The organism is Pseudomonas sp. SLBN-26 (assembly GCF_006715895.1).
GTDB lineage: Bacteria > Pseudomonadota > Gammaproteobacteria > Pseudomonadales > Pseudomonadaceae > Metapseudomonas > Metapseudomonas otitidis.
On sequence record NZ_VFOB01000001.1, the window covers coordinates 5,286,437 to 5,397,984 of the forward strand.

At 65.8% G+C, this 111,548-nt stretch carries 106 protein-coding genes, 5 tRNA genes, 3 rRNA genes, 2 pseudogenes and 1 riboswitch (2 of these 117 running past the window's edge); of the genes and pseudogenes, 65 read left to right on the top strand and 51 right to left on the bottom strand.

Features of this window, described 5'->3' with window-relative positions; translation table 11 throughout:
• The 10 genes from msrQ to FBY21_RS24520 form a co-directional block, all read left to right on the top strand.
• Positions 1-298: the 3' portion of a protein-methionine-sulfoxide reductase heme-binding subunit MsrQ gene (msrQ, locus tag FBY21_RS24475; protein WP_142014389.1), read on the top strand. Its footprint begins 329 nt before the window's first position; only the last 298 of its 627 coding nucleotides appear in the window; its start codon lies off the left edge, out of view; it ends in the stop codon at positions 296-298.
• 29 nt (positions 299-327) lie between these two features.
• Entirely contained in the window at positions 328-471 is a 144-nt protein-coding gene (locus FBY21_RS29480) for a hypothetical protein (RefSeq protein ID WP_160158622.1), read from the top strand.
• A 329-nt stretch (positions 472-800) separates the two neighbouring features.
• Positions 801-2,336 (top strand): 16S ribosomal RNA (locus FBY21_RS24485).
• A gap of 93 nt (positions 2,337-2,429) precedes the next feature.
• A tRNA-Ile gene (locus FBY21_RS24490) sits at positions 2,430-2,506 on the top strand.
• A gap of 26 nt (positions 2,507-2,532) precedes the next feature.
• Positions 2,533-2,608 (top strand) — tRNA-Ala (locus FBY21_RS24495).
• 224 nt (positions 2,609-2,832) lie between these two features.
• Positions 2,833-5,724, top strand: a 23S ribosomal RNA gene (locus FBY21_RS24500).
• 122 nt (positions 5,725-5,846) lie between these two features.
• Positions 5,847-5,962, top strand: a 5S ribosomal RNA gene (gene rrf, locus FBY21_RS24505).
• Together the 16S, 23S and 5S rRNA genes with 2 tRNA genes alongside form the textbook arrangement of a ribosomal RNA operon.
• Before the next feature lie 248 nt (positions 5,963-6,210).
• Positions 6,211-6,873, top strand: coding sequence for a paraquat-inducible protein A (locus FBY21_RS24510; protein WP_044407827.1), 663 nt, complete (start codon positions 6,211-6,213; stop codon positions 6,871-6,873).
• On the top strand, positions 6,860-7,483 hold the full coding sequence (locus tag FBY21_RS24515) for a paraquat-inducible protein A (RefSeq protein ID WP_142014403.1): 624 nt from the start codon (positions 6,860-6,862) through the stop codon (positions 7,481-7,483). Before FBY21_RS24510 ends, FBY21_RS24515 begins: the two co-directional genes overlap by 14 nt.
• The gene (locus tag FBY21_RS24520) at positions 7,476-9,767 is read left to right on the top strand and encodes a PqiB family protein (protein WP_044407831.1); all 2,292 of its coding nucleotides are present in this window, start codon (positions 7,476-7,478) and stop codon (positions 9,765-9,767) included. Before FBY21_RS24515 ends, FBY21_RS24520 begins: the two co-directional genes overlap by 8 nt.
• 66 nt (positions 9,768-9,833) lie before the next feature.
• Here FBY21_RS24520 and mksF read toward each other — a convergent pair whose 3' ends face one another.
• The 5 genes from mksF to FBY21_RS24545 form a co-directional block, all read right to left on the bottom strand.
• Positions 9,834-12,674: an Mks condensin complex protein MksF gene (gene mksF / locus FBY21_RS24525; RefSeq protein ID WP_044407833.1), complete on the bottom strand. Its 2,841-nt coding sequence runs from the start codon at positions 12,672-12,674 to the stop codon at positions 9,834-9,836.
• Positions 12,671-13,375: an Mks condensin complex protein MksE gene (gene mksE, locus FBY21_RS24530; protein ID WP_069566494.1), complete on the bottom strand. Its 705-nt coding sequence runs from the start codon at positions 13,373-13,375 to the stop codon at positions 12,671-12,673. Before mksE ends, mksF begins: the two co-directional genes overlap by 4 nt.
• Positions 13,365-14,612, bottom strand: coding sequence for an Mks condensin complex protein MksB (gene mksB, locus FBY21_RS24535; RefSeq protein WP_142014407.1), 1,248 nt, complete (start codon positions 14,610-14,612; stop codon positions 13,365-13,367). Before mksB ends, mksE begins: the two co-directional genes overlap by 11 nt.
• Before the next feature lie 101 nt (positions 14,613-14,713).
• On the bottom strand, positions 14,714-15,319 hold the full coding sequence (locus tag FBY21_RS24540) for a hypothetical protein (RefSeq protein WP_142014411.1): 606 nt from the start codon (positions 15,317-15,319) through the stop codon (positions 14,714-14,716).
• A 147-nt stretch (positions 15,320-15,466) separates the two neighbouring features.
• On the bottom strand, positions 15,467-16,138 hold the full coding sequence (locus FBY21_RS24545) for a hypothetical protein (protein WP_142014415.1): 672 nt from the start codon (positions 16,136-16,138) through the stop codon (positions 15,467-15,469).
• A gap of 311 nt (positions 16,139-16,449) precedes the next feature.
• On the opposite strand from FBY21_RS24545, the gene FBY21_RS24550 reads away from it, so the two are divergent.
• From FBY21_RS24550 to FBY21_RS24600, 11 genes are all read left to right on the top strand, one after another.
• Positions 16,450-17,481, top strand: a complete 1,032-nt coding sequence (locus tag FBY21_RS24550; RefSeq protein ID WP_142014418.1) for a DUF6160 family protein — start codon at positions 16,450-16,452, stop codon at positions 17,479-17,481.
• Positions 17,482-17,483: 2 nt separating this feature from the next.
• On the top strand, positions 17,484-18,506 hold the full coding sequence (locus FBY21_RS24555) for a hypothetical protein (RefSeq protein ID WP_044407842.1): 1,023 nt from the start codon (positions 17,484-17,486) through the stop codon (positions 18,504-18,506).
• Complete coding sequence (locus FBY21_RS24560) at positions 18,496-19,092, top strand: DUF6160 family protein (RefSeq protein WP_069562605.1); 597 nt, start codon at positions 18,496-18,498, stop codon at positions 19,090-19,092. Before FBY21_RS24555 ends, FBY21_RS24560 begins: the two co-directional genes overlap by 11 nt.
• Positions 19,093-19,107: 15 nt before the next feature.
• Positions 19,108-21,429, top strand: coding sequence for a DUF6160 family protein (locus tag FBY21_RS24565; protein ID WP_142014422.1), 2,322 nt, complete (start codon positions 19,108-19,110; stop codon positions 21,427-21,429).
• A 149-nt stretch (positions 21,430-21,578) separates the two neighbouring features.
• Positions 21,579-23,129, top strand: coding sequence for a 2-isopropylmalate synthase (locus tag FBY21_RS24570; RefSeq protein ID WP_142014425.1), 1,551 nt, complete (start codon positions 21,579-21,581; stop codon positions 23,127-23,129).
• On the top strand, positions 23,126-23,932 hold the full coding sequence (locus FBY21_RS24575; RefSeq protein ID WP_044407852.1) for a hypothetical protein: 807 nt from the start codon (positions 23,126-23,128) through the stop codon (positions 23,930-23,932). Before FBY21_RS24570 ends, FBY21_RS24575 begins: the two co-directional genes overlap by 4 nt.
• The gene (rimI, locus tag FBY21_RS24580; protein WP_044407854.1) at positions 23,929-24,381 is read left to right on the top strand and encodes a ribosomal protein S18-alanine N-acetyltransferase; all 453 of its coding nucleotides are present in this window, start codon (positions 23,929-23,931) and stop codon (positions 24,379-24,381) included. Before FBY21_RS24575 ends, rimI begins: the two co-directional genes overlap by 4 nt.
• A gap of 114 nt (positions 24,382-24,495) precedes the next feature.
• Positions 24,496-25,140: a carbonate dehydratase gene (gene can, locus FBY21_RS24585; RefSeq protein WP_044407857.1), complete on the top strand. Its 645-nt coding sequence runs from the start codon at positions 24,496-24,498 to the stop codon at positions 25,138-25,140.
• 3 nt (positions 25,141-25,143) lie between these two features.
• Positions 25,144-26,052, top strand: a complete 909-nt coding sequence (locus tag FBY21_RS24590) for a DMT family transporter (protein WP_074973529.1) — start codon at positions 25,144-25,146, stop codon at positions 26,050-26,052.
• 394 nt (positions 26,053-26,446) lie between these two features.
• Entirely contained in the window at positions 26,447-27,835 is a 1,389-nt protein-coding gene (locus FBY21_RS24595; protein ID WP_142014429.1) for an amino acid permease, read from the top strand.
• 309 nt (positions 27,836-28,144) lie between these two features.
• On the top strand, positions 28,145-28,501 hold the full coding sequence (locus FBY21_RS24600; RefSeq protein WP_142014433.1) for a hypothetical protein: 357 nt from the start codon (positions 28,145-28,147) through the stop codon (positions 28,499-28,501).
• A gap of 706 nt (positions 28,502-29,207) precedes the next feature.
• On the opposite strand, the gene FBY21_RS24605 is transcribed toward FBY21_RS24600, so the two are convergent.
• Positions 29,208-30,986, bottom strand: a complete 1,779-nt coding sequence (locus FBY21_RS24605) for an acyl-CoA dehydrogenase C-terminal domain-containing protein (RefSeq protein ID WP_142014438.1) — start codon at positions 30,984-30,986, stop codon at positions 29,208-29,210.
• 200 nt (positions 30,987-31,186) lie between these two features.
• Between FBY21_RS24605 and FBY21_RS24610 the strand changes: the two genes are divergently transcribed.
• Positions 31,187-31,648 carry a hypothetical protein gene (locus FBY21_RS24610; protein WP_142014442.1) on the top strand — a complete coding sequence of 154 codons (462 nt, stop codon included), beginning with the start codon at positions 31,187-31,189 and terminating at the stop codon, positions 31,646-31,648.
• Between the two features lie 162 nt (positions 31,649-31,810).
• Here the strand turns inward: FBY21_RS24610 and FBY21_RS24615 are convergent, their stop codons facing one another.
• Positions 31,811-31,996: a DNA-binding protein gene (locus tag FBY21_RS24615; RefSeq protein ID WP_236211543.1), complete on the bottom strand. Its 186-nt coding sequence runs from the start codon at positions 31,994-31,996 to the stop codon at positions 31,811-31,813.
• A 166-nt stretch (positions 31,997-32,162) separates the two neighbouring features.
• On the opposite strand from FBY21_RS24615, the gene FBY21_RS24620 reads away from it, so the two are divergent.
• The 4 genes from FBY21_RS24620 (at position 32,163) to FBY21_RS24635 (ending at position 33,316) form a co-directional block, all read left to right on the top strand.
• Positions 32,163-32,432 carry a hypothetical protein gene (locus tag FBY21_RS24620; RefSeq protein WP_044403789.1) on the top strand — a complete coding sequence of 90 codons (270 nt, stop codon included), beginning with the start codon at positions 32,163-32,165 and terminating at the stop codon, positions 32,430-32,432.
• Positions 32,429-32,644 (top strand): hypothetical protein, encoded by a 216-nt coding sequence (locus FBY21_RS24625; RefSeq protein ID WP_142014447.1) that lies wholly within the window; start codon positions 32,429-32,431, stop codon positions 32,642-32,644. The genes FBY21_RS24620 and FBY21_RS24625 overlap by 4 nt, the downstream gene beginning before the upstream one ends.
• A complete protein-coding gene (locus FBY21_RS24630; RefSeq protein ID WP_142014450.1) occupies positions 32,641-32,901 on the top strand; it encodes a hypothetical protein in 261 nt (86 codons plus the stop codon). Before FBY21_RS24625 ends, FBY21_RS24630 begins: the two co-directional genes overlap by 4 nt.
• Before the next feature lie 166 nt (positions 32,902-33,067).
• Complete coding sequence (locus FBY21_RS24635; protein WP_142014453.1) at positions 33,068-33,316, top strand: hypothetical protein; 249 nt, start codon at positions 33,068-33,070, stop codon at positions 33,314-33,316.
• Positions 33,317-33,408: 92 nt separating this feature from the next.
• Here FBY21_RS24635 and FBY21_RS24640 read toward each other — a convergent pair whose 3' ends face one another.
• The 3 genes from FBY21_RS24640 to FBY21_RS24650 all read right to left on the bottom strand — a co-directional run bounded on the left by FBY21_RS24640 (position 33,409) and on the right by FBY21_RS24650 (position 34,942).
• A complete protein-coding gene (locus tag FBY21_RS24640) occupies positions 33,409-33,600 on the bottom strand; it encodes a hypothetical protein (RefSeq protein WP_186355573.1) in 192 nt (63 codons plus the stop codon).
• Between the two features lie 121 nt (positions 33,601-33,721).
• Positions 33,722-34,189, bottom strand: coding sequence for a hypothetical protein (locus FBY21_RS24645; protein ID WP_142014458.1), 468 nt, complete (start codon positions 34,187-34,189; stop codon positions 33,722-33,724).
• A gap of 6 nt (positions 34,190-34,195) precedes the next feature.
• Positions 34,196-34,942: a hypothetical protein gene (locus tag FBY21_RS24650; protein ID WP_142014461.1), complete on the bottom strand. Its 747-nt coding sequence runs from the start codon at positions 34,940-34,942 to the stop codon at positions 34,196-34,198.
• Between the two features lie 272 nt (positions 34,943-35,214).
• Here FBY21_RS24650 and FBY21_RS24655 point away from each other — a divergent pair, with 272 nt between their 5' ends.
• Positions 35,215-36,066, top strand: coding sequence for a restriction endonuclease (locus tag FBY21_RS24655; RefSeq protein WP_142014465.1), 852 nt, complete (start codon positions 35,215-35,217; stop codon positions 36,064-36,066).
• A gap of 99 nt (positions 36,067-36,165) precedes the next feature.
• Positions 36,166-37,785, top strand: coding sequence for a TIGR04141 family sporadically distributed protein (locus FBY21_RS24660; protein ID WP_142014469.1), 1,620 nt, complete (start codon positions 36,166-36,168; stop codon positions 37,783-37,785).
• 263 nt (positions 37,786-38,048) lie between these two features.
• On the opposite strand, the gene FBY21_RS24665 is transcribed toward FBY21_RS24660, so the two are convergent.
• Positions 38,049-38,327 (bottom strand): DNA-binding protein, encoded by a 279-nt coding sequence (locus tag FBY21_RS24665; RefSeq protein WP_142014473.1) that lies wholly within the window; start codon positions 38,325-38,327, stop codon positions 38,049-38,051.
• Positions 38,328-38,472: 145 nt separating this feature from the next.
• Here FBY21_RS24665 and FBY21_RS24670 point away from each other — a divergent pair, with 145 nt between their 5' ends.
• Positions 38,473-38,841 carry a hypothetical protein gene (locus FBY21_RS24670; protein WP_142014476.1) on the top strand — a complete coding sequence of 123 codons (369 nt, stop codon included), beginning with the start codon at positions 38,473-38,475 and terminating at the stop codon, positions 38,839-38,841.
• 123 nt (positions 38,842-38,964) lie between these two features.
• On the opposite strand, the gene FBY21_RS24675 is transcribed toward FBY21_RS24670, so the two are convergent.
• Positions 38,965-39,041 (bottom strand) — tRNA-Met (locus FBY21_RS24675).
• A 219-nt stretch (positions 39,042-39,260) separates the two neighbouring features.
• On the opposite strand from FBY21_RS24675, the gene FBY21_RS24680 reads away from it, so the two are divergent.
• The 7 genes and pseudogenes from FBY21_RS24680 to FBY21_RS24710 all read left to right on the top strand — a co-directional run bounded on the left by FBY21_RS24680 (position 39,261) and on the right by FBY21_RS24710 (position 44,371).
• On the top strand, positions 39,261-39,929 hold the full coding sequence (locus FBY21_RS24680; RefSeq protein WP_142014478.1) for a metal ABC transporter ATP-binding protein: 669 nt from the start codon (positions 39,261-39,263) through the stop codon (positions 39,927-39,929).
• Entirely contained in the window at positions 39,929-40,789 is an 861-nt protein-coding gene (locus tag FBY21_RS24685) for a metal ABC transporter permease (protein WP_043245644.1), read from the top strand. Before FBY21_RS24680 ends, FBY21_RS24685 begins: the two co-directional genes overlap by 1 nt.
• A gap of 17 nt (positions 40,790-40,806) precedes the next feature.
• Complete coding sequence (locus tag FBY21_RS24690; RefSeq protein ID WP_044404512.1) at positions 40,807-41,676, top strand: metal ABC transporter solute-binding protein, Zn/Mn family; 870 nt, start codon at positions 40,807-40,809, stop codon at positions 41,674-41,676.
• A pseudogene (gene hisI / locus FBY21_RS24695) lies at positions 41,673-42,089 on the top strand (phosphoribosyl-AMP cyclohydrolase); the annotation flags it as partial. The gene FBY21_RS24690 and the pseudogene hisI, both read left to right, overlap by 4 nt.
• An 83-nt stretch (positions 42,090-42,172) precedes the next feature.
• On the top strand, positions 42,173-43,513 hold the full coding sequence (locus tag FBY21_RS24700) for a dihydroorotase (protein ID WP_142014484.1): 1,341 nt from the start codon (positions 42,173-42,175) through the stop codon (positions 43,511-43,513).
• A gap of 68 nt (positions 43,514-43,581) precedes the next feature.
• Positions 43,582-43,992: a MerR family transcriptional regulator gene (locus tag FBY21_RS24705; RefSeq protein WP_142014489.1), complete on the top strand. Its 411-nt coding sequence runs from the start codon at positions 43,582-43,584 to the stop codon at positions 43,990-43,992.
• Entirely contained in the window at positions 43,985-44,371 is a 387-nt protein-coding gene (locus FBY21_RS24710) for a carboxymuconolactone decarboxylase family protein (RefSeq protein WP_142014492.1), read from the top strand. Before FBY21_RS24705 ends, FBY21_RS24710 begins: the two co-directional genes overlap by 8 nt.
• A gap of 58 nt (positions 44,372-44,429) precedes the next feature.
• On the opposite strand, the gene ychF is transcribed toward FBY21_RS24710, so the two are convergent.
• From ychF to FBY21_RS24755, 9 genes are all read right to left on the bottom strand, one after another.
• On the bottom strand, positions 44,430-45,530 hold the full coding sequence (gene ychF, locus FBY21_RS24715) for a redox-regulated ATPase YchF (RefSeq protein WP_044404449.1): 1,101 nt from the start codon (positions 45,528-45,530) through the stop codon (positions 44,430-44,432).
• Between the two features lie 39 nt (positions 45,531-45,569).
• The gene (gene pth, locus FBY21_RS24720; protein ID WP_044404452.1) at positions 45,570-46,154 is read right to left on the bottom strand and encodes an aminoacyl-tRNA hydrolase; all 585 of its coding nucleotides are present in this window, start codon (positions 46,152-46,154) and stop codon (positions 45,570-45,572) included.
• A 32-nt stretch (positions 46,155-46,186) separates the two neighbouring features.
• Complete coding sequence (locus tag FBY21_RS24725) at positions 46,187-46,789, bottom strand: 50S ribosomal protein L25/general stress protein Ctc (protein WP_044404455.1); 603 nt, start codon at positions 46,787-46,789, stop codon at positions 46,187-46,189.
• Between the two features lie 108 nt (positions 46,790-46,897).
• Complete coding sequence (locus FBY21_RS24730) at positions 46,898-47,839, bottom strand: ribose-phosphate pyrophosphokinase (RefSeq protein ID WP_044404458.1); 942 nt, start codon at positions 47,837-47,839, stop codon at positions 46,898-46,900.
• Between the two features lie 84 nt (positions 47,840-47,923).
• Positions 47,924-47,998 (bottom strand) — tRNA-Gln (locus FBY21_RS24735).
• Between the two features lie 56 nt (positions 47,999-48,054).
• A tRNA-Gln gene (locus FBY21_RS24740) sits at positions 48,055-48,129 on the bottom strand.
• A 34-nt stretch (positions 48,130-48,163) separates the two neighbouring features.
• Entirely contained in the window at positions 48,164-49,015 is an 852-nt protein-coding gene (gene ispE / locus FBY21_RS24745; protein ID WP_142014497.1) for a 4-(cytidine 5'-diphospho)-2-C-methyl-D-erythritol kinase, read from the bottom strand.
• Positions 49,016-49,023: 8 nt separating this feature from the next.
• A complete protein-coding gene (lolB, locus tag FBY21_RS24750) occupies positions 49,024-49,641 on the bottom strand; it encodes a lipoprotein insertase outer membrane protein LolB (protein WP_074973504.1) in 618 nt (205 codons plus the stop codon).
• 3 nt (positions 49,642-49,644) lie between these two features.
• Positions 49,645-51,372, bottom strand: a complete 1,728-nt coding sequence (locus FBY21_RS24755) for a tetratricopeptide repeat protein (RefSeq protein ID WP_142014500.1) — start codon at positions 51,370-51,372, stop codon at positions 49,645-49,647.
• 186 nt (positions 51,373-51,558) lie between these two features.
• Between FBY21_RS24755 and hemA the strand changes: the two genes are divergently transcribed.
• The 6 genes from hemA (at position 51,559) to FBY21_RS24785 (ending at position 56,919) form a co-directional block, all read left to right on the top strand.
• Complete coding sequence (gene hemA / locus FBY21_RS24760) at positions 51,559-52,833, top strand: glutamyl-tRNA reductase (RefSeq protein ID WP_044404469.1); 1,275 nt, start codon at positions 51,559-51,561, stop codon at positions 52,831-52,833.
• Positions 52,830-53,912 carry a peptide chain release factor 1 gene (gene prfA / locus FBY21_RS24765; protein ID WP_044404472.1) on the top strand — a complete coding sequence of 361 codons (1,083 nt, stop codon included), beginning with the start codon at positions 52,830-52,832 and terminating at the stop codon, positions 53,910-53,912. The genes hemA and prfA overlap by 4 nt, the downstream gene beginning before the upstream one ends.
• Positions 53,913-53,914: 2 nt before the next feature.
• Positions 53,915-54,745 carry a peptide chain release factor N(5)-glutamine methyltransferase gene (gene prmC, locus FBY21_RS24770; RefSeq protein ID WP_142014503.1) on the top strand — a complete coding sequence of 277 codons (831 nt, stop codon included), beginning with the start codon at positions 53,915-53,917 and terminating at the stop codon, positions 54,743-54,745.
• Entirely contained in the window at positions 54,739-55,494 is a 756-nt protein-coding gene (locus tag FBY21_RS24775; RefSeq protein ID WP_074973499.1) for a molybdopterin-synthase adenylyltransferase MoeB, read from the top strand. The genes prmC and FBY21_RS24775 overlap by 7 nt, the downstream gene beginning before the upstream one ends.
• Positions 55,487-56,284, top strand: coding sequence for a glutamate racemase (gene murI, locus FBY21_RS24780; RefSeq protein ID WP_142014507.1), 798 nt, complete (start codon positions 55,487-55,489; stop codon positions 56,282-56,284). Before FBY21_RS24775 ends, murI begins: the two co-directional genes overlap by 8 nt.
• Before the next feature lie 119 nt (positions 56,285-56,403).
• Complete coding sequence (locus FBY21_RS24785) at positions 56,404-56,919, top strand: acyloxyacyl hydrolase (RefSeq protein WP_142014512.1); 516 nt, start codon at positions 56,404-56,406, stop codon at positions 56,917-56,919.
• A 155-nt stretch (positions 56,920-57,074) separates the two neighbouring features.
• On the opposite strand, the gene FBY21_RS24790 is transcribed toward FBY21_RS24785, so the two are convergent.
• The 10 genes from FBY21_RS24790 to FBY21_RS24835 all read right to left on the bottom strand — a co-directional run bounded on the left by FBY21_RS24790 (position 57,075) and on the right by FBY21_RS24835 (position 66,529).
• On the bottom strand, positions 57,075-57,593 hold the full coding sequence (locus FBY21_RS24790; RefSeq protein ID WP_142014515.1) for a DUF2878 domain-containing protein: 519 nt from the start codon (positions 57,591-57,593) through the stop codon (positions 57,075-57,077).
• Positions 57,586-58,854, bottom strand: coding sequence for an SAM-dependent methyltransferase (locus tag FBY21_RS24795; RefSeq protein WP_142014518.1), 1,269 nt, complete (start codon positions 58,852-58,854; stop codon positions 57,586-57,588). Before FBY21_RS24795 ends, FBY21_RS24790 begins: the two co-directional genes overlap by 8 nt.
• Complete coding sequence (locus tag FBY21_RS24800; protein ID WP_044404488.1) at positions 58,841-59,641, bottom strand: DUF1365 domain-containing protein; 801 nt, start codon at positions 59,639-59,641, stop codon at positions 58,841-58,843. The genes FBY21_RS24795 and FBY21_RS24800 overlap by 14 nt, the downstream gene beginning before the upstream one ends.
• A complete protein-coding gene (locus FBY21_RS24805; RefSeq protein ID WP_107330332.1) occupies positions 59,638-60,885 on the bottom strand; it encodes an NAD(P)/FAD-dependent oxidoreductase in 1,248 nt (415 codons plus the stop codon). The genes FBY21_RS24800 and FBY21_RS24805 overlap by 4 nt, the downstream gene beginning before the upstream one ends.
• A complete protein-coding gene (locus FBY21_RS24810; protein WP_142014523.1) occupies positions 60,882-61,643 on the bottom strand; it encodes an SDR family NAD(P)-dependent oxidoreductase in 762 nt (253 codons plus the stop codon). Before FBY21_RS24810 ends, FBY21_RS24805 begins: the two co-directional genes overlap by 4 nt.
• Positions 61,640-62,065, bottom strand: a complete 426-nt coding sequence (locus tag FBY21_RS24815) for a nuclear transport factor 2 family protein (protein ID WP_069562636.1) — start codon at positions 62,063-62,065, stop codon at positions 61,640-61,642. The genes FBY21_RS24810 and FBY21_RS24815 overlap by 4 nt, the downstream gene beginning before the upstream one ends.
• Positions 62,065-63,495 (bottom strand): deoxyribodipyrimidine photo-lyase, encoded by a 1,431-nt coding sequence (gene phrB / locus FBY21_RS24820; protein ID WP_142014526.1) that lies wholly within the window; start codon positions 63,493-63,495, stop codon positions 62,065-62,067. The genes FBY21_RS24815 and phrB overlap by 1 nt, the downstream gene beginning before the upstream one ends.
• Before the next feature lie 7 nt (positions 63,496-63,502).
• The gene (locus tag FBY21_RS24825; protein WP_142014529.1) at positions 63,503-64,438 is read right to left on the bottom strand and encodes a MerR family transcriptional regulator; all 936 of its coding nucleotides are present in this window, start codon (positions 64,436-64,438) and stop codon (positions 63,503-63,505) included.
• Positions 64,439-64,440: 2 nt separating this feature from the next.
• Complete coding sequence (locus FBY21_RS24830) at positions 64,441-65,403, bottom strand: YbgA family protein (RefSeq protein WP_044404505.1); 963 nt, start codon at positions 65,401-65,403, stop codon at positions 64,441-64,443.
• Between the two features lie 142 nt (positions 65,404-65,545).
• Positions 65,546-66,529, bottom strand: coding sequence for an NAD(P)/FAD-dependent oxidoreductase (locus FBY21_RS24835; protein WP_142014533.1), 984 nt, complete (start codon positions 66,527-66,529; stop codon positions 65,546-65,548).
• A 194-nt stretch (positions 66,530-66,723) separates the two neighbouring features.
• Here FBY21_RS24835 and FBY21_RS24840 point away from each other — a divergent pair, with 194 nt between their 5' ends.
• The 3 genes from FBY21_RS24840 to FBY21_RS24850 all read left to right on the top strand — a co-directional run bounded on the left by FBY21_RS24840 (position 66,724) and on the right by FBY21_RS24850 (position 70,145).
• Positions 66,724-67,638 carry a TIGR01777 family oxidoreductase gene (locus tag FBY21_RS24840; protein ID WP_044407450.1) on the top strand — a complete coding sequence of 305 codons (915 nt, stop codon included), beginning with the start codon at positions 66,724-66,726 and terminating at the stop codon, positions 67,636-67,638.
• Positions 67,635-68,660 carry a ferrochelatase gene (hemH, locus tag FBY21_RS24845; RefSeq protein ID WP_142014538.1) on the top strand — a complete coding sequence of 342 codons (1,026 nt, stop codon included), beginning with the start codon at positions 67,635-67,637 and terminating at the stop codon, positions 68,658-68,660. The genes FBY21_RS24840 and hemH overlap by 4 nt, the downstream gene beginning before the upstream one ends.
• A gap of 126 nt (positions 68,661-68,786) precedes the next feature.
• Complete coding sequence (locus tag FBY21_RS24850) at positions 68,787-70,145, top strand: spinster family MFS transporter (RefSeq protein WP_044407444.1); 1,359 nt, start codon at positions 68,787-68,789, stop codon at positions 70,143-70,145.
• A gap of 122 nt (positions 70,146-70,267) precedes the next feature.
• On the opposite strand, the gene FBY21_RS24855 is transcribed toward FBY21_RS24850, so the two are convergent.
• The gene (locus FBY21_RS24855) at positions 70,268-71,545 is read right to left on the bottom strand and encodes a uracil-xanthine permease family protein (RefSeq protein WP_044407442.1); all 1,278 of its coding nucleotides are present in this window, start codon (positions 71,543-71,545) and stop codon (positions 70,268-70,270) included.
• Between the two features lie 3 nt (positions 71,546-71,548).
• A complete protein-coding gene (gene upp, locus FBY21_RS24860; protein ID WP_044407439.1) occupies positions 71,549-72,187 on the bottom strand; it encodes a uracil phosphoribosyltransferase in 639 nt (212 codons plus the stop codon).
• A 256-nt stretch (positions 72,188-72,443) separates the two neighbouring features.
• On the opposite strand from upp, the gene FBY21_RS24865 reads away from it, so the two are divergent.
• Complete coding sequence (locus FBY21_RS24865) at positions 72,444-73,001, top strand: hypoxanthine-guanine phosphoribosyltransferase (RefSeq protein ID WP_044407436.1); 558 nt, start codon at positions 72,444-72,446, stop codon at positions 72,999-73,001.
• Between the two features lie 5 nt (positions 73,002-73,006).
• The gene (locus tag FBY21_RS24870; protein WP_142014541.1) at positions 73,007-73,477 is read left to right on the top strand and encodes a WbuC family cupin fold metalloprotein; all 471 of its coding nucleotides are present in this window, start codon (positions 73,007-73,009) and stop codon (positions 73,475-73,477) included.
• Position 73,478: 1 nt separating this feature from the next.
• On the opposite strand, the gene dauA is transcribed toward FBY21_RS24870, so the two are convergent.
• On the bottom strand, positions 73,479-75,200 hold the full coding sequence (gene dauA / locus FBY21_RS24875) for a C4-dicarboxylic acid transporter DauA (protein ID WP_142014545.1): 1,722 nt from the start codon (positions 75,198-75,200) through the stop codon (positions 73,479-73,481).
• Positions 75,201-75,324: 124 nt separating this feature from the next.
• Between dauA and FBY21_RS24880 the strand changes: the two genes are divergently transcribed.
• From FBY21_RS24880 to FBY21_RS24890, 3 genes are all read left to right on the top strand, one after another.
• Positions 75,325-75,840, top strand: a complete 516-nt coding sequence (locus FBY21_RS24880; RefSeq protein WP_142014549.1) for a hypothetical protein — start codon at positions 75,325-75,327, stop codon at positions 75,838-75,840.
• Between the two features lie 61 nt (positions 75,841-75,901).
• Positions 75,902-76,189 carry a PA4642 family protein gene (locus tag FBY21_RS24885; protein WP_044407427.1) on the top strand — a complete coding sequence of 96 codons (288 nt, stop codon included), beginning with the start codon at positions 75,902-75,904 and terminating at the stop codon, positions 76,187-76,189.
• 111 nt (positions 76,190-76,300) lie between these two features.
• A complete protein-coding gene (locus FBY21_RS24890) occupies positions 76,301-77,599 on the top strand; it encodes a WD40 repeat domain-containing protein (protein ID WP_142014552.1) in 1,299 nt (432 codons plus the stop codon).
• A gap of 77 nt (positions 77,600-77,676) precedes the next feature.
• On the opposite strand, the gene mqo is transcribed toward FBY21_RS24890, so the two are convergent.
• Positions 77,677-79,197 (bottom strand): malate dehydrogenase (quinone), encoded by a 1,521-nt coding sequence (mqo, locus tag FBY21_RS24895; RefSeq protein WP_044407421.1) that lies wholly within the window; start codon positions 79,195-79,197, stop codon positions 77,677-77,679.
• Positions 79,198-79,539: 342 nt separating this feature from the next.
• Positions 79,540-79,773 (bottom strand): hypothetical protein, encoded by a 234-nt coding sequence (locus FBY21_RS24900; RefSeq protein ID WP_142014557.1) that lies wholly within the window; start codon positions 79,771-79,773, stop codon positions 79,540-79,542.
• A 173-nt stretch (positions 79,774-79,946) separates the two neighbouring features.
• Here FBY21_RS24900 and FBY21_RS24905 point away from each other — a divergent pair, with 173 nt between their 5' ends.
• Entirely contained in the window at positions 79,947-80,531 is a 585-nt protein-coding gene (locus FBY21_RS24905) for a YajG family lipoprotein (protein ID WP_044407415.1), read from the top strand.
• Between the two features lie 59 nt (positions 80,532-80,590).
• Here FBY21_RS24905 and FBY21_RS24910 read toward each other — a convergent pair whose 3' ends face one another.
• Genes FBY21_RS24910 through FBY21_RS24920 form a run of 3 tightly spaced genes read right to left on the bottom strand, consistent with a single transcriptional unit; the run spans position 80,591 to position 81,660 of the window.
• Positions 80,591-81,205, bottom strand: coding sequence for an SOS response-associated peptidase (locus FBY21_RS24910; RefSeq protein WP_142014560.1), 615 nt, complete (start codon positions 81,203-81,205; stop codon positions 80,591-80,593).
• A 12-nt stretch (positions 81,206-81,217) separates the two neighbouring features.
• Positions 81,218-81,478, bottom strand: a complete 261-nt coding sequence (locus FBY21_RS24915; protein WP_044407409.1) for a DUF2007 domain-containing protein — start codon at positions 81,476-81,478, stop codon at positions 81,218-81,220.
• Positions 81,478-81,660, bottom strand: a complete 183-nt coding sequence (locus tag FBY21_RS24920; protein WP_074973461.1) for a CPXCG motif-containing cysteine-rich protein — start codon at positions 81,658-81,660, stop codon at positions 81,478-81,480. The genes FBY21_RS24915 and FBY21_RS24920 overlap by 1 nt, the downstream gene beginning before the upstream one ends.
• 107 nt (positions 81,661-81,767) lie before the next feature.
• Here FBY21_RS24920 and FBY21_RS24925 point away from each other — a divergent pair, with 107 nt between their 5' ends.
• Positions 81,768-82,931: a 1-acyl-sn-glycerol-3-phosphate acyltransferase gene (locus FBY21_RS24925; protein ID WP_142014563.1), complete on the top strand. Its 1,164-nt coding sequence runs from the start codon at positions 81,768-81,770 to the stop codon at positions 82,929-82,931.
• A gap of 69 nt (positions 82,932-83,000) precedes the next feature.
• Here the strand turns inward: FBY21_RS24925 and FBY21_RS24930 are convergent, their stop codons facing one another.
• The 3 genes and pseudogenes from FBY21_RS24930 to FBY21_RS30400 all read right to left on the bottom strand — a co-directional run.
• The gene (locus FBY21_RS24930) at positions 83,001-83,285 is read right to left on the bottom strand and encodes a hypothetical protein (protein ID WP_069562258.1); all 285 of its coding nucleotides are present in this window, start codon (positions 83,283-83,285) and stop codon (positions 83,001-83,003) included.
• Positions 83,286-83,462: 177 nt separating this feature from the next.
• Complete coding sequence (locus tag FBY21_RS30395) at positions 83,463-84,305, bottom strand: methyl-accepting chemotaxis protein (protein ID WP_371320969.1); 843 nt, start codon at positions 84,303-84,305, stop codon at positions 83,463-83,465.
• A 12-nt stretch (positions 84,306-84,317) separates the two neighbouring features.
• A pseudogene (locus FBY21_RS30400) lies at positions 84,318-85,592 on the bottom strand (HAMP domain-containing protein); the annotation flags it as partial.
• A gap of 176 nt (positions 85,593-85,768) precedes the next feature.
• Here FBY21_RS30400 and FBY21_RS24940 point away from each other — a divergent pair.
• Positions 85,769-86,584: a M48 family metallopeptidase gene (locus FBY21_RS24940; protein ID WP_142014569.1), complete on the top strand. Its 816-nt coding sequence runs from the start codon at positions 85,769-85,771 to the stop codon at positions 86,582-86,584.
• Positions 86,585-86,632: 48 nt separating this feature from the next.
• On the opposite strand, the gene FBY21_RS24945 is transcribed toward FBY21_RS24940, so the two are convergent.
• From FBY21_RS24945 to FBY21_RS24965, 5 genes are all read right to left on the bottom strand, one after another.
• Positions 86,633-87,076, bottom strand: a complete 444-nt coding sequence (locus FBY21_RS24945) for a ketosteroid isomerase-related protein (RefSeq protein WP_142014573.1) — start codon at positions 87,074-87,076, stop codon at positions 86,633-86,635.
• Between the two features lie 105 nt (positions 87,077-87,181).
• Positions 87,182-87,763 (bottom strand): TMEM165/GDT1 family protein, encoded by a 582-nt coding sequence (locus tag FBY21_RS24950; protein ID WP_107330527.1) that lies wholly within the window; start codon positions 87,761-87,763, stop codon positions 87,182-87,184.
• A gap of 95 nt (positions 87,764-87,858) precedes the next feature.
• Positions 87,859-87,978: riboswitch (yybP-ykoY riboswitch) on the bottom strand.
• A gap of 43 nt (positions 87,979-88,021) precedes the next feature.
• Positions 88,022-89,518 carry an amino acid permease gene (locus FBY21_RS24955; RefSeq protein ID WP_074973451.1) on the bottom strand — a complete coding sequence of 499 codons (1,497 nt, stop codon included), beginning with the start codon at positions 89,516-89,518 and terminating at the stop codon, positions 88,022-88,024.
• Between the two features lie 60 nt (positions 89,519-89,578).
• Positions 89,579-90,574: a class I SAM-dependent methyltransferase gene (locus FBY21_RS24960; protein WP_142014576.1), complete on the bottom strand. Its 996-nt coding sequence runs from the start codon at positions 90,572-90,574 to the stop codon at positions 89,579-89,581.
• 48 nt (positions 90,575-90,622) lie between these two features.
• Positions 90,623-91,588: a 2-hydroxyacid dehydrogenase gene (locus FBY21_RS24965; RefSeq protein WP_074973447.1), complete on the bottom strand. Its 966-nt coding sequence runs from the start codon at positions 91,586-91,588 to the stop codon at positions 90,623-90,625.
• 79 nt (positions 91,589-91,667) lie between these two features.
• On the opposite strand from FBY21_RS24965, the gene FBY21_RS24970 reads away from it, so the two are divergent.
• A complete protein-coding gene (locus tag FBY21_RS24970; RefSeq protein WP_142014578.1) occupies positions 91,668-92,297 on the top strand; it encodes a LysE family translocator in 630 nt (209 codons plus the stop codon).
• A gap of 134 nt (positions 92,298-92,431) precedes the next feature.
• Here the strand turns inward: FBY21_RS24970 and FBY21_RS24975 are convergent, their stop codons facing one another.
• Positions 92,432-93,214, bottom strand: a complete 783-nt coding sequence (locus tag FBY21_RS24975; protein WP_142014582.1) for an AraC family transcriptional regulator — start codon at positions 93,212-93,214, stop codon at positions 92,432-92,434.
• 89 nt (positions 93,215-93,303) lie between these two features.
• Here FBY21_RS24975 and FBY21_RS24980 point away from each other — a divergent pair, with 89 nt between their 5' ends.
• Positions 93,304-94,488, top strand: a complete 1,185-nt coding sequence (locus tag FBY21_RS24980; RefSeq protein ID WP_142014586.1) for an MFS transporter — start codon at positions 93,304-93,306, stop codon at positions 94,486-94,488.
• 76 nt (positions 94,489-94,564) lie between these two features.
• On the opposite strand, the gene FBY21_RS24985 is transcribed toward FBY21_RS24980, so the two are convergent.
• Positions 94,565-95,740 carry an acetyl-CoA C-acyltransferase gene (locus tag FBY21_RS24985; RefSeq protein WP_142014591.1) on the bottom strand — a complete coding sequence of 392 codons (1,176 nt, stop codon included), beginning with the start codon at positions 95,738-95,740 and terminating at the stop codon, positions 94,565-94,567.
• Positions 95,741-95,919: 179 nt separating this feature from the next.
• Here FBY21_RS24985 and FBY21_RS24990 point away from each other — a divergent pair, with 179 nt between their 5' ends.
• The 4 genes from FBY21_RS24990 (at position 95,920) to FBY21_RS25005 (ending at position 104,075) form a co-directional block, all read left to right on the top strand.
• A complete protein-coding gene (locus FBY21_RS24990; RefSeq protein ID WP_142014594.1) occupies positions 95,920-97,602 on the top strand; it encodes a fatty acid--CoA ligase in 1,683 nt (560 codons plus the stop codon).
• A 251-nt stretch (positions 97,603-97,853) separates the two neighbouring features.
• Entirely contained in the window at positions 97,854-99,797 is a 1,944-nt protein-coding gene (locus FBY21_RS24995) for a DUF1302 domain-containing protein (RefSeq protein ID WP_142014598.1), read from the top strand.
• 26 nt (positions 99,798-99,823) lie between these two features.
• Positions 99,824-101,191 carry a DUF1329 domain-containing protein gene (locus FBY21_RS25000; protein ID WP_044403267.1) on the top strand — a complete coding sequence of 456 codons (1,368 nt, stop codon included), beginning with the start codon at positions 99,824-99,826 and terminating at the stop codon, positions 101,189-101,191.
• 148 nt (positions 101,192-101,339) lie between these two features.
• Positions 101,340-104,075: a LuxR C-terminal-related transcriptional regulator gene (locus FBY21_RS25005; RefSeq protein WP_142014603.1), complete on the top strand. Its 2,736-nt coding sequence runs from the start codon at positions 101,340-101,342 to the stop codon at positions 104,073-104,075.
• Here the strand turns inward: FBY21_RS25005 and FBY21_RS25010 are convergent.
• Entirely contained in the window at positions 104,064-104,930 is an 867-nt protein-coding gene (locus tag FBY21_RS25010; protein ID WP_142014606.1) for a hypothetical protein, read from the bottom strand. The genes FBY21_RS25005 and FBY21_RS25010 overlap by 12 nt on opposite strands.
• Positions 104,931-105,014: 84 nt before the next feature.
• Between FBY21_RS25010 and FBY21_RS25015 the strand changes: the two genes are divergently transcribed.
• Positions 105,015-105,686 carry a TetR/AcrR family transcriptional regulator gene (locus tag FBY21_RS25015; RefSeq protein WP_142014610.1) on the top strand — a complete coding sequence of 224 codons (672 nt, stop codon included), beginning with the start codon at positions 105,015-105,017 and terminating at the stop codon, positions 105,684-105,686.
• An 81-nt stretch (positions 105,687-105,767) separates the two neighbouring features.
• Positions 105,768-106,709 carry an alpha/beta fold hydrolase gene (locus tag FBY21_RS25020; protein WP_044403277.1) on the top strand — a complete coding sequence of 314 codons (942 nt, stop codon included), beginning with the start codon at positions 105,768-105,770 and terminating at the stop codon, positions 106,707-106,709.
• Between the two features lie 345 nt (positions 106,710-107,054).
• On the opposite strand, the gene FBY21_RS25025 is transcribed toward FBY21_RS25020, so the two are convergent.
• Positions 107,055-107,888 carry a metal-dependent hydrolase gene (locus FBY21_RS25025; protein ID WP_069562277.1) on the bottom strand — a complete coding sequence of 278 codons (834 nt, stop codon included), beginning with the start codon at positions 107,886-107,888 and terminating at the stop codon, positions 107,055-107,057.
• 123 nt (positions 107,889-108,011) lie between these two features.
• On the opposite strand from FBY21_RS25025, the gene FBY21_RS25030 reads away from it, so the two are divergent.
• The 4 genes from FBY21_RS25030 to FBY21_RS25045 all read left to right on the top strand — a co-directional run.
• Positions 108,012-109,031 (top strand): AraC family transcriptional regulator, encoded by a 1,020-nt coding sequence (locus tag FBY21_RS25030; RefSeq protein ID WP_044411487.1) that lies wholly within the window; start codon positions 108,012-108,014, stop codon positions 109,029-109,031.
• A gap of 45 nt (positions 109,032-109,076) precedes the next feature.
• A complete protein-coding gene (locus FBY21_RS25035; RefSeq protein ID WP_107330948.1) occupies positions 109,077-109,718 on the top strand; it encodes an MBL fold metallo-hydrolase in 642 nt (213 codons plus the stop codon).
• An 81-nt stretch (positions 109,719-109,799) separates the two neighbouring features.
• Positions 109,800-110,498, top strand: a complete 699-nt coding sequence (locus tag FBY21_RS25040; protein ID WP_142014614.1) for an OmpA family protein — start codon at positions 109,800-109,802, stop codon at positions 110,496-110,498.
• A gap of 292 nt (positions 110,499-110,790) precedes the next feature.
• A protein-coding gene (locus tag FBY21_RS25045; RefSeq protein ID WP_142014617.1) for a response regulator crosses the window boundary here: on the top strand, positions 110,791-111,548 show its beginning. The gene runs 2,953 nt beyond the window's last position; only the first 758 of its 3,711 coding nucleotides appear in the window; it begins with the start codon at positions 110,791-110,793; the stop codon falls past the right edge of the window.

Sequence of the window (111,548 nt, forward strand, 5' to 3'; positions counted from 1 at the left end):
CTATATCTTCGTGGGGGCGGTAGCCTTTACAGGGCTTCTGATTCTGTCGCTGACGTCCAACCGCTACAGCATCCGGCGGTTTGGGAGGCGCTGGAAGCTGATCCACCGGAGCGTCTATGGAATCCTGGGGCTTGGCCTGCTCCATATGCTCTGGGTCGTGAGGGCTGACATGACCGAATGGGCAGCGTATGCGTTGGTGGGGGCTGTGCTTATGGGGTTGCGGCTACCTAGCGTTGCGAAGCTTCTGCCAAGGATCTTCCGGGGTGCGCTGAGAGTTGATGGAAATATTTCAAAATAGGTGTTGACGCCGTGGCTGAGGTCTCTATAATGCGCACCATTCCCGCGGCGGACAACGAAAACTCCTTGAAAATCAATGAGTTAAGTGTTTTAAGCGGGGTGCGGTTCCGGAGTGGTTGCGGATTCGCGGTGATTGATCTGCTGGTCAGGTTGATTGCTGAAAAGAGGTGTTGACAGCGAGTTTGAATGCTGTATGATTCGCCTCCCGCTGATGTTGAAGAGTGTTTCGACGGATGCGCAAGTTGTTGAGTAGAAAGAAAAAATTCTTCGAAAAACAGCTTGACAGAAAGAAAGGCTGCTGTAGAATGCGCGGCCTCGGTTGAGACGAAAGACTTGATCGAAACGCTCTTTAAAAATTTGAATCAAGCAATTCGTGTGGGTGCTTGTGATGTAAGACTGGTAGTCGACTGATTATCAGCAACACAAGTAACACTCGTGAATTCGAGAGTTTATTTGCGATTGCTGAGCCAAGTTTAGGGTTTTCTCAAAACCCAAGCAGTATTGAACTGAAGAGTTTGATCATGGCTCAGATTGAACGCTGGCGGCAGGCCTAACACATGCAAGTCGAGCGGATGAGTGGAGCTTGCTCCATGATTCAGCGGCGGACGGGTGAGTAATGCCTAGGAATCTGCCTGGTAGTGGGGGATAACGTTTCGAAAGGAACGCTAATACCGCATACGTCCTACGGGAGAAAGTGGGGGATCTTCGGACCTCACGCTATCAGATGAGCCTAGGTCGGATTAGCTAGTTGGTGGGGTAATGGCCCACCAAGGCGACGATCCGTAACTGGTCTGAGAGGATGATCAGTCACACTGGAACTGAGACACGGTCCAGACTCCTACGGGAGGCAGCAGTGGGGAATATTGGACAATGGGCGAAAGCCTGATCCAGCCATGCCGCGTGTGTGAAGAAGGTCTTCGGATTGTAAAGCACTTTAAGTTGGGAGGAAGGGCAGTAAGTTAATACCTTGCTGTTTTGACGTTACCAACAGAATAAGCACCGGCTAACTTCGTGCCAGCAGCCGCGGTAATACGAAGGGTGCAAGCGTTAATCGGAATTACTGGGCGTAAAGCGCGCGTAGGTGGTTCAGCAAGTTGGATGTGAAAGCCCCGGGCTCAACCTGGGAATTGCATCCAAAACTACTGAGCTAGAGTACGGTAGAGGGTGGTGGAATTTCCTGTGTAGCGGTGAAATGCGTAGATATAGGAAGGAACACCAGTGGCGAAGGCGACCACCTGGACTGATACTGACACTGAGGTGCGAAAGCGTGGGGAGCAAACAGGATTAGATACCCTGGTAGTCCACGCCGTAAACGATGTCGACTAGCCGTTGGGATCCTTGAGATCTTAGTGGCGCAGCTAACGCGATAAGTCGACCGCCTGGGGAGTACGGCCGCAAGGTTAAAACTCAAATGAATTGACGGGGGCCCGCACAAGCGGTGGAGCATGTGGTTTAATTCGAAGCAACGCGAAGAACCTTACCTGGCCTTGACATGCAGAGAACTTTCCAGAGATGGATTGGTGCCTTCGGGAACTCTGACACAGGTGCTGCATGGCTGTCGTCAGCTCGTGTCGTGAGATGTTGGGTTAAGTCCCGTAACGAGCGCAACCCTTGTCCTTAGTTACCAGCACCTCGGGTGGGCACTCTAAGGAGACTGCCGGTGACAAACCGGAGGAAGGTGGGGATGACGTCAAGTCATCATGGCCCTTACGGCCAGGGCTACACACGTGCTACAATGGTCGGTACAAAGGGTTGCCAAGCCGCGAGGTGGAGCTAATCCCATAAAACCGATCGTAGTCCGGATCGCAGTCTGCAACTCGACTGCGTGAAGTCGGAATCGCTAGTAATCGTGAATCAGAATGTCACGGTGAATACGTTCCCGGGCCTTGTACACACCGCCCGTCACACCATGGGAGTGGGTTGCTCCAGAAGTAGCTAGTCTAACCGCAAGGAGGACGGTTACCACGGAGTGATTCATGACTGGGGTGAAGTCGTAACAAGGTAGCCGTAGGGGAACCTGCGGCTGGATCACCTCCTTAATCGAAGACATCAGCTTCTTCATAAGCTCCCACACGAATTGCTTGATTCACTTGCGAAAAGCGATTGGGTTTAGACCCGAAAGTGTGACGATTGGGTCTGTAGCTCAGTTGGTTAGAGCGCACCCCTGATAAGGGTGAGGTCGGCAGTTCGAATCTGCCCAGACCCACCAATTGTCGAGGGCGCAGCAGGTCTGAAGGGGCCATAGCTCAGCTGGGAGAGCGCCTGCTTTGCACGCAGGAGGTCAGGAGTTCGATCCTCCTTGGCTCCACCATCCACACAATCGCTGAAAGCTCAGAAATGAGTACCTGGTTCAGGTATTGATTTCTGGTCTTTGCGCCAGAACGTTCTTTAAAAATTTGGGTATGTGATAGAAGTGACTTGTTGAGTGTTTCACTGCACTCAGCAACTCAAGGCAAAATTTGCGAGTTCAAGCGCGAATTTTCGGCGAATGTCGTCTTCACACCATGACCACTGGCAGATTGCTTGGGGTTATATGGTCAAGTGAAGAAGCGCATACGGTGGATGCCTTGGCAGTCAGAGGCGATGAAAGACGTGGTAGCCTGCGATAAGCTTCGGGGAGTCGGCAAACAGACTTTGATCCGGAGATCTCTGAATGGGGGAACCCACCTAGGATAACCTAGGTATCTTGTACTGAATCCATAGGTGCAAGAGGCGAACCAGGGGAACTGAAACATCTAAGTACCCTGAGGAAAAGAAATCAACCGAGATTCCCTTAGTAGTGGCGAGCGAACGGGGATTAGCCCTTAAGCTTCTTGGATTTTAGCGGAACGCTCTGGAAAGTGCGGCCATAGTGGGTGATAGCCCCGTACGCGAAAGGGTCCTGGAAGTGAAATCGAGTAGGACGGAGCACGTGAAACTTTGTCTGAACATGGGGGGACCATCCTCCAAGGCTAAATACTACTGACTGACCGATAGTGAACCAGTACCGTGAGGGAAAGGCGAAAAGAACCCCGGAGAGGGGAGTGAAATAGAACCTGAAACCGTATGCGTACAAGCAGTGGGAGCCTACTTTGTTAGGTGACTGCGTACCTTTTGTATAATGGGTCAGCGACTTATATTCAGTGGCGAGCTTAACCGAATAGGGGAGGCGTAGCGAAAGCGAGTCTTAATAGGGCGTTTAGTCGCTGGGTATAGACCCGAAACCGGGCGATCTATCCATGAGCAGGTTGAAGGTTAGGTAACACTGACTGGAGGACCGAACCGACTCCCGTTGAAAAGGTAGCGGATGACTTGTGGATCGGAGTGAAAGGCTAATCAAGCTCGGAGATAGCTGGTTCTCCTCGAAAGCTATTTAGGTAGCGCCTCACGTATCACTCCAGGGGGTAGAGCACTGTTTCGGCTAGGGGGTCATCCCGACTTACCAAACCGATGCAAACTCCGAATACCTGGAAGTGCCGAGCGTGGGAGACACACGGCGGGTGCTAACGTCCGTCGTGAAAAGGGAAACAACCCAGACCGCCAGCTAAGGTCCCAAAGTTGTGGTTAAGTGGGAAACGATGTGGGAAGGCTTAGACAGCTAGGAGGTTGGCTTAGAAGCAGCCATCCTTTAAAGAAAGCGTAATAGCTCACTAGTCGAGTCGGCCTGCGCGGAAGATGTAACGGGGCTCAAACCACACACCGAAGCTGCGGGTGTCACGTAAGTGACGCGGTAGAGGAGCGTTCTGTAAGCCTGTGAAGGTGAGTTGAGAAGCTCGCTGGAGGTATCAGAAGTGCGAATGCTGACATGAGTAACGACAATGGGTGTGAAAAACACCCACGCCGAAAGACCAAGGGTTCCTGCGCAACGTTAATCGACGCAGGGTGAGTCGGCCCCTAAGGCGAGGCTGAAAAGCGTAGTCGATGGGAAACGGGTTAATATTCCCGTACTTCTAGTTACTGCGATGGAGGGACGGAGAAGGCTAGGCCAGCTTGGCGTTGGTTGTCCAAGTTTAAGGTGGTAGGCAGGGTGCTTAGGAAAATCCGGGCGCTCAATGCCGAGAGCTGATGACGAGTTATCTTTTAGATGACGAAGTGGTTGATGCCATGCTTCCAGGAAAAGCTTCTAAGCTTCAGGTAACTAGGAACCGTACCCCAAACCGACACAGGTGGTTGGGTAGAGAATACCAAGGCGCTTGAGAGAACTCGGGTGAAGGAACTAGGCAAAATGGCACCGTAACTTCGGGAGAAGGTGCGCCGGTGAGGGTGAAGGATTTACTCCGTAAGCCCATGCCGGTCGAAGATACCAGGCCGCTGCGACTGTTTATTAAAAACACAGCACTCTGCAAACACGAAAGTGGACGTATAGGGTGTGACGCCTGCCCGGTGCCGGAAGGTTAATTGATGGGGTTAGCGCAAGCGAAGCTCTTGATCGAAGCCCCGGTAAACGGCGGCCGTAACTATAACGGTCCTAAGGTAGCGAAATTCCTTGTCGGGTAAGTTCCGACCTGCACGAATGGCGTAACGATGGCGGCGCTGTCTCCACCCGAGACTCAGTGAAATTGAAATCGCTGTGAAGATGCAGTGTATCCGCGGCTAGACGGAAAGACCCCGTGAACCTTTACTGTAGCTTTGCACTGGACTTTGAGCCTGCTTGTGTAGGATAGGTGGGAGGCTTTGAAGCGAGGACGCCAGTTCTCGTGGAGCCATCCTTGAAATACCACCCTGGCATGCTTGAGGTTCTAACTCTGGTCCGTCATCCGGATCGAGGACAGTGTATGGTGGGCAGTTTGACTGGGGCGGTCTCCTCCCAAAGAGTAACGGAGGAGTACGAAGGTGCGCTCAGACCGGTCGGAAATCGGTCGCAGAGTATAAAGGCAAAAGCGCGCTTGACTGCGAGACAGACACGTCGAGCAGGTACGAAAGTAGGTCTTAGTGATCCGGTGGTTCTGTATGGAAGGGCCATCGCTCAACGGATAAAAGGTACTCCGGGGATAACAGGCTGATACCGCCCAAGAGTTCATATCGACGGCGGTGTTTGGCACCTCGATGTCGGCTCATCACATCCTGGGGCTGAAGCCGGTCCCAAGGGTATGGCTGTTCGCCATTTAAAGTGGTACGCGAGCTGGGTTTAGAACGTCGTGAGACAGTTCGGTCCCTATCTGCCGTGGACGTTTGAGATTTGAGAGGGGCTGCTCCTAGTACGAGAGGACCGGAGTGGACGAACCTCTGGTGTTCCGGTTGTCACGCCAGTGGCACTGCCGGGTAGCTATGTTCGGAAGAGATAACCGCTGAAAGCATCTAAGCGGGAAACTCGCCTCAAGATGAGATCTCACTGGGATCTTGAATCCCCTAAAGGGCCGTCGAAGACTACGACGTTGATAGGTTGGGTGTGTAAGCGCTGTGAGGCGTTGAGCTAACCAATACTAATTGCCCGTGAGGCTTGACCATATAACACCCAAACAATCTGGTGTTGTTGGTGAAGTCGACAAACCGAAAGTTCGATTGAACCGCAAAGTACTGTCACATACCCGAATTCGGGTGAGCGTCTCGACGATCACCCTAAAGAATTGCTTGACGACCATAGAGCGTTGGAACCACCTGATCCCATCCCGAACTCAGTAGTGAAACGATGCATCGCCGATGGTAGTGTGGGGTTTCCCCATGTGAGAGTAGGTCATCGTCAAGCACCTATACCAAACCCCCGATCATCGAAAGATGGTCGGGGGTTTGACTTTGCGCGAAAGAAAAATCGCACTGAACTCCGACGCGCATACAGCCGGCTAAAACGCTGTTGCAGTGCACGAACACTCCAGGTGCAGGCCTTGGAACAGGGCGAGAAATGAACCTCGCCCTGCCAGATGCAGTCACACTCGGGCAGTCTCTTTTGAGGCTGTGCTCGTCTAGAATAAGCGCGAATCTTCGTGAGCTCCCCGTATGCCTGACTCGGCTGAAGTCCGCCCGTTGTCCGAATACCCCCTGGAGGAATTGCTCGCCTGTCCCGAATGCGACCTGCTGATGCATCGCCAGCACGTCGAAGAGGAGCAGAAAGCCTGCTGCCCCCGTTGTGGCTACGAGCTGATCGTCCACCGTGCGCATATGGAGCGACGGGCCATGGCCCTCGTGCTCACCGCCCTGCTGCTGTTCGTACCGGCGAACTTCCTGCCCATCATGAAGCTCAACCTGCTCGGGCAGACCACCCAGGACACCATCTGGACCGGCGTGCTCGGCCTCTACGACAGCGGCATGCAGGGCGTCGCCGTGTTGGTGTTCCTCTGCAGCATGGTCATCCCCCTCCTCAAACTCGTCTGCCAGTTGCTGGTCCTGCTGTGCATACGCTGGCAGCGCTACCAGGTGGTGGGCCTGCACCTGTACCGCCTGTATCACCACCTGCGTGAGTGGGGGATGCTCGAGGTCTACCTCATGGGCATCCTCGTCAGCATCGTCAAACTGATCGACCTCGCCGACCTGCACCTCGGCATCGGCCTGGCCTGCTTCATCGGCCTGCTGCTGTCCCAGGTCTGGCTCGAAGTCACCATGTCGCCCCATCAGGTCTGGGACGCATTGGACGAAGGAGGGCACGCCAGTGAGAGCGCTTGATGCCGGCATCCTCGTCTGTGGCGAATGCCATCAGCTCAACCGGCCGGACCCGGATGACGAAGCCCCCAACTGCACCCGCTGCGGCTCCCGTCTTCACCCCCGCCGGCCCGACAGCCTGGTACGTACCTGGGCCCTGCTGCTGACTGCCACCATCCTCTACATCCCGGCCAACGTGCTGCCGATCATGACGGTCAACTTCTTCGGCAAGGGCTCGCCCTCCACCATCATGGAAGGCGTCATCGAGCTGATCCACGCCGACATGCTGCCCATCGCCTTGGTCGTCTTCACCGCCAGCATTCTCGTGCCCACCTTCAAGCTCGTGGGCATCGCCCTGCTGCTTTACTCCGTACAACGCCACCAACCGATGTCCGCCCGCCAGCGCATCCTCATGTACCGATTCATCGAATGGATCGGCCGCTGGTCCATGCTGGACATCTTCGTGATCGCCATCCTCGTGGCGTTGGTCAACTTCGGGAACCTCGCCAGCATCGAGGCCAATATCGGCGCCGCGGCCTTCGCCAGCGTCGTGGTCCTCACCATGGTGGCGGCAGTGACCTTCGACCCCCGACTCATCTGGGACAATACCGATATGGACGACGAGCATGGCTGACCTGCCCAAGCCCACGAAGAAGAAAACCACCAACTGGTCCGCCATCTGGGTCCTGCCCCTGATCGCCCTCGCGATCGGCCTCTGGCTGGGCTGGAAGTCCATGAACGAAGCCGGGATCAACATCACCATCTACTTCGAGAACGGCGAAGGCATCCAGGTCGGCAAGACCCAGCTCATGTACAAGGGCATCCAGGTCGGCAAGGTCACCGACCTGCACGTCAGCGACGACATCAAGGGCGTGGTCGCCACAGTCGAAGTGCTCAAGGAGGCCGAGCCCTACCTGAGCAAGGAAACCCGCTTCTGGCTGGTCCGCCCCCGCGTCTCCCTCGCCGGCGTCACCGGGCTGGAAACCCTCGTCTCCGGCATCTACATCGCCATCGACCCGGTCAAGGGCGAGCCCGAGCGCAAGTACCACGCCCTCGCCGAACCGCCGCCGCTCTCCGACTCGCTGCCCGGCCTGCACATCACCCTCAAGGCCGAGCGCCTCGGCTCGCTGGAACAGGGCAGCCCCGTCTACTACCGGCAGATCCAGGTCGGCCAGGTGAAGAGCTACCAGCTCGCCGCCGACCAGCGCACCGTTGAGATCAAGGTGCTGGTCGAACAGCCCTACGCCCACCTTGTGCGCAAACACACCCGCTTCTGGAACGCCAGCGGCCTCAACGTCACCGCCGGCCTCTCCGGGGTCAAGATCCGCACCGAATCGCTGCTCAGCATGGCCGCCGGCGGCATCGCCTTCGCCACGCCCGAGAACCGCCAGGACAGCCCGCCCACCGACTCCACCATCCCTTTCCGCCTCTACGACGGCTTCGAGGCAGCCGAGGCGGGCCTCAAGGTCCTGCTGCGGATGGAAGACGTCAGCGGCCTCAACCCCGGCAACACCCCCGTCATGTACAACGGCGTCCAGGTCGGCACCCTCAAGAAGCTCGACATGGACAAGAACTTCGCCGGCGCCACCGCCGAACTGACCATGGAGCCCCGCACCGAAGACTTCCTCGTCGAAGGCACCGAGTTCTGGACGGTCAAACCCTCCATCTCCCTCGCCGGCATCAGCGGCATCGAAGCGCTGGTGAAGGGCAACTACATCGCCGTGCGCTTCGCCAAGAGCGGCACCCCCACCCGTGAGTTCACCGCCCGGCCCAAGGCCCCGCCGCTCAACACCGACGCCCCCGGCCTGCACCTGGTGCTCACCAGCGACAAGCTCGGCTCCCTCGATGTCGGCAGCCCCATCCTCTACAAGCAGATGCGTGTCGGCAGCATCCAGAGCTACCAGCTCTCCCGCGACCACCAGCGCGTCGTGGTCGGCGTGCACATCGAGCCCGAGTTCGCCTCCCTGGTGAACGAATCCACCCGCTTCTGGAACGTCAGCGGCGTCAGCATCAAGGGCGGACTCTCCGGCGTCGAAGTGAAGAGCGAGTCCCTGCAGACCCTGCTCGCCGGCGGCATCGCCTTCGCCACCCCCGACGCCAAGGCCACCCCCGTCACCAAGCCGCGGCGCTTCACCCTCTACGACAACGAGAACCTCGCCCTCGGCAAAGGCACCCTGGTGGAGATCCTCATGCCCCAGGCCGACGGCCTGCGCGAAGGCACCCCGGTCCGCTACAAGGGCCTGGACGTCGGCAGCGTCGAACGCATCTCCCTGGCGGACGACCTCAGCCGCGTCGTCGTGGTCGCCCGCATCACCGAGTCCGCCGAGCGCATCGCCCGCGAAGGCACCCAGTTCTGGGTGGTCAAGCCCGAGCTCGGCCTGGTGCGCACCGCCAACCTCGACACCCTGGTCAGCGGCCAGTACCTCGAAGTCCAGCCGTCCTCCCGCAAGGGCGCCAGCCAGACGCGCTTCACCGCCCTGGCCCAGCCGCCGTCCACCATCGCCCGGGAAGAGGGCCTGCGCGTCACCCTCAGCACCGCCCGCCGGGGTTCCATCAAGCCCGGCGTCGTGGTCAGCTACCGCGAAGTGCCGGTGGGCAAGGTGGAGAGCTTCGAACTCGGCAGCTCCGCCGACCGGGTGCTGATCCACATCCTCATCGAGCCCCGCTACGCGCCCCTGGTCCGCAGCGGCACGCGCTTCTGGAATGCCAGCGGCGTTGGTATCGACGCCGGCCTGTTCAAGGGCGTGAAGGTGCGCACCGAGTCCCTCGAAGCGCTGCTGGAAGGCGGCATCGCCTTCGCCACCCCGGACAACGCCCAGATGGGCAGCCCGGCCATCCCCGGCCAGACCTTCGCCCTGCACGACGAACTCAACGAAGAGTGGTTGAAGTGGGCACCGAAGATCGAACTCGGCAAATGACCCCACCCCGATAACAAAAAGGGCCGCGAAGCGGCCCTTTTTGTTGTCAGCGAAACAGCATCCCGGTCAGGCGGGCTCCACCTCGGAGCCCGTCGCCTCGGCGGTGGCCGGGCTGGCCGCCTTCTCGCGGGGCTTGATGAACTTCCAGTCCGCCTCGTCGATGTAGATGCCGTTCGGGCCGCTGCCGCCTTCCAGGTCGATGGCCACGTGGGCCGAAACCTGCGGCTTCACCGACGCCAGGATGGGCGTGAAGCCCAACTGCGCGCTGGTCTCGATCAGCGCCTGCTGGTTGCGCTCGTCGATGTCCGCCGCCTCGTCCAGGTAGTAGGGCAGGCGGATGCGCCCGGCCTGCTCGCGGTCCATCAGGTGCAGCAGCAGGTACATGTTGGTCAGCGCCTTGATGGTCATGGTCGTACCGTTGGACGCCGCGCCATCGATGTCCGTGTGGATCACCGGCTGGCCATGCACCTTGGTGATCTCGAACGCCAGCTCGAACAGGTCCTTCAGGCCCAGCTGGTTGCCGTTGGCCGCCACCAGGCGTGCCAGGTACTCCTTGGCCTCCTCGTTCTTCGCGTCCTGCTCGGCGGACTGGGTCAGGTCGAACACCGACAGGGTCTCGCCTTCCTCGTACTGGCCGGCGCTGTGGATGATCTGGTCGATGTGGCGCAGCGCATCCTTGTTCGGCGCCAGCACGATGCGGAAGCTCGCCAGGTTCGACACCTGCCGCTTGTTGATCTCGCGGTTGAACAGCGCCAGCTGGTGTTCCAGGTTGTCGTAGTCGCTGCGGATGTTGCGCAGGGTCCGGGCGATGTCGGTCACCGCCGCACGGCGGGCCTTGGCCAGGGTCAGGGCCTCGTCCTGGCGGTGGGCGTAGGCGTTGATCAGCAGTTGCAGGCGACGCTCGGCATCTTCCTCGCTGTCGAACTTCGCCACGCCCTTCAGGCGGACCTGGGCATAGAGCGCGTCGATCTGGCCATCGATGCGTTGCAGCGCCTGCCAGGTGTCCTGGTAGTCGTTGAGCAGCGGCAGCAGGTTATCGAGGCTGTCGTCCACCGGGTCGGTGAACGGCGTACCGAAGGGCAGGTCGGCCGGCAGCAGCTGGCGACGGCGCAGCGCGTCCTCCAGGGTACGTTCCTTGGCTTCCAGGTCGGCCAGCTGACGGCCCACCAGCTGCAGCTTGGCGGACAGCTGCTGGACGCGCTCGGTGAACGCATCGCTGGAGCGCTTCAGCTCGTCCTGCGAGGCCTCCAGCACCGCCAGCTTCTCCAGCTTGGCGGGCTCCTCGGCGGTCAGGGTCTGGGTCTTGCGGAAGTCCTCCAGGGCCTTCTGCGCATCCAGCACCGCCTGGTACAGCTGCTCGGCCTGGGCCTTGCTCGCGGAACGGTCGGCGGCCACGGACTGCTGGGTCTTCAGCTGTTTCAGCTCGCGCTCCAGGCGGTCCTTCTGGTCGCGCAGCGCCGCCCGGTCGGCCAGGGCCTGCAGGGCCGGCGGCTCGATGTGGGAAAGGTCCACCTCCAGGCCAGGGACGATGAAGTGATCGCCCTTGAAGCCATCCAGCACCGCTTCCAGGGTCTTCACCCAGGCGTCCGCGTCATCCAGCTGGATGCCTTTCTCGCCCAGCGGCAGGCTGAACAGCTGGCCGTTGAACAGGCGCATCAGGCGATCCACGTCGGCCTGGGAGAACTCCTCGCGCAGGCGCGAGTAGCTGTTGTTGTCGGCATGGTCGAGCTGCTGCTTCACCGCCTTCAGGCGCTTCTCCAGATCGCGCACGCGCTCGTCCAGGTCCTCGGTGGAGAACTGGCGGGACTGCGCCAGCGCACCGGCCAGCTCGTCGTGGGCGTCCTTCGCGGCCAGCAGTTGCTGTTCCAGCACCTTGGCGTCTTCCACCAGCGCAAAGCGGTTCTTCAGCACCGCCAGCTCACCCAGCCAGCGCTGGGTCTCGGTGATCTCGCGCTCCAGGCGCATCAGCTCGGTGGTGCCACCGCGCTGCTCGTTCTGCAGGCCGTCCTGCTCGCTGCGGTAGTGCTCGGCCTGGATCACCAGCTCCTCGCGGCGCGCGCCCGAATAGTCGTGCCAGGTGCCCAGCAGCGAATCCAGCAGGGGCGACAGGCGATGCAGCTTGCCGCGCAGGATCTCGCGTTGGGTCACGCCGTTGGCCAGTGCCTCCACCAGCGGGCCGGCGGCCACCAGCGCCTGGTAGTCCTGCTCCATGCGGCGCACATCGCGGAAGGCCTCTTCGGTGGCCGCGATGTAGTCCACGCTGCCCGAGCGCAGGCTGTGCTCGAACGCATCGAGGAACAGCTGCTTGAGCTTGGCCGCGGTGATCTCGCGCATGTGCAGCAGGTTGATGAACAGCGCGCGGAAGGTCTTCAGGCTGTGCTCGCTGGTGGAGCGCAGCGGGATCAGCGTCAGGTCCAGCGGGATCGAGGTATGCCCGCCCACCAGCAGACGGCGAAGCTCATCGGGCTTCAGCTCGTAGGCCTTGATGCCCTCGCGCTCCAGGTTGGCGAACAGCTCGCGCTGGCGCAGGCAGGTGCCGTTCTTCTGGTAGTGGTCCAGGTCCAGGCTGCCCTGGTAGGCGAAGAACTGGTGACCGAAACCGCCACCCGGGCCGCGACCGGCCACGCCGATCACGTGCGGGCCGTGGGGCAGGGACACCTCCACGAGGATGTAGCTGGTGTCGGTGGCGAAGTAGAACTTGCGCGACTGCTCCAGGCTGTACTTGCCGAAGCTCATGTCCGACATGCGCGCCAGGATGGGGAACTGCAGCGCGTTGATCGACGCGGACTTGCCCAGGTTGTTGGCGCCGTAGACCGACAGCGGGTTCTCCAGCGGGAACAGGCCCAGGCTGTAGCCGGCGGTGTTCAGCAGGGCGAAGCGGCGGATGCCGTAGCGTTCCTGGCTCATGCGTCGATCTCCTGTGCAGCGCGCTCTTCGGCCATGGCGCGGGCCAGGGCGTCTTCTTCGGACTCATCCACAGGACTCTCCTGCGGATCGAGGCTGACGATGGGCTCGTCGCCGTCGTCGTCCATCAGCACCGGCGCCTGCAGCGGCAGGTCGGTGCTGTGCAGGCTGGCCGCCAGGTCGCGGTCGTGCTGCACCGACAGGCACACATCGAGGAAGCGGTGCATCGGCGGCAGGAAGCGGTACACACCGTTGCTGTCCTCGGCGAAGCCCAGCTGGGTGAGGCGGCGGATGATCTTCTCCTCCAGCTCCTCATGGGTGGTCACCTCGGCCTGCAGGAACAGGTCGCGGTACTTGTCCAGCAGGGCCGGCAGCTCGTCACGGCCGATGCTGCCGCCGTCGAGCACCGCCAGCGGGTCGCGGCCCTGGTCGGCCAGGTGCTCCACCAGGATGAAGGTGAACAGCGCCAGGCGCTGCGCCGTCTTGTTCACCTGCGCACCCATCTGCTCGGGCACGAAGTAATAGAAGCCGCGCGGGTCGCACACCAGCTCGAAGCCCAGGGCCTTGAACAGCGCCCGGTACTGGTCCTGCATGGTGGACAGCTGGGCGTAGCACTCCGGCTCGCTGCGGGAGAGGTGATAGCCCTTGAACAGCTCGCGGAAGATCGCCTGGAGCTGGGTCATTTCGGAAAGATCAAGTTGCATGGTTTTCGCTCTTGATGAGGGCGAAGGAGCTCAGGCTGACCTGATGCTCGGCGGTGAGGTAGTCGCGGCGCTCGAGGCGTTCGCGCTGGAAGCGGCCATCCCGCGACAGGCGGGAGAACCAGTACAGCAATTCGTCGGTGGCGCCGTCCGGCTCCTGCTCCAGCAGCCAGGCCATCAGGTCCGGCAGCGGCAGGGCCTGCTCGCAGCGCTCGATCATCTCCCGTGCCGTGCGCGGGGCCTTGGGCGGCGCGCCCTTGCGGCCAACGCCGGCCTTGGGGAAGTGCGCCGGCTTGGGCTCGAAGCGCGCCAGGGCGTAGACGTAGGCCTCCACCTGGGACGCGCTGCCGAGGAAGGTGCTTTGCGGCCGGGTGAACAGCGGCATCGCCGCCTGGGGCACCCCATCCAGGCCCTTCTTGCGGATCACCGAGAGCGCCAGGGCCGCGCCACGGGTCACGGCGTTGTGCCGGCGCGCTTCCTCGCGCAGCGGCAGCAGCAGCTCACGGGCCTTGCGCAGGGTCAGCTGGGCCGTGGTCTGCATCTCCAGGATGCGCGCATGGGTGCGCAGCAGCAGGTCGTCGTCCACCAGCTGGCCCAGGCGCTGCTGCTCACCGAGCAGCTTGAGCAGCACCTGTTCCACCCGGCGCACGCCCTGCTCGAAGGCGCCATCGGCGGACACCAGCTGGATCATCGGCTCGACGTACTCGTCCCAGGTCGCCAGGACCTCGGCATAACGCTGGCGCAGCGGAATCTGCCGGTCGCTGGTCTTGGCCCGCTCGGCCACGCCCATCAGCGCCTGCTCGTCGTTGTCGAGCTTCTTCAGCACGTCACGCACACGCATGTCCAGCAGGCGCAGCTGGCGTGCCAGGTCGTTGCCGTCGCGGATCTCGAAGGCTTCCTGGATGTGCCCGGCCAGGCGCTCCAGATGGCGCAGGTAGGCCTCGATCTCCAGGCACAGGCCGAGGCGGTGTTCGCGGCGCAGGTAGGCGAGGAAGTCGTGGATCTGGGCGTTCAGCTCGAAGCGGTTGGGGCTCTTGGCCACCGGCACCAGGATATCCAGGCGGATCCACTGGTCGAGCAACGCGGTGATATCGGTGGGCGTGCCCGCCGGCAACTGGGCGCCGACCTGCATGCGCAGCTCGGACAGACTCAGGGTGCCCGTATCGAAGCGCTCGCACAGCGGCTCCAGCAGCGACCAGTGTTCGGCGAGGGCGCGCAAGACGCGCTTGGGTTCGATCATCGTGGGAGACGGTCCCTGCCAGGAAAAAGGGGGCGATTGTACTGCATGAGGGGGGCGACGAATCAGCCCGAAGCGATCAAAGGATCGCGTGCCGCACCCGGTCAGGCGTGGCGGAAGAGTCCGATCAGGTGGTCCGCGATGGCGGCCTTGATGGTGTTGACCTCCAGCTGCGACAGATGACCCAGGCGCGTGGTGTCGACGCGGTGCAGGTGCAGCGACGGCATGCGCGCCTCGTACTCGCGCAGGTCACCCTTGGCCAGCACCGGCAGGAAGTGGTCGTGCTTGGCCTGGTAGCGCTGGATCAGCAGCTTCAGCCCCTCCTGGAAGGGCACCTCGCGGGAGGCGGCCAGGCGATGCTCGCCGGGGATCTTCAGGTACAGGCCGGTGTGGCCCATGGTCTCGCCAGGGAGGATGTGGATGCCCGTGGGCTGCACCGCCTCCGGCGGGATCTCGTTGAAGGTGTCATGCCAAGCCTGCTCGTCGGGCAGGATGGTGATGCTGCCGTGGGCCTCCTCCGGCACCACGAAGCTGTAGTTGCTGTAGAGCTTCTCCACGTAGCTGGAGTAGACGCACAGGCGGTTCTCGAAGCGCAGCAGGAAGTCGATGGCCTGCTGGCGGTCGGTGATGGCGTCGAGGTCCCAGGCCAGGTCGTTCTGGTTCTTCAGTTCGTCCCAGCGGGCGTCGGCGTAATCCGGGTCTGTGGTCATGAGAGAGAGGAGGGCGGCCATGGCAGGGTGGGAGCAGAAAACATGCCAGGCCGTGAAGGCACGGCCTGGCATGGCCTGGGGCGATTCTACGCTCCCGGCCCCCCTCCTGCGCCAGTCGCAAACTGACGCAGTGCGTCACCTGGGCGATCAGGGCACCAGCGTCACCGGGACCGAGGCGCCGTTGGGGTAGGTGCTGTTGAAGGATTCGAAGGTGGTGCAGAAGGCGTGCTGATCGATGTAGTACTGAAAGTTTGGTGCGCCATCCCATGCGACTGCTGCGTAGTCGTAGTAGGCCGTACCGTTTTTTGTTGATGTCCAGGTTTTGGTTAGCGGCAGATAAATGCCCCCAATATTCAAACCCTGAAGATCTTCAGTGGAGGTGAGCGTCAGGTTGCATAGCTCATCCATCTCGGGAATCAGTGGGTTGTTGAAGCTCTTGGTTATTTTGGCAATCCCCAGGTTGGTTATCCCTGAAAGACCGGCACTGACAGATCCTATCGCCGGCCTCTCCGACGAATAGCCCATCATCACCATGTTGAAGCTGCTCGTATCGATGGGCTCATCGTTGTAAGGGCTGTAGTTGACTACGTCATAGGTGATGATCTTTCCAACGGTCAGCGTACCGCTGGGTGCGCTCGTTAGGGCCAATGCTTGGCGCCCGAACAGCTTCGCCCGAGGTTTTGTCGGCACGATCTCCCCGGTTTCGCCTTTCATGAAGCTGACATGGCGCTCCAGTTCGCTTTGGGAGTCAGCAGCCATCGCCATAAGCGAGAAGCCTAGAGAAAAGAAAGCGATTGGAAGAGTTTGGGCTTTTAGCATCGCAACGGCTCCTTGTTGGTTTGGAGCCGGCAGTTGAACAGGTGCCCCGGTACTCGCCCAGCTATCCAAAGACGGGTGAACGCCGAGGGCGGATAGCGGTGGCGCATCACCAGTCCTAAGCCAGGGCGGCAAGCCCGGGTGTGGATTTGGGTAACAACCGCAACGGTAGCTCGGTACGGGGCCCATGCAATTCCGCCCTTTTCCCGCCTATGGGTCGGGCCTAAATGGCAGGGGCGCCCCTATAGTGGCAACACGGAATCGTGCCGCCCCCGGAGCGGCCCCGGATAACAAGAAAAGTGAGGGAACCCGCCATGCGTCCGTCTCGCAGTCCCTTCAGGGGCGCTGTCTTCCTGCTCGCCGCCAGCTTGCTGGCCACCGGTGCCCAGGCCCAGATGCAAGCCCTGGATGACGCCGAACTCTCGACCATCACCGGCCAGGCCTTCATCAACCTGACCACCGACGCCAACGCCGGCATCAACTACACCCGCGTCAACTTCGGGGTGGACGTCGACACCCAGCTCAACATCAAGAAGCTCCAGCTCGGCCAGTACGATCGCGCCGGTGAGGCGGCCGGCTCGTCGGACATCCTGATCAACAATTTCGCCCTCGGCACCGTCAATGCCGACAACTCCATCAACCCCTTCAAGGTCTCCAACCCCTTCGTCGAGTTCGCCTATTCGGGCAACCAGGTGGTGGGGGTGCGCATCGGCTTTGGCGAGGCCAAGGGGGTTCTTTCTGGGGATATCCAGAGCCTGACCGGCAACATCCCCGTGCATATCAGTGGTACCGCCAAACCCATCTTCAACAGCGCATCGGGCTTCGACCAGTTCCTGCTGACGCTGGCAGGCATCGATGCCGATACCAAGCTTCAGGCGGATGCGACCCTGGTGAACTCCAGCGGCAATGCCGACCCGGTACGCGGCACCATGGCGGGCCTGACTAATGGCACCGCGCTGACCTGCGTCAGCGGCTGCAACCTGGGTGGGCTGTCCAATGCCCTGCTCAGCCTGTTCAAGTCCAATGGTTGCGGCATTCTCTCGCTGACCACCTGCTTCAACCTCTCCCAGTTCCAGTCGCTGCCCGTGGGCAACACCAGCAACATGGCAGGCATGGACGGCGCGGCCAAGGGCTTCTTCATCTCCCTGCAGACCCAGGACGTAGCCTGGCGCGACATGGACAGCAACGCCTTCATGACCGCCCTCAAGGGCGCCTTCATGAACATGCCCAAGTACCGGGATGCCAACGGCAATATGGTGTCGCCGATCAACATCGACTTCGAGCAGGCGTTCAACGGCATCCCCCGCCAGGACACCTGCCTCGGCTCCGCCACCAAGGGGTGCTGACCATGCGCACCCTGGCCCTGTTGTCGTGCCTGCTGCCGGCCCTGGCAAACGCCGAGATGCAGGCCATGGACGATTCCGAGCTGTCCGCCGTGGACGGCGCCGGCATCGGCTTCGTGCTGGACAAGGTGATGCTCGACGCCAGCGGCGCCACCATCACCCTCAATGACATCACCAACGGCAGCGGGCAGAACGTGCCCATCGCCGTGAAGGAGTTCTACCTGGGGGCTACCGGGAGCAACAACGGCGCCAACCTCAACCCGGTGACCATCGGCCGGCTCGACCATCCTTTCACCCTCAACTTCGCCCGGGGCGAGTCGATGCGCACCCTCAACGACGCCGGGCAGTGGGTGCAGACCACCCCCAGCGGCATCTCGGTGCTGGAGTTCACCTTCCCCGAGCGCCTCACCAGCGGCGGGTCGGCCTGCATCAGCGGCTACAGCACCGGCGGCAACACCTGCTCCAGCCGGGCCAGCGAGAAGGTCGACCTGGGCATCCGCTTCGACTTCCAGGTCGCCGCCGGGCGCACCGACGTGATCAACCTCGACATCGCCGAACTGGCCATGGACGGTTCCTACCTGCGCCTCTGGGGCGACAAGGTGAAGAACCAGATGGTCGGCGAACTGCGCCTGAACGTCTTCGCCAAGAGCATCCAGCTCATGTCCTGCGCCGCCGGCACCACCAACTGCACCACCGCCCAACAGCAGCGCGACCGCACGCTCTTCATGAGCGGCGCCTACGCCACCGTGGCGCTGGGCTACGGCAAGAGCCAGCCGCTGCTGTTCGACGTCAGCAGCAACGGCCAGTTCGTGCTGGAGCTGCAGAACCCCACCGCCTCCGGCACCACCGCCGCGCAGAAGCAGGCCCTGGCCGACGACTTCTACGCCAACGCCCCGCGCACCAGCATCATCATCAACAACCTCAAGTCCGGCACCGGCGACCCCGCCACCGGCGGCTACAACTTCGGCTACAACGAGATCGGCGGCCTCAGCATCAACTACCTGAAGGTGACCAGCCATGACCTCTAGGACCCGTCTGCTCACCCTGGCCCTGCTGCTCGCCAGCGCCGGCGCCCAGGCCGAACTCAAGCCCCTGGACGACGCCGACCTCAGTGCCACCAGCGGCCAGGGCGGGGTCTACCTCTCCGGCGAGTTCAGCATCAACAAGGCCGGCGGCGTGCTGTGGAACACCCCCGCCGGCAACAACCCCGCGCAGTGGACGGTCAACGAACGCAGCTGCGCCACCGCCGGTGCCAGCACCCCCGAAGCCTGCGGCATGCGCGTCGCCATCCGCACCGAAGCCAACGGCGGCTGGTACGTGCTGGACAACCTCAAGGGCGTGTTCAGCTTCGAGGGCCTGACCCTGCGCACCCGCGCCATCAACGACGCCAGCGCCGGCTTCAACCAGGACGTGATCGAACTGGGCCTGCCCAACAACGTGCGCTTCAAGGACGGCAGCTTCGCCTTCGCCGTCGCCAACCAGGGCGGCTGGCGCAACAAGGCCGGCACCGTCGCCAACGGCGGCGACGCCACCTACCAGCAGACCAACATCTTTTCCGCCCGGATCGACGGCAGCATCCGCATGCAAGGCAGCGTGCTGGTGTTCCCCAAATAGAAGAAGGAGCAGGCGATGCGTGCAGTGGCGTTGTTCGCGATCCTCCTCAGCCCCCTGGCCCAGGCCATGCAGGCGCTGGATGACTCCGCGCTCTCCGATGTCAGCGGCCGGGACGGCATCACCCTGGAAACCACCACCGGCACCTGGTCCGCCAGCTCCATCAGCTACCAGGAGGACGGCCAGAGCCTCAACCTCAAGGGCGTCAGCAACCAGGCCCGCACCGGCGCCACCACCACCTCCACCACCCAGGTGGACGTCACCGGCGGCCGCCTGCAGGTGCAGCACCAGGGCGGCGCCCGGGTCATGAACGTCAACAGCGTCGAAATGGGCGGTAGCACCCGCAGCTTCGGCGGCCTGCGCGCCTTCTACACCCTCGGCGGCGTGCTCAAGCTCAAGGGCGGGGGCGCCAGTGGCGTCACCGGCATCTCGGTGGACGACAGCCGCCTGTCGCTCTCCGACGTCACCTTCTATTACCGCGACAACGGCTACGACCTGGTGGTGAAGGGCATGAGCCTGGACGCCTACCTGAACAACGCCTACCTCGACATCGTCAGCGGCGGCGACGGCCAGGCCGTCAAGCTCGACCTTGGCAACTCGCGCGTCGTCGCCGCCATCGGCGGCATCGGGCTCGACCTGGCCAGCGGCGACCCCACGGCCAGCCCCGTCACCCCGGACGCTCCCGACCTGCGCGGCCCCGGCGCCGACAAGAGCTTCGGCAAGCTCAACATGGACCTGCGCCTGGGCGGCACCGTCAGCGTCTCCAGCGGCGGCGCCAGCGGCTCCGGCCTGCGGGTGCGCACCGACGTCAGCATCAGCAACAGCCTGTTCCAGTACCAGGACGAAGGCATCCTCCGCGCCGAGAACTTCTCCGGCACCCTGCGCAGCCTCAACGGCCTCACCCTCGACCTGGTGCAGGACGCCAATGGCAGCTTCGTCCAGATCGCCTTCGCCGACCTCAAGCTCAACGCCACCCTTGGCGGGCTGATCCTCGGCAACCCCACCAACCAGAAGCTCGGCAGCCTCGGCATCGACCTCAACTTCGTCGACGACGGCAGCCGCCGCAACAGCATCGCCCTGCGCCCGGGCGGCGACCCCAACTCCGGGCTGACCGGCCTCACCGCCGACCTCAGCTGGAACATGGCCAACAGCTCGGTCTCGCTCACCGATAACGGCAACAGCATGTGGTTCAGCGGCCTGCGCACCTACGGCAGCGGCCAGCTCACCCTCGACATCACCCGCAGCTGCGCCGGCGGCGCCGCCACCGGGTGCTACGCCGGCACCCAGAGCGACATGAGCAAGGGCAACTACAACGGCCACTTCGACGGCCTGCGCCTGGGGCTCAACAACCTCAAGGGCAGCTACAGCTTCGACGGCCTGCGGGTCGGCAGCGCCAACGCACCCCTGCAGGGCGGCACCGAGTTGCTGGTGCTGATGGAAATCTTCCCGGCCTACGACTTCACCCTCAACGGCCAGATCACCCTCAAGCCCGGCGGCCTGGTGGGCGACGGCATCGGCTACAACGCCGACTTCGTGGTCAGCGACGCCCGCGCCGCCATCACCGTGGACGAAACCGGCAAGGGCCTGTGGCTGTCCGGCACCCGCTACGACATGCACTTCCGCGACGGCACCGTGGACGTCACCAACAACGGCGTCGAGCTGCGCAAGGGCACCTACTGGTCCAACCTCGACGTCTCCGACCTGCGCTGGGGCGACCGCGCCACCGGCGCCAGCCTCGGCCGGCTGGTGCTCAAGCGCTACGAACAGGGCTCCACCCTCGCCCTCAGCTCCGGCGGGGCCGGCGCCCTCTGCGTGGGCGGCAGCGGTTCCACCGCCAGCGCCTGTTCCGCCAGCGGCGGCCGCTGGGAAGACCGGGGCAACGAAGGCGTCTCGGTCAAGCTGAAGAACGTCTTCGTCCGCGACACCGCCATCGACAGCTCCGTCAACGGCGTCGCCACCGACGAGAAGCGCAACCAGATCATCCTCGAGACCGACCGCGTCAACGGCGTGAACGGCAGCGGCGCCCAGCTGGTTGTGGATAACTTCTACACCTCCGACGGCGACCCCAAGAACCCCGACGCCAACACCTACGGCTTCAACGCCGACCTCAACCTGGACGTCGCGCCCACCAAGGTCTGCACCAAGAACGGCAGCAGCTGCACCCCCGTCACCCCCGACCCGCTGGGCTTCGCGGTGAACGGTCGCGTCCACTTCAAGGAAGTGGACATCGACCGCGTCCAGCACGTGCACCCCACCGGCGGGGCCGTCACCTCCATGTACGGCGTCAAGCTGCAGAACGCCGACATCCGCGCCAACCTCACCGCCACGCCGATCAACTGAGCCTGTACGGCGGCGCCTGCGCGCCGCCCGCGCCTTCCCGCCCCGCGCGTTTCGCGCCACAATCCGCCATCCGTCGTCGCGGCCACGAGCCGCGGCGTCATTAGCCAGCGCTCGGCCGCACCCCCGGCGGGACAAGAGGAGTGACCACAATGAACAACAACGATCGCGTCATCATTTTCGACACCACCCTGCGTGACGGCGAGCAGAGCCCCGGCGCCTCCATGACCCGGGAAGAGAAACTGCGCATCGCCAAGGCCCTCGAGCGCCTGCGGGTGGACGTGATCGAAGCCGGCTTCGCCATCGCCAGCCCCGGCGACTTCGAAGCGGTCAAGGCCATCGCCGACAGCATCAAGGACAGCACCGTGTGCAGCCTGGCCCGCGCCGTCGAAGCCGACATCGAGCGCGCCGCCGAAGCCCTCAAGGGCGCCAACGCCGGGCGCATCCACACCTTCATCGCCACCAGCCCCATCCACATGCAGTACAAGCTGCGCATGCAGCCGGACCAGGTGGTTGAGCAGGCCGTGCGCGCCGTGCGCCATGCCCGCAACCTCTGCGCCGACGTGGAGTTCTCCTGCGAGGACGCCGGCCGCTCCGAGATCGACTTCCTCTGCCGCATCATCGAAGCCGCCATCGACGCCGGCGCCCGCACCATCAACATCCCCGACACCGTCGGCTACGCCATCCCGCACCAGTACGCCGAGACCATCCGCCAGTTGCTGGCGCGCATCCCCAACGCCGACAAGGCCGTGTTCTCCGTGCACTGCCACAACGACCTGGGCCTGGCCGTCGCCAACTCCCTGGCTGCCGTCGCCGCCGGAGCCCGCCAGGTGGAATGCACCATCAACGGCCTCGGCGAGCGTGCCGGCAACGCCGCGCTGGAAGAGATCGTCATGGCCATCAAGACCCGCGCCGACGTCCTCGGGGTGCATACCGGCATCGACACCCCGCACATCCTCAGCACCTCGCGCCTGGTCTCCAGCATCACCGGCTTCCCGGTGCAGCCGAACAAGGCCATCGTCGGCGCCAACGCCTTCGCCCACGAGTCCGGCATCCACCAGGACGGCGTGCTCAAGCACCGCGAAACCTACGAGATCATGTCCGCCCAGTCGGTGGGCTGGCACACCAACAAGCTCTCCCTCGGCAAGCTCTCCGGCCGCAACGCCTTCCGCACCCGCCTGGAAGAGCTGGGCATCCACCTGCCCGGCGAGACCGAGCTGAACGAGGCCTTCGCCCGCTTCAAGGCCCTGGCCGACAAGAAGCACGAGATCTTCGACGAAGACCTCCAGGCCCTGGTCTCCGACACCCTCGGCGAAGAAGCCCCCGAGCACTTCCGCCTGGCCTTCCTTGAAGTCACCTCGCGCACCGGGCAGATCCCCGAAGCCCGCGTGGTGCTCAGCATCGACGGCCAGGAGCAGGAAGCCCGCGCCCAGGGCTCCGGCCCGGTGGACGCCGCCTTCAAGGCCATCGAGAGCCTGGCCCGCTCCAGCGCCAGCCTGCAGCTGTACTCCGTCAACGCCATCACCCAGGGCACCGATTCCCAGGGCGAAGTGACCGTGCGCCTGGAAAAAGCCGGACGAATCGTCAACGGCAACGGCGCCGATACGGATATAGTGCTCGCCTCCGCCAAGGCCTATCTCAACGCGCTGAACCTCATGCAGGCCGGCGTACGCAAAGCCCATCCACAGGTAGCTGACGTTTGATCCCAGAGCTTCGCCGCCGCGCATACCTCGACGCCATGCAGGTCGCCACCTGGCTGCCGCGCACGGCGCTGCCCTTCGCCGCCCCCTCGCGCCCCGAACTGCTGGTGCTGCCCGAGCCCCTGCCCACGCCGGAACCGGTCCGCCCCGCGCGCCCGGAACCGGCGGCCGCAGCCGTCGTGGCCGAACGCACCGAAGCCCCGGCAGCGCCCCGGCCGAAGATCGAAGTACCGCGCCCGGGCAGCACGCCCCGCGTGGCCGTGCCCGAGCCGGCGGCGGAGCCCGAGGTGGATGCACCCCAGCCGGTGAAGGCCGCCCCGGTGGCCCCGCCGCGCTTCGCCCTCCAGCTGTTGCGGGCCGGTGCCTGCCTGCTGCTGGTGGAGTTGCCCACCGGGGAAGGCTTCCAGAGCCGCGACCCGGCCTACCTGCTGCTCAAGGACCTGCTGCGCGCCGCCGGCCTGCCGGACGCGCCGCAGCTCATCGGCGAGCCGATCCGCTGGCCGCTGCTGGCCCGCGGCAACATGGACCAGGGCCCCGACGCCGCCCGCGACTTCCTCCAGGGCTTCCTCGCCGCCCGCCTGGAAGAAGGCCCGGCCTGCGCCTGCCTCTGGCTGGTGGGGCTGCCCGCCGTGCGCTTTGCCGGCGAAGCCGACGCCGAGGCCTTTGGCCGCGAACTGCAGATCGAAGGGCTCTGTGCCGCCTGGGCCGTGCCCGGCCTGGAACTGCTGATGGACGAACCGCACCGCAAGGCGGACCTCTGGCGCGCCATGCGCCGGGTCATGCGCCGCTGGAACAACGCTGAATGACCGATGCCGTAACCTTCCGCCCCATGACCGAGGCGGACCTCGACGCCGTACTCAAGATCGAATACGCCGCCTTCAGCCACCCCTGGACGCGCGGCATCTTCGCCGACGGCATCAAGTCCTATGACTGCTGGCTGATGTTCGAAGGCTCCCAGCAGGTCGGCCACGGCGTGATCAACGTGATCATCGACGAAGCGCACCTGCTCAACATCACCGTCAAGCCGGAAAGCCAGGGGCGCGGCCTCGGCCTGCGCCTGCTGGAGCACCTGATGGACCGCGCCCGCGCGCTCAACGCCCGCGAATGCTTCCTCGAAGTGCGCGCCAGCAACGAATCGGCCTACCGCCTCTACGAGCGCTACGGCTTCAACGAAGTCGGCCGCCGCCGTGGCTACTACCCCGCCGTTGGCGGCCGTGAAGACGCCCTCGTCATGGCCTGCACCCTGCTCGACTGACCGCGCGCCCACCCTTCCCAACCGCCACGCTCCCGGGCCGGCCGACTCGGCATCCCGCCTTGTCAAAGCCGGCCCCCCTCCGTAAGGTGCGCCGGCCAACGGAGGAAAAGCACCATGAGCGACCTGCAGCAGCTGCTGGACAACAACGCCCGCTGGGCTGAACGCATCAAGGAAGACGACCCCCAGTTCTTCGAGAAACTGGCCAAGCAGCAAGCACCCGAATACCTGTGGATCGGTTGCTCCGACGCCCGCGTACCGGCCAACGAGATCGTCGGCATGTTGCCCGGCGACCTGTTCGTCCACCGCAATGTCGCCAACGTCGTCCTGCACACCGACCTCAACTGCCTGTCGGTCGTCCAGTACGCCGTGGACGTGCTACGGGTGAAGCACATCCTCGTCACCGGCCACTACGGCTGCGGCGGCGTGCGCGCCGCCATGCAGGATGCCCAGTTCGGCCTGATCGACGGCTGGTTGCGCAGCATCCGCGACCTCTATTACGAGCACCGCGACCACATCGCCCAGTTCCCCACCGACGAAGCGCGGGTCGACCGCCTCTGCGAGCTGAACGTCATGCAGCAGGTGGCCAACGTCAGCCACACCACCATCGTCCAGAACGCCTGGCACCGCGGCCAGTCGCTGTCCGTGCACGGCTGCATCTACGGCATCAAGGACGGCCTCTGGAAAGACCTCAACGTCACCGTCAGCGGCATCGACCAGTTGCCGCCGCAGTACCGCCTGCGCCCCCAGGGCGTGCGCTGACCCATGAACCGCACACACGCCCCGGCGCTCGCCTGGGCCGGCCTGGTATTGGCCAGCGCCTGCTGGGCCGGCAACGCCCTGGTGGCCCGCGCCTTCCATGACGACATCCCGCCCTTTGCCCTGACCTTCTGGCGCTGGAGCGTCGCCCTGGTGCTGCTCCTGCCCTTCATCGCCAAGCCCCTGTGGCAGCACCGTGCCGCCCTGCGCCGTGCCGGCTGGCGCCTGCTGGTGGTGGCCGCGCTGGGCATCTGCACCTTCAGCGTGCTGATGTACTTCGCCGCGCGCACCACCGTGGCCATCAACCTCACCCTGCTCAACACCTGCCTGCCCCTGGCCACCTTCATCGGCGCCGGGGTGCTGCTGGGGGAATGGCCGGCCCGGCGCGCCTGGGGCGGCATGGCCGTGGCCATCCTCGGCCTGCTGGTGCTGATCGGCCAGGGCAGCCTGGCGACCCTGGCCGGCCTGCGCTTCAACCCCGGCGACCTGATCATGCTGCTCGGCGTACTCGACTGGGCGCTCTACACCCTGCTGCAACGGCGCTGGGCCGCCTGGTTCCAGGGCATCCCTCCGCTGGTGTTCCTCGGCGCGCTGATCCTCTGCGGCGTGCCCATGCTGCTGCCGCTGTACCTGCTGGAGATCGCCAGCGGCCAGGGCTTCGCCCCCAGCCCGGCCAACCTCGCCGCCATCGGCTACACCGGCACCTTCGCCTCGCTGATCGCCTACCTGCTGTGGAACCGGGGCATCGCCGTGCTCGGCGTGGCCAAGGTGTCGCTGACCAACTACCTCATGCCGGTGTTCACCGCGCTGCTGGGCTACCTGGTGCTCGGCGAGTCCCTGCAGGGCTACCACTGGCTCGGCGGCGCGATGATCTTCGCCGGCCTCCTGCTGGGCACCCGACCCAAGCTGCGCTGACCCGCGCGCCGGCCTGCGACACCACAACGCAGGCCGGCCAGGGGCTTTCTGGCGAAACGGCCAGGAATCGCGGCTTCCCCGTCGATCCCGGGTCAGAACGGGCGTACCAGCCGCGCTATTCCTGTCAATTCGTCGTATCGAAGACATTTTCACTGCGCTGTATAGTCCGCGCAGCAGATTCAGCTGTTTTAACCCGGAAGCCGATTGGCAAGTTGCCCCCCGGCACACCCCCCTATACAACAGCCGGCCGTCCGAGCCTGGCCGACAGGCATGCCCTGTGGCCCCGGACGTCCTCTGCTCCCGCCCGCCCAAACCGGGCCCGCGGGAAACGAGAGCGCCCGCCGGGTTACCCCCTGGCGGGTGTCAGCCCTTTTACAAAAATAAGAGGTTCTTCATGTCCAGCAGCGATCAACTGCAACGCGGTTTGGGTGAACGACACATACGGCTCATGGCGCTCGGCGCCTGCATCGGTGTCGGTCTGTTCCTGGGATCGGCCAAGGCCATCCAGATGGCCGGCCCCGCCATCATGCTCTCCTACATCATCGGCGGCCTCGCCATCCTAGTGATCATGCGCGCCCTCGGCGAGATGGCCGTGCACAACCCCGTGGCCGGCTCCTTCAGCCGCTACGCCCAGGATTACCTCGGCCCGCTGGCGGGCTTTCTCACCGGCTGGAACTACTGGTTCCTCTGGCTGGTGACCTGCGTCGCGGAGATCACCGCCGTCGCCATCTACATGCAGATCTGGTTCCCCGACGTGGACCGCTGGATCTGGGCCCTCCTGGCCCTGGCGAGCATGGGCACCGTCAACCTCATCACCGTGCGCGCCTTCGGCGAGTTCGAGTTCTGGTTCGCCCTCATCAAGATCGTCACCATCATCGCCCTCGTGGTGGCCGGCGCCGGCATGATCCTCTTCGGGATCGGCAACGGCGGCATCGCCACCGGCATCAGCAACCTCTGGACCCACGGCGGCTTCATGCCCAACGGCGTGCAGGGCGTGCTCATGTCCCTGCAGATGGTCATGTTCGCCTACCTCGGCGTGGAGATGATCGGCCTCACCGCCGGTGAAGCGTGCAACCCGCAGAAGACCATCCCCGACGCCATCAACTCCGTGTTCTGGCGCATCCTGCTGTTCTACGTCGGCGCGCTGTTCGTGATCATGTCCATCTACCCGTGGAACGAGATCGGCACCCAGGGCAGCCCCTTCGTCATGACCTTCGAACGCCTCGGCATCAAGACCGCCGCCGGCATCATCAACTTCGTGGTCATCACCGCCGCCCTCAGCTCCTGCAACGGCGGCATCTTCAGCACCGGCCGCATGCTCTACAGCCTCGCCCAGCACGGCCAGGCCCCGCGCGCCTTCGGCCGCACCTCCGGCAATGGCGTCCCGCGCAACGCCCTGCTGCTGTCCATCTTCGCCCTGCTGCTGGGCGTGCTGCTGAACTACCTGGTGCCGGAGAAGGTATTCGTCTGGGTCACCTCCATCGCCACCTTCGGCGCCATCTGGACCTGGGCCATGATCCTGCTCGCCCAGATGAAGTTCCGCCGCAGCCTCAGCCCCGCCGAACAGGGCAAGCTGCAGTTCAAGATGTGGCTGTTCCCCATCAGCTCCTACCTCGCCCTGGCCTTCCTGGTGCTGGTGGTGGCACTCATGGCCTTCTTCGAAGACACCCGCATCGCCCTCTACATCGGCCCGGCCTTCCTCGTACTGCTGACCGTGCTGTTCAAGGTGTTCAAGCTCGGCAACCAACCCGACGCCCACCTGACCGGCAATACCGCCTCCTGACGGCACCCCCACAAACACCCCGCCCCGGCGGGGTGTTTTTGTTTGCCGTCACCCAACGCGCACCCCGTAGGATGCGGTGAGCTCAGCGAACCGCATCAATTCCCTCCCGAGCCCAGGGCACACGCCCTGTAGGGTGGGCCGGGCGGCGTTCCGCTTCAGCCCACCAGCGGCAGACAGCGTGGGCTGAAGCCCACCCTACGGCTCCGTGCCGTACCCCGTGCGAATTCATTCGCGAGACTCTCCCTTCGGTGCCGACAACGCTAAGATCGTGCGCCTTGCTTGGACGCTTTCCGTACAGGACGTACCCCCATGATCGACCTGCTGTTCTGGCCACTGCTCGCCACCCTGTTGTTCGCGCCACCCTGGTTGCTCTGGAAACACACCGAGCGGCTGGGCTGGTTGAGCCGCTACGTGCTGGCCCTGCTCCCGGTGGGCGTTACCTGGCTGGGATGGCAGTGGGGCATCTGGGCCTTCGAACACTTCGACTGCCAAGGCAACACCAAGGGGCTGCATGACTGCCTGTCGAACGGACAGGACATGACCGCCTGGGTTGGGCGAGCGCTGTTCCTGAGCGTACCGATGATGTTCATCGGCTTGCCGCTTTCCGGTTGGTTCTTGATCGATACGCTGATGCGCCACCTGGGCCACCTCAGCAATCGCGAATGAATTCGCTCCCACGCCCCGGCACATCGCGTCCCGGGGCGGCGCTCTTTGCATCCACCAATAGCGTTCGGCCCATCCCACGGCCCCATAACGCACCCCGTGGGAGCGAATTCATTCGCGATGCTTTTCCTGCCCACCATGTGCATCCGGCATGGCTCCGCCGGTGGATCGATGAAGCGCGATCCACCCTACGGGGGGCGCCTTCACCCATGGGCGCGGCGCCGACCACTCCCCTACCAATCGCAAATAATTTCGCCCCCACAAACCGGCACATCTCGTCCCGGGGCGTAGGGTGGATGGCGCTCTTTCCATCCACCAATGGCGTTCGGCACGGCCCCATGGCGCACCCCGTGGGAGCGAATTCATTCGCGATGCTTTTCCTACCCACCACCGGCATCCGGCATGGCTCCGCCGGTGGATCGATGAAGCGCGATCCACCCTACAGGGTGCGCCTTCACCCATGGGAACGGCGCTGACCATTCCCGCCCCATCGCGAACGAACCCGCCCCCACAAACCGGCACATCGCCTGCGTAGGATGCGGTGAGCTCGGCGAACCGCACCGGTCCCGGTCGGTGTTGGCCGGTGGGCTGAAACCCGCCCTACGACGGCCCCGCCCGCCCACAGGCCGACCAAATTCCGGGCAAAAAAAAACCGGCAATCAAAAAAGGGAGGGATTGCCGGCGTGCGCATACGGAGGGGGAGGGTTGGCTATGCGGCGAACTCGTCCTCGTTGAACGCCATCAGGGATGCTTTGCCTGCCATCACCTCGGCCAGCAGGCCGTCGGTCTCGGTCAGGGTTCGGGTCATGTAGAAGTCGGCGGACTTCAGCTTGGCGCCGTAGAAGGTCTTCTCCTCACTGCCGGCGTCCAGCTTGGCCTGGGCCACCTGAGCCATGCGGGCCCACAGCCAGGCCAGCGCGGTCAGCGCGAACAGCCGCAGGTAGGGCGTGGCCGCAGCGCCGGCCTGCTCAGGGTCCTTCATGCCTTCGGTGGCCAGCCACATCGTCGCCTGCTGCAACTGGCGCAGCGCCTTGTCCACCTTGGCCACATGGGGCGCCTCGGGGTTGGCCTTGAGCCACTCACCCACCAACTGGAAGAAGCCACGCACCGCACGGCCGCCGCCCAGGGCCAGCTTGCGGCCCACCAGGTCCAGCGCCTGGATGCCGTTGGTGCCCTCGTAGATACGGGTGATGCGGCAGTCCCGCACCAGCTGCTCGATACCCCAGTCCTCGGTGAAGCCCGAGCCGCCCATCACCTGCAGGCCCTCGTTGGCGCAGGCGAAACCCTCGTCGGTGAGGAAGGCTTTCACCACCGGCGTCAGCAGCTGCACCAGATCGTCCGCCTGCTGGCGCACCTCGGCGTCCGGGTGGTCGTGGGCGATGTCCTGATGCAGGCCGGTGAAGTAGGCCAGCGCGCGGCTGCCCTCGATCATCACCTTCTGGCGCAGCAGCATGCGCCGCACGTCCGGGTGCACCAGGATCGGGTCGGCCGGCTTGTCCTGCGCCTTCGGCCCGCTCAGGGAGCGGCTCTGCAAGCGCTCGCGGGCGAAGCCCAGGCTGATCTGGTAAGCGTTCTCGGCAATGCCCAGGCCCTGCATGCCGACCATCAGGCGTGCCGAGTTCATCATCGTGAACATGCAGCGCAGGCCCTTGTGGGGCTCGCCGATCAGCCAGCCTTTGGCACCCTCGAAATTCATCACGCAGGTGGCCGAGCCCTTGATGCCCATCTTGTGCTCCAGCCCGCCGCAGAAGGCCGGATTGCGGCTGCCATCGGCGAGGAACTTGGGCACCAGGAACAGCGAAATCCCCTTCACCCCGGCCGGCGCATCGGGCAGGCGGGCCAGCACCAGGTGGACGATGTTTTCCACCAGATCGTGCTCACCGCCGGTGATCCAGATCTTCGTGCCGCTCAGCGCGTAGCTGCCGTCCGCCTGGGGTTCGGCGCGGGTGCGGATCAGCCCCAGGTCCGTGCCGCACTGCGGCTCGGTCAGGCACATGGTGCCCGTCCACTCGCCGCTGATCAGCTTCGGCAGGTAGGCCTCCTGCTGCTCGCGGGTGCCGTGGGCGGAGAGGGCATTGATGGCGCCGTGGGTCAGGCCCGGGTACATGCCCAGCGACAGGTTCGCCGAGCACACCATCTCCTCCACCATCATGTTCAGCACGTGGGGCAGGCCCTGGCCGCCGAACTCGGTGGGGCAGGCCAGCGCCGTCCAGCCGCCTTCGGCGAACTGGCGGTAACCCTCGCGGAACCCGGCGGGCGTCTTCACCGCGCGGGTCGCCGGGTCGTAATGACAGCCTTCCTTGTCGCCCGAACTGTTCAGCGGGGCCAGCACGCCCTCAGCCAGGCGCGCCGCCTCTTCGAGGATCGCGCTACCCAGGTCCGCGCCGAATTCCCCTTGGGACGGCAGCGCCTGCAGGTGCGAATAGGCGTCGAGTACTTCATCGAACACAAAGCGCATGTCGCGGAGCGGCGCGCGGTAGGCCGGCATGGTCGAGTCCTCTAAAGCTGTACATTCGGTAAATTTGTATAGCTTTTCTACTGCTGCGTATAAGTTTGTGCAAGGGGCTTGTACAACTTTTTCCCGCCGGGGGGATGACCGGCCAGTTCCGCTTTCAGCGCCCGGGCAAGCCGCCATGGCCCGCCAGGCCCCGCGCCCTGTAGGCTTCGCCCACCCGCAAGGAGGCCTCGATGAAACGCGCGTTAGGGATCACCTCACTCACCCTGGCACTCGCCGCCAGTGCCGCAGCCGCCGGCTACCTCTACCTCACCCAGGTGCCCCGCCTGGCCTACCCCCTCCAGCGCCTCGACGGCTGGGCCCTGAGCGATGGCGGCTCGTACGGGCTGGAGGTGGTGGATGCCGAGGGCCGTATCGTCCTGCTGGGCATCCAGGCCACCGCCCTCGATGGGCCGGTGGAGCGCTACCCCGCCTTCATCGGGCGGCCGCTGTTCGGCCTGCCCCTCACCGTCACCGCCGGCCTGGGCAGCACCCTCGAACGGCAGATCGAAGCACTCGCCCACGAAATCGCCCGCAGCGGGATGGATGAAGCGCGCTGGCACCAGGCCGGGGCCACCTTCAGCCGGCGCGAACAGCCCTACGCCTTCGCGTGGTCCTTGCATGAGCAGTTGGCCGCGCGCAGCGGGGGAGGGTAGGCGTGAAGCCGGGGGATCAGGAGAGGAAAGGGCCCGGCGCCGCATAGCGTGGGGCACCGGGCGGGGAAGGTGAAAGGCGGCCGCTAGGCCTGGGAGGGTGGGGCGATCAGGCCGTCGTGTTCGGGGCTGCTCTGCCCCTGGTCTGGCTTCACCCCTCTGTCATCACGCAGAAGGCGCGCCATCCGGGCTGATGTGCCCGTTCTCCGGCTCCGTGCGCCCGGATATCAGCCAGAGCGCGAACTGTGGATAAGCCTCGGCCAGGATGCCCACTTCCTCGGTGCTGATCCGGATCTTGCCGCCGCTGATGTTCCGCCAGCGTTCGTAGTTCTTGCCCCCGAGCTCGCTCAAGTGCTTCGGTCCTACAGCCCGAATCAGTTGAAGTGCTCTGTTTCTTACGGCGTCCATTGAGTTTTCTCGGCTTGAGTAACCTTTACTCAAAAGCAACAGTGCCCTAGATTGCTTTGAGTATTTATTACTCATGGTGGCTTAGAGTGGCCGATTATAGGGTGTCTGTATGGAACAGTCTGGAGTAGTGAGGTTCAGCACGGGCGCAAAGCCTGAGCGAATGAACGATTTCCGCTGTGCGCCGTTTTGCACGCAACTGGTGCTGGCGGAAATGTGCGGCATCGCGGAGATCACCGAAGACGTGGTGCGCGGCTGGGTCGAGAGCAACACCATCCCCACCGTGAAGATCGGCCGGCGCCGCGTCATCAACCTGCACCGCATCCGCCTCGACCTGGAGAGCGGCAAAACAGTGTTCAGCGCGGGGGACTACGCCCAATGAAAGCCATCAACGTACAACTGCGCCTGCTCCTCAAGGCCATCCGCTATTCCGACCCGGAACGCGCGCTCGCCTACTACATCCGCATGGGCGGCTACCTCGACGCCCTGCAGGACACAAACACCTTCGACACCACCGAAATCAAGCGCCTCGACCGCCTCGCCTTCAACGCCTACAACCAGCGCACCAACCGCCATAACCGGGAGCTCATATGAACAAGGCCGTTCACCCCCAGCAGGCGCGCCCCGCACTGCGCCTGCTCTGCATCCTCACCCCCACGCCCTACGGCCAATGGCGCCCCGTCCCAGCCGCCACCCACCGCCCCCGCGCACCCCGCACCGATATCCGGGGGCGCTGGGGCTATGTGCTGCCGGAGGAGTTGTATATGCGGGAGGTGTGGATAAGAACGCCGCGCGTGTCGTGGCGGCGGTTCGTCGCGCAGCACGGCGCCTTTGGCGCCGAGGTGAGTTGAGCCGATCAACCGAACGAAAGATCAAGAGGTGAGAAGGGCAGGCTGGCGAATTCAACCCCCGTCAGCGTTATGATCCCGGCGCTTCACTATTTGGCTCATCGCGAGTGCAACGCTGTCCTCGCTTCGGGCTGATGCCCATAACACAGTCAAGGAAGGAGCTTGGAACATGCCCGTGCTGCAGATTGAGTCCTGGTCCGATGACGTGGCCTGGGCCTCAGTGAATGGCTGGAATCTGGAAGCCTTTGTTCAGCGGTTATCCCTGTGCTCCACACTGCGGGGCACAGAATTGAAACGCCTCGCTCGTGCTATACGAAAGAGAGAGATCGAACAGATCGAAGTCACCAGCGTGGAAGCGGCGGGCGCGCTTATACACACGCTGGAGTCACTCGGGGCAACGATCAGGCTGAACAATTAGCCCGTGCGGCTCTAACTCTGGCGACTGCTGATCCTTTGGCTGTGTTGCACAGCAACAGAGGACAGAGCCCTCAGTTGTATCAATCTGCTGAGTCACCAATCCCGCTCTCTCAACCCCTCCATACACTCCTTCACGTCATCATCAATCACGTTCCCGGGTTTGATGCATTCCTTCATCGGCTTCCGCGTGCCGCGATTAGCCTGGCGCTCGGCTTGCTCCTGCATCTTGAGATTGCTGCGTGCCGCATCGCCCATCGGGCCATCGGAGCCGGCGAAGAACTCCATCACGGTTCGGTCAATGGCTTGGCATAGCCTCAGCAATGTGCCAGTAAAACTACGTCATCCAGCGGTGCTCTGATTAATGCACCATTAGTTGGAGGTTATTGCGGTGCAGTATTTGGCGTGGTCATGAGCCTTTTGTCGGATGGATGACCGTAAAAGTAGCTGGATTAAAGTAGGGCTTTTCCCCATAAAGAAAGCTCATGGCGCCAGAGGATGAAGTAATTGCAGGGGCTACAATTATAGCGGTCAGGGTAATAACCCCAAAGATTAATGGAAGTAATCTCTTGGGGTTGATGGAGTTTCTGTATTCTCCAATAAGGAAGTTATCGTATTCAGTTTTTTGTTCCTTGCTTTCAAGGGCGCGTAGTATTTCGGTCTTTGCGTCCCTTTTGGAAATGTATACCAGCATTGCAAAAACTAAGCTTAGGAGCGCCCAGAATTGTGGCTGATTGGTTCCGATGGACGCTACAGCAAAAGCGAAGGAAAAATTGCCAAGGTTGTCATTCAGGTAAGACTCCCAACCCCTAATCTCATTGTGTATGTCTCGATAATCTTTTACGGGATCACATGGGGTTTTATTCTGTTCTTTCATTTTTAATCATTCCCCCTCCAGACAAAAGAAAATATAAAGTTCTTTGCTAATCATGTCGTGGTCATGAAGCATGTTAACAAGTTCGCCGAACTCCTTCTGGTAAAATTTTGGCAGAGGGGATGTGTAATTTTCTTTTATGGCGTTATAGTTTTTTATGAGATCGCAGAGTCGCTCTAAGTCACTTGCTATCCATTTTATAGTCCTGCGTGTTTTAGAGTTCTCTTCGTTGTAGTGTTTTATCAGTGAAGCTGTTTCAGGTGTTTGAATGTCAGGGTGATAGTTGCTTAGTGTCCTGTGTAAAGATAATTCTTTATCTAGGATGTTTTCGTTGAAATTTCTATTGGTTCTTGCTGCAATTTTTTCGATTAAGCCGAGTAGTTCGGATAGTCGAGACTCTCGCTCTAAGTGCTCTGCTTGCTTAGTTGCTGCTTCAGCTGTTTTTCTTAGCTCATCGCGTGTAAGAATTAGTTCTTCTCTGGAGTTCTCAAGTTCGCTGTTTGAGATGGCTAGCTGCTTGTTTTGCTGAAAAATAGTTATAAGTAGTGCTGAAAATGTCAAGAAGCTCAAAAGTGGGTTTGCTGTGCCGCCTAGGAAATCTCCAAACTGTCCCCATTTTTCACCGTCGGCAATAACTTGGAAGTCTCCGAAGTAAGTCCAATATACTGATAGGGTTGCTATCAAAATTGAAGCGCCGGAGAGGAAAAGGAAGATTAAAATATAGTTGGATGATGATTGGCTTTTTTGATTTTTCATGGTTGTAAAATTTTTATGAGACTTATGGTGGTTCGAATGGGCGCTAGTTATGCACAGGTGCATACTGAATTAGATTTTTCGTTGGTGAGAACAACTGCATAACATATGAAGGCAAGTGATGCCTCTTCATCTGTGCTACCCCTGATTCAGTTGAGTTATGTGCCAAAACTCTACACCTAAGGTATGCCCTTAGGCTCTTTACGGGTACTAGCGCATCGCGCTAGTGTCCGTCATGTCGTTTTGCCACGAATGGAATCGGATTGGAGCATGGCATGGCACGCCGCCGCAAAACCTCCCTGTTTGACGACCTCTTCACCCTCGCCACCTTGCTGCCCTGGTGGGCAAGCCTGTTGGTTGCATTCGTGTCCTGGTACTTGCTCCACGGATACGCCACCAGCCCGATCCCCCCTGTCGATCCACACAGACCCGATATGACCGGTGCCATGTTCCGGGGGCTCGCTATGGGGCTCCAGTACATCGTGCCTTTCATCTTTGCTCTTGGTGCAGTTGGCTCCATTGCCGGACGTGCCAAGCGCAAAAAGCTGTTCAAGGATGTAGCTGAAGCTACTCAACCGGCTAAGACACTGGATGGCATCAGCTGGCGCGAGTTTGAGCTGCTGGTGGGGGAGGCGTTTCGGCGAAAAGGCTTCAGCGTTACCGAAAGAGGTGGCAATGGGCCGGATGGTGGCGTTGATCTGGAACTGCACTTGGGCACGGACAAGTACCTAGTCCAATGCAAGCAATGGAAGGCCCTGAAGGTTGGAGTAACTGTCATCCGCGAGTTCTTCGGTGTGATGGCTGCTGAGGGAGCAGCAGGGGGCTTCATTGTCACCTCCGGTACATATACCGAGGAGGCTAAGACGTTCGCCCAAGGACGAAATATTCAATTGATTGATGGAACCTTACTGAAACACTGGATTGCTAATAGTTCCATTGCTTCGCAATCCTCTACACGTCAGTACGTAAAGCCTAAATCGCAACCTAACATCCCGCTCTGTCCGGTTTGTGGGGGCTCTATGGTTGTGCGTACAGCTAAGCGTGGGGTGAATTTGGGAAATCAGTTTTGGGGCTGCTCGCAATATCCTGCCTGCAGAGGTATACGCCATCTGGAAAATTCAAAATAATAATCCAGACTAGGCACTGAGTAGAGGTTATTGACTTAACCGAGATGCAGCCTAACTGCCTCTATGTATGCTCTTAGTTCTTCTCTCAAGGGAGGGCAAATGGTTAAATCGAAGAAGGAAAGAAAGGAGCGTCTCTCGATTTATCTCGCTAAAGACCCCTCGTGTTTGAATTCCTCACTTCTAAAACTAGATAAAGCGAAGGCTCCTATAGAGCTCACGGTTGAGGGGTGTGACTCTGCTTTGCTTTATATAAAAGTTGAACCGCCGAAGCACTCCCCGCCTTGGACGAAATTCTTTACTTCGAGACGTGAGGTTCCGAGCGATGCTTTTGGGGACTCCAGCACGGTTGGCGCTGCGCTTATAGTTTCTGTGCTGGGCAGTAAGTTTGTTCTCACTTTTGGTTCTGGATTTCACCTTCTTCAAAATGAACAAATTGAAAGGGATTTTGGTTTGCGAGTGACGTTGAACTCTGTTGATCCGGACAAACTTAGAAGTTTGGATAAGGCAAGCTATGATCACAATCCCTTGAATTCTAGGACTCAAAGTTCAAGGGAGGTTGATATATTTGATCTTCATATAGACTCTGAAACAGAGATGTTATATGCCGTAACTGGCGTTTCAGTAGTGGATGTATTTGGGTCGCATGTTACTGGTAGGGATGCGCTGACGTTAGTTGTGTCTGTAGATATGGATGGTTTGGTGGCGATCCTGACAGAGGCGATTGTTAGGTATAAAAAGAAGCTGCCGGAGCAGTTCGAGTGGGTTGATAATGTATACCGAATTAGGGATGCAGAAACAAATCAATTGCTTGATCTCGAACTAGATGACTACTTAAAGGCTGGGAATACAGGTGGGTTTTGGGTGGGAGAGCCTGAAGTCGTTGATTGGGAGTCTCAGGTTGGATACTCCTTTGACATGTATCCCAATACGCCTAGGCATGTTGTGCTTGATATGGATGATTTGTTTGGCCACATGGCGGGGAAGGGGCTGGCTATTACCACAGATTCATTGAGATTGACTACGGTTCATGTCAATGACAGTGAATATAGAGATATGAAAAGCTGGAGTGCATATAGGTGTTTGTATGCGGAGTTAACGGTTGGGGGAGAGTACTATATTTTGCGTAATGGCATTTGGTATCGAGTTGATCGGGATTTCGTTAGAAAGATAGATAACTATTTTATTGATTTAAGGTCATATGGGCATGTTATGCCTAGATATATTCACGACTCTGAGGGTGAGTACAATGATTATGTTGCGTCTATAGATAGTAATTATCTGAAAATGGACAAGAAAAATGTCAGAGTAGGCGGTGCCTACGATAAGATAGAATTCTGTGATCTTGTAAGGGGTGTAAATGATTTTATTCACGTAAAGTATTATCGTAGCTCAAGTACGCTTAGTCATCTTTTCGCTCAAGGGTGTGTTGCGGCAGAGGTTTTTGTTCGTGATGTAGAGTTTCGAGAAAAGCTTAATGGTAAACTGCCGGCGATTTTGAAGCTGGCCGACAGTAAGGCTATGCCGGATGCGCGGAATTTTAAGGTTGTATATGCTATTGCTACAGACAAGAATATACCGAAGGAGCTGCCTTTCTTCTCTAAGGTGACACTTAAAAATTCGCTTCGGACGCTGCGTGCTTTAGGCTACACGGTAGAGTTATGCAAGATTGAGGTCGATCCGACTGTACATATGAAAAAGAAAATTAAGCCAAAAAAGTAGCCAAAACTATTACTGGCATGTCTGTGTGTTTTAAATTCCCCCCTTGTCTGGATTAGCTCAAGTCCTAGTTGAGTGAGGCCGATAGGCACGGAAGAGCCTGCTGAGCTCTTTACTGATTGTTGTAGATCACGGTACGCAATCTGCTGGAGCCAATGGGCGTCTAACGGACCAAGCGATCCATGCCGCCGATCGAAGCAAGTGATCTGCTCCGCTCTTCCTTGATGCTTACTTACTACCTCCCTCCTGGAGGTCATCCCGCTCGCCTAAACCCCGCTACTCCCCGCTCCGTCCCCCGCCAACTCCACATCTGCTTCGGTAACGCCCGGGCTGATCTGCCCCCGGGCCAGGTCGGTCTCACCGTGGATGATGTAGAGCTCGTACTCGGGGTAGATGGCCAGCAGCGCTGCCAGGTCTTCGACCCGGGTTTTCGTTCTGAAGTCAGTCGCCACGGTTTGCCACCGGCGTCGATCACTGATGGTCGTATTTTTCGCCAAGGTTGAAGGGCCTATATGCCTTACAACCTCCCTGAGCCGATCTTCCATATTCAAAAACCATCTATAAAATTGACGAATATTTCGTTGTGTCGAATATTTCGTTGTGTATAGTTGGCTCAAATGACGAATATTTCGTCATTCGTGAGCGTGATTGAGTCACAGTTTATGGGCATTTCAGAGGCAGGGATAGGCAATGAGACGGCACCTGGATTCACCCTTCGGAGCGGCTACCACTGGCAAGCGTGGCGCTTTGGAATTCGATGCGAACACGGCTATCGGCTACATCGGCAAGACGGTGCTCGTCGAGCTGGTGTGGGACGACAGCGAGGCGCCGATCTGGTGCTGCAAGCACATCGTCGGCGTGGTCCTGCCCATGGCGGGTGTGTATGAGGAAGCGTTCTTCATGACCATCGATGGTCATTGCCGTGAGCGCTTTCCCAGCGAGGTCTTCCTTTCCACCATCCGCACGATTCGGGCCCTGTGGTCGCGGGATCCAACAAGCGGTGCTGTTGACGGAGGCGCGTGCCAGGGCGGGGAGCCAGGGAAGGGCGGCGCAGCATGAGGGCCGCTGCGGTGAGAGCAATCAGGGGGAGGGCGTGATGCAGGGAGGCGGGCAGATGGGCGTCAAGAAATGAACACCCCAGAAAGCACAAAGGGTTAGCCGAAGCTAACCCTTTGTTTTATATGGTGGCTACGCAGGGACTTGAACCCCGGACCCCAGCATTATGAATGCTATGCTCTAACCAGCTGAGCTACGTAGCCAACGTGGCGCGCATTATTCTCTCGCTTCCTGCCTCTGTCAACCCCACTTTTCAGAATTTTTCGAAGGGCGATCAACCGCTTAGCGGTGGGTGCCGGTTGGCGTTCGGGTTGGAAAAGGGGAGGGGGCGTGCGCGGGGAAATGGGTTGTGAAGCGTGATTTGTTACTTTATAACATTTGCGTTTTCCTACAGCCCTTTCTCCCACGCCCTGGACCTGACGATGCTTCAGTTCGATGCCTTGCAATGGGGGCCGCCTGCGCGGCCGTTGGCGCCGCCGCTTTCCCTGGCGTTGCCGGCCGGCAGCCTTACGGCGGTGGTGGGGCGCAACGGGTGCGGCAAAAGCAGCCTGCTGCGGGTGATCGCCGGTTTGCAGCGCCCTTTGGCGGGGCGGGTGAGCGTCGGGGCGGCGGGCCTGGGGGCGGTGGGCTTTCTGCAGCAGCAACAGGCGCTGGACCGGCAGTTCCCCCTCAGCCTGGGGGAGCTGGCGATGGCGGGGTTGTGGCGCAGCCGGTTGAGCCGGGTGGAACGGCGCAGGCGCTGCGAGGCGGCCCTGGCGGATTGGCAGCTGGAGGCGCTGACCGACCAGCCGCTGCTGGCGCTTTCCGGCGGGGAGTTGCAGCGGGCCTTGCTGGCGCGGCTGGAGCTGATGGATGCGCCGCTGCTGTTGCTGGACGAGCCCGACGCGGCGCTGGACGCGGAGGGCCAGGCGATTCTCTGGCAGCGCATCGCCCGCTGGCAGCGGGAGGGGCGCACGCAGCTGGTGGTCTGCCATGACCTGGAGGCGGTGCGCGAGCGCTTGCCGCGCTGCCTGCTGATCCGCGCCGACGGCTGCCGTCATGGCGCCAGCCGCGTGCTGCTGCCGGCGCCGACCCGCCAGCAGGTGGCCTGATGCTCGCGGCGCTCTGGCAACCCTTTGCGGAGTTCGCCTTCTTGCAGCGGGCGCTGCTGGGCGGGGTGGCGCTGGCGTGCAGCGCGGGGCCGCTCGGGGTGTTCCTGATGCTGCGGCGCATGAGCCTGATCGGCGATGCCATTTCCCATGGGGTGTTGCCCGGTGCGGCGCTGGCGTTCTGGTTCTTCGGCCTGAGCCTGCCGGCGCTGACCTTCGGCGGCCTGGTGGCGGGGCTGGGGATGGCCGGGCTGGCGGCGTGGATCACCCGCCGCACCGGCCTGCGGGAGGATGCGAGCCTGGCGGCCATCTACCCCATTTCCCTGGCGGGCGGCGTGCTGCTGCTGGGGCTGGCCGGGCGCCGGATCGACCTGCTGCACCTGCTGTTCGGCTCGGCCCTGGCGGTGGACGGCGAGACGCTGCGCAGCATGCTGACGGTGGCCGGAACCAGCCTGGCGCTGTTGGCGCTGATCTACCGCCCGCTGCTGTGGGACAGCTTCGACCCGGTGTTCCTGCGCGGGGTCAGCCGCTTCGGGGCGCCGGCCTATGCGCTGTTCCTGGCGTTGGTGGTGCTCAACCTGGTGACCGGCTTCCACGCCATCGGTGCGTTGATGGTGGTGGGGCTGATGATGCTGCCGGCCGCTGCGGCGCGCTTCTGGAGCCGACGCCTGCCGGTGCTGCTGCTGACGGCGGCGGGCATCGGCGCGAGCTGCGTGTGGCTGGGGCTGTTGCTGTCGTTCCACGCCAACCTGCCCAGCGGCCCCTGCATCGTGTTGCTGGCGGGGCTGGCCTACCTGATTTCGGTGTTCGTCGGGCCGGTCCACGGCTTGCTGCGACGCGCGCCCCTTCCCGTGCCCTGTTGAGGAGCCCCCGCATGTTCATGCGCCTGTGCGTTGTGCTGTTGCTGTGCCTGCCCGTTTCACTGTCCGCTGCGGAGAAGGCGAGGGTGGTGACCACCTTCAGCATCCTGGCGGACATCACCCGCGAGATCGGCGGGGACGACATCCAGCTCACCAACCTGGTGGGGGCGGATGCCGATGCCCACGTCTTCGAGCCCGCTCCGGCCCAGGTGCGGGCGGTGCTGGAGGCGGACCTGGTGATCGCCAACGGGCTGGGCTTCGAGCCCTGGCTGGAGCGCCTGCTGGCCAACGGCGAGGCGCGCGGCACGCGCATCGACGCGAGCAAGGGCGTGGTGCCGATGACGGTGCTGGAGGACGACCAGCGCCTGGTGGACCCCCACGCCTGGCAGAGCCTGGGCAATGCGGAGATCTACGCGCGCAACATCACCCAGGCGCTGGTGCAGCTGGTGCCGGCCCGGGCGGCAGCCTTCGAGGCGCGGCGGGACTCCTGGCTGGGCCGCCTGGGGGCGCTGCGCCAGAGCATCGCCCCGCGCCTGATGGCGTTGCCGCCGGAGCGGCGCCGGGTGCTGACCAGCCATGACGCCTTCGGTTACTTCGCCCAGGAGTGGCGCCTGCAGTTCCTCGCGGCCCAGGGCGTGAGCGATGCGGCCGAGCCTTCCGCTGCCGAGGTGGCGGGGTTGATCCGCCAGCTGCGGGCGGAGGGCGTGCGCGCCATCTTCGTGGAGAACATCCGCGATGCGCGACTGGTGAAGCAGATCGCCGAGGAGGCCGGCGCGCGGGTGGGCGGTACGCTGTATTCCGATGCGCTGGCGGCCGAGGGCCCGGCCAGCACCTACCTGGGCATGTACCGGCAGAACGTCGAGCGGCTGCTGCAGGCGCTGGCGCCATGAGCTTCTGGCTGCAACTGGAGCGGAGCCCGGCCGGCACCGGGCGGGATCTGGAGGCGGTGATGGCGGCCATTCCCTGGCGTGCCGATGGGCTGATCCCCGCCGTGGCGCAGCAGTACGACAGCGGCGAGGTGCTGATGCTGGCGTGGATGAACCCAGAGTCCCTGCGGCTCACGCTGGAGGAGGGGCGGGCGTGCTACTGGTCGCGCTCGCGCCGCTGCCTGTGGCGCAAGGGCGATACCTCCGGGCATGTGCAGCACCTGGTGAGCGCCCACCTGGATTGCGACGGCGATGCGCTGCTGCTGCAGGTGGACCAGGCCGGCCCGGCCTGTCACACCGGGCGCCGTTCGTGCTTCTACAACCAGCTCTCCGGCGCGGGGCTGCGGGTGACGTGTGCGTCGCCCGAGCCTGACGCGCCGGCCCACCCGTCCGAACAGGTGGCCCTTGTCCCCATCGACCTGGGGCCCGGTTACCAGGCCCTGCAGAACGAGTTCCAGCCATGCACAACCTGCTGATCCGCAATGCCCGCCTGGTCAATGAAGGCTGCGAGTGGGAGGCCGACCTGCTGGTGCACAACGGCCGTATCGAACGCATCGACCGCAGCATCAGCGCCCGCCCGGACGTGCGGGTGATCGACGCCAACGGTCAGTACCTGCTGCCGGGGATGATCGATGACCAGGTGCACTTCCGTGACCCCGGCGCGCCCCACAAGGGCACCTTCCTCAGCGAGTCCCGCGCGGCGCTGGCCGGGGGCGTGACCAGCGTGATGGACATGCCCAACACCCAGCCGCCGACCCTGGACCTGGAGGCGCTGGCGGCGAAGGAGCGCCGCGCGGCGGCCTGTTCCTCGGTGAACTACGGCTTTCACTTCGGCGTGAGCCGGGACAACCTCGACACCGTGGCCCGGCTCGACCCGGAGCGGGTGGCGGGGGTGAAGGTGTTCATGGGCGCTTCCACCGGCAACCTGCTGGTGGACGACGAGGCGTCCCTGGAGCGGCTGTTCCGCGACTGCCCGACGCTGCTGCTGGCCCACTGCGAAGACACGCCGCGCATCCGCGAGCGCGAGGCGCAATGGGCGGCGGGCTACGGCGATGCCATCCCGCCCGACGCGCACCCGCTGATCCGCGATGCGGAGGCCTGCTACCGCTCCTCCAGCCGGGCGGTGGCGCTGGCCCGTCGCTTCGGCACCGACCTGCATGTGCTGCACATCACCACGGCGCGGGAGCTGGAGCTGTTCATCCCCGGGCCGCTGCCGGGCAAGCGCATCACCGCCGAGGTGTGCGTGCACCACCTGTTGTTCGATGACCGCGACTACCCGCGCCTGGGCCACCTGATCAAGTGCAACCCGGCGATCAAGGCGCCCTCCGACCGTGATGCCCTGCGCCGGGCGTTGCTGGACGGGCGGCTGGACGTGATCGGCAGCGACCACGCGCCCCACACCCGGGAGGAGAAGGCCCGGCCCTACGCCCAGGCGCCCGCCGGGTTGCCGCTGGTGCAGCACAGCCTGCCGGCACTGCTGGAGCTGGTGGCCGACGGGCTGCTGCCGCTGACGCTGCTGGTGCACAAGACCAGCCACGCGGTGGCGGAGCGCTTCGCCATCGAGCGGCGCGGCTACCTGCGCGAGGGCTACTGGGCAGACCTGGTGCTGGTGGAGCGCCTGGCCGAGCCTCGGCCGGTGGAGGCGGACCCGATCCACGCGCAATGCGGCTGGACGCCGTTCCAGGGCCGTACCTTCCGTCACGCGGTGCGCACCACGCTGGTGTCGGGCCAACTGGGCTGGCACCAGGGGCGCTTCGGGGAGGATTGCCAGGGGTTGCCCCTGCGTTTTCGAAGGCGCTGAGGGCGGTGCTTGACGTGGCACCGGCAAAGGGTTGACTTAGAGCGCGCTCGAACTTCTAGGATCGCCCCATGGAACCTCATCTCAGCATCGACGAAGTCGCCCGGCGTACCGGGCTCACGGCTCACACCCTGCGTTATTACGAGCGCATCGGGCTCATCGCCCCGGTGGGCCGGGCGCCGGGTGGGCAGCGGCGCTACGCGGCTTCGGACATGGCCTGGATCGAGTTCCTGCTGCGCTTGCGCACGACCCGCATGCCCATCGGCAAGATGCAGGCGTTCGCAGCGCTGAGGAGCGCCGGGGACCCGACGGTGCCGGCGCGTCGCCAGATGCTGGAGGCCCACCTTGCGGAGGTCCTGGCCGAGATCGAGGCGATGCGCCAGGCCGCCGATGCGCTGCACGCGAAGATCGAGCATTACCGCGCGTGCGAGCAGGCCCTGGGGCTGGAGCCATCAACCGAGAAGGGCAACGCAGATGAGTGACGAGAGCCGCTACCAGCGTGGGCTGGCGAAACTGAAGGAGATCGACGGCGAGGCCGGTGAGCGGGTGGTGGAGAGCCTGGCGGGCATCGCCCCGGACTTTGCGCGCTACCTGGTGGAGTTCCCCTTCGGCGACATCTATTCCCGCCCGGGGCTAGACCTGAAGAGCCGGGAGATCGCCGTGGTGGCGGCGCTGACCGCCCTGGGCAACGCCGCTCCGCAACTGAAGGTCCACGTGCACGGCGCGCTGAACGTCGGCGCCAGCCGCACGGAGATCGTCGAGACGATCATGCAGATGGCCGTCTACGCCGGCTTCCCGGCCGCGCTGAACGGCCTGGCGGTGGCGCGGGAGGTGTTCGAGCAGCGGGGTGAGGCGGCCTGAAGCACGAAGCCCCCGGCGGAGCAGGTCCGCAGGGGGCTTCGGGTAAAGCGGGGAGGGCTTAGACGTTGAAGCGGAAGTGCATCACGTCGCCGTCCTTGACGATGTATTCCTTGCCTTCCAGGCGCCATTTGCCGGCTTCCTTGGCGCCGGCTTCGCCCTTGTACTGGATGAAGTCGTCATAGGCGACCACTTCGGCGCGGATGAAGCCTTTCTCGAAGTCGGTGTGGATGACGGCAGCGGCCTGCGGGGCGGTGGCGCCGATGCGCACGGTCCAGGCGCGGACTTCCTTCACGCCGGCGGTGAAGTAGGTCTGCAGGTTGAGCAGGTTGTAGCCGGCGCGGATCACGCGGTTCAGGCCCGGCTCTTCCATGCCCATGGACTCGAGGAACATCAGTTTCTCTTCGTCGTCGTCCAGTTCGGCGATCTCGGCTTCGATCTTGTTGCACACCGGTACGACCACGGCGCCTTCTTCGGCGGCGATGGCCTTGACCACGTCCAGGTGCGGGTTGTTCTCGAAGCCGTCCTCGGCGACGTTGGCGATGTACATCACCGGCTTGCTGGTGAGCAGGTGGAAGCCGCGGATCACGCGCTTCTGCTCGTCGTCCATGTTCTTCATCAGGCTGCGCGCGGGCTTGCCTTCGGTGAAGTGGGCGATCAGTTGCTCCAGCAGGGCCTTCTGGGCGATGGCGTCCTTGTCGCCGCCCTTGGCGTTGCGGACCACTTTCTGCAGTTGCTTCTCGCAGCTGTCGAGGTCGGCAAAGATCAGTTCGAGGTCGATGATCTCGATGTCGCGCTTGGGGTCGACGCTGTTGGAGACGTGGATGACGTTGTCGTCCTCGAAGCAGCGCACGACGTGGGCGATGGCGTCGGTCTCGCGGATGTTGGCGAGGAACTTGTTGCCCAGGCCTTCACCCTTGGAGGCACCGGCGACCAGGCCAGCGATGTCGACGAACTCCATGGTGGTGGGCAGGACCCGCTCCGGCTTGACGATCTCGGCCAGGGCTTCCAGGCGTGCGTCGGGCATGGGAACGATGCCGCTGTTCGGCTCGATGGTGCAGAAGGGGAAGTTTTCCGCCGCGATGCCGGATTTGGTCAGGGCGTTGAACAGGGTGGACTTGCCGACGTTGGGCAGGCCGACGATGCCGCAATTGAATCCCATGCTATGTCCCTCGCGCCAATGGGGCGATTAAGAGGTGGATCATGCCTTCTGGCTGTGCAGTTTCTGCATCGCGCGGGTGAAATCCCCCGCGAGGATGTCGGGCAGCACGCCGAGGGCGAAGTCGATGCTGGTGTCGAGCAGTTCCTGCTCGCTGCGCGGCGCGCGGCCGAGGACGTAGCCGGATACCAGGCTGGCGTGCCCGGGATGGCCGATGCCGAGGCGCAGGCGATGGAAGCCGTTCTGGTTGCCGAGCTGGGCGATGATGTCGCGCAACCCGTTGTGCCCGCCATGGCCACCGCCCTGCTTGAGCTTGGCGACGCCGGGGGGCATGTCGAGTTCGTCGTGGGCCACCAGGATCGCGTCGACCGGGATGCGGAAGAAACCGGCGAGCGCCGCCACGGACTGGCCGCTGCGGTTCATGTAGGTGGTGGGGATGAGCAGACGAACGTCGCGGCCCTGGTGGCTGAATTTGCCAACGAGGCCGAAATACTTCTTGTCGAGAGACAGGTTGACGCGCTGGCTGTCTGCCACGCGCTCAACGAAAAGGGCCCCTGCGTTATGCCGGGTCTGGTCGTATTCGGGGCCTGGATTTCCCAGGCCGACGATCAGTTGTACGGCGGTCACGACAGGGGCCCTTCCTTTTCAGGCTGCGCGAATTACTCGGCGGAGCCTTCTTCCTTCGCTACGCGAGCAGCGTGGATGTTGGCAACTGCCAGGTCGTTGCCGTGGGCCAGGGCCACCAGCTCGACGCCTTTCGGCAGCTTGAGGTCGGACAGGTGAACGGTCTGACCCACTTCGACCTTGGCCAGGTCGACTTCGATGAATTCCGGCAGGTCTTTCGGCAGGCAGGAAACTTCGACTTCGGAGATGGTGTGGGAGATCTCGCCACCACCAGTCTTCACGCCAACAGCAGTGGCTTCGTTCAGGAAGTGCAGCGGTACGTGAGCGGTCAGCTTCTGGCCGGCAACGACGCGCTGGAAGTCAGCGTGTACGACGAAGCCTTTGGACGGGTGACGCTGCAGGGCCTTGATCAGAACGGTCTCGGTGGCACCGGCGACGTTCAGGGCGATCACGTGGCTGAAGGCAGCCTCGTTTTCCAGCAGCTTGGCCAGTTCTTTGGCCAGCAGACCGATGGATTGCGGAGCCTTGTCGCCACCGTAGACAACGGCGGGAACTTGGGCTTCGTTACGACGCAGGCGGCGGCTCGCACCTTTCCCCAGGTCGGAACGTACGGAAGCGTTCAGGGCGAATTCAGTCATTGCAGTTCTCCAAAATAGCCAAACCGCCCCGAGTGCTTGCGACCAGCATCTTGGGCGGTTAGGCAAAAAAGCCCCGCCGGAGCGGGGCGTTTTCGTCAGGCGCGTTCCTTAGCGGAACATCGCGCTGATCGATTCCTCATTGCTGATGCGGCGGACCGCTTCAGCCACGACCGGCGCGATATCCAGTTGACGGATACGGGAGCAGGCCTGTGCCGCGGCAGACAGCGGGATGGTGTTGGTCACCACCAGCTCGTCCAGCACGGAGTTTTCAATGTTCTCGATGGCACGACCGGACAGCACCGGGTGGGTGCAGTAGGCGTAGACCTTGGCAGCGCCGTGGTCCTTCAGGGCCTTGGCGGCGTGGCCGAGGGTGCCGGCGGTGTCGACCATGTCGTCGACCAGGACGCAGGTCCGGCCGTCCACATCACCGATGATGTGCATGACTTCGGACTGGTTGGCCTTGGGACGACGCTTGTCGATGATCGCCAGATCGACACCCAGGGACTTGGCGACGGCACGGGCACGTACCACGCCACCGATATCCGGGGAGACGATCATGAGGTTGTCGAAACGCTGGTCTTCGATGTCATCCACCAGGACGGGGGAGCCGTAGATGTTGTCCACGGGGATATCGAAGAAACCCTGGATCTGGTCGGCATGCAGGTCGACGGTCAGCACGCGGTCGATACCGACCACGGTGAGCATGTCGGCCACGACCTTGGCGCTGATCGCCACGCGAGCGGAACGCGGGCGGCGGTCCTGGCGGGCATAGCCGAAGTAGGGGATCACAGCGGTGATACGGGACGCCGAGGAGCGGCGGAAGGCGTCAGCCATCACCACCAGCTCCATCAGGTTGTCGTTGGTGGGCGCGCACGTGGGCTGGATCAGGAAGACGTCCTTACCGCGGACATTTTCGTTGATTTCCGCGCTGATTTCGCCGTCGGAGAACTTGCCTACAGAGGCATCACCGAGGGGGATATGCAGTTGACGTACGACGCGACGCGCCAGATCGGGGTTGGCGTTCCCCGTGAAGACCATCATCTTGGACACGCGCAGTACCTGCCGGCTGAGGGTGGACCTGATGAATTAAAAAGCTGTTCAAACGCCGAGGCTTTTGAACAGCTTCTTCGTGTATGGCAGGGGCGGCTGGATTCGAACCAACGCATGGCAGGATCAAAACCTGCTGCCTTACCGCTTGGCGACGCCCCTATATCGTTTAACTACCGTTGCAAGACCTGTTCTACCGAGGACCCTGGGAAGGGTTATGGCAGGGGCGGCTGGATTCGAACCAACGCATGGCAGGATCAAAACCTGCTGCCTTACCGCTTGGCGACGCCCCTGTATCGGTATAACCGGAGGACTTGCACACTTCTTTCAAGCCAGGCTTTCGAGGCGTCGATGCAGCATCGAGATGTTGCTGCCCTTGGCGACGAAACTTGGCAGAGTGGCCGGAAGTTGGCGGGCGACTTTATCAGCATCGTCCCGGTTTGGGAAGCTCCCAAACACACAAGCTCCGGTGCCGGTCAGTCGGGCCGATGTGAATTTGTTCAACCACATCAGTGCGTTACGAACTTCGGGGTAACGCTTCTCGACCACTGGCTGACAGTCGTTACGACTGCCCCCCTCAAGAAGGCTGCGAAGATTAATGGGCGCCGAATTCCGTGTCAACTCGGGATCGGTGAAAACTTCTGCTGTGCTGACAAAGACTTGCGGTACGGCGACGAGGAACCACGGCTCCTCCAGGGTGACCGGTTGCAGGCGCTCGCCGACGCCTTCGGCGAAGGCCGCGCGACCGCCTACGAACACTGGCACGTCGGCACCCAGTGCCAGCCCCAGCTCGGCCAGGCGCTCTTCACCGAGGTGCGTGCGCCAGAGGTGGTCGAGGCCGAGGAGGGTGGTGGCGGCGTCGGAACTGCCGCCGCCGATGCCGCCGCCCATGGGCAGGCGCTTGTCGAGCCAGATGTCGGCGCCCAGGCGGGTGCCGGATGCCTGCTGCAGGCTGCGCGCGGCGCGGACGATCAGGTTGCTGTCATGGGGGACGCCGGGCACCTCGGTGCGCAGGTGGATCTCGCCATCCTCGCGGAGCGAGAAGCCCAGTTCGTCGCCGTGGTCGAGGAACTGGAACAGCGTCTGCAGCTCGTGGTAGCCGTCGGGACGGCGCCCGAGGATGTGCAGCATGAGGTTGAGCTTGGCCGGCGCCGGCAGGATCAGCTGGGCGTCTTGCATGGCGGAACTCACTGGCCGAGCTGGCGCGGCTGCCAGTCCTTGATCACCAGGGTGACGTCGAGGTCGGCGCCCTTGAGCTTGATGCGCTCGGGCAGGGTGAATCCGTTCTGCTCGACGTAGCTGAGGTAGTTCACCTCCCAGCCGTCCTGCTCCAGGCGGGAGAGGTGGCTGTCGCTGTCGAGGGTCAGGCGGCTGCGGCTGTCGGGGGCGGGCAGGCCGCGCACCCACCATTGCAGGTGGGAGACGGGCAGGCGCCAGCCGAGCTGTTCTTCCAGCAGGGCTTCGGGGGATTCGGCTTCGTAGCGGCCCTGGTTGGCCACTTCCAGCACGATGGCACCGGGGTGGCCGGTGAGGCGGGCGGCGCCACGGCCCAGCGGGCCGGAAAGGCGGATGTCGTAGTAGTCGCGGCGTTGCAGCCAGAACAGGGTGCCGCTGCCGGAGTCCTTCGGTGCGCGGATGCCGACCTTGCCGGCGATCTGCCAGCCATCGAGGGCGGCGACCTGCTGCTTGTGGGCTTTCCAGAGTGTGGCGTCGCCCTTGCCTTCAACCGATTCGCGGGAGGTGAGGCCGGCGCAGCCGGTGAGCAGGAGCAGCGCCCCTGCGGCCAGTAGATGACGTAGACGCATGGATCAGAGGGTCTCGGAGCCGGTCAGGCGCTTCAGGGTGCTGCGCAGGATGGGGCTGTCGGGCTGGTTCTTCAGGGCTTCGGCCCACACCTTGCGGGCTTCGCTCTGCTTGCCATTGGCCCACAGCACTTCGCCCAGGTGGGCGGCCACCTCATGGTCGGGGAAGGCTTCCAGGGCCTGGCGCAGCAGGCGCTCGGCTTCGTCCAGCTTGCCCAGGCGGAAGTTGATCCAGCCGAGGCTGTCGAGGATGGCCGGATCATCCGGCTTGAGCTGGTGCGCCTGTTCCACCAGGGCGCGGGCTTCCTCGTAGCGGGTGGTGCGGTCGGCCAGGGTGTAGCCCAGCGCGTTCAGCGCCATGGCGTTCTCGGGCTCGCGCTCGATGATGAAGCGCAGGTCGCGCTCCAGCTGGGCCAGGTCGCCGCGTTTCTCGGCCAGCATGGCGCGGGTGTAGAGCAGGTTGAGATCGCCCGGGAACTGCTTCAGGCCCTGGGCGATGGTGGCCCAGGCATGGTCGATCTGCTGGCGCTCGGCGAAGTTCTCCGCCTCGATCAGGTACAGCTGGATGGCGTAGTCGGGCTGTGCCTCGCGGGCCTTGGCCAAGTGGCTGGCGGCTTCGTCGCCGCGCTTGGCGTCCAGCAGCAGCTCGGTGTAGCGCAGTTGCGCGGGCAGGTAGTCGTTGCCGGCGCCCACCAGGCCGTATTCGATCAGCGCGCTTTCGAGGTCGTTGCGCTTCTCGTAGACCTGGCCGAGGTTGAAGTGGGCGGAGTCTACGTGGCTGCCGCGTTCCACCAGTTCCTGCAGGTAGACCTGAGCTTCGTCCCAGGCTTCGCCTTCCATGCACACCAGGGCGAGGGAGAAGCGCAGGTCGTCGTCATCGGGGAAACGCTGCACCAGCCCGGCGAACTCGGACTTGGCTTCGTCCAGCCGGCCGGCCTCCACCAGCAGGCGGGCGTAGGTCAGGCGCAGGCGTTTGTCGTCCGGGTGCTGCTTGATGGCGCGTTCCAGCAGCGGGAGCGCGTCGTCGGTGCGGTCCAGGCTCTGCAGCAGGCGCGCACGCAGGAGGATCGGCGGGATCTGCTGGTCGCTGGAGGGCAGGTCTTCCAGCAGGGCCAGGGCGTCCTCGGTGCGGCCGTCCTGTTGCAGCAGCACGGCCTTGCCGAACACCAGCTGGCTGTTGTCCGGGTACTTGGCCAGCAGGCGGTCGAAGCTCTGCAGCAGGCCGGCGCGGGTGTCCGGGTCGGTCTCGGCGGCGGAGAGGGCGAGGAAGTCGAAATGGGTGTCGCCCTGCTTCTGCAGCACCTTCTCCATGTAGGTCATGGATTCGTCGTAGCGACCGCCACGGGCCAGCTGGATGGCGGCGGCGCGCTGGGCATCGAGGTTTTCGGGGGCGTTGGTGGCCCAGATCAGCGCGGTGTCCAGCGCGGCCTGGTCGGCGCCCAGGTACTCGGCGATGCGGAAGGCGCGCTCGGCGACTGCGGGGTCCTGGGTGGCGTTGGCCTGCTGGACGTAGTTGCCGAGGGCGATGTCGAAGCGGTTGCGCTGCCCGGCCAGCTCGGCGGTGAGCAGGGCGAACAGCGTGTCGCGGCTGAAGGACGCATAGACCTGGGGTTTGGCTTCGGGTGCCTGGGCACTGTCTTCCACCGGCGGGGTGCCGTCCGGGGATGAAGGGGCCAGGGTCTGGCATCCGCCAAGGAACAGGAAGGCGGTCAGCAACGCGAGGGATTTATTCATAAGGGGGAAAGGGCGACTAACCTGCGGTCGGAGCATCATGACACAAGCCGCCAGGCAAGCCCATGGGGCCGGGCCCTATAGATTGCATGGCGCGTATACAGGCCTGTGACAATGGCAAGCGGTGGTTGTTCTCACTGAATCGAAGTAGGACAATTGCGCGCCTTCCGTATCCGTTAGCGACCCTGCATGGCCTTTCTAGCCCTCGGTATCAACCACAAAACCGCCTCCGTGGATGTGCGCGAGCGCGTGGCTTTTACTCCCGAGCAGCTGGTCGAGGCCCTGCAGCAGCTGTGCAGCCTCACTCCCAGTCGCGAGGCGGCGATCCTCTCCACCTGCAACCGCAGCGAGCTCTACCTGGAGCAGGACGAGATCTGCGCCGACGAGGTGCTGACCTGGCTGGCCGGCTACCACAACCTCAGCCTCGAAGAGCTGCGCGCCTGCGCCTACGTGCACCACGACGCCGCCGCCGTGCGCCACATGATGCGCGTGGCCTCGGGCCTGGACTCCATGGTGCTGGGCGAGCCGCAGATCCTCGGGCAGATGAAGTCCGCCTACGCCGTGGCGCGTGAGGCCGGCACCGTCGGGCCGCTGCTGGGGCGCCTGTTCCAGGCCACCTTCAGCACCGCCAAGACCGTGCGCACCGACACCGCCATCGGCGAGAACCCGGTCTCCGTGGCCTTCGCCGCCGTCAGCCTGGCCCGGCAGATCTTCTCCAGCCTGAGCCGCAGCCAGGCGCTGCTGATCGGTGCCGGCGAGACCATCACCCTGGTCGCCCGCCACCTGCACGAGCAGGGCGTCAAGCGCATTGTCGTCGCCAACCGCACCCTGGAGCGCGCCAGCCTGCTGGCCGAACAGTTCGGGGCCCACGCGGTGCTGCTGGCCGACATCCCGGACGAGCTGGTCAACAGCGACATCGTCATCAGCTCCACCGCCAGCCAGTTGCCGATCCTCGGCAAGGGCGCCGTGGAGCGCGCGCTGAAGCAGCGCAAGCACAAGCCGATCTTCATGGTCGACATCGCCGTCCCCCGCGACATCGAGCCCGAAGTGGGCGAGCTGGACGACGTCTACCTCTACACCGTCGATGACCTCCACGACGTGGTCGAGGAGAACCTCAAGAGCCGCCAGGGCGCTGCCCAGGCCGCCGAGGAACTGGTCAGCGGCGGTGTCGACGAGTTCATGCAGCGCCTGCGCGAGCTGGCTGCGGTGGACGTGCTGCGCGCCTACCGCCAGCAGGCCGAGCGGCTGCGCGACGAGGAACTGGCCAAGGCCCAGCGCATGCTGGTCAACGGCGCCGCCCCGGAGGATGTCCTCGCCCAGCTGGCCCGTGGCCTCACCAACAAGCTGCTGCACGCCCCCAGCGTGCAGCTGAAGAAACTCTCCGCCGACGGCCGCTTCGATGCGCTGGCCGTGGCCCAGGAACTCTTCGCCCTCGACGAGGGCCCGGACAAGCACCCTCAATGAAAGCGTCACTGCTCAAGAAGCTCGACATCCTCCAGGATCGTTACGAGGAGCTCACCGCATTGCTCGGCGATGCCGAGGTCATCAGCGACCAGACCCGCTTCCGCGCCTACTCCAAGGAGTACGCCGAGGTCGAGCCGGTCATCCTCGCCTTCCGCGAGTTCCGCAAGGTGCAGGACGACCTCGAAGGCGCCCAGGCGCTGCTCAAGGACAGCGACCCGGACCTGCGCGAGATGGCCGAAGAGGAAGTCGCCCAGGCCCGCGAACAGCTGGTGGGGCTGGAGGCACGCCTGCAGCGCATGCTGCTGCCCAAGGACCCCAACGACGGCCGCAACGTGTTCCTCGAGATCCGTGCCGGCACCGGCGGCGACGAGGCGGCGATCTTCTCCGGCGACCTGTTCCGCATGTACTCGCGCTATGCCGAACGCCAGGGCTGGCGGGTGGAGATCCTCTCCGAGAACGAGGGCGAGCACGGTGGCTATAAAGAGGTGATCGCCCGGGTCGAGGGCGACAACGTCTACGCCAAGCTCAAGTTCGAATCCGGCGCCCACCGCGTGCAGCGCGTGCCGGAGACCGAGTCCCAGGGCCGCATCCACACCTCCGCCTGCACCGTCGCCGTGCTCCCCGAGCCGGACGAGCAGGCCGCCATCGAGATCAACCCGGCGGACCTGCGCATCGACACCTACCGCTCCTCCGGTGCTGGCGGCCAGCACGTCAACAAGACCGACTCCGCCGTGCGCATCACCCACATCCCCAGCGGGATCGTGGTCGAGTGCCAGGAAGAGCGCTCCCAGCACAAGAACCGCGCCAAGGCCATGGCCTGGCTCGCGGCCAAGCTGAACGACCAGCAGGAAGCCGCCGCCCACAAGGAAATCTCCGAGACCCGCAAGCTGCTGGTGGGCTCCGGGGACCGTTCCGAGCGCATCCGCACCTACAACTACCCCCAGGGGCGGGTCACCGACCACCGCATCAACCTGACCCTCTACGCCCTGGACGACGTGCTCGCCGGCAGCGTAGAAGCCGTCATCGAGCCGCTGCTGGCGGAATACCAGGCCGACCAGTTGGCCGCCCTCGGAGACTGACCGTGAGCATCATCGCCAGCCTGCTGAGCGACCCCCGCCTGCCGGACTCGCCCAGCCCCCGCCTGGACGCCGAACTGCTGCTCGCCGCCGCCCTCGGCAAGCCGCGCAGCTTCCTGCACACCTGGCCCGAACGGGTGGTCAGCGGCGAGGCCGCCGAGCGCTACGCCAGCTACCTCGAACGCCGCCGCCAGGGCGAGCCGGTGGCCTACATCCTCGGCCACCAGGGCTTCTGGAGCCTGGACCTGGAAGTCGCCCCGCACACCCTGATTCCCCGCCCCGACACCGAGCTGCTGGTGGAAACCGCCCTGGCCCTGGTCACGCTGCCCCAGGCCCGCGTGCTCGACCTCGGCACCGGCACCGGGGCCATCGCCCTGGCGCTGGCCTGCGAGCGCCTCGGCTGGCAGGTCACCGGCGTCGACCGCATCAGCGAGGCCGTGGCCCTGGCCGAGCGCAACCGCGAGCGCCTCGGGCTGGGCAATGCCGCCTTCCGCGAGAGCCACTGGTTCAGCGCCCTGGGCGCCGAGCGCTATGACCTGATCGTCAGCAACCCGCCCTACATCGCCGCCCAGGACCCGCACCTGGCCCAGGGCGACGTGCGCTTCGAGCCCAGCAGCGCGCTGGTGGCCGGTGCCGACGGGCTGGACGACATCCGCCTGATCGTCAGCCAGGCCCCCGCCCACCTGAATGCCGGTGGCTGGCTGCTGCTGGAACACGGCTACGACCAGGCCACCGCGGTGCGCGAACTGCTCGTCCGCGAAGGCTTCGAAGCCGTGGAAAGCCGCCGCGACCTGGGCGGCCACGAACGCATCAGCCTGGGCCGCCGGCCATGCTGAGCGACGAGGAACTGCTCCGCTACAGCCGGCAGATCCTCCTGCCGCAGATCGACGTCGACGGGCAACTCCGGCTCAAGCAGGGCCGCGTGCTCATCGTCGGCCTCGGCGGCCTCGGTTCGCCCGTCGCCCTCTACCTGGCCGCCGCCGGTGTCGGCGAGCTGCACCTGGCCGACTTCGACAGCGTCGACCTGACCAACCTGCAACGCCAGGTGATCCACGACAGCGCCAGCGTCGGCGTGCTCAAGGTGGAGTCGGCCATGACCCGCCTGGCCGCCCTCAACCCCGGCGTGCGCCTGGTGCCGATCACCCGCGCGCTGGACGAGGACAGCCTGGCGGCTGCCGTGGCCCAGGTGGACGTGGTGCTCGACTGCACCGACAACTTCGGCACCCGCGAGGCGGTCAACGCTGCCTGCATGGCGGCCGGCAAGCCGCTGGTGTCCGGCGCCGCCATCCGCCTCGACGGCCAGCTCTCGGTGTTCGACCCGCGCCGCGACGACAGCCCCTGCTACCACTGCCTCTACGGCCACGGCAGCGAAGCCGAGCTGACCTGCAGCGAGGCCGGCGTGGTCGGCCCGCTGGTGGGCCTGGTGGGCAGCCTGCAGGCCCTGGAGGCGCTCAAGCTGCTGGCTGGTTTCGGCGAGCCGATGGTGGGCCGGCTGCTGCTGGTGGATGCCCTCGGCACCCGCTTCCGCGAGCTGCGGGTCAAGCGCGACCCGGCCTGCAGCGTCTGTGGCGAGCGCCATGCCTGATCGGGCGCCGATCGGGGTCTTCGACTCCGGCGTGGGCGGCCTCTCGGTGCTGCGCGAGATCCGCGCGCTGCTGCCGGCCGAATCCCTGCTCTACGTGGCCGACAGCGGCCACGTGCCCTATGGCGAAAAGAGCCCCGACTTCATCCGCGAGCGCAGCCAGCGCATCGCCGACTTCCTCCTCGGCCAGGGCGCCAAGGCCCTGGTGCTGGCCTGCAACACCGCCACCGCCGCTGCCGTGGCCGACCTGCGCGCGCGCCATCCGCACCTGCCCATCGTCGGCATGGAGCCGGCGGTCAAGCCGGCGGCCCGTGCCACCCGCAGCGGCGTGGTGGGCGTGCTGGCCACCACAGGCACCCTCAGGAGCGCCAAGTTCGCTGCCTTGCTCGACCGCTTCGCCGGGGATGTGAAGGTGGTGACCCAGCCCTGCCCGGGCCTGGTGGAGCGCATCGAGGCCGGCGACCTGGCCGGACCGGCGACCCGCGAGTTGTTGCAGTGCTACGTCCAGCCCCTGCTGGAGGCGGGCTGCGACACGCTGATCCTCGGCTGCACCCATTACCCCTTCCTGCGCCCGCTGCTGCGGGAGCTGGTGCCGGAGTCGGTGAGCCTGGTGGACACCGGCGCCGCCGTGGCGCGTCAGCTGCAGCGCCTGCTGCAGGCTGGCAATGCCCTCGCCGAAGGCGAAGCAGCACCCTGCCGTTTCTGGAGTTCCGGGGATGCCGGCGCGTTGCAGGCGGTATTGCCGGTGTTGTGGGGGGAATGCGGCGAAGACGTGCAGCCGCTGCCGGTGTAAAAAAACTCTGAACTCTCCGTTCGTCGCCTTTCTCTTAGAACCAGCCACTCTATAATTCGCGCAATTCCTAGCGTGGTATCCCCTCCTGATCAGCCTTTTTTAATAAGGAAGTTTCCATCATGAAGAAACTGTTTTCCCTGGCTGCCCTCGCAGCCCTGTGCGTGGGTCCCGTCATCAGCGCCCAGGCCGCCGACGTCTCCCTCGACATCGGCCAGACCGGTGACTCCACCATGGTCTACCGCCTGGGTACGCAGTTCGACTTCGGCACCCGCTGGCTGGAAAGCAGCGTCGGCCACCTCACCGGCTACTGGGATGCGGGCTACACCTACTGGGACGGCGACGACACCGCCAGCAACCACAGCATTTCCTTCGCCCCGGTGTTCGTCTACGAATTCGCCGGCGAGACCGTGAAGCCCTACGTCGAGGCCGGCATCGGCGTGGCGCTGTTCTCCAGCACCGAGCTGGAAGACAACAAGCTGGGCTCCTCCTTCCAGTTCGAGGACCGCATCGGCGCGGGCCTGCGCTTCAACGGCCAGGAAGTCGGCGTGCGCGCCATCCACTACTCCAACGCGGGCATCAAACAGCCCAACGACGGCGTAGAGGCCTACACCCTGCACTACCGCGTCGCCTTCTAAGGGCCTGCCTATCATCGGCTGCGCGTCTCCGGGGCGCGCCGCCATGAACGGGTTCCGGGCACGACAAGCGCCCGCTCCCCTATGGGGAGCGGGCGTTCTGTTTCTGCATCGATCGATTTCCAGCGCCGCGAGCACCGGTCACCCCGTATCGCGCCTCAGCGCGCGGGCACCAGCCGGGCTGCCAGTGTGTGCAGCAGCGGGAACACCAGCGCCCAGATCACCGCCAGCAGCGCCAGGCTCGTCACCTGGCCCAGTGGCAGGCCCACGTCCGCCAGGCGCGCGCCGGCGTAGTAGGAGAGCGGCCCGCCGAGGGCGCCGAGCAGCGCCGACAGCCACAGCGGGCGCGCGCTCCAGGCCAGGCAGTGGCGCAGGGTGGTGGCCAGCAGGGCCCAGAGCAGGATCAGCCAGGCCGGCGCCCAGCGGCTCTCACCCGCGAAATCGAACAGCCCCAGGTTGAGCAGCAGGCTGTCCAGCGCCGCACCCAGCAGGGCGACGGCCGCCACCAGCGGCAGCTCCTGGCGCCAGTGGGCGACGAGGCCCAGGTGCAGCGCCAGCGCGGCCAGCGGCACCAGCAGCAGGAGCGGATGCTGGCTGGCGAACACGCAGGCGAACCACCCGGCCTGGAAGGCCAGGGCGTTCAGCCCGTTCGCCAGCAGCGGCGGCAGCTTACGCATCCAGCTGGCCGAGCAGCGGGGCGTGGCGGGCGCCGGGCTTGGCCAGCAGCAGCTGGGCGGTGCCGATGGCACGTTCCAGGAAGCCGCCTTCGCAGTAGCACAGGTAGAACTCCCACAGCCGGTAGAAGTAGGCGTCGTAGCCGAGGCCTTCCAGCTCGCTGCGGGCGCGGGCGAGGTTCTCGTGCCAGGCGCGCAGTGTGCGGGCGTAGTCGGTGCCGAAGTCTTCCATGTGCACCAGGTTCAGGTCGCTGGCCTCGGTGGCCACCTGCAGCATGCGGGTGACCGAGGGCAGGGCACCGCCCGGGAAGATGTAGCGCTGGATGAAGTCCACGCTGCGCTTGGCCTGCTCGTAGCGCTGGTCGCGGATGGTGATGGCCTGCAGCAGCATCAGGCCGTCGTCCTTCAGCAGGCGTGCGCACTGGGCGAAATAGGTGGGCAGGAAGCGGTGGCCCACGGCCTCGATCATCTCGATGGAGACCAGCTTGTCGAAGCGGCCCTCCAGGTCGCGGTAGTCCTTCAGCAGCACCTCCACCCGGTCCTGCAGGCCCAGCTCGGCAATCCGCTTCTGGCAGTGGGCGTGCTGCTCGTGGGAGAGGGTCACGCTGGTGACCTTGCAGCCGAAGCGGGTGGCGGCGTGGATGGCCATGCCGCCCCAGCCGCTGCCGATCTCCAGCAGGTGGTCGTCGTGGGTCAGGCGCAGCTTCTGGCAGATGCGCTCCAGCTTGTTCAGCTGCGCGGCCTCCAGGGATTGCTCCGGGTGCTCGTACTGGGCCGCCGAGTACATCATCGTCGGGTCCAGCATGCGCTCGAACAGGTCGTTGCCCAGGTCGTAGTGGGCGGAGATGTTGCGCTGGGAGCCGGCGCGGGTGTTGCGGTTGAGCCAGTGCAGGCCGTGCAGCAGCGGGCGGCCGAGCAGCGCCAGGCCGCCTTCCATGTCGTCCAGCACGTCGAGGTTGGCGACGAACACGCGGATCACCGCCGTCAGGTCCGGGGTGGTCCAGTAGCCGTGGACGTAGGCTTCGCCGGAGCCGATGGAGCCGTTGCTGGCCACCAGCGCCCAGGCTGCCGGGTCGAGGATCTCGATGCGTGCCCGCAGGGTGGCGCGCGGGTCGCCGTAGACGTGCTCCTCGCCGTCTTCCAGCACGGTGAGCTGGCCGTGGCGCAGCTGCGCCAGGCGCGAGGTCACCAGCCGCCTCAGCAGGCCGCTGGCCAAGCCGTTGCCGCCGAACAGACCGGTCCGGGCGAGGCTAGGGTTTTTCATGGTCATGCTCCTGGGAAAGCGGGACGGCGACGCGGTAAGCGTCCGCCGCCACCTGATGGTTGAAAATGGGCGTGCGTTTGATCAGCAGGCGCAGGGCCTGCCAGTAGATGGCCAGGCCGGTCTTGGCGGTCATCCAGGGGAAGCGTGCGAGGTAGCGGTGCAGGCTGCCCCGGTCCAGCGGCTCGCGGGTCAGGTCGAGGGTGGCGTCGAAGGCGCGCTGACCCTCGCGCCAGTTCTCGATGTGCACCCCCAGGCGCTGGCTCACCGGGGTGAAGGCCATCCGGTAGGTCATGTCGCGGGGCATGAAGGGCGAGACGTGGAAGGCCTTGTCCACCTGGATGCGCTGGGCGCCGTCGCCCTGGGCCGGCACCACGTAGTGGTAGCGCTCGCGCCAGGGGGTGTTGGTCACCTCGCAGAGGATGGCCGCCAGGCGGCCGTCGGCGTGGTGGCAGTAGTAGAAGCTCGCCGGGTTGAAGGCCAGGCCCCAGCTGCGCACCTGGGTGAGCAGGCACACCGGGCCCTCCGGCCGCTCGCCGAGGGCCTCGGCCACCAGCTGGCGGGCCGCTTCGGCCAGGGGTTGGCCGTTGGCGGTGTAGGCGCACAGGTAGTCCCGCTCGCGGAAGGAGAAGGGCGCGAAGCGCCCGCTGCCGGCCAGGGGCGACAGGCCGAGTACCGCCTCGCGTTCGTCCAGGTCCAGGTACAGCAGGCCGATGCGGTAGCGGAAGGCATGGGCCCGCGGGCTGTGCCTACGGTGCTGCACCCAGCCGCTGTAGAGGGCGCTGTTCACAGGTTTTCCCCGAATGCACGGGCCACGCGCAGGGCGCTGACCACGCCGTCTTCATGGAAGCCGTTGGCCCAGTAGGCGCCACAGAAATGGCTGTGCTGCTGGCCACTGATTTCCCCCCAACGCGCCTGGGCCTGCATGCCGGCCAGGCTGTACTGAGGATGAGCGTAGGTGAAGCGCGCAAGGATGCGTGCCGGGTCGATGGCGTCGGTCTGGTTGAGGCTGACGCAGAAGGTCTCCGGCGCCTCGATGCCTTGCAGGCGGTTCATGTCGTAGGTCACGGCCGCCGGCTGGTGCGCCGGGCCGCCGAGGCGGTAGTTCCAGCTGGCCCAGGCCAGCTTGCGGCGGGGCAGCAGGCGGGCGTCGGTGTGCAGCACCACCTCGTTGTCGGCGTAGGGCAGGGCGCCGAGGATCTCGCGCTCGGCCTGGCTCGGCTCGGCCAGCAGGGTCAGGGCCTGGTCGCTGTGGCAGGCGAACACCACCTGGTCGAAGCGTTCGGCGCCGGCGGCGCTGTGCACGGTCACCCCGTCGGCATCGCGCTCCACGCGGCTGACCGGGCAGGCCAGGCGGATGCGCTCGGCGAAGCTTTCCGTCAGGGGCGCCACGTAGCTGCGCGAGCCGCCGCTGATGACCCGCCACTGCGGCCGGTCGTTGACCGAGAGCAGCCCGTGGTTCTTGAAGAAGCGCACGAAGAACGCCAGGGGGAAGGCCAGCATGTCCTCCAGGGAGGTGGACCAGATGGCCGCGCCCATGGGCACCAGGTAGTGGTCACGGAAGCGCTGGCCGTACCCGCGTTCGCGCAGGTAGTCGCCGAGGGTGGCGCTGGTGGGCACGCGGCCGCTGTCGAGGTCGGCCAGGGATTCGCGGTTGAAGCGCAGGATGTCCCGCAGCATGCCCCAGAACCCCGGGGAGAGCAGGTTGCTGCGCTGGGCGAACAGGCTGTTGAGGTTGTTGCCGTTGTATTCCAGGCCGCTGGCCGGGTCGCACACGGAGAAGCTCATCTCGGTGGGCTGGTGGGCCACGCCCAGCTGCTCCATGAGGCGGATGAAGTTCGGGTAGGTCCAGTCGTTGAACACGATGAACCCGGTGTCCACCGCGTAGCTGCGCCCGTGCAGGGTGACGTCCACGGTGTGGGTGTGGCCGCCGATCCAGTCGCTGGCCTCGAACACCTGGATGTCGTGGCGGCGGTTCAGCAGGTAGGCCGTGGTGAGGCCGGCGATGCCGCTGCCGATGATGGCGATCTTCATGAAGGGGCTCCGTTGCGCGACAGGCGTTTGCCGATGGCCAGTCGCAGCCGCGCGGGCAGGCTCCCGAGCAGGCCGAGGGTGAGGATGAAGGGGCGCGGGAAGGCGATGTCCAGCGGGCGGCGTTCCAGGCGCTCGGCGATGTAGCGGGCGGCCCGCTCCACCGGCCAGCGCATGGGCATGGGGAAGTCGTTGCGCTGGGTCAGCGGGGTGTCGACGAAGCCGGGGCTGACCACGGTGACGTCGATGCCTTCGCTGGCCAGGTCCACCCGCAGCGATTGCAGCAGGTAGCGCAGGCCGGCCTTGGAGGCGCCATAGGCTTCGGCGCGGGGCAGTTCGAACAGAGTCACGGCGCTGGCCACGCCCACCAGGTGGGGATCGCGGCCGGCCCGTAGCAGCGGCAGGGCCGCCTCGATGCAGCGGGCGCTGCCCACCAGGTTGAGATTGACCACCCGTTCCACCATGTCGGCGTCGAACTGGCGGGCGTCGAGGTATTCGCAGGTGCCGGCGTTGAGAATGGCGGTGTCCAGCGCGCCCCAGTGCGCCTTGATGTGCTCGCCGATGTCGGCCGCCACGCCCGGGGCGCCGAGGTCGCCGGGCAGGGCCAGCACCTGGCCGGGGTAGCGCTGCTCGAAGGCTTGCAGCGCGGCCAGCGAGCGCGCGGTGAGGGCCAGGTGGTGGCCCTGTTCCAGCAGGCACTCGGCCAGCGCGGCGCCGATGCCGCTGCTGGCACCGGTGAGCCAGATGCGTCGGGTACTCATGCCAATCTCCCTTTCAGCCAGTGGATGACCCGCCCCATCAGCGGCAGGTGTTCGTAGAGCAAGGCGCCCGCGTCGAAGTAATCGCGGTGGTGGTACACGCGGCCGTCGCGCCAGCGCAGGTGTGAGCAGCCTTCCACGGCGATCTCGCGGCCACCGGCCAGGCGCGGATGACGGTAGCGCATGGTCCAGCGCAGGTAGCCCTCGCCCTCCCCGACGCTGTCATGGCCGTGGAACTGGAAGGCCAGCGCCTCGACGTTCTCGTACAGCTCGGCGAAATAGCGGCGCAGGGCGGTCAGGCCCTCGATGCGGTGCAGCGGGTCCTGGAACACCACGTCGTCGCTGTAGAGCTGGCCCAGGCGGTCCAGGCTGTCGCGGCCGATGGCGGCGAAGTCCTCGGCGAAGCGCGGCAGGAAGGCGTCCATCAGCGGGGCTCCTTGGGCAGGTCGCGGAAGGCGGCGATGGCGCGGTCACGGCTGGCCGCCAGGTCCACCAGCGGGCGCGGGTAGCCCTGCACGCCGAACAGCCCGCCAAGGGCGGATGGGTCGTGCACGGCGTCGTCGTCCAGGCGGCCCAGCTCCGGCAGCCACTGGCGCAGGAAGCGCGCCTTGGGATCAAAGCGACGGGATTGGGTGACCGGGTTGAATACGCGGAAGTAGGGCACGGAGTCGGTGCCGGTGGAGGCGCTCCACTGCCAGCCGCCGTTGTTGGCGGCCAGGTCGCCGTCCACCAGGTGGCGCATGAACCAGCGCTCGCCCTCGCGCCAGTCGATGAGCAGGTTCTTCGTCAGGTACATGGCGGTGATCATGCGCAGGCGGTTGTGCATCCAGCCGGTGGCGAGCAGTTGGCGCATGGCGGCGTCGACGATGGGCACGCCGGTGCGGCCCTGCTGCCAGGCTTCCAGGTCGGCCGGGGCATTGCGCCAGGGCAGTGCTTCGGTCTCCGGGCGGAAGGCGCGGTGCCGGCTGACGCGGGGGTAGCCCACCAGGATGTGCTTGTAGAACTCGCGCCAGAGCAGTTCGTTTATCCAGGTCACGGCGCCTTCGCTGCCGCTGTCGAACTCGCCGCGGTTCTGCGTCAGGGCGGCGTGCAGGCACTGGCGCGGGGAGACCACGCCGGCCGCGAGGTAGGGCGAGAGCTGGCTGGTGCCGGGCTCGGCGGGCAGGTCGCGGCGGTCACGGTAGCCGTGCAGGTCGTCCTCGGCGAAGGCCGCCAGGCGGGCCAGGGCCGCGCGCTCGCCGGCGGGCCACAGGTCACGCAGGCTCTGCGGCGGCGTCGGGAAGCCGTCCACGGCTTCCGGCAGCGGGTCGCTGGCCACAGTCAGCGGCGCCTGGGCGGCGGGCAGCGGCAGGCACGGAGGCAGGGCGCTGTGCAGGCGCTCGTAGCATACCTTGCGGAACTGGCTGTAGACCTGGAAGTAGCCACCGGTACGGGTCAGCACGCTGCCGGGGCGGAACAGCAACTGGTCGAGGTGGCTGTGCAGGGTGATGCCGTCGCGGGCCAGGCGGGCGTGCACGGCCTCGTCCCTGCGCTGCTCGTGGATGCCGTATTCCTCGTTGACCTGGACGCTGCCCACGGAATGCTCGCGGCACAGTCGGGCGATGGTTTCGGGCGCTTCGTCCCAGTGGTCGATGTGGCGCACCAGCAGCGGTACGTTCAGGGCCTGCAGTTCGCGTTGCAGTTCGACGAGGTTGCGCAGCCAGAAGTCGACCTTGGCCGCTGCGTCGTCGTGGGCCTGCCACTGGCCGGGGCTGACCAGGAACAGGGCGAGGGTCGGGCCGGCCTGGAGGGCGGCGGTCAGGGCGGTGTTGTCGTGGACCCGCAGGTCGCACCGGAACCAGATCAGTTGCTGCATGGGAACCTCAGGAGCCGGCCAGCAGGCCGAGCCCAGACAGGGTGTTCAGGGCCGCGACCGGGTCGTCGGCCAGGTGGATGTCGGGGTGGTCGTGTTCCAGCGGTGCCAGCGCTTCGCGGTGGATGCGCACGGCGGCGCCGCTGAGCAGCACCGGGCAGGCGTGGCCCATCAGCAGGCGCGGCAGCTGCCCGTTCAATGCGTGGTCGGCGTGGAAGGCCAGGGCGCGTGGCTCCATGCGGGCCAGGGCGAGGGGCAGCTCGGCCACCGGCACCGGCCACTCCAGCACCTCCACCGGGCAGCCGGTGTTGCTCGCCAGCCAGGCAGTGAGCCAGAGGCCGGGGTTCATCGGCTGCTCGCAGGGGTTGATCAGCAGCAGCGGCGCGCCGCTGTTCTGGCGGTTGTTGTGGTGGATGCGGGTGCCCAGCTTGCTGCGCAGCCAGGCATTGAAGAAGACCCGCTCCAGCCGTGCGCCGTACTGGTCGCGCCAGCGGCTTTCCAGCTGGGTGAGCAGGGGCAGCAGCAGCTGCTGGCACAGGGTGTGGGGCGGGTAGAGCGACAGGGCGGCGTTGAAGCGCTCGTCCAGGCGCCGGTCGGCGAGGGCGTCGATGGCTTCCAGCAGCTTGGCGCGCTGCTCGTCCCACTGGGAGGTGATGTCGATGTCCGGGCTCTGGCCGCCGCGCAGCAGCGCCTTGACCTGGCTGACCGGCACGCCGCGGTCCAGCCAGGCGAGCACGGCGCGGATGCGCGCCAGGTGCCCGGCGTCATAGAGGCGGTGGCCCTTGGCGGTGCGGTGGGGCAACACCAGGCCGTAGCGCCGTTCCCAGGCGCGCAGGGTCACGGCGTTGACGCCGGTGAGCCGCGACACGTCGCGAATCGGCAGCAGGCCGCGTTCCAGGGCTGCCTGGCACTCGGCGTCGAGGGGGATGTCGTCCTGTTCGTCCATGGTCAGATGGCGTTGCGCAGGCTGAGGTCTTCGGGATGCGGTTGCAGGTAGGCCTGCTGCGCGATGTAGGGGTGCGGGTGGCGGGCGAAGTGGTGCTTGAGCAGGGTCATGGGCACCACCAGCGGCACGATGCCGGCGCGGTATTTGTCGATCAGGGCCTGCATTTCGGCCTTCTCCTCGCGGGACAGGGCGTCCTTCAGGTAACCCGACAGGTGCTGCAGGACGTTGCTGTGGGTGCCCCGGGTGGCGCAGCGGCTGAGGCCCTTCATCAGCTCGCTGAAGTAGCGCGGCGCCAGTTCCTCGGGGTGGTGTTCGCCGATGCCGCCGAGCATCCGCCCCAGGGCGCGGTAGCGCGCGGGGTCGCTGGCCATCAGCTGGTACTTGTAGCGGGCGTGGAATTCGAGGATGCCGCGCCGGGTCAGCCCCTCGGCCTGCAGGGCGCGCCATTCGGCGTGGGCGTAGACGCGGGTGAGGAAGTTCTCCCGCAGCACCGGGTCGCACAGGCGGCCTTCTTCCTCCACCGGCAGGTCGGGGCGGGCGGCGCAGAAGGTCTCGGCGAACAGGCCGCGTCCGCCGCCTTCGGCGGGGTAGCCGTTGTCCTGGTAGACCTTGACCCGGTAGAGGCCGCAGGAGGGCGACTTCTGCATGAAGATGAAGCCGTCCAGGTCGTCCAGGCGCTCGGCGGTCTGCCGGCCGTAGTCGCGCAGGGCATCGCTGACGTCACGCTCGTCGCGGCTGCCCACGGCGCGCGGGGCGGCGGGGTCGCCCACCAGGCGCAGGGTCGGGCGCGGCGTACCGAGGCCGATGCCGACCTCCGGGCAGACGCGGACGAATTCCAGGTGGCGGGCGAGGAACTGGCTGCACAGGCGGGACTCCTTGTGCCCGCCATTGAAGCGGACTTCCTCGCCCATCAGGCAGGCGCTGATGCCGATCTTGGGGGGCTGGGCAGTGGGGGCGCTGGACATGCGGTGCCTCGGATGAACTTGTACAGGTTCTGTGGTTTGTACAACCTGTGTTCATCATAGGCGTGCCGTTGTACAAATCAATAGCCTTGTACAACTTTACCGGCGACCTGTCCGGGGTCGCCGGTGGGACGGTGTGCGACCGTCAGAGGTGTTCGAGCAGGCGGCGGGCGGCGTCCTGCCCGCTCAGCCAGGCGCCTTCCACGCGGCCGGAGCTGCACCAGTCGCCGCAGGCGTAGAGCCCCAGGTCGGCATCGGCCAGGGCGCCCCATTCGTGGGCCTGGGCCGGGCGCGCGTAGAGCCAGCGGTGGGCCAGGGTGAAGGCCGGCGGCGGCACGGCACAGCCGATCAGCTCGGCGAAGGTGCCGTAGAGCTGCTCGATCACCGCCTCCTTGGGCAGGTCCAGGTGCTGGCGGCTCCAGGCGCTTGTGGCGTGCAGCACCCAGGTGTCCTGGCTGTTGTCGCGACCGGGCTTGGTGCGGTTGCGCGCCACCCAGTCGAGCCCGCTGCCTTGCACGAAGCAGCCTTCGACGGGCGTCTCCAGCGGTTTCTCGAAGGCCAGGGCCACGGCCCAGGTGGGCTCCATGGCGACGCTGGCGGCGACCCCGGCGAGCTTGGGGGCGGCAGCCAGCAGGGTGGTGGCCTGGGGCGCGGGGGTGGCGATGATGACGTGGCTGAAGGGGCCGTGGCTCTGGCCCTCGGCGTCCAGCAGGCTCCAGTGCTGCTCGCCGCGGAACACCTCGGTGATGCGGCAGCTGAAGTTCACCGGCAGCGCGCCCATCAGGGCCCGGGTGATGGCGCTCATGCGTGGGGTGCCGACCCAGCGCACCTGCTCGTCCGGGGAGGGCGAGAGGGTGCCGTTGCGGAAGTTGTAGAGGGTGGGCGTCCACTCGGCGACCCAGCCGTGTTCGCGCCATTGCTGGACGACTTCGTTGAAGCGGCGGTCGCGGGCGGTGAAGTACTGCGCGCCCAGGTCCAGGGAGCCGGCGTCGCTGCGCTTGCTGGCCATTCGTCCGCCACTGCCGCGGCTCTTGTCGAAGAGCTGCACGGCATGCCCGGCGGCGCTCAGCGCCTGGGCGGCGGAGAGGCCCGCGAGGCCGGTCCCGATGATTGCGATGGGTGTGTTCATGGTCTACCTCGATACCTTTGTGCGTGACTGCAGGTCGGGCTGACAAACCTGTACAGATTGCTTGAATTGTACAGGGATGATCGGTTCCAATCGCGATGCCTTCAAGGGGTGTGACCGTGATGGAGCCAACCTGTGCCCCGTCATGATTCAGACTAGGGCGATATTTCCAGTTGGTGCCATGCGAGGAGGATGCCATGCACATATTGCTGACCGGCGGTACTGGGCTTATTGGAAGCGCCCTGTGCCGGCGCTGGGTTGCCGAAGGTCACCAACTGACGGTCTTGAGCCGTCGGCCCCAGGATGTACCGCGCCTGTGCACCGCTTCGGTGCGTGGCATCGCCCGGCTGGAAGACTACGGGGACGGCCCGCTGGACGCGGTGGTGAACCTTGCCGGCCAACCCGTTGCCGACCGCCCCTGGACCCGTGCCCGCAAAGCCAGCCTGCTGGCCAGCCGCGTGGCGCTGACCGAGCGTCTGGTGGCCTGGCTGGGTACCCGCAGCCAGCGCCCGGCGCTGCTGCTCAACGGCTCGGCGGTGGGCTGGTACGGCGACGGCGGCGAGCGCGAGCTGCGCGAGGACGCCCCACCCGGACAAGGTGATTTCGCCAGCGAGCTGTGCCAGGCCTGGGAAGACGCCGCCCGTGACGCCGAAGCCCTGGGCATCCGCGTGGTGCTGCTGCGCATCGGCCTGGTGATGTCGCCCCGTGGCGGCTTTTTGTCGCGCCTGCTGCCGCAGTTCCGCTTCGGCCTCGGCGGCACCATGGGCAGCGGACGCCAGTGGTGGCCGTGGATTCATCTGGAAGATCAAATCGCCGCGATGGATTTTCTTTTGCGGCTGGACGGCGCGAGCGGTCCCTATAATGCGTGCGCGCCGCAGCCGGCCCGCAACGCCGACTTCGCCCGCAGCCTGGGCCGTGCCCTCGGGCGGCCGGTCTGGCTGCCGACGCCGGCCGCGGTGCTGCGGCTTCTGCTGGGGGAAATGTCGATCCTGATGATCGGCGGCCAGCGGGCCCTGCCCAGCCGATTGCTGGAGGCCGGCTTCACCTTTCGTTTCAACGACCTCGACCGGGCGCTGGCTGACCTGGTCGGGCCCAAGAAGGATGTTCCATGACCGATCACGCGCTGCTGCTGGTGAACCTGGGTTCGCCGTCGTCCACCTCGGTGGAGGACGTGCGCCGCTACCTCAACCAGTTCCTCATGGACCCCTACGTCATCGACCTGCCCTGGCCGCTGCGCCGCCTGCTGGTGTCGCTGATCCTGATCAAGCGGCCGGCGCAGTCGGCCCATGCCTACGCCTCCATCTGGTGGCCCGAGGGCTCGCCACTGGTGACCCTCAGCCGCCGCCTGCAAGAGGCCACCCGGCCGTTCTGGCCCCAGGGGCCGGTGGCCCTGGCGATGCGCTACGGCGAGCCCTCCATCGAGAACACCCTGCAGGAGCTGGTGCGCCAGGGCGTGAAGCGCGTGACGCTGGCGCCGCTGTACCCGCAGTTCGCCGACAGCACCACCACCACCGTCGAGCAGGAGACGCGCCGGGTCATCGCGGCCCACGGCCTCAAGCTCCAGGTGCAGGTGCTCGACCCCTTCTATGACCAGCCCGAGTACCTCGACGCCCTGGTGGCCAGTGCCCGCCCGCACCTGGAGCAAGGCTTCGACCACCTGCTGATGAGCTACCACGGGCTGCCCGAGCGTCATCTGCACAAGGCCGATACCAGCGGCAGCCACTGCCTGAAGGGCGCGGATTGCTGCCAGCGCGCCGAGGGCCAGGTGCTCGCCCGCTGCTACCGCGCCCAGTGCTACCGCACCAGCGAAGGCTTCGCCGCACGCATGGGGCTGCAGCCGGGGCAGTGGTCGGTGTCCTTCCAGTCGCGCCTGGGCCGCGCCAAGTGGATCGAGCCCTACACCGAAAGCCGCCTCGACGAACTGGCGGCCCAGGGGGTGAAGAAACTGCTGGTGATGTGCCCGGCCTTCGTCGCCGACTGCATCGAGACCCTGGAGGAGATCGGCGACCGCGGGCGCGAGCAGTTCATCGCCGCCGGCGGCGAGGACCTGGTGCTGGTGCCCTGCATGAACGACCACCCGCAATGGGCCCAGGCCCTGGCCAGCCTTTCCGGCAAGGCCCAGCGCCTGCTCTGAGCATCAGCCCGGGGGCAGCCCGGGCATTCGCCTGGCCTATAAGGCCGCTGCCCCACCCCGCCTGCACCTAAGCTGGGCGCTCCTTCCACCCGTCGTGCGCCGCACCGGCGGCGCCGAGGAGAGCCCATGCAGAACAACAACAACGGCTATCCCTCGGGCCTGCGAGCCTGGACCACCGTCGCCATCCTGATGGTGGCGTACGTGCTGTCGTTCATCGACCGGCAGATCCTCAACCTGCTGGTGGGCCCCATCCGCCGCGACCTGGTCATCAGCGACACCCAGATGAGCCTGCTCATGGGGCTGTCCTTCGCGCTGTTCTATACCGTGTGCGGCATCCCCCTTGGGCGCCTGGCCGATACCCGCAGCCGACGCGGGCTGATCGCCATCGGCGTGCTCTTCTGGAGCGCCGCCACTGCCGCCTGTGGGCTGGCCAAGCTCTACTGGCAGTTCCTCGTCTGCCGCATCGGCGTGGGTGTCGGCGAGGCGGCCCTGTCGCCGGCGGCCTATTCGCTGATCGCCGACAGCTTCCCCCGGGAGCGCCGCGCCACCGCCATCAGCGTCTATTCCATGGGGGTGTACCTGGGTTCTGGGCTGGCCTTCCTGGTGGGCGGCCTGGTGATCAAGTTCGCCTCGGCCCAGGGCGACGTGCACCTGCCGCTGCTGGGGGACGTGCGGCCCTGGCAGCTGATCTTCCTCATCCTCGGCGCCGCCGGGGTGCTGTTCACCTTGTTGATGCTGGCGGTGCGCGAGCCCGAGCGGCGGGGCGTCGGCTCCGGCGTCGCGGTGCCGCTGTCGGAGGTCGGCCGCTACCTGCGCAGCAACCGCCGCACGGTGCTGTGCCACAACCTCGGCTTCGCCGGGCTGTCCTTTGCCGGCTACGGCAGTGCGGCCTGGATTCCCACCTACTACATCCGCACCCACGGCTGGGATGCCGGGCACGTCGGCGTCGTCTACGGCTCCCTGGTGGCGGTGTTCGGCTGCCTGGGCGTGGTGTTCGGCGGGCGCCTGGCGGACTGGATGGCCAAGCGCGGCCGCAGCGACGCCAACATGCGCGTCGGCCTGCTCGCCGCCCTGGGCGCGTTGCCGCTGGTGATCCTGTTCCCGCTCCTCGACGATGCCGCCTGGGTGACGGTGGTGATGGCGCCGACGGTGTTCTGCCTGAGCATGCCCTTCGGCGTGGCGCCGGCAGCGATCCAGGAGATCATGCCCAACACCATGCGCGGCCAGGCTTCGGCCATCTACCTGTTCGTCATCACCCTCATCGGCCTCGGGCTCGGCCCCACGGCGGTGGCGCTGGTCACCGACTTCGTCTTCGCCGACGACCTGGCCCTGCGCTGGTCGCTGCTGATCGTCACCACCCTGGCGGTGGGCAGCTCCGTGGTGTTGCTGTGGATGGGCCTCAAGCCGTATCGGGAGAGTGTCGAGCGGCTGAAGCAATGGGTGGCGCCCAGCGTGATGCCGGCGGCGAAGCTGGCGGATGCCTGATCCGGGGAGGGGGGAATGGTGAGCTGAAGCCCACCCTGCGCGTTGTCGGTTGGCACGTGTGGTGTTGCACGAGCCCCCAATAAAGAGCCCCGCGATGGCGGGGCTCTTTATTGGGGCAGGACTCAGATGTCCGGTGTGTCGTCCGCCGCCTTGTGCTTCCAGGTCTGGTGACCGGGCAGGATCAGGTTGAGGGCGATGGCGACGATGGCGCAGAGGGCGATGCCCTTGAGGCCGAAGTCGTCCTGGCCGGTACCGGTGCCCACCAGCATGCCGCCGATGCCGAACACCAGGGTGACGGAGACGATCACCAGGTTGCGCGCTTCGGCCAGGTCCACCTGGTGGCGAATCATGGTGTTCAGGCCCACGGCGGCGATGGAGCCGAACAGCAGGCAGAGGATGCCGCCCATGACCGGCACCGGGATGCTCTGCAGGATGGCGCCGAACTTGCCGATGAAGGCCAGGCCGATGGCGAACACCGCCGCCCAGGTCATGATCTTTGGGTTGTAGTTCTTGGTCAGCATCACCGCGCCGGTCACTTCCGCGTAGGTGGTGTTCGGCGGGCCGCCGAACAGGCCGGCGGCCGAGGTGGCCAGGCCGTCGCCCAGCAGGGTGCGGTGCAGGCCCGGGGTCTTCAGGTAGTTCTTGCCGGTCACGCTGCCCACGGCGATGACGCCGCCGATGTGCTCGATCGCCGGGGCCAGGGCCACCGGGACGATGAACAGGATGGCCTGCCAGTTGAACTCGGGGGCGACGAAGTTGGGCAGCTCCAGCCAGGGCGCCGCCGCGATCTTGGCGGTGTCCACCACGCCGAACCAGAAGGACAGGACGAAGCCCACCAGCACGCCGGCGATGATCGGCACCAGGCGGAAGATGCCCTTGCCGAAGACCGCGACGATGAGGGTGGTGAGCAGGGCCGGCATGGAGATCCACATGGCGGTGCCGTAGGGGATCAGCTGGGTGCCGTCACCGCCCTTGCCCATGGCCATGTTGGCGGCGATGGGGGCCATGGCCAGGCCGATGGAGATCACCACCGGGCCGATCACCACCGGCGGCAGCAGGCGGTCGATGAAGCCGGTGCCTTTGATCTTCACCGCCAGGCCCAGGAAGGTGTAGACGAAGCCCGCTGCCACCACGCCGCCCATGGTCGCGGCCAGGCCGAACTGGCCCTTGGCGAGGATGATGGGGGTGATGAAGGCGAAGCTCGATGCCAGGAACACCGGCACCTGGCGCCCGGTCACCAGCTGGAACAGCAGGGTGCCCATGCCGGCGGTGAACAGCGCGACGTTCGGGTCCAGGCCGGTGATCAGCGGCATCAGCACCAGGGCGCCGAAGGCCACGAAGAGCATCTGCGCGCCGGACAGCACCTGGCGCCAGAGCGGATCGTTGTAGTCGTCGCTCATGGATCAGGTGTCCTTCTGCTTGGTGCCGAAGATCTTGTCACCGGCATCGCCCAGGCCCGGGATGATGTAGCCATGTTCGTTGAGCTTCTGGTCGATGGAAGCGGTGTAGATCATCACGTCCGGGTGGGCGTCGTTGACCACCTTGATGCCCTCCGGCGCGGCCACCAGCACCATCGCGCGGATTTCCTTGCAGCCGGCACGCTTGAGCAGGTCGATGGTGGCGACCATGGAGCCGCCGGTGGCCAGCATCGGGTCGATGATCAGCGCCAGGCGCTCGTTGATCTCCGGGGCCAGCTTCTCCAGGTAGGTGTGGGCTTCGAGGGTTTCCTCGTTGCGCGCCACGCCCACGGCGCTGACCTTGGCCCCCGGCACCAGGCTGAGCACGCCGTCCAGCATGCCGATGCCGGCGCGCAGGATGGGCACCACGGTGATCTTCTTGCCGGCGATCTTCTCCACCTGCACCGGGCCGGCCCAGCCCTGGATCTCGTAGTTCTCCAGGGGCAGGTCGTTGGTGGCTTCGTAGGTGAGCAGGGCGCCGATTTCCTGGGCCAGTTCGCGGAAGTTCTTGGTGCTGATGTCGGCGCGGCGCATGAGGCCGATCTTGTGGCGGATCAGCGGGTGGCGGATCTCTCGAATGGGCATGTGGAATCACTCCGGCGGGCTGGCAAAAAAATCGCGATAGATTAAAGCATTGCCCGTGCCATGTCGTGAGATGACTCATGGGTCACAGGGCCGCGGGCTTCCCCTGCGGGCGCGCTTGGCGCACCATCGCTCACTCGTCCGGCAGGGCTTGCCGGGAGGAGGGCGGATGGGTAACGTTGCGCCCTTTTTTTATTGACGCCCCGGACAGCTTCCGTCGGAAGCGGGGCCCGACCAGCCGACCTGAGGAACCCTCGCCATGCCCGTCGATCTCGCCCACATCCGCCAGGTAATGGCCGAAGCCGATTGCCTGTTCACCGATGCCCAAGTCGAGGCCGCCATCGACCAGGTCGCCGCCGCGATCAATGTCGACCTGGCCGAACGCAACCCGGTGGTGTTCTGCGTGATGAACGGCGGCCTGATCTTCGCCGGCAAGCTGCTGCCCAAGCTGGCCTTCCCCCTGGAGCTGTCCTACCTGCACGCCACCCGCTACCGCAATGAAACCAGCGGCGGCGAGCTGTTCTGGAAGGCCAAGCCGGAAATCTCCTTCATCGACCGCGACGTGCTGATCATCGACGACATCCTCGACGAGGGGCACACCCTCGCCGCCATCATCGACTTCTGCAAACACGCCGGTGCCGCACGCGTGCACACCGCCGTGCTGATGGACAAGACCCACGACCGCAAGGCCCGCCCGGACCTGAAGGCCGACTACAAGGGTCTGGACTGCGAAGACCGCTACATCTTCGGCTACGGCATGGACTACAAGGGCTACTGGCGCAACGCCGCCGGCATCTTCGCCGTCAAGGGCATGTGACCCCCGTGGCCGCGCGCTTCCTCGACCAGGCGCTGTTCGATGGCCTGGCCGCAGGCGCCGCAGCCAGCCCGCGCCTGCGCCAGCACCACAACCTGCACGCCATGGAGGAGCCCTGCCACCGCCTGGCGGTGGGCCTCCAGCCCGGCACTTACATCGCCCCCCATCGCCACCTCTGCGCCGACAAGGCCGAGACGTTGCTGGTGCTGCGCGGCCGCCTGGGGCTGATGCTGTTCGCGGACGACGGCGCGCTGCAGGAGACCCGCCTGCTGGAAGCCGGCGGTGAATGCGTCGGCGTCGACCTGCCGCCTGGGCAGTTCCACGCCCTGGTGGTGCTGGAGCCGGACAGCCTGCTGTTCGAATGCAAGGCAGGCCCCTACCGCGCACTGGCGGAGGGCGAGTTCGCCCCCTGGGCGCCCCGGGAAGGGGAGCCGGGTGTCGCCGACTATCTGGCCTGGATGCGCGCGCAGTTCCCCTGACTCACCCCGCCGGCTCACCCACCCAGCGCAGCGCCTTGGCCCGCGCCTGTTCCAGGGTCTGCACATAGGCCAGGCGGCCCTCCTCGCGGCGGATGCCGGCGCGGCGCAGCTTGAGGCGCACGCGCGGCGTGGTGCCCACCAGCACCAGGCCGATGCCCTGCCGGCGGTAGTCCTCCAGCAGGCTTTCGAGGGCCGCCAGGGCCGTCATGTCCAGCAGCGGTACGGCGCTGATCTCCACCACCACCACACGCACCTGCGGGTTGAGCATGCGCAGCACGCTCAGCGCCTTGTCGGCTGCACCGAAGAACAGCGGGCCGCTGATCACGTAGGGCACCACGCTGGCCGGCAGTTCCCCCAGCGCGCGCTGGGCATGGCCGGGCATGGGCTGTGTGTCGGTCAGCTCGCTCATGCGCTTGATGAACAGGCCCGCCGCCAGCAGCAGGCCGACGCCCACCGCCAGCACCATGTCGAACAGCACCGTCAGCACCAGGCAAACCAGCAGCACCACCACGTCGTTGCGTGGGGCGATGCGCAGGGTGTGCAGCACATGGCGTGCCTCGCTCATGTTCCACGCCACCATCACCAGCAGCGCGGCCAGGGCGGCCATCGGCAGGTAGCTGAACAGCGGGGCGAGCAGCAGCATGGCGGTCAGCACCACCCCGGCATGGATGATGGCCGCCAGGGGCGAGAAGGCCCCGGCGCGGACGTTGGCCGCCGTGCGGGCGATGGCAGCGGTGGCGGTGATGCCGCCGAACAGCGGCGCCACCAGGTTGCCCAGGCCCTGGCCGACCAGTTCGGCGTTGGGGTCGTGGCGAGTGCCGGCCATGCCGTCGGCCACCACGGCGCAGAGCAGGGACTCGATGGCGCCGAGCATGGCGATGGCGAAGGCCGGCGCGAGCAGCTGGCGGATCAGCTCGAAGGACAGCCGCAGCTGCTGGCCATCGGCACCGGGCAGGTTCCACGGCCAGGCGAAGTCCGGCAGGAAGGGCGGGATGCCGGGGTGGCTCACGCCGTCCAGGGTGTAGCTGAAGCGCTCGCCCAGGGTCGCCACCGGCAGGCCGACGGCCTCCAGCAGCAGGCCCAGCAGGGCGCCTACTGCCAGGGCCACCAGGTGCCCCGGCACCTTGGGCACAAAGCGCGGCCAGACCAGCAGCACCGCCAGGCACACCATCGCCACCAGGGTGTCGCCCAGGTGCGCGCCGGGCAGTGCCAGGGCCAGCAGCTCCACCTGCTCCAGGTAGTGCTGCGGCGTGTGCGGCAGGCTCAGGCCGAACAGGTCCTTCACCTGCAGGGTGGCGATGACGATGCCGATGCCGGCGGTGAAGCCGAGGATCACCGGGTAGGGGATGAACTGGATCAGCCGCCCGAGTCGGCCCAGGCCCATGGCCAGGAGGATCAACCCGGCCATCAGCGTGCACAGCAGCAGGCCGCCGAGACCGTACTGCTGGGTGATCGGCAGCAGGATCACCACGAAGGCGGCCGTGGGGCCGGAGATGTTGAAGCGCGAGCCGCCGGTGAGGGCGATCAGCGGCGCCGCCACCAGTACGGTGTAGAGCCCGTGCTGCGGTGCCACGCCCACGGCGATGGCCAGCGCCATGGCCAGGGGGATGGCGATGATGCCGACGGTGACCCCGGCGCCGAGGTCGCCACGCAGGCGCTCCCACGAATAGCCCGCACGCAGGGTCTGGCGCAGGGCGGCGAACAGCGGCACGTTGGGCGTCATGGCGGCTCCTTGGCTGAAGGCCGGATTATAGGGCGGTCAGCACTGAGCGGTGTTGATTGGGCGGCTTGCGTCAGGGAAGCGACAGCCCCTAGAGTGCCCCGCTTGACCCAGCCGGGAGTTGCCGATGTCTCGCCGTACCCGCTTTGCCTGTGCCCTGCTGCTGCTGACCAGCCTGCCGCTGGCCGCCGCGCCGGCTCCGACCGCTCCCGCCGCCCCGCCCCACGCCGCCTTCCTGCCGCCCGACGATGCCGGCCTGCGCAGCGAACAGCCGGACCAGCAGGTGCTGCTGCAGGTGGTGGACTTCAGCGTCACCCTCGGCAACCAGCGCCAGTCCAGCCAGCAGCCGATCCCGATCACCACGCCGACCCTGGTCAAGCTGCGCGCCAAACCGGTGAGCAAGGCGGCCAAGGCCGGTGACCTGAGCACGGTGCTGATCCACTTCGAGGCGGACGGCAAGAGCCTGAAGAAGGCCGCCTACGACGCCGAGTCGCGCACCCTCACGCTGAACTACCCGCTGTCCCAGTACCGCCCGGTGCTCGACCTGCTGCGCAACGGCGGGCCGATCTACTGCCAGTTCCTCAGCTACCCCAACGGCCACGTGTGGGCCGACCTGCACCTGGGGCCGGTGCGGGTGCGTTGAGCCCCGGCCCGGCCCGGGGGTACACTGCCGGCCCCCAACGTGCGGCCAGAGAGAGCGAACGATGCGCAAAGACAAGAAGCAGGTGATTGGCGAAGAGATGAGCGACGACGCGATCAAGCTGTTCCTCGACTTCGAGCCCGCCGACGGCACCCCGCCCTCCCTGCACAAGCTGGTCAAGGCCTACCGTGGCCTGCGCATCGACGACTTCGAGCGCTTCCTCGGCTTCTTCCGCGAAGCGGGCCTGGACCTCGATGCCCGCGACGCCCAGGGCCAGGATTTCATCGCGCTGATCCGCGACCAGCGCCAGGCCGAGCCCTACATCGAAGCCGTCCAGGCGGCCCGTGGCTGACGCGCCACGACCTGTCCACCGGAAACCCGCCCTCGTGCGGGTTTCTGCATATATGGGCCGCGGAAAAACCGTGACCCAGCACACGAACCCCCGAACCGAAAGGAGTGAGCCATGACCAGGGACGACGCCCAGCGCCAGTGGCAGCAACAGACCCTCGCCTACGCCCAGGCGATCAACGCCTATGTGGAGCGTGGCCTGCGCGACGGCTGGGACAACGCCGGCAAGGAGCCCAGCGCCGAGGGGCGCGAGGCGCTGGTGCCGCACCTGCTGGAAGCGTTGCGCGACGCCAACCGCAATGGACAGGTGGAGGCACTGCGCGACGCCTGGCCGCCGGCCCACGAGCCGCTGTTCGGGCACGTCAACGAAGAGGGGCAATGCATTGCCCAGTTGGCGCTGCTGGACGACGGTTCGGTGCTCGCCCGCGTCGGCGCCACCTGGGAAGCCGGCCGGGTGGTGCGCATCCACGCCGATCGGGTGGAGGAGCTGCCGGGGCTGGAGTACTTCGGTGCCTGCCCGAACCGCCGGTTCTACGCCACCGCCGATGCCGCCGGCGTGGTGGTGCGTGAGGGCTGGGAGGGGCCCGAGGTGCTGCACTGCGCCTGGCCCCGTGGCACCGAGGACGCCCCGGAGGGCGTGGCGCTGCAGCCCATCGAGGGCTTCCCCCGGCCGACGCGCCTGCAGCCGTTCCCGGATGGCCAGCGCGTGTTGCTGGTCAGTGCCGACGGCATCTTCGTGCTGGCGGCCGACGGCGCTCGGCGCCTGTACCCGGACAACGCGATGCTGCTGGAGTCCGCCGAGCCGGACGAGCCCCAGGGTACCGGCCTGTCCATGGAGCACGGCGCGGTGTCGGCGGATGGCCGCTGGATCGCCCTCGGTGCGCAGGACGGTCGGCACCAGCTGTTCGACGGCGAGCTGAACCCCGTCGCCCAGATCGGCCCCCACGGCGAGTACCCGCATTTCGCGCTGTTCAGCGGCGATGGCCGCAGCGTGGCCTTCAATGCCTGCCACTTCTACAACGGCGGCACCATCGCCGTGGACCTGGCGCGCGCGCCGGGCCTGGATTCCGACTACTACGAGGACGTCGAGGGCGTGACCCTGATCGAACCAGGCGCGCGGGTTTATGCCGGGGTGTCCATGGGCGGCCGCTTTGTCCTCGGCGATGCCTATGGCTACCTGCGCTGCGTGGATGCGTCGGGCAATGCGGTGTGGCAGCACTACCTGGGCTCGACCCTGAGCGCCATGGACCTGTCCGCCGACGGCCGCACCCTGGTGGCGGCCAGCTACGCGGGGGTGGTGTCGATCATCGACCTGGAAGCCGGGCGCCCGGCGTGGCAGATCGGCACCGGCAATCACCGGGAGCGGCGGCGGTGGCTGTTCTGGAAGAGTGAGGAGCGCCCGCTGGCCTGGTAAGCAGCGGTCGTAACGGAGAGTCGGCATGGCCATAAAAAAACCGCCCATGAAGGGCGGTTTTTTCATTGGCACCCGGCTCAGCCGGCGGAAGCGGTGGCTTCCGGTGCCTGGGCGTCGATCAGGCCAAGGCGGGCGTCGGACTGGCGGCTGATCTGCCGGTACAGTTCGGCGTCGTCCTGCAGCGCCTTTTCCCGGGCCGGGAAGATCTCCTTCAGCTTGCTGCTCCACTCGGCAGAGCGGGCCTGTTCGCCGAAGCAGCGCTCGATCAGGTTGAGCATGATCGACACGGTGACCGAAGCACCCGGGGAAGCGCCCAGCAGGGCGGCGATGCTGCCGTCCTCGGCCGAGACCAGCTCGGTGCCGAACTGCAGGATGCCGCCTTTCTTGGCGTCCTTCTTGATGATCTGCACGCGCTGGCCGGCGATCTCCAGGCGCCAGTCCGCCGGATCCAGGTCCGGGTAGAACTTGCGCAGGGCGTCCAGGCGCTGCTCCTGGGACTGCATCACTTCCTTGATCAGGTAGCGGGTCAGGTCCATGTTGTCGCGGGCCACGGCCAGCATCGGGCCGAGGTTGCCGGGACGTACCGAGAGCGGCAGGTCGAGGAAGGAACCGTGCTTGAGGAACTTGGTGGTGAAGCCGGCGTAGGGCCCGAACAGCAGGGATTTCTTGCCATCCACCACGCGGGTGTCCAGGTGCGGCACGGACATCGGCGGGGCACCCACTTCGGCCTGGCTGTAGACCTTGGCCTGGTGGCGCTTGACCACCTCGGGGTTGTCGCAGCGCAGCCACTGGCCGCTGACCGGGAAGCCGCCGAAGCCCTTGCCTTCCGGAATGCCGGACATCTGCAGCAGCGGCAGGGCGCCGCCACCGGCTCCGAGGAAGACGAAGCGTGCGGACACCTCACGGGTGCTGCCGTTCTGGGTGTTGCGGATGCTGACCGACCAGCCGCTGTCGGTGCGCTTCAGGCCGGTGACCTTCTGGAAGTAGCTGACCGCAGTACCCGGGAGGGTGGTCAGGTAGGCCAGCAACTTGTTGGTCAGGGCGCCGAAGTTCACGTCGGTGCCGTTCTCGGCACGGGTCGCGGCCACGGCTTCGTCGGCCGGGCGGGCCTGCATCATCAGCGGCATCCACTTGGCCAGGGTCTCGCGCTCTTCGGAATACTCCATGTGCGAGAAGGCGTGGTGCTGGCTGATCACCTCGAAGCGCTTGCGCAGGAACGGGATGTCCTTGCCGCGCACGAAGGACAGGTGCGGAACCGGGTTGATGAAGTCACGGGCGCTGCCGAAGGCCGGCTTCCCGCTCATGTAGGCCCAGAACTGCTTGGACACTTCGAACTGGGTGTTGATGAGCACCGCTTTCTTGATGTCGATGGAGCCGTCGGCTGCCTGGGGGGTGTAGTTCAGTTCGCACAGCCCGGCATGGCCGGTACCGGCGTTGTTCCACGGGTTGGAGCTCTCCACGGCACCGGATTCGCGGAGTTCCGCGATTTCCAGCTTGATGCCCGGATCGAGTTCCTTCAGCAGTGTCGCCAGGGTGGCGCTCATGATGCCGGCCCCGACCAGCAACACGTCCACTGCTTCGTTCTCGTTTTGCGCCATTGCTCGCCACTCTCTCGTGAAGTAGTGAAAAACCGTCATCTCACGCTCTTTTGGAGACGTGAACCTCAAAAGAATCGCCTGCCTGGAGGCAGGCCGCTTCCATCGCGCGATGACACGCTACGTCCATGCAAAAGCGTTTGCATATCGGGCGGAAACAGCAGCAGGCCAGTAGTTGGCAGCGCGAATAGTGGGCGGCTCTCTGTGGGGCTGTGTGAAGTGCCGGCGCGAGGCGCGGCGGGTGTTGCGGGGCCCGATCAGGAGTCGACCTTATAATCGGGGGGCGATTGTAGCGGAGAAAGCGGGCGTGTTGAGCGTTTCCCGTGACTTTTATTCATCCATCGGTCAGGCCGCCAACGCGCTGGGCCTGCGGGCGTCCCGAGTGGCCTGGGAGAGGCGTGCACGCACCGGCAGGGGCTGGCCGATCCAGGACGGGGAGGGCTCGTCCACCTCGACCCAGTGACCGCGTACCGGGGCCTGGGTGGCCTGGTGCAGGCCGCGGCAGATACCGGCCTCGTCCAGCAGGGCGAAGTGGCGGGGTTTGGCGCGGGGGGCCAGCAGGGACCAGAGTGACATCATCGTCGGGCTCTCCTTGGGTTCGGCACCGTTATCCCACTTGGGCGTGACAGGGTCATGACAGGAACCGCGCGGCCCCGGGCGCTGTCAGAACGCCATCGGCGTGTGCTCTGTCGGCGGGCCCGCCGGCTCGCTTATACTGCCGGCCTTTCGTTTCCGAACCTGGAGAATCAAGCATGCTGAACCGCGCGTTGCTCGGCCTGCTGGCCGCCCTCAGCCTGACCCTGGTCGGCTGTGCCCTCAGCCCGCAACAACTCAGCCCGCAACCCAAGCTCACCGGCCCGCTGACTCCGGTCGGCCAGGGCCAGCCGGTGGTGGTGCGGGTCGCCGATGGTCGTCCTTCCCCGGTGCTGGGCACCCGTGGCGGCCTGTACGCCGACACCAGCAACGTGACCGTGCAGGGCCAGGACATCCTGCCGCGCCTGCAGGCCGAAGCCGAGGCCGCCGTGCGTCTGCTGGGCTTCACCCCGTCGCCCAACGCCTACAACGCTCCCCAGCTGACCCTGACCCTGGCCGAGCTGAAGTACCAGTCGCCTAAGGAAGGCATGTACGTGACCGAGGCGGACATCAGCGCCACCTTCCGCGTCGACGTGCAGAATGCCACCCGCCGCTACAGCGGCCGCTACGGTGCTTCGCTGAACCAGCGCTTCGGCACCGCGCCGAACCAGGAGACCAACACCAAGCTGGTGAGCAATGTCCTGAGCGATGCGCTGACCCGCGCCTTCAAGGACCCGACCATCGGCCAGCTGCTGCTGCAGTAGGCCAGTCGATGACGAAAAACCCGGCCTTGAGCCGGGTTTTTTTGTGCCTGCGATTCGCGCTAGGCGGGGGTCAGGCACTCGGGGCCATCCAGCTTCGGGTCGTTGACCAGAGTGGCCAGGGCACGCTCGCGCAGGGGCGGGGTAGGGCCGTCGAGCAGGGCGTGGATCCTTTCCTGTGGGGTGTCAGCGTCCAGCCAGGCGCGCTGGCCGTCGGCGTCCAGCACCAGGGGGCGGCGCAGGTCGGCGGCCGGGCGGGTGATCAGGGCCAGGCTGAGGTACTCGGTGTCGCCGACCGGGAAAGGCTCCCAGAGTGCGGCGAAATGCAGCAGGGAGGTCTCGCCGCTGACCCAGTAGGGACGCTTGCGCACCCCGCGCCATTCATAGAAGCCGTTGGCCGGTACCAGGCAGCGGCGGCGGCGCAGGGCGTCGCGGAACATCGGCTGTTCGGCCACCGTTTCGGCCCGGGCGTGGGCAGGGGTGCGCGACAGGTCGGTCAGCCAGGCCGGGGTCAGGCCCCAGCGGGCCAGGTTCAGTCGCTGGATGCCGTCCTGCTGGCGCAGCATCAGTACCTGCATGTTCGGCGCGAGGTTCCAGTGCGGGCGCTGGTCGGCGGGGAAGCCGGGCAGGGCGGCGAAGTCGGGGGACCAGCGGAACAGGGCGAAACGTCCGGACATGGGCTTCTCGGTTCAGCACAACAGGGTGCCGGGGCAGCCTTCCGGCTCGTCCCCGGGCACGGGCGAGGCGGCATTGTACGTGGCGATCAGGCACCGTGCCTGTTCAGCGTCCGCCTCGTCCACCATCAGCCCCAGCAGCCCGGCACCGGGCAGCTCGCCAACGCCGCCGAGCAGGTGGGCACCGGCCAGGTGGGCGGTGATGCCCTCGCTGGCGAGCATGCCCAGCAGCAGCTGGGCCTCGATCAGGTCGCGGGGCTCGTAGATGCGCTGCATCACTCGTCCTCCCGGCGCACGTCCAGGCTCCAGTCGAGCCCGTCGGTGCGCAGGTCGAAGACGATGGGCCGGCAGCACACCGGACAGTCCTCGATGTACTGCTGGTCGCCGCCGGACAGGTCGAGCAGGGTGTCCACCGCTTCGCCGCAATATGGGCAGTCGTACGCTTGTGTCTCCAGCATGTCGCCATATTCCCCTGTGACTTGAAGGTATAATCGCCGGTCTACTTCTGGCCCCGGATTGCGGGGCGACATCCTTATCCACAGCCGCAGCAGAACAAGAGAACACGATGGGCGAATTCGAAGCCATCCGACCCTATGACGACGCCGAGGTGCCCGCGGTTCTGGCACGCCTGTTCGCCGACCCGGCCTTCATCGGGACGCTCACCCGCTACCGCTTCCCCCGGCTGGCGGGTCCGCTGGGCTGGCTGCTGAGGCCTGTTATAGCCCATCGGCTGCGCCGTGAGTTCCAGGGCATCGAGTCCGTGCATGCGCTGCAGGACAAGATCGAGCCCTACGTGGACACCACCATCGAGCGTGCCACCGATGGCGTCACCTACTCCGGAGTGGACCGGCTCAAGCCCGGCGGGGCCTACCTGTTCGTCGCCAACCACCGCGACATCGTGATGGACCCGGCCTTCGTCAACTACGCGGTCTACCACGCCGGCATCCCCACGCCGCGCATCGCCATCGGCGACAACCTGCTGCAGAAGCCTTTTGTCAGCGACCTGATGCGCCTGAACAAGAGCTTCATCGTGCACCGCAACCTGGCCGGGCGCCGCGAGAAGCTGGCGGCCTACCAGTTGCTGTCCGCCTACATCAACCATTCGATCCGCGAGGACGGCCAGTCGATCTGGATCGCCCAGGCGGAGGGCCGCGCCAAGGACGGGGATGACCGCACCGATTCGGCGATCCTCAAGATGTTCCACATGAGCCGCAAGGACGAGGCGTTCGCCGACGTGGTCCGCGACCTGCACATCGTCCCGGTGTCCATCAGCTACGAATACGACCCCTGCGACCAGGCCAAGGCCCGCGAGCTGTACATTCGCGCCACCACCGGCGGCTACGAGAAGGCGCCGGGCGAGGATGACGCGAGCATCGCCCTCGGCATCACCGGCTACAAGGGCCGGGTGCACGTGGCCTTTGGTGGCGAGATCGTCGACGAGGCGGTGGATGCCAAGCAGCTGGCGGCGGAGATGGACCGGCGCATCCTCACCGGCTACCGGCTGTTCCCGGTGCACTACCTGGCCTACGCGATGTGGGAAGGACGCGACGAGGCACTGGCCGTGCCGGCGCTGGAAAGCCTGTTCGGGGCCGAGGAGATTGTCCGTGCGCGGGCCGAGTGGCAGCGCCGCCTGAACGCCTGCCCCGAGGCGCATCGCCCGTGGCTGGTGCTGCAGTACGCCAACCCGGTGCGCAACCAGTACCGCACCCAGGCGGGCCTGCCGCTCTGAGGGCGAACAGGCCACAGCAAAACGGCGACCCTCGGGTCGCCGTTTTTCATTCTGCAGCGGACTGCGCGGTCAGAGCTGGGTGCTGGCCCAGGACACGCCGAGGGCCACGGCCAGGGTGAAGCTGCCGAAGGCGTAGAAGAAGCGGTTGATCTTCTGGCTGCGTTCGTCGACCGGGGCGTCCTGCTCCAGTTCTTCCAGATCGCTCTCCACCACCAGGCGGGCCGAGGCGCGTTGCTCGCGCAGCCGAGTGGCCATGAGCAGCCAGCTGCCGATGACGGCGAAGAACAGGGCCAGGCCGTTGACCGCCTGGTGCGGGTGGGCCTGGTAGAGGGACCAGAGTGCCTGCAGGGACATCATCAACTCCGCGGCAGGCACAGCCTGCGACTACGACCAGCGGGCCCGGGGCGGGCCACGAAAACGGCGGCGAGTCTAACGGAGGGGCGGGGCGGGGGCGGGGCGTTTCCGACGAAGTGCCGGGCCGTTCATCTTCCGGAAACCTCCCCGGCCCTGTGGCCGGGGAGGTGACGTGGGTCAGACCTTGAACTGGTTGATCAGCCGGCGCTGCTGCTCGGCCAGCTTGGTCAGCTCGGCGCTGGCTGCGGAGGCTTCATCGGCGCCGCCGGCCACCTCGTTGGCCACCTGGCCGATGTTGGTGACGTTGCGGTTGATGTCCTCGGCCACGGCGCTCTGCTCTTCGGCGGCGCTGGCGATCTGGGTGTTCATGTCGTTGATCACCGACACCGCCTGGGTGATGGACTCCAGCGCCTGGGCCGCCTCGCTGGCGGACTGCACGCTGGTGTCGGTCTTGGTCTGGCTGTCCTGCATGACCCGCACCACGTCGCGCGTCCCCTGCTGGAGCTGCTGGATCATGGTCTGGATTTCCTCGGTGGCCTGCTGGGTCTTCTGCGCCAGGTTGCGCACCTCGTCGGCCACCACGGCGAAGCCGCGGCCCTGCTCGCCGGCGCGGGCGGCCTCGATGGCGGCGTTGAGGGCCAGCAGGTTGGTCTGCTCGGCGATGCCACGGATGGCCACCAGGATGGCGTTGATGTTCTCGCTGTCCTTGGCCAGGTTCTGCACCACGCCCACGGCGCGGGCGATCTCCTCGGCCAGAGCGCTGATGGCGCCGGTGGTGCTCTGGACGATGCGCTTGCCGTCGTTGGCGGCCTGGTCGGCGTTGTTGGCTGCCTCGGCGGCCAGGGTGGCGTTGCGCGCCACGTCCTGGGCGGTGGCGGTCATCTCGTGGACGGCGGTGGCCACCAGTTCGATCTCGGCCAGCTGCTTTTGCACGCCCTGATTGGTGCGGATGGCGATGTCGGCGGTGTGCTCGGAGGAGTCGCTGACCTTCTGCACCGAGGTCACCACCTGGCTGATCATCGCTTGCAGCTTGGCGAGGAAGGTGTTGAAGCCGTTGGCGATGGCGCCCAGTTCGTCGGCGCGGTCGGAATGCAGTCGGCGGGTGAGGTCGCCCTCGCCCTTGGCGATGTCGTCGAGCATGGCCACCATCTGCCGCAACGGGCTGGCGATGCCGTAGCCGACGAACCAGATGATCACCAGGCCCAGGGCGGCGATCAGCAGGCCCACCAGGCTCATGCCGAGGATGTCGCTGTCGCGCTGGGCAGTGAGGTCGCCTTCGAGCTTTTGCAGGTCGGCCATCACCGTTTCCAGCGGCAGGTTGAGGCTGAGCATCCAGCGCGAATCGGTGCCGGCGACCTTGAACGGCACCAGCAGGAAGATGCGGCCATTCTCGCGGTCGATCTCGTAGGCCGGCTGGTCACCGCTGAGGTTGCGCAGGTTGTCGGCGATCACGCTGCCCAGCACCTGGTCGGCCGGCTCGCCCAGCTTGGCGGCGTTGGCGGTGTAGGCCACCAGGCGCTTGTTGTTGGCCAGCAGGGCCAGCTCGCCGGCACCGTTGTAGAGCTTCTTGTTGGCCTCGACCAGCAGTTGCTGGATGAAGTCCAGGGACAGGTCCGCACCCACTGCGCCCTTGAACTGGCCGTTGACCAGGATCGGCGCGTTGAAGCTGGAGAGCATCACCATCTTGCCGGCGAACTCGTAGGGTGCCGGGTCCACCACGCAGGGCTTGAGGGTTTCGCGCGGGCACAGGTAGTACTGACCCTCGCGCACGCCGGTGGGCAGGAGCTTCTCGCTTTCCAGGGTGGCGCCCAGCGGTTCGACCTTGAGGGCGTTGCCGTCGCGGTAGAACCAGGGCATGAAGCGGCCTGCTTCGTCGTGACCGGGGGTGCCGATGTTGTCGGCGTCGTTGCCGAAGGCATTGGGTTGCCAGCCGACATAGAGGTCGATCAGCTTGGGGTTGTTCGACAGCAGGTGGCGCAGCAGGTTGAGCAGCTCCTTGCGGGAGGCGCTGAGCGCCGGGCTACCGTCTTCGGCGGTCTGCCCCAGCAGGGCGTTGGTCTGGGCGACGGTGGCGGCGATGCTCATGGGCGCGGCCAGCTCGCGCTGGATGTCCGAGACCTGGGCGGCGGCCAGCGACTGCAGGCGTTCGGCGATGGCCTGTTCCAGCAGTGTTTCGGTCCGGGACTGCACCAGCTCCTGGGTCCGGGCGCCGGCGAAGAGGGCGTAGAGCACCAGGGCGACTACCACGGCGAGCACGCTGGCACCGGCCAGGGTGGCTACCGAAAACTGGATCGATCTGAATTTCATGGGAACTCCGTTCGCGTCTTTATTCAGCCAGCGCTGGGTTTATCGGCCGGACCGGGCGGGAGCATGAGCCCGTTGTCACAACAAAAGATAGTCACCTGGCCACTAGTCCGCTTCCTGGTTGCCTGGTATCGGTCCGGTCCTTACAGTACCGCGCAGTTCAAGCAGGAGAATGACAAGTGGCCAAGCCTCTTATCCTCGGCAGTCTCGCGCTGACCGTCCTTCTGGCAGGATGCCAGGCCGTGAATACCACCAGCGGCGGCGCCGTCGGTGTCGAGCGCAAGCAGTACATGTTCAGCATGCTGTCCGAGCAGCAGGTGAACCAGATGTATGCCCAGTCCTATCAGGAGACCCTGAACGAGGCCTCCCAGGCCGGCGTACTGGACAAGAGCAGCGCCAACGCCAAGCGCGTCTCGGCCATTGCCAAGCGGCTGATCGGACAGGTGTCCGTGTTCCGTCCCGACGCGGCCCAATGGGCCTGGGACGCCAACGTGATCGACAGCGACGAGCTGAACGCCAACTGCGGCCCGGGCGGCAAGATCATCGTCTACAGCGGGCTGATCGATCAGCTCAAACTCACCGACGACGAGCTGGCAGCGGTGATGGGCCACGAGATCGCCCACGCCCTGCGCGAGCACGGTCGTGAAGCCATGTCCAAGGCCTATCCCTTACAGATGGGGACCCAGCTGGGTTCGCTGCTGGGGGTGAGCAACGAAAACCTGCAACTGGCCAACGTCGGCGTGAAATACCTGATGACGCTGCCCAACAGCCGCGCCAACGAGAACGAGGCCGACCTGATCGGCCTCGAGTTGTCTGCCCGCGCCGGCTACAACCCCAACGCGACCATCAGCCTGTGGCAGAAGATGAGCAAGGCCAGCGAAGGGGCTCCGCCGGAGTTCATGAGCACCCACCCCTCGTCCAGCTCGCGGATCGCTTCCCTGCAGGCGGCGATTCCGAAGGTCATGCCCTTCTACAAGCAGGCCAAGGGCGGCTGATCGCTCCATCGATACCGCCGGCTCGTCGAGCCGGCGGTTCCCATTGCCTCAGGGCAGCGCTTTTTCCGCATAGGCGCGGCTGGCCAACCCCAGTTGGGCACGGAAGCTTTCCATGTCGAACATGGTGCATAGCTCCTGCACCTCCCCCAGGCTGTTGAAGGTCCAGAACGCCATGGCCGATATGCTCAGCACCCGGTCGCTGGGCGGGTAGCCCAGGGCGGGTTTCTGGATGCTGCCGATCAGGGTGCTCCAGGTGAACACCTTGTGGCCTTCGGCGATGCATTCCTCCACCACCACTTCCAGGTCGGGCATGGCCTCGCGGATCTCCTGCACCATCCCGGCGTAGCCGGCGCTGTCCAGCGTCCGTCCGAGGAAGGAACTCTTGTAGAGGAAGTCCTTGCTCTGCAGCTGCTCGGCCAGTGCCAGACGGCCTTTGTTCCAGGTGAGGTCGATGTGCTGGCGCACGACGCGTTTCAGGTCTTCGGTCGACATCCGCTGTCTCCTTCGCCGGTTCTGCAGATCGGCGGGAATCTACCAGTTGCCAACCGCCTGCCATTGGCCGAAACGCCGGCGTTCCGGCGTCAGCCAAGTGGCGAATCAGCTCGCGGTGGTCAGCATCCAGGCCTGCCACGCGGCGTAGACGGCGAGGACGCCGAAAGCGACGGCCGCGAGGCGGCGGATCAGGGCCAGGGGCAGGCGATCAGCGGCGAAGTTGCCGGCCAGCACCACGGGGACGTTGGCGATCAGCATGCCCAGGGTGGTACCGGCGACCACCAGCACGAAGTGCGGGTACTGCGCAGCCAGCATCACGGTGGCGACCTGGGTCTTGTCGCCCATCTCGGCGAGGAAGAAGGCGATCAGCGTGGTGAGGAAGGGGCCGTATTTCTTCAGGCCGGAGGCTTCATCGTCGTCCAGCTTGTCCGGCACCAGGGTCCACAGGGCCACGGCGGCGAAGGAGGCGGCGAGGATCCAGCCCAGGGTGGCGGGGGAGAAGAAGCCGGCGACCCAGCTGCCCACCGCACCGGCCGCGAAGTGGTTGGCCAGGGTGGCGGCGATGATGCCCCAGATGATCGGCCAGGGTTTGCGGAAGCGCGCAGCCAGGAGCAGGGCGAGCAATTGCGTCTTGTCGCCGATTTCGGCCAGGGCAACGATCAGGGTGGGGACGAACAGGGATTCCAGCATCAGGGTTCCTACGGGGGGCGGGTCGACTAATCACCATGACACACGCAATCTGCCCGCCCCGGGTCAGGTTGTGTGTGTCATAGGTCTTGTCAAACCGCTGGCCTGTCTGTGCAGGCTCGGGGTCGTCCGCGCCATGGTCTGTGGACCAAGTGTGTTGACGCGGACCGGGCGAGCAGGGCGCTCGCGGGAGACTACTCCCCTAGGACGGGGCGCATTTTGCACAAGGCGGGCTCGCTGGGCAAGCCCGCCGCCGGGTCAGTCGAGGGTGGGGCGTACGTCCATCTCGGCGTAGCGCACGAAACGGCTGCCCTTGCGCAGGCGGTAGCCCAGCCAGATCACCAGGAACAGCGGCAGGCTGATGTAGGTGGCCGCCAGGCCCACCCAGTTGATCTGCTCGCCCACCAGCGCCTCGTAGTTCTGCCCGAGGGTGATCGCCAGGCACAGGGCGAATGCGAACAGCGGGCCGAAGGGGAACAGCTTGGCGCGGTAGGGCAGGTCTTCCAGGCGGCCGCCCTGCAGCAGGTAGCCCTTGCGGAAGCGGTAGTGGGAGATGGCGATGCCCAGCCAGGCGATGAAGCCGCACATGCCGGAGGTGTTCAGCAGCCAGGTGTAGAGGGTGCTGTCGCCGACGATGGAGGTGAAGAAGCACAGCGCGCCCACCAGGGTGGTGGCGTACAGCGCGTTGCGTGGCACGCCGCTGTCGGAGAGGCGGGCGAACAGCTTCGGCGCCTTGCCCTGGAGGGCCAGGGTGTAGAGCATCCGCGTCGAGGCGTACATGCCCGAGTTGCCCGCCGAGAGGATGGCCGTGAGGATCACCGCGTTCATCACGCTGGCGGCGGCAGCGAAGCCGGCCCGCTCGAACAGCAGGGTGAAGGGCGACACGCTGATGTCGCTGGCCTCGTTCTGCAGCAGGCTGGGCTCGGTGTAGGGGATCAGCATGCCGATCACGAAGATCGCCAGGATGTAGAACATCAGGATTCGCCAGAACACCTGGCGGATGGCGATGGGGATGTTCTTGCGCGGGTTCTCCGACTCGCCGGCGGCGATGCCGATCAGCTCGGTGCCCTGGAACGAGAAGCCGGCGATCATCGCCACGCCGACCATGGCCTGCAGGCCGCCGACGAAGGGCGCCTCGCCCTGGGTGAAGTTGCTGAAGCCCGGGGACTGCATGCCGCTCATCAGGCCGAAGATGGTGGCCAGGCCGACGCCGATGAAGATCACCACCGTCACCACCTTGATCAGCGCGAACCAGAACTCGCTCTCGCCGAAGCCCTTAACCGAGACCACGTTCAGCGCGAACATCAGCGCCAGGAACAGCCCGCTCCAGTAGATGCCGGGCACGTCCGGGAACCAGAAATTCATGATCAATTGGGCTGCCACCAGTTCGGCGGCGATGGTCACCGCCCAGTTGTACCAGTAGTTCCAACCCAGGGCGAAACCGAAGCCATCGTCGACGAACCGGCTGCCATAGGTGCTGAACGAGCCGGAAACCGGCATGTAGGCGGCCATCTCCCCCAGGCTGGTCATGAGGAAGTAGACCATCAGGCCGATCAGGGCGTAGGCCAGCAGGGCGCCGCCGGGGCCGGCCGTGGCGACGGTGGCGCCGGAGGCGACGAACAGGCCGGTGCCGATGGAGCCGCCGATGGCGATCATGTTCAGGTGACGGGGCTTCAGCGCCCGGTGCAGGCCGTGGGCGGCCGGCGGGTTGGCAGTGTGGTCGGTCAAGGTAGAACTCCAGGGGTCCGGTCTCATGCCGGATGGGCGCGGCGGCCGGGGCCGCTCGTCGTGGGTAGATGCAGGAACGCCCGCCGCTCAGCGGCGGGCACGGTAGACGCGGAAGCCGTCGCCCTCCGCCAGGTTCTGGCAATTGCCGAGGGCCTGTTCGATGAGGGGCGGATAGCGCAGGAAGCTGTTGGCCACCAGGCGCAGCTCGCCGCCTGGGCGCAGGTGCTGGCCGGCGGCCCGCAGCAGGGTTTCGCTGGCCTGGTAGTCGGTGTGCACGCCCTGGTGGAAGGGCGGGTTGCTGACGATGGCGGCCAGCCCCTTGGGCGCGGCGTGGATGCCGTCGCCGGCGATCACTTCGGCAGCGAGGTCGTTGGCGGCCAGGGTCAGGCGGCTGCTGGCGACGGCGAAGGCGTCCACGTCCAGCAGCAGCAGTTCGCTGGTTGGGTAGCGGCGCTTGAGGCTGGCGCCGATGACGCCGGCCCCACAGCCGAAATCCAGCACCGGGCCGACGGGCAGGTCGTCGAGGTGCGGCAGCAGCAGGGCGGTGCCCCGGTCCAGGCGACCGTGGCTGAACACGCCGGGCAGGCTGACCACCTGCAGCGGTCCATCGGGCAGCTCCAGGTTGTAGCGCTGGGCCAGGCTGTTCAGGTCGGGGTGTTCGGGGGCCTGGTCGATACGCACCTGCCACAGCTGGCAATGGCGCGCGCTGTCCAGCTTGCGCGGGGTGCCGAAGGCGGCCAGCTGCTTGGCGGCACGCTCGATGCCGCCGCGCTTCTCGCCCACCAGGAACAGGTGACGGCCGGGCAGGCGGGCGGCCAGGGCGGCCAGCAGGTAATCGGTCAGTTCGCGGGACTTGGGCAGGAACAGCAGGGCTTGTTCGAAGGGCTCGTCCGGCGCCTGCACCCCGAAGGTGGTGCGGCCGGCGAAGCGGGCCTCCAGGCTGGCGTGCTCGCCCGCGTGCCAGCTCCAGCCCCGGGCCTGGGGCAGGGCGCAGAGCAGGTCGTCGGCGGGAAGACCCGCTGCCAGCAGCGGGCCCTGGAACAGTTCGGCCTGTCGAAGCACGACTTCGCTGCGCGGGTCCATGGGTCGGTCCTGATAAAAGCGGCGAACTTTACCAGAAACTCACCCGCCCTAGACGACCGTACGGCACGGGGTGCCCGCCAGCCAGGCCTCGGTGTTCTCGGTCATCTGCTCCACCATGCGCTGGCGCGCCTCGCGGCTGCCCCAGGCGTTGTGCGGGGTGACGATCAGGCGCGGGATGTCCACCGCCAGCAGCGGGTTGCCGTCCTTCGGTGGTTCCTGGGTCAGCACGTCGGTGGCGGCGCCCCCCAGGTGGCCGCTGCGCAGGGCGTCGGCCAGGGCGTGTTCGTCCACCAGGCCGCCCCGGGCCGTGTTGACCAGGAAGGCGCCGCGCTTCATCCGCGCCAGCGCGTGGGCGTCGATCAGGTGGCGGGTGTGTTCGGTCAGTGGGCAGTGCAGGCTGAGGAAGTCCACCTGCGGCAGCAGGTCCTCCAGGGGCAGGCGATCGGCCCGGTCCGGGCGGCCGGGCAGCGCACCCAGCAACACGCGCATGCCGAAGGCTTCGGCCAGGCGCGCCACCGCGCCACCCAGTTCGCCATGGCCGAGCAGGCCGAGGGTCTTGCCTTCCAGTTCGACGATGGGGTGATCCAGCAGGCAGAACTGGCTCGCCTTCTGCCAGCGGTCCTGGCGCACGTCGCGCTGGTAGTCGAGGAAGGCCGTGGCCAGGTTGAGCATCAGCATCAGGGTGTGCTGGGCCACGGAGGGCGTGCCATAGCCCCGGCAGTTGCTGACGGTGATGCCGCGCTGGCGGGCCGCCGCTAGGTCGACGTTGTTGGTGCCGGTGGCGCTGACCAGGATCAGCCGCAGGTCGGGCAGGGCGGCCATGGCGTCGGCGTCGATCACCACCTTGTTGGTAATCGCCACTGGCGCACCCCGGAGGCGCTCCACCACGTCGGCCTGGGCGCTCTGCTCGTGCAGCACCAGTTCGCCGAAGAGCTGGCGCAGGGGTGTCAGGTCGAGGTCACCGAGGTCGAGGGAGGCGTGGTCGAGGAACACGGCGCGGAGGCTGTTGGTCATCAGCTGTACCTTTTTCCGAGGCTTGGGGAGGCGTAAGGTGGCCAGCCTAACAGACCCTTGGCTCGAATCTGGAGGCGCCATGTACTGGACGGAATTCCTCACCGTTGCCCTGATCCACCTGCTGGCCGTGGCCAGCCCGGGACCGGACTTCGCCATCGTGGTGCGCGAGAGCGTGGCCCATGGACGGCGCGCCGGGACCTGGACGGCGATCGGCGTGGGCACGGGAATCTTCGTCCACGTGGCCTATTCGCTGCTGGGCATCGGCCTGATCGTTTCCCAGTCCATCGTGCTGTTCAACGCGCTGAAATGGCTGGCGGCGGCCTACCTGCTGTACATCGGCATCAAGGCCCTGCGGGCGCGCCCGGCCGACCCGGCGGCGGCCGAGGTGGAACTCACCCGCGAGGTGCGCAGCCCGCGCGGTGCCTTCGTCACCGGCTTCGTCACCAATGGGCTGAACCCCAAGGCGACGCTGTTCTTCCTCTCGCTGTTCACCGTGGTCATCAATCCCCACACCCCGCTGACGGTGCAGGCCGGCTACGGCCTCTACCTGGCCTGTGCCACCGCCGTGTGGTTCTGCCTGGTGGCGATGCTGTTCAGCCAGGAGCGTGTGCGCAGCGGCTTCGCCCGGCTGGGCCACTGGTTCGACCGCCTGATGGGCGCCGTGCTGGTGGGCTTGGGGATCAAGCTGGCGTTCACCTCGATGAAGTAAGCGCTCCACCTCGCAACTATGGGCTTCGCACAGCTCAGCCCATCCTACGGAGCGTGGTGAGCACCCGTAGGATGCGGTGAGCTCGGCGAACCGCATCACTGCCACCCGCGCCCCGCCAGGCAGCATCTGGCACATCAGCCTTTCTCCAGCGTCGCCAGCAACCCCAGGCTGGCCACGTATTCCCTCGGGTTTTCCCCCAGCAGGCGGCGGAACATGGCGCTGAAGGCGCGGCCGCTGCCGTAGCCCAGGTCGTGGGCGACCTGCTGCACGCTGTGTCCGGCCAGCAGGCGCGGCAGGGCTTCGGTGAGGCGCAGCTGCTGGCGCCAGTCGTTGAAGCTCATGCCCAGCTCCTGGGCGAACAGCCGGCTGAGGGTGCGGGTGCTGGCGCCCACCTCCAGGCTCCAGTCGTCGAGGGTGCGGGTGCTCTCCGGGGTTTCCAGCAGGGCCAGGCAGATGGCTTGCAGGCGTCGGTCCTGGGGCATCGGCAGGTGCAGGGGCATGCGCTCCACTGCGGCGATCTCGTGGAGGATCAGGCGCTGCACCAGGCTGCGGTGTTCGTCATCGGTATCGCCGGCCTCCAGCGCCACCAGGCGCAGGATCAGTTCGCGCAGCAGCGGCGGTACCGCCAGCACGCAGCAGGCATCGAGATTCGGCGGTGCGGCGTCGGCGGCGATGAACAGGGTGCGCATCTGCACCTGCCCGGACATGAAGATCTGGTGCTCGATACCCGGTGGGATCCACACCGCGCGGGTCGGCGGGATGACCCAGGCGCCGGCCTCGGTGACCAGGCGCATCAGCCCCTGCGCCGCGTAGAGGAATTGCGCCTGGTTGTGCAGGTGCAGGTCGACATGGGCGCCGTCGGGGTAGTCGAGGGCGACGGCGCCGATCCGGCCCTGGGGCAGATGGTCGATGAACATGGCTGTTCCGATGATCTTTTTGGCAGAACGTTGCTAAGCGGCCAACCTAGCATGGCGGTCCACAACAACCAAACAGCAGCGAAACTGCCATGAACCGACCGCGTACCGTCATCCGCTTCATCAACGCCGCCCACATCATCGACCACATGTTCATGCTCATCTTCCCTGCCGCCGTGCTGGGCATGACCGCTACCTTCGAGCTGTCCTACGCCGAACTGATCGGGCTGTCCCTCGGCGGCTTCATCGCCTTCGGGGCCTGCTCGCTACCGGCCGGCTGGCTGGGGGATAAATGGAGCCGCCGCCACATGATGCTGGCGTTCTTCCTCGGCATCGGCGGCGCGGCGATCTTCACCGGGCTGAGCCGCAGCACGCCGATGCTGGTGCTGGGGCTGACGCTGATGGGCGTGTTCGCCGCCATCTACCACCCGGTGGGCACGGCGATGCTGGTGGCCCATGCGCAGAACCGCGGTCGCGAGATCGGCATCAACGGCATGTGGGGCAACCTGGGCGTGGCGTTCTCGGCGCTGGTCACGGGCTTTCTCACCGCGCATTTCGGCTGGCGCGCGGCGTTCATCCTGCCGGGCGCTTTGTCGGTGGCCATTGGCGTGTGGTTCGCCCTCTGCGTAAGGGACGAGGCGTCTCCCGTCGCAGCGGCCGGCACCCATCGGGGTGGCGGGGCGGGGCAGGTGTCGATGCGCCTGGTGTTCGGTGTGCTGGCGCTGGTGACGGCCACCGGCGGGGTGATCTTCAACGCCTCGACCATGACCTACCCGAAGCTGTTCCAGGAGCGCCTGGTGGACCTGTTCGCCTCGCCGGAAAGCCTCGGCATCGTCGTCAGCATCGCCTACGCCTTCGGTGCCGTGGCGCAGTTGCTGATGGGCCGTGTGCTGGATCGCTACAGCCTGAAGCTGCCGTTCGTGGTGATGACCCTCTGCCAGGGGCCGTTGCTGGTGGCCATGGCCTATGCCGATGGCTGGGCGGTGATCGCCCTGGGCGCCGCCTTCATGTTCGCGGTGTTCGGCCAGGTGACGGTGAACGATGCGATGGTGGCGAACTTCGTCGCGCCGCAGTGGCAGGCGCGGGTCTTCGCGTTGCGCTACTTCCTGTCCTTCGGCGCCAGTGCGGCGGCCATCCCGATGATCGCCTTCATCGAACCGCGCCATGGGCTGGTGGGGCTGTACCTGGTGCTGGCGGTGTTCGGTGCGCTGACCTTCGCGGCGGCGCTGGTCTTCCCGAGGACGCCGGCCCACGCGCCCAGGGCGGTGCCCGCCTGAGGCGCGCCCCGGCGGAATGAAAAGGGGCTCCCGGACGTTGGTCCGGGAGCCCCTTCTGGTTGGCCGCGCGGGCGGGTTACAGCAGTTCCACCGCCACCGCAGTGGCTTCGCCACCGCCGATGCACAGCGAGGCGACGCCGCGCTTGCCGCCCTTGTTACGAAGGGCGTTGATCAGGGTGAGGATGATGCGCGAGCCGGTGGAGCCCACCGGGTGGCCCTGGGCGCAGGCGCCGCCGTAGACGTTGACCTTGGCGTGGTCGAGGCCGTGTTCGCGCATGGCGAGCATGGTGACCATGGCGAAGGCTTCGTTGATCTCGAACAGGTCCACGTCGTCCTTGCTCCAGCCGGTCTTCCTGAACAGGTTGGTCATGGCGCCGATGGGGGCGAGGGTGAATTCGCTCGGGTCCTGGCTCTGGGTGGCGTGGCCGACGATCTTCGCCAGGGGCTTGAGGCCACGGCGCTGGGCTTCCTCGGCGGTCATCAGTACCAGGGCGCTGGCGCCGTCGGAGATGGAGCTGGCGTTGGCGGCGGTGATGGTGCCGTCCTTGCGGAAGGCCGGGCGCAGGGTCGGGATCTTGTCGAGGTTGGCGGTCAGCGGCTGCTCGTCGTCCTTCACCAGGGTCTCGCCCTTGCGGGTGGTGACGGTGACCGGGACGATCTCGGCGGCGAGGGCACCCTCGGCGATGGCGGCCTGGGCGCGCTTGAGGGACTCGATGGCGTAGGCGTCCATCTCCTCGCGGGTGATGTTGTACGTGTCGGCGGTCTCCTGGGCGAAGGAGCCCATGAGGCGACCGGTGCGGGCGTCTTCCAGGCCGTCGAGGAACATGTGGTCCTTGATCTCGCCGTGGCCCATGCGCAGGCCGGTGCGGGCCTTCTCCAGCACGTAGGGGGCGTTGGACATGCTCTCCATGCCGCCGGCGACCATGACGCTGTTGGTGCCGGCCTTGAGCAGGTCGTGGGCCAGCATCACGGCCTTCATGCCGGAGCCGCAGAGCTTGTTGATGGTGGTGCAGCCGGTGGCGGCGGGCAGGCCGGCGTTCAGGGACGCCTGGCGGGCCGGGCCCTGCTTGAGGCCGGCGGGCAGCACGCAACCCATGATCACTTCCTGCACATCGGCGGCCTCGATTCCGGCGCGGGCCACGGCCTCACGGATGGCCAGGGCGCCCAGGTCGACGGCGGACACACCGGCGAGGCTGCCCTGGAAACCGCCCATGGGGGTGCGGGCGCCGCTGACGATTACGATCTCGGACATCTTCTTGATTCCTCTGTGGAGACAGGCCGCGACCGGCCGGGTGGGGCGATTCTATCTCGTGACCGGAAGTGGCCAAAGGGTCACGTGGCAAATCATTCTTTTGACTGATTGAGGCCTCGACGGAGGGCTCTAGAGTGCGCATGACTACATGAAACCCCTTTGTACGCAGGTGCTTTCCCATGGTGCAGACCCGAGTCATCAAACCGGCCGACAACGCCTACACCTACCCCTTGCTGATCAAGCGTCTGCTGCTCTCCGGCAGCCGCTACGAGAAGACCCGGGAAATCGTCTACCGCGACCAGGTGCGCTACAGCTACGCCACCTTCGTCGAGCGCGTGGCGCGCCTGGCCAACGTGTTGACCGAGGCCGGTGTGAAGGCCGGCGACACCGTGGCGGTGATGGACTGGGACAGCCACCGCTACCTGGAGTGCATGTTCGCCATCCCGATGATCGGCGCGGTGCTGCACACCATCAACATCCGCCTCTCGCCGGACCAGATCCTCTACACCATGAACCACGCGGAGGACCGCTTCGTGCTGGTCAACAGCGAGTTCGTGCCGATCTACAAGGCCATCGAAGGCCAGCTGACCACGGTGGAGAAGACCCTGCTGCTGACCGACGCGGCCGACAAGCGCGCCGACCTGCCGAACCTCGTCGGCGAGTACGAGACGCTGATGGCCGTCGCCAGCCCCCGTTACGCCTTCCCGGATTTCGACGAGGATTCCGTCGCCACCACCTTCTATACGACCGGCACCACCGGCAACCCGAAGGGGGTGTACTTCACCCACCGGCAACTGGTGCTGCACACCCTGTCCATGGCCTCCACCATCGGCGCGCTGGACAGCATCCGCCTGATGGGCACCGACGACGTCTACATGCCCATCACCCCGATGTTCCACGTACACGCCTGGGGCGTGCCCTACGTGGCCACCATGCTGGGGGTGAAGCAGGTCTACCCGGGGCGCTACGAGCCGGAGATGCTCTGCCGGCTGATCCGCGAGGAGAAGGTGACCTTCTCCCACTGCGTGCCCACCATCCTGCAGATGATGCTCAACACCCCGAGCGCCCAGGGCCATGACTTCGGCGGGCTCAAGGTGATCATCGGCGGCAGCGCGCTGAACCGCGCCCTGTACGAAGCCGCCAAGGCGCGGGGCATCCAGCTCACCGCGGCCTACGGCATGTCCGAGACCTGCCCGCTGATCTCCGTCGCCCACCTCAACGAGGAACTGCGTGCCGGCAGCGAAGACGAGCGCACCACCTACCGCATCAAGGCCGGTGTGCCGGTGCCGCTGGTGGAGGCGGCCATCATGGACGCCGAGGGCCACCTGCTGCCGGTGGATGGCGAAACCCAGGGCGAGCTGGTGCTGCGCGCACCCTGGCTGACCCAGGGCTACTTCAACGAGCTGCAGAAGAGCGAGGAGCTGTGGGAGCACGGCTGGCTGCACACCGGTGACGTGGCGACCCTGGACGGCATGGGCTTCATCGACATCCGCGACCGCATCAAGGACGTGATCAAGACCGGGGGCGAGTGGATCTCCTCCCTGGAGCTGGAGGATCTGGTCAGCCGCCATCCGGCGGTGCGCGAGGTGGCGGTGGTCGGTGTGCCCGATCCGCAGTGGGGCGAGCGCCCGTTCGCACTGCTGGTGGTCCGCGACGGCTGCGCCCTGGATGCGAAGGAACTGAAGGAGCACCTCAAGCCCTTCGTGGAGCAGGGCCACATCAACAAGTGGGCCATTCCCAGCCAGATCGCCGTTGTTACTGAAATTCCCAAGACCAGCGTGGGCAAACTGGACAAGAAACGTATCCGCGCCGACATCGCCCAATGGCAGGCCTCCGGCAGCGCCTTCCTCTCCGCCCTCTGACCCACCCTTGGGTCGGGCCGAAAGGCCCGGCCCAGCCACCAAGCAAACGCTTGGCCCAGTGATTGCGGCCTCTTGCCGCGTCACCCCCGCCTTTACCTATCGCTACTTCGGTCTAGTCTTCAAACCTGCGAGCCAGAGCGACTCGGGCCGTACGCAGGGCAGCAAATCACACTTTAGAGGGATCAAGCGGTATAGCCCGCTGGCTATAGTCCGCTCATTCCATAACAAAAAACACACATGGAGTAGCGTCGATGACAACAACTAGAAAACCCATCTGGCGACTGGCGCGGCTGCCCGTAGCCGTCAGCCTCGCATCCACCCTCGCCGCTCCGGCATTCGGCGTGACCTTCAACATCGGTGAGATCGAGGGGCAGTTCGACTCGTCGCTGTCCGTGGGGGCCAGCTGGTCCATGGCCAGCCCGGACAAGGACCTGATCGGCGTGAACAATGGCGGTCGCGGCCTGTCGCAGACCTCCGACGACTCGCACCTGAACTTCAAGCGCGGCGAGACCTTCTCGAAGATCTTCAAGGGCATCCACGACCTGGAGCTGAAGTATGGGGATACCGGCGTCTTCGTTCGTGGCAAGTACTGGTACGACTTCGAGCTGAAGGACGAGAGCCGCCTGTTCAAGGACATCGATGACAGCAACCGCAAGGAAGGCGCCCAGTCCTCTGGCGGCCAGATCCTCGACGCCTTCATCTACCACAACTACAACATTGCCGACCTGCCGGGCTCCGTGCGCCTGGGCAAGCAGGTGGTGAGCTGGGGTGAGAGCACCTTCATCCAGAACGGTATCAACTCGATCAACCCGATCGATGTTTCCGCGTTCCGTCGCCCAGGTGCGGAGGTCAAGGAAGGCCTGATTCCGGTCAACATGTTCTATGTGTCCCAGAGCCTGACCGAGAACCTGTCGGTTGAAGCGTTCTACCAACTGGAATGGGACCAAACCGTCACCGACAACTGCGGGACGTTCTTCGCGCAACCGGACATCGTTGCAGACGGTTGCACAAACAATCTTGCTGTACTTTCCAATAACCCCCTGGCTGCTGCTGGGGTGAATGCGCGTCCTCAGATGGCCAACTATCGGGTAAGGCAGACTTCTGAAGGCATTGTTGTACCTCGTGGCGGTGACCGCGATGCGCGTGACGATGGCCAGTGGGGCACTGCATTCCGCTACTTCTCGGATGCCTTGGATACCGAGTTTGGCGCCTACTTCATGAACTACCACAGCCGTACGCCGATCTTCAGTGGTACGGGGGCCAGCCCGGCGGCTTTCAATGCGATCCGCAGTGCCGTGCTGGCGGGGATGCCGGCATCCCTGGCACCTGTTGCTGTCGCAGGCAATAGCCAGTACTTCATGGAGTACCCCGAGGACATTCGTCTCTACGGTCTGAGTTTCTCCACCACCCTTCCCACGGGAACCGCGTGGAGTGGCGAGTTGAGCTATCGCCCCAATGCGCCTGTGCAGCTCAACTCCACGGACGTGCTCTATGCCGGCCTCAAACCACTGGGTGATCTGGCAACCATCGGCGGCGCTTTCACCGCTGCGGGTATCAAGAACATCTCGGTATTGAATGGTGCTCCTGGGCAGGATCTGCACGGTTACCGCCGTAAGGAAATCACCCAGTTCCAGACCACCTTCACCCACTTCTTTGATCAAGTAATGGGTGCTGAGCGCCTGACCCTCGTTGGCGAGGTAGGCGTGGTGCACGTAGGAGGATTGGAGAGCACCAGCAAGGCCCGTTATGGGCGTGATCCGATATTCGGGCCCGGGCCGCTGCCTGGCAATTACACCGTCACCACGCCGGGTATAGCTGGCACGTATCCCGCCTGCCAAGGCCTGAACGTGAGCACGCTGGGGTCTACCAGTGCTGCCAACGTCAGCAAGTACTGCGAGAACGATGGTTTCGTGACCAGCACTGCCTGGGGTTATCGCGCTCGTGCCATCTGGGATTACAACGACGTTTTTGCCGGTATCAACCTGAAGCCCAACGTGGCCTGGTCTCACGACGTGCATGGCTATGGTCCGAATGGCTCCTTCACCGAAGGCGCCAAGGCCGTGAGCCTGGGCATGGATGCCGAGTACCAGAACACCTACACCGCCAGCCTCAGCTACACCGACTTCTTCGGCGGCAAGTACAACACCCTGACTGACCGCGACTTCCTCGCGCTCAGCTTCGGCATGAACTTCTAAGCGGCTCCGGAAGACAAGGACTCACCATGAAAACAACAAAGACTCTTCTGCAAACCGGTGCCCTGGCGCTGTCGCTGCTGGCCTCCGCCGTCATGGCGGCGGTGCCGGCCGACGAGGCGGCCAAGCTGGGCACCAGCCTGACCCCGCTGGGCGCGGAGAAGGCCGGCAATGCCGATGGCAGCATCCCCGAGTGGACCGGCGGCCTGCCGCAGAACGCCGGTGCGGTGGACGACAAGGGCTTCCTCGCCGACCCCTTCGCCAGCGAGAAGCCGCTGTTCACCATCACCGCGCAGAACGTGGACCAGTACAAGGACAAGCTGACCCCCGGCCAGTACGCCATGTTCAAGCGCTACCCGGACTCCTACAAGATGCCGGTGTTCCCCTCCCACCGTTCGGCCACCGTGCCGGCTGACGTGATCGCCGCCGCCAAGGCCAACGCCTCTGCCACCAAGCTGGTGGAAGGCGGTAACGGCCTGGAGAACTTCAAGACCGCCAACCCGTTCCCGATCCCGCAGAACGGCCTGGAAGCGATCTGGAACCACATCACCCGCTACCGCGGTGGCAGCGTGCGTCGCCTGGTGACCCAGGCCACCCCGCAGCCCAACGGCTCCTACAGCCTGGTGTACTTCCAGGACGAGTTCACCTTCCGCGACAAGCTGAAGGACTACGACCCGAGCAAGCCCAGCAACGTGCTGTTCTACTTCAAGCAGCGCGTGACGGCGCCCTCGCGCCTGGCCGGTAACGTGCTGCTGGTGCACGAGACCCTCAACCAGGTGAAGGAGCCGCGCCTGGCGTGGCTGTACAACGCCGGCCAGCGCCGCGTCCGTCGTGCACCGCAGGTGTCCTACGACGGCCCGGGTACCGCTGCCGACGGCCTGCGTACGTCCGACAACTTCGACATGTACAACGGCGCGCCCGACCGCTACGACTGGAAGCTGGAAGGCAAGAAGGAGATCTACATCCCCTACAACAGCTACCGCCTCGACTCGCCGAAGCTGAAGTACGACGACATCATCAAGGCCGGCCACATCAACCAGGACCTGGCCCGCTACGAGCTGCACCGCGTGTGGCACGTTGTCGCCACTCTGAAGCCGGGCGAGCGCCACATCTACGCCAAGCGTGACTTCTACATCGACGAAGACACCTGGCAAGCCGCTGCCATCGACCATTACGACGGCCGTGGCACCCTGTGGCGCGTCGCCGAGGCCCATGCCGAGTACTACTACGACAAGCAGGTGCCCTGGTACGCCGTGGAAACCCTGTACGACCTGCTCTCCGGCCGCTACCTGGCCCTGGGCATGAAGAACGAGGAGAAGCAGTCCTACGACTTCAACTACAGCGCTTCCGAGAGCGACTACACCCCGGCCGCCCTGCGTCAGGCAGGCGTTCGCTGATCCTGTAGGACGTTGTAAAAAAAGCCGGCCCTCGGGCCGGCTTTTTCTTGTCCATGATTTCCCCGGGTACTTCAAATGAATCGGCCGAGGGGATAGGCTGCCACCACGTCCACGCCCCCGCGGCATAACCATTACTAGAAGCCGGGTGATGACAGACCTTTCCAGTTCGCGGTCCTTCGCGCCCACTGCCATGCCGGTGGTGGGCGAACGCTTCTTCCGACCTCCGTTGCCGGCCGGACACCTGTCCCGCCCCCGTCTGTGTGACCGCCTGGTCGACGGGCTTTCTGGCCGCCTGCTGCTGGTCAGCGCCCCGGCCGGGTTCGGCAAGAGTTCCCTGGCCATCGAGTTCTGCGAAGGGTTGCCCGAGGCCTGGCGCACCCTGTGGCTCGGGCTCGGGCGTCGGGACAACGACCCCGGACGCTTCCTCGAACGCCTGCTCGACGGCCTGCGCCAGCTCCTGCCCGGTCTGGGCGAGGAGGCCATGGGCCTGCTGAAGCTGCGCCAGCGCCACCAGCCCTTCGCCTTCGAGCAATGGATCGACGGCCTGCTGGACGAACTCTCCGCCCGGCTCGACCCCCGCCAGCCCGTGCTGCTGGTGCTGGATGACTACCACCTGGCCCAGGGTGCTGTGCTTGACCGCTGCCTGCAGTTCGTCCTCAACCACCTGCCCGCCGGTCTGGTGCTGCTGGTGACCAGCCGCCAGCGCCCGGACTGGCACCTGGCGCGCCTGCGCCTGTCGCGGCAACTGGTGGAACTCAACGAGCAGGACCTGCGCCTGACCGAGGCGGAGAGCGCCGCACTGCTCCAGGCCCAGGGTGTCGAGCTGGAGGGCGCCGGCCTCGAACACCTGCTGTCTCGCAGCGAAGGCTGGGCCGCCGGCCTGCGCCTGTGGCTGCTGGCCAGCCAGGACGAAGGCGACACCCAGGCCCTGGCCCGTGGCCCCCACGGTGACGAAGGCTTGATTCGCGACTACCTGCTGGAAGAGGTGATCGAACGGCAGGGAGCGGACATCCAGGCCTTCCTTTATGACACCGCCTGCCTCGACCGCTTCTGTGCCGAACTCTGCGACGCCGTGCGCGACAGCCACGACAGCGCCGCGCTGCTCCAGCAGCTGCAGGCCAACCAGGTGTTCCTTGTCCCGCTGGACGAGCACGGCCGCTGGTTCCGTTACCACCACCTGTTCTCCGACCTGCTGCGGGCGCGGCCGACCGGGGCCGGCAGCCTGCCCCAGGCCAGCCTGCACCTGCGCGCCTGCCGCTGGTTCAGCGCCCAGGGGTTGCTGGACGAGGCCATCGAACAGGCCCTGCGCGCCGGCCAGCCCGACGTGGCCGCCAGCCTGGTGCAGAACCTCTCCGAGGAGCAGCTGCTGGCCGAGCAGAACATCGCCATGCTGCTGCGCTGGAAGATGGACCTGCCCGACAGCCTGCTGGTCAGCACCCCGCGGCTGATCATGCTCTACAGCCTGGCGCTGGCCCTGGCCTGCCAGCTGGATGCCGCCGAGGAGCTGGGCGCACAGCTGGCGCGCTTCCTGCCCGCGCCCAGCGCCCAGGCCCAGCAGAACCTGCTGTCCCAGTGGCTCGCCCTGAGCGGTGTCATCGCCCGGGGGCGCGGCGACATCGACCTGGCCGAGCGTCACTGCGCCGAAGCGGTCGCCACCCTCAGCCCTGAGCGCTATGGCCAGCGCCTGCTGTGCCTGTCGACCCTGGCCAACATCGCCGTTGTGCGCGGCGACCTGTGGCGTGCCCGTGGCCTGAACCGGGATGCCCTGGAGCTGGCCCAGCGCATCGGCAACCCGCTGTTCGAAGCCGTCGCCCACTACGACCGCTCGCGCCTGCTGCACGCCCGGGGCGAGGTGCACCGGGCCTACCTGGAAGTGCAGTTGGGCCTCGATTGCCTGCGCGACCTGTCACCCCAGCGCCACTACGCGGCGCGGGCACGGCTGATGATGTACGAGGGCTACCTGCTGGCCCAGCGCCTGCAGCCCGAGGCAGCGCGCAGCCGCCTGCTCGCCGGGATCGCCGAAGCCCGCGCCTGTCGCGACATCAGCCTGCTCACCGGCTACGCCGTGCTGGCCAGCCTGGAAGGGCGCGAAGGCCGCTTCGCCGCCGCCTTCGCCCTGCTCGCCGAGGCCGAGCGGCTGATGCACATCTGGGACATTCCCCCGGTCTACTACCTGGCCATGGCCACCCTGGTGAAGTGCGAGCTGTGGTTGGCCCAGGGGCAACTGGAACTGGCCAATGCCTGGCTGGTGCGGCTGTCGGAAACCTACGGCGGCGAGCAGCCGGCCGCCGCACCGGAGTTCCACCCGCAGTTGCCGATGTACGTCGAATTGCAGCAGGCCGCCCTGGCCCGGGTGGAGGGGCGTGCCGCCGAGGCCGAGCGTCGCCTGCGGGCCCTGGCACTGCGCGCCCGGGAAGCCGGGGCGCTGCTGTTGGCCCAGTTCGCGCAAGTCGCGCTGGTGCACCTGCTGCTGGAAATGGGCAAGGAGCGTGACGCGTCACTCGCCCTGGGCAGCGCGTTCGACGCCATGGCCGGCGGCGCCTTGCTGCCGTTCCACGTACTGCTGACCCAGCGCGGTGGCTGGCTGCGCGAGCAGATCGTCGCGCGCCCGGATGGCCCCCAGGCGACCCTGCTGGAACACCTCGGCGACTCGGCGGGCGACGCGCCTGGCGAGTCGCTGGGCAGCGGGGAAATGCTCAGCACCCGCGAGCTGGCGGTGCTGCAGCTGATTGCACAGGGCTGTTCCAACCAGGAGATCAGCGAGCGGCTGTTCATCTCGCTGCACACGGTGAAGACCCACGCCCGCCACATCAACGGCAAGCTCGGGGTCGAGCGGCGCACCCAGGCCGTGGCCCGGGCCAAGGCCCTGGGTCTATTGCGCTGAGGTTGCCGGCGGCGCGCTGAGGTCCAGGGCCGGTGCCGCCGGCTTGGTCTTCGGCGGCTGTGCCAGCTGTTTTTCCACATCCTGCTGGATGCCGGCCAGCACCGGCAGCAGGCTGCCCATGCTGGCGCGCACCTCGGGATAGGGGTGCTTCTCCGCCAGCTCGCCGACCCGTGCCAGCAACTGGGCGCGCACCTCGCTGCGCAGGTGGATGTACAGCTCCGGCAGTTGCTTGGCCAGTTCGGCGCCGTAGAGCACCAGGTCCTCGCGGTTGAACTGCTTGGTCAGGCCCAGGTAGTCCAGCGCGCTGGAGGTGAGCATGGCGGCGGCGTCCTTGGTCTCCTGCAGGCCCTGGAGGCGGATCGCGCTGGTCTGCTCGCTCTCCGAGAGGGTCATCCAGAACTCCACCGTCAGGGAGAACAGCACCGCCTGCTGGCGCAGGGAGTAGCTCATCAGCCCCAGGGCTTCGGCGCCGTAGGGTTGCTGCGGGGCCTTGAAGTCGAAGTACAGGCGCATCAGCTCCTTGAGGCGGAACAGCACCTCCCGCGCCTCGTTCTGGCGCAGCTCCAGCGGGGCGTAGATGTTCAGCTGCGGCTTGAAGTTCTCTTCATTGACCATGCGCTGGTAGATCGGCCCGGTGAACTCGCCGCTGCGGCGGGGCAGGGCGTTGGCCTGGGTCTTGTCGATGCGCTCCAGGGCCTCGATCAGCTGCTGGTACTCCGGGCTGCCCCAGGGGCGCTGCAGGTCCGGCAGTTTCTGCCCCAGGTAGTACAGGTCGGCGGCACCGGCCGGCAGGCACAGCACCAGCAAAAGGATGGCCAGCGGCCAGGGCAGGCGGCGTGATAGCGTCATCGGCATTCGGGTCCGGCGGGAAGGGGCGCGCCAAGAGTAGCGAGGCGGCGCAGCGCCGTCACCCGCGCCTTGGTTCGGTGAGGAGACGTGATGGAAGGGGGCGAGCGTGGGGCCGTTCTGGCGGTGTTCGAGGACCTCGGCGGCTACGGCGCCGTGGCGCGCCAGCAAGGGGAGGGCGGCGGTCCGCTGGTGGGGCACCTGCTGAAGACGAACATCCAGCTGGCGGCCATCCCGGTGTTCGCCCGCAAGGGCATCGACGACACCACGGTGAACGACCTGCTGGAGGCGGCGCGGGTGTCGCGGCGCACCTTCTACAAGCACTTCGCCAACAAGATGGATGTGCTGGCGTGCATCTACCAGACCTCGGTGGTGCTGCTGCTGGAACGCTTCCGCGCCCTGCGCGAAGCCAGCGGCAGCGACGAGGCCTGGCTGCGCGCCATGGTGCGCTGCTTCTTCGACTACCACCTGGCCGTCGGGCCGATCATCCGCCTGATGCAGGAGGAGGCCATGCGCAGCGGCTCGCCCCTGGCCAGCCACCGCCGGCGGGCCCATGAAGCGCTGGTGGCGCTGCTCGACGAACGCCTGCGGATCAGCGGGCCGGCCCTGGAGCCGCTCACCGGGCGGGCGCTGATCTGGGCGCTGGAGGCCGCCTCCCTCGACCTGCTCGCCAGCGCCGCGCCCCGTGCGCAGATCGAGCAGGCCACGGCGGTGCTCGGCGACCTGCTGATCACCGCCCTGCGCCCCCAGGGCGGGCCGGCGTGACACAACCTTAGGCTGGGCCACCGGCTCCGTGGGGGCGTGCTCTGATAAGGCACCGACAATAACAACCACGAGGTGCCTCCCATGACCGCCACCAGCCTGCCGATGATGCCCCCGCTGGCCGTCGGCGTTGCCCGCCTGGGCTTCGGTTCGCTGCCGCTCGACCGGCTCAAGTCCCGCTACGGCAACGCCGAATCCGGCTCGCGCTACATCGAACTGGACGGCTTCAACGTCCACTACCGCGACGAAGGCAGCCGGGACAAACCGGCGCTGGTGATGATCCACGGCGTGGTCGCCTCGCTGCACACCTGGGATGGCTGGGTGAAGGCCTTCGCGCCGCACTACCGGATCATCCGCTTCGACGTCCCCGGCTTCGGCCTGACCGGCCCCAAGCGCAGCGGTGACTACTCCGGCGAGCGCATGGTGCGCATCCTCGGCCTGCTGCTGGATCACCTGCGGGTGGACAAGGCCTCCATCGCCGGCAACTCCCTGGGCGGCTACATCGCCTGGAACTTCGCCCTGGCGCAGCCGCACCGGGTCAACCGCCTGGTGCTGGTGGACCCGGCCGGCTACCCGATGCGCAAGGTGCCCTGGATGATCGCCGCCGCCGCGCTGCCGGGCGCCACCGTGGCGATGCCGATGTGGATGCCCCGCGCGCTGATCGCCCAGGGCATCAAGGAGGTCTACGGCGAGCCGGGGCGGATCAAGCCCGGCGTGGTGGACCGCTACTACGACCTGACCCGCCGCCCCGGCAACCGCCGCGCGATGATGGAGATCTTCCGCGTGCTGCTGAAGGTCAACAAGGACGAGCTGGCAGGCACCCCCGAGCGCGTCGCCGCCCTCCAGGCGCCCACACTGCTGATGTGGGGCGAGCGCGACCGCTGGATCTCGCCCAGGCACGTACCCCTCTGGCAGCGCGACGTCCCGGGTATCCAGGTGCTCACCTACCCGGGCGTGGGGCACATCCCCATGGAAGAAATCCCCGAGCAGACGGCCGCCGATGCACTGCGGTTCCTGCAGGGCTGAGGCCCGAGCACAGCAACCAAGCGAGCGCCGCTCCCGCCTGTGGATAACACCCGGGAGCGGCGTTTTCGGTCAGGTATGTGGAGTAGTCGTCGCGCTGACGTAGGGGAGGCGTAGGGTGGGCTTCAGCCCACCGCGTTTCTCCAAGTGTTGCGCCGCCCCCCGGCAGCCCTGAGCAGAAGTCAGGGATTCGGCCGGGAGGGTGAAGCGGAAGGCATCAGCGATGCGCGGCAGTCAGTTGAACGTCGGGCGTGCCGTAGAAAGCGGTGGGCTGAAGCCCACCCTACAGGGCCTGGACCTGGAAACGACAACGGCCCCGAAGGGCCGTTGTGCATCACTGACGGCGGATCAGGCCGCTGCGGGCAGCCCGTCGAACTCTTCCCGGGTCTTGTACATCAGGTCCCGGTTGTCATGGATCCAGGGGTGGAAGCCTTTCTTGAAGAAGTCCATGTACGCCGGGATCAACTGGCGGAACATGCCGTTCTTGCCCCACATCCAGCTCAGGCCATCGCGCCAGACGCGCCAGTTCCACAGCAGGCCGTCGCGCTTGAGCATGTGGATCAACCCGCGGTGGGTATCGAGCATGAAGAAGAAGGTGCCCATGATCATCGCCCGGCGCAGCAGCTTGCGGCTGCCGCAGACCTGGTTGTAGACGTCGAAGGCCACCGCCTTGTGCTCCGTCTCTTCCAGGGCGTGCCAGCGCCACAGGCGGGCCAGGGTCGGGTGGGCACCGGCAATGTGTTCGGGGTGCTTGAGCAGGCCGTCCGCCATGATCGCGGTGATGTGCTCCAAGGCGGCCGTGGCGGCCAGTTGCCGGCGCGGCGAGAACTTCTTCTGGGTGTAGCGGATGCGCGCCTGGGCGCGGCGCTCGATGCGCCCCACGTCGTAACCCAGGTCGCGCAGTCGGGCGCTGTATTCCAGGTGTTCGCGGCTGTGGTGGCCTTCCTGGCCGATGAAGCCACGGATCTGCTCCTTCAGCACCGGGTCGGTGATCTCGTCGCGGAAGTGCCGCACCGAGTCGATGAAGAAGCGCTCGCCATCGGGAAAGAGCACCGACATGGCGTCGAACAGGTGGGTCTTGAAGGCATCGCCGCTGTGCCAGTGGCGGGGCATCGGATTGGGCAGGTCGAAATCCATGTGACGCGGGCGGATTACCAATCCTTCTGGGGTCGTGCTGGTCATGGGGACTCCCTGAGTCGGTTCAAACCACGCCCGCACTCTCGCTTGCGGGGCCTTGTCGGACAAGGTTATCTTCTGCCAATCGTCAGGTCATATCTGGCCACGGCCGACCCACAAGAAGAACCCATGAAACAGCCGCTGACCTTCTCCGCCGAGCTCGTTCCGGTTGCCTACGCCGAAGCCCTGCTGAGCCTGGCCGAAGAGCTGGGCGTTACCCGCGAGGCGCTGTTCAGCGCGGCCCGCGTGCGCCCGGAAGTGCTGCAGAGCCCCAATGCGCGGCTCTCCTTCGTCGACTTCAACCTGTTGGCCACCGCCGCCCTGGTGCAGTGCAACGAGCCTGCCCTGGGGCTGGTGCTGGGCCAGCGGCTGAACGTCTCCACCCACGGCATCCTCGGTTACGCGGTGCTTTCCAGCGCCAACCTCGGGCGGGCGCTGCAGTTCGCCATGAAGTACTACCGGGTGCTGGGCCTGGCCTATGAGCTGGAGCTGGTGGAGCAGGGCGACTGCCTGCGGCTGGAGGCCACCGAGTCCTTCCCCATGGGGCCGCTGGGGCGCTTCGCCGGTGAGGGCCTGCTGACCAGCTTCTGCACCATCGCCCGCTTCCTCGTCGCCGAGCCGCTGCTGGGGCTGCAGGTGGGCTTCGCCCACCCCGCGCCGGATTACGCCGAGCGCTACGAAGCGGTGTTCGGCGCGCCGGTGACCTTCGACCAGCCCTGCCACTGGATGACCCTGCCCACGCACTACCTCGACCGCCCCATGGCCCTGGCCAACCCGGCCACGGTGCAGATGTGCGAGCAGCAGTGCGAGGCCATCCTGGCCACCCTCGACGTTCAGGACGCCCTGCTGACCCGCGTGCGCCGCCTGCTGCTCACCCGCCCCGGCGACTTCCCCGACCTGGACAGCGCCGCCCGTGCCCTGCACACCAGTGGCCGCAGCCTGCGCCGGCACCTGGCGGCCATGGGCACCAGCTACCAGCAGGTGCTCGACGAAGTGCGCAAGGGCCTGGCCCTGCAGTACCTCACCACCACCCACCTGCCGCTGTTCGAGATCGCCGCGCTGCTGGGGTTCAGCGACCCCTCCAACTTCCGCCGCGCCTTCCGCAAATGGACGGGCAGGCTGCCGAGCGATTATCGTGCCGACCCTTGATCGACCCGCACCAGGCGCCGCAGAGCGCCGCCCCGGAGATGCCCGATGAACCCGTCCACCGCCCTGATCCGCGAAACCTTCCCCGTCGGCCCGTTGCAGTGCAACTGCACCCTGATCGGCGACCCGGTCAGCAAGAAGGCCATCGTCGTCGACCCAGGCGGCAACCATGAGCAGATCCTCGCCCGCCTGGAGGCCCATGGCCTGAAGCTGGTCAGCATCATCCACACCCACGCGCACCTGGATCACTTCCTCGCCTCCGGCGAGCTGAAGAAGGCCACCGGCGCCACCCTGCACCTGCACAAGGAAGACCAGTTCCTCTGGGACAACCTGGAGATGCAGTGCCGCATGTTCGGCGTGCCCTACAAGCCGGTGCCGGCCCCGGACCAGTGGCTGGCCGACGACGAGGAGCTGGCCTGTGGCTGTGGCGTGGCGCTGCACACGCCCGGACACACCCCCGGCTCCATGAGCTTCTGGTTCCCCGAGGCCAGGCTGCTGATCGCCGGCGACACCTTGTTCCGCCGGGGTATCGGCCGCACCGACCTGTGGGGCGGTGACTACGCCACCATCGAGCGCTCCATCAAGGGGCGGCTCTACACCCTGGACGAAGAGGCCACCGTGGTCACCGGTCACGGCCCCGACACCCGGCTGGGCGATGAAATGCGCGAAAACCCGTTCGTCCGGGCCTGAGCTACGGAATTTCCGCGAAGGGCCATGCTCTAATCTGACGGCAGTCCATCCGGTTGCCTGTCACACAGGAGTAGAGAGTCCATGTTCACCACGCGTCGCCTGATCGTCGCGGCCCTTGCCGTGGCCACTTTGTCAGGCTGTGCTTCGCAGAACCCCTATGAGAACCAGGGCCAGGCGCCCCGCCAGGGAATGAGCAAGACCGCCACCTATGGCGGCCTGGGCGCCCTGGCCGGTGCCGTCGCCGGTGCCGCCATCAACCACAAGAACCGGGGCAAGGGCGCGCTGATCGGCGCCGCGGTCGCCGGTGCGGCGGGCGCAGGCTACGGCTACTACGTCGACAAGCAGGAAGCGGAGCTGCGTCGCAGCATGGAAGGCACCGGCGTACAGGTTCAGCGCCAGGGCGACAGCATCAACCTGGTGATGCCCGGCAACATCACCTTCGCCACCAACTCGGCGGACATCGCCAGCAACTTCTATGGCCCGTTGAACAACCTCGCTTCGTCGTTCAAGCAGTACAACCAGAACAACATCGAGATCGTCGGCCACACCGACAGCACCGGCAGCCACCAGTACAACGTCAACCTGTCCCAGCTGCGCGCCCAGAGCGTGGCCAACTACCTGGTGGCCCAGGGGGTCGAACCGGGTCGGTTGTCTTCCCGTGGCATGGGGCCGGACCAGCCGGTCGCCAGCAACGCCACCGAAGCCGGCCGCTCGCAGAACCGTCGGGTGGAAATCAAGCTGACCCCCATCCCCGGTGCCCAGGCGCCCCAGCAGTACTGACCCCCTCCGGGCCTGATCCAGGCCTCCACTTCATGGCCTCGCGCACCCGCCCGGGATGGCGCCGCCGGGGCCTGAAGTGTCCGCTTCCCGAGCGACGTGTCCCCCGGTTTTCCTGCGGCATTTTCCGGCGTGCCGTCGGCCGCTGCCTGCCGTCCGTCGTCTCATTGCTGGCACGGGGCTAGTGCGCCGAATCCTGACTAGACTGCCGACAGGTGACCGCGAATCAATGCTGATCAGCAGCGACTCCCCCTGATTTTTCCCCCTGCGTGTCGCCACAAGGACAGGAGCATGCATGGACGACCGTCCCCGGATTCCCGACAGGAAACCCTGGCTGCCCGTGGCAGCCGCGCTGGTCCTGCTGGTAGCGCTGGGAGCCCTGGTGGTCTGGCAATGGCAGGCCGAGCGGGCCCGCTATGAGGCCGAGAACCAGCAGCGTTTCGACATGGAGGTCGACGAGGTGGCCCAGCGCATCAGCGACCGGATGCGCGCCTATGAAGTGGTGTTGCGCGGCATGTCCGGCCTGCTGGCCGGCAGCGACGAAGTGTCCGCCGACGAGTGGGCGCGGGCCGTGGACCAGCTCCAGTTGCAGGACCGCTACCCCGGCATTCAGGCCCTCGGCTGGAGCCGTTACCTGGCTCCGGGCGACCTGCCGGCCTACCCGGGTGAGGAAGAGGGGCGCGCCGATGCCCGTCTGTTCCCTCCTGGCGAACGTGAGCGGTACCTGGTCATTACCTACATCAGCCCGCTGGACTGGCGGAACAAGCGCGCCCTGGGCTTCGACATGCTCAGCGAACCGATGCGCCTGCAGGCCGTGCAGGCCGCGATCGACAGCGGCGAGGCCCGGCTGACCGGGCCCATCGTCCTGCGCCAGGACGAGGACAACTCGCCCCTCAAGGGGCTGGTGCTGTTCATGCCGGTGTATGGCCGCGATGCACCGGCCACCGCAACCGAGCGCCGCGAAGCGTTCATCGGCACCGTCTACGGCGCCTTCCGTGTCCAGGACCTGATGGCCGGCATCCTCGGGGCACAGGCCCGGCTGTTCGACATCGA

Coding starts and splice junctions, on each gene's coding strand:
- FBY21_RS24605 (WP_142014438.1), bottom strand. CDS start 30,986: ATGCCGGCCTACCGCGCGCCGCTCCGCGACATGCGCTTTGTGTTCGAT.
- FBY21_RS24900 (WP_142014557.1), bottom strand. CDS start 79,773: ATGATGTCACTCTGGTCCCTGCTGGCCCCCCGCGCCAAACCCCGCCAC.
- FBY21_RS25025 (WP_069562277.1), bottom strand. CDS start 107,888: ATGACCAGCACGACCCCAGAAGGATTGGTAATCCGCCCGCGTCACATG.
- FBY21_RS24835 (WP_142014533.1), bottom strand. CDS start 66,529: ATGAACACACCCATCGCAATCATCGGGACCGGCCTCGCGGGCCTCTCC.
- FBY21_RS24620 (WP_044403789.1), top strand. CDS start 32,163: ATGGAACAGTCTGGAGTAGTGAGGTTCAGCACGGGCGCAAAGCCTGAG.
- murI (WP_142014507.1), top strand. CDS start 55,487: ATGCCTGATCGGGCGCCGATCGGGGTCTTCGACTCCGGCGTGGGCGGC.
- FBY21_RS24625 (WP_142014447.1), top strand. CDS start 32,429: ATGAAAGCCATCAACGTACAACTGCGCCTGCTCCTCAAGGCCATCCGC.
- FBY21_RS24705 (WP_142014489.1), top strand. CDS start 43,582: ATGGAACCTCATCTCAGCATCGACGAAGTCGCCCGGCGTACCGGGCTC.
- FBY21_RS29480 (WP_160158622.1), top strand. CDS start 328: ATGCGCACCATTCCCGCGGCGGACAACGAAAACTCCTTGAAAATCAAT.
- mksE (WP_069566494.1), bottom strand. CDS start 13,375: ATGCAACTTGATCTTTCCGAAATGACCCAGCTCCAGGCGATCTTCCGC.
- FBY21_RS24810 (WP_142014523.1), bottom strand. CDS start 61,643: ATGAGTACCCGACGCATCTGGCTCACCGGTGCCAGCAGCGGCATCGGC.
- FBY21_RS24825 (WP_142014529.1), bottom strand. CDS start 64,438: ATGGACGAACAGGACGACATCCCCCTCGACGCCGAGTGCCAGGCAGCC.
- phrB (WP_142014526.1), bottom strand. CDS start 63,495: ATGCAGCAACTGATCTGGTTCCGGTGCGACCTGCGGGTCCACGACAAC.
- FBY21_RS24995 (WP_142014598.1), top strand. CDS start 97,854: ATGACAACAACTAGAAAACCCATCTGGCGACTGGCGCGGCTGCCCGTA.
- FBY21_RS24545 (WP_142014415.1), bottom strand. CDS start 16,138: ATGCTAAAAGCCCAAACTCTTCCAATCGCTTTCTTTTCTCTAGGCTTC.
- FBY21_RS24795 (WP_142014518.1), bottom strand. CDS start 58,854: ATGAAAAACCCTAGCCTCGCCCGGACCGGTCTGTTCGGCGGCAACGGC.
- FBY21_RS24955 (WP_074973451.1), bottom strand. CDS start 89,518: ATGAGACCGGACCCCTGGAGTTCTACCTTGACCGACCACACTGCCAAC.
- FBY21_RS24655 (WP_142014465.1), top strand. CDS start 35,215: ATGGCACGCCGCCGCAAAACCTCCCTGTTTGACGACCTCTTCACCCTC.
- FBY21_RS24555 (WP_044407842.1), top strand. CDS start 17,484: ATGCGCACCCTGGCCCTGTTGTCGTGCCTGCTGCCGGCCCTGGCAAAC.
- FBY21_RS25030 (WP_044411487.1), top strand. CDS start 108,012: ATGAAACAGCCGCTGACCTTCTCCGCCGAGCTCGTTCCGGTTGCCTAC.
- FBY21_RS24665 (WP_142014473.1), bottom strand. CDS start 38,327: ATGGAAGATCGGCTCAGGGAGGTTGTAAGGCATATAGGCCCTTCAACC.
- FBY21_RS24645 (WP_142014458.1), bottom strand. CDS start 34,189: ATGAAAGAACAGAATAAAACCCCATGTGATCCCGTAAAAGATTATCGA.
- FBY21_RS24660 (WP_142014469.1), top strand. CDS start 36,166: ATGGTTAAATCGAAGAAGGAAAGAAAGGAGCGTCTCTCGATTTATCTC.
- hemA (WP_044404469.1), top strand. CDS start 51,559: ATGGCCTTTCTAGCCCTCGGTATCAACCACAAAACCGCCTCCGTGGAT.
- FBY21_RS24945 (WP_142014573.1), bottom strand. CDS start 87,076: ATGTCGACCGAAGACCTGAAACGCGTCGTGCGCCAGCACATCGACCTC.
- FBY21_RS24610 (WP_142014442.1), top strand. CDS start 31,187: ATGAAACGCGCGTTAGGGATCACCTCACTCACCCTGGCACTCGCCGCC.
- FBY21_RS25005 (WP_142014603.1), top strand. CDS start 101,340: ATGACAGACCTTTCCAGTTCGCGGTCCTTCGCGCCCACTGCCATGCCG.
- FBY21_RS24905 (WP_044407415.1), top strand. CDS start 79,947: ATGCTGAACCGCGCGTTGCTCGGCCTGCTGGCCGCCCTCAGCCTGACC.
- FBY21_RS24830 (WP_044404505.1), bottom strand. CDS start 65,403: ATGTCCAGCGCCCCCACTGCCCAGCCCCCCAAGATCGGCATCAGCGCC.
- FBY21_RS24650 (WP_142014461.1), bottom strand. CDS start 34,942: ATGAAAAATCAAAAAAGCCAATCATCATCCAACTATATTTTAATCTTC.
- FBY21_RS24600 (WP_142014433.1), top strand. CDS start 28,145: ATGATCGACCTGCTGTTCTGGCCACTGCTCGCCACCCTGTTGTTCGCG.
- mksF (WP_044407833.1), bottom strand. CDS start 12,674: ATGAGCCAGGAACGCTACGGCATCCGCCGCTTCGCCCTGCTGAACACC.
- FBY21_RS24980 (WP_142014586.1), top strand. CDS start 93,304: ATGAACCGACCGCGTACCGTCATCCGCTTCATCAACGCCGCCCACATC.
- FBY21_RS24970 (WP_142014578.1), top strand. CDS start 91,668: ATGTACTGGACGGAATTCCTCACCGTTGCCCTGATCCACCTGCTGGCC.
- FBY21_RS24710 (WP_142014492.1), top strand. CDS start 43,985: ATGAGTGACGAGAGCCGCTACCAGCGTGGGCTGGCGAAACTGAAGGAG.
- FBY21_RS24690 (WP_044404512.1), top strand. CDS start 40,807: ATGCGCCTGTGCGTTGTGCTGTTGCTGTGCCTGCCCGTTTCACTGTCC.
- FBY21_RS24785 (WP_142014512.1), top strand. CDS start 56,404: ATGAAGAAACTGTTTTCCCTGGCTGCCCTCGCAGCCCTGTGCGTGGGT.
- FBY21_RS24570 (WP_142014425.1), top strand. CDS start 21,579: ATGAACAACAACGATCGCGTCATCATTTTCGACACCACCCTGCGTGAC.
- FBY21_RS24550 (WP_142014418.1), top strand. CDS start 16,450: ATGCGTCCGTCTCGCAGTCCCTTCAGGGGCGCTGTCTTCCTGCTCGCC.
- FBY21_RS24790 (WP_142014515.1), bottom strand. CDS start 57,593: ATGCGTAAGCTGCCGCCGCTGCTGGCGAACGGGCTGAACGCCCTGGCC.
- FBY21_RS24965 (WP_074973447.1), bottom strand. CDS start 91,588: ATGACCAACAGCCTCCGCGCCGTGTTCCTCGACCACGCCTCCCTCGAC.
- FBY21_RS24595 (WP_142014429.1), top strand. CDS start 26,447: ATGTCCAGCAGCGATCAACTGCAACGCGGTTTGGGTGAACGACACATA.
- FBY21_RS24520 (WP_044407831.1), top strand. CDS start 7,476: ATGGCTGACCTGCCCAAGCCCACGAAGAAGAAAACCACCAACTGGTCC.
- FBY21_RS24560 (WP_069562605.1), top strand. CDS start 18,496: ATGACCTCTAGGACCCGTCTGCTCACCCTGGCCCTGCTGCTCGCCAGC.
- FBY21_RS24840 (WP_044407450.1), top strand. CDS start 66,724: ATGCACATATTGCTGACCGGCGGTACTGGGCTTATTGGAAGCGCCCTG.
- FBY21_RS24890 (WP_142014552.1), top strand. CDS start 76,301: ATGACCAGGGACGACGCCCAGCGCCAGTGGCAGCAACAGACCCTCGCC.
- FBY21_RS24725 (WP_044404455.1), bottom strand. CDS start 46,789: ATGACTGAATTCGCCCTGAACGCTTCCGTACGTTCCGACCTGGGGAAA.
- hemH (WP_142014538.1), top strand. CDS start 67,635: ATGACCGATCACGCGCTGCTGCTGGTGAACCTGGGTTCGCCGTCGTCC.
- FBY21_RS24670 (WP_142014476.1), top strand. CDS start 38,473: ATGAGACGGCACCTGGATTCACCCTTCGGAGCGGCTACCACTGGCAAG.
- FBY21_RS25040 (WP_142014614.1), top strand. CDS start 109,800: ATGTTCACCACGCGTCGCCTGATCGTCGCGGCCCTTGCCGTGGCCACT.
- can (WP_044407857.1), top strand. CDS start 24,496: ATGAGCGACCTGCAGCAGCTGCTGGACAACAACGCCCGCTGGGCTGAA.
- FBY21_RS24990 (WP_142014594.1), top strand. CDS start 95,920: ATGGTGCAGACCCGAGTCATCAAACCGGCCGACAACGCCTACACCTAC.
- FBY21_RS25020 (WP_044403277.1), top strand. CDS start 105,768: ATGACCGCCACCAGCCTGCCGATGATGCCCCCGCTGGCCGTCGGCGTT.
- FBY21_RS24920 (WP_074973461.1), bottom strand. CDS start 81,660: ATGCTGGAGACACAAGCGTACGACTGCCCATATTGCGGCGAAGCGGTG.
- dauA (WP_142014545.1), bottom strand. CDS start 75,200: ATGACGCCCAACGTGCCGCTGTTCGCCGCCCTGCGCCAGACCCTGCGT.
- FBY21_RS24880 (WP_142014549.1), top strand. CDS start 75,325: ATGTCTCGCCGTACCCGCTTTGCCTGTGCCCTGCTGCTGCTGACCAGC.
- FBY21_RS24635 (WP_142014453.1), top strand. CDS start 33,068: ATGCCCGTGCTGCAGATTGAGTCCTGGTCCGATGACGTGGCCTGGGCC.
- FBY21_RS24700 (WP_142014484.1), top strand. CDS start 42,173: ATGCACAACCTGCTGATCCGCAATGCCCGCCTGGTCAATGAAGGCTGC.
- FBY21_RS30395 (WP_371320969.1), bottom strand. CDS start 84,305: ATGATCAGCCAGGTGGTGACCTCGGTGCAGAAGGTCAGCGACTCCTCC.
- FBY21_RS25010 (WP_142014606.1), bottom strand. CDS start 104,930: ATGCCGATGACGCTATCACGCCGCCTGCCCTGGCCGCTGGCCATCCTT.
- FBY21_RS24865 (WP_044407436.1), top strand. CDS start 72,444: ATGCCCGTCGATCTCGCCCACATCCGCCAGGTAATGGCCGAAGCCGAT.
- FBY21_RS24590 (WP_074973529.1), top strand. CDS start 25,144: ATGAACCGCACACACGCCCCGGCGCTCGCCTGGGCCGGCCTGGTATTG.
- FBY21_RS24985 (WP_142014591.1), bottom strand. CDS start 95,740: ATGTCCGAGATCGTAATCGTCAGCGGCGCCCGCACCCCCATGGGCGGT.
- FBY21_RS24930 (WP_069562258.1), bottom strand. CDS start 83,285: ATGTCCCTGCAGGCACTCTGGTCCCTCTACCAGGCCCACCCGCACCAG.
- FBY21_RS25035 (WP_107330948.1), top strand. CDS start 109,077: ATGAACCCGTCCACCGCCCTGATCCGCGAAACCTTCCCCGTCGGCCCG.
- FBY21_RS24630 (WP_142014450.1), top strand. CDS start 32,641: ATGAACAAGGCCGTTCACCCCCAGCAGGCGCGCCCCGCACTGCGCCTG.
- FBY21_RS24975 (WP_142014582.1), bottom strand. CDS start 93,214: ATGTTCATCGACCATCTGCCCCAGGGCCGGATCGGCGCCGTCGCCCTC.
- FBY21_RS24815 (WP_069562636.1), bottom strand. CDS start 62,065: ATGGACGCCTTCCTGCCGCGCTTCGCCGAGGACTTCGCCGCCATCGGC.
- FBY21_RS24960 (WP_142014576.1), bottom strand. CDS start 90,574: ATGGACCCGCGCAGCGAAGTCGTGCTTCGACAGGCCGAACTGTTCCAG.
- FBY21_RS24910 (WP_142014560.1), bottom strand. CDS start 81,205: ATGTCCGGACGTTTCGCCCTGTTCCGCTGGTCCCCCGACTTCGCCGCC.
- FBY21_RS24915 (WP_044407409.1), bottom strand. CDS start 81,478: ATGCAGCGCATCTACGAGCCCCGCGACCTGATCGAGGCCCAGCTGCTG.
- FBY21_RS24565 (WP_142014422.1), top strand. CDS start 19,108: ATGCGTGCAGTGGCGTTGTTCGCGATCCTCCTCAGCCCCCTGGCCCAG.
- FBY21_RS24775 (WP_074973499.1), top strand. CDS start 54,739: ATGCTGAGCGACGAGGAACTGCTCCGCTACAGCCGGCAGATCCTCCTG.
- ispE (WP_142014497.1), bottom strand. CDS start 49,015: ATGCAAGACGCCCAGCTGATCCTGCCGGCGCCGGCCAAGCTCAACCTC.
- upp (WP_044407439.1), bottom strand. CDS start 72,187: ATGCCCATTCGAGAGATCCGCCACCCGCTGATCCGCCACAAGATCGGC.
- FBY21_RS25000 (WP_044403267.1), top strand. CDS start 99,824: ATGAAAACAACAAAGACTCTTCTGCAAACCGGTGCCCTGGCGCTGTCG.
- FBY21_RS24925 (WP_142014563.1), top strand. CDS start 81,768: ATGGGCGAATTCGAAGCCATCCGACCCTATGACGACGCCGAGGTGCCC.
- FBY21_RS24510 (WP_044407827.1), top strand. CDS start 6,211: ATGCCTGACTCGGCTGAAGTCCGCCCGTTGTCCGAATACCCCCTGGAG.
- FBY21_RS24540 (WP_142014411.1), bottom strand. CDS start 15,319: ATGACCACAGACCCGGATTACGCCGACGCCCGCTGGGACGAACTGAAG.
- lolB (WP_074973504.1), bottom strand. CDS start 49,641: ATGCGTCTACGTCATCTACTGGCCGCAGGGGCGCTGCTCCTGCTCACC.
- FBY21_RS24805 (WP_107330332.1), bottom strand. CDS start 60,885: ATGAAGATCGCCATCATCGGCAGCGGCATCGCCGGCCTCACCACGGCC.
- FBY21_RS24680 (WP_142014478.1), top strand. CDS start 39,261: ATGCTTCAGTTCGATGCCTTGCAATGGGGGCCGCCTGCGCGGCCGTTG.
- mqo (WP_044407421.1), bottom strand. CDS start 79,197: ATGGCGCAAAACGAGAACGAAGCAGTGGACGTGTTGCTGGTCGGGGCC.
- FBY21_RS24885 (WP_044407427.1), top strand. CDS start 75,902: ATGCGCAAAGACAAGAAGCAGGTGATTGGCGAAGAGATGAGCGACGAC.
- FBY21_RS24850 (WP_044407444.1), top strand. CDS start 68,787: ATGCAGAACAACAACAACGGCTATCCCTCGGGCCTGCGAGCCTGGACC.
- FBY21_RS25015 (WP_142014610.1), top strand. CDS start 105,015: ATGGAAGGGGGCGAGCGTGGGGCCGTTCTGGCGGTGTTCGAGGACCTC.
- FBY21_RS24755 (WP_142014500.1), bottom strand. CDS start 51,372: ATGAATAAATCCCTCGCGTTGCTGACCGCCTTCCTGTTCCTTGGCGGA.
- FBY21_RS24855 (WP_044407442.1), bottom strand. CDS start 71,545: ATGAGCGACGACTACAACGATCCGCTCTGGCGCCAGGTGCTGTCCGGC.
- FBY21_RS24640 (WP_186355573.1), bottom strand. CDS start 33,600: ATGGAGTTCTTCGCCGGCTCCGATGGCCCGATGGGCGATGCGGCACGC.
- mksB (WP_142014407.1), bottom strand. CDS start 14,612: ATGATCGAACCCAAGCGCGTCTTGCGCGCCCTCGCCGAACACTGGTCG.
- prfA (WP_044404472.1), top strand. CDS start 52,830: ATGAAAGCGTCACTGCTCAAGAAGCTCGACATCCTCCAGGATCGTTAC.
- ychF (WP_044404449.1), bottom strand. CDS start 45,530: ATGGGATTCAATTGCGGCATCGTCGGCCTGCCCAACGTCGGCAAGTCC.
- rimI (WP_044407854.1), top strand. CDS start 23,929: ATGACCGATGCCGTAACCTTCCGCCCCATGACCGAGGCGGACCTCGAC.
- FBY21_RS24685 (WP_043245644.1), top strand. CDS start 39,929: ATGCTCGCGGCGCTCTGGCAACCCTTTGCGGAGTTCGCCTTCTTGCAG.